The following is a 115,343-nucleotide window of genomic DNA, read 5'->3' as shown; positions in this document are numbered from 1 at the left end:
CTACACATGTCAGACGTCTGACACCTGTAAGATTAAGCGCTCATTATTCTATCCTGGCTCTGATTCCTCTCTTTAAACTTATTTAATATGATTATTGCGTTTGGTGAACAATACCAACTTTATTCAGGAGAACGTAATGAAAAAGATTATTCTTGCTGGTCTGCTTGCAACTATGATGGGCTCAGCTCCGGTAATGGCTTCTGCCACTACTCCCACTGCGGCACAAACAGCCACAGCCAATGTACAAAAAGAAGCAGCCGATATTATGCAGGTCGCCGTACAAGGTGCCAATGCGATGCGCGATATTCAACTGGCTCGTCTGGCTCTGTTTCACGGACAGCCTGACAGCGCAAAAAAATTAACCAATGACGCCGCTTCCCTGTTGGCAGGCGACAGCAGCGACTGGTCGAAATTTGTCAAAGCAGCGCCTAAGGCGAAGATGATTGACGATCAGTACGTAATTATTAACGCTACGATCGCATTATCAGAAGACTATATTGCTACGCCGGAAAAAGAATCTGCTATCAAAACCGCGAATGGCAAAATGGCCAAAGGTGACTGGAAAGGTGCAGTGGATACCTTGCAACTGGCTGGGATCAGCGTGCTTCAGACCCAATACCTGATGCCTTTGAATCAGACGCGTAAAGCCGTTGCCAGCGCCCAAAAACTGCTGTCCACGGGTAAATTTTATGAGGCTAACCTTGTGTTAAAAGGTGCTGAAGAAGGCATTGTTATTGATAGCGAAATGGTGGGTGCAGGCCAGTAATACTCTGTACTAACGAGTGATGAATCAAGACATTTCTCTCCGGATCGGGCAGCTACGGCTACCCGATCCGGGGGGATTAATGGCTCATCAGACTGTCGATCTCAATTTCAATTTCTCGCATGACAGCAACAATTTTCTGTAATGCCTGTTGCCGTACAGCCAGCGGAAGATCGTCATGTCGCATAGACTCAAAAGGTTCGCACAGCGTCTGAAGCGCGGTGATACCCAGAATTTGCGCCGAACCATGCAACCGATGAAGCGCCCGTAAAAACAGCTGCGGCTCATCTTGCGCAACGGCTTTCTCAGCCGCTTGTAAATCACTCAGCGTTGCTTCGCGGAATGTTTCGAGTATCTCGTTCATTAATGCGCGATCGCCACCGGTATTTTCAGTCAGTACATTGAATTTTAAATGCCGGATTGCACAAGGTGACGCATAGCCCGTGTCGATTTTGCTCAGTTCATGCGTCAGCGTCTGGATTGACACCGGCTTAAACAGACACAAATTCATACCGTTTTGCAGACATCGATCGCGTGACTGCGGGAGCGCACTGGCCGTCAGCCCCCATATTTGCAAGTGAGGTTGTTGACGACGTAGTGAAGCCGCGAGATCAAACCCGTCTTTCTTCGGCATATTCACGTCGGTTATCAACAGGTCGTATGATTTTTTGGCCAGTTTGGCTTCGGCTTCCTCGCCATCACAGGCCTCATCCACGCTGTAGCCAATGGTATTCAACTGGCGTTTAAGCAGCAGGCGATTAGTTGGGTTATCGTCTGCGATCAGAATCGACAGACACGGTAGCGGTAGCACAGCGCCAGGGGTATCCCCATCCGCTACTATCGACTGTCGGGCAGTTTCAACCGGCAGCGTAATCGTGAACGTGGTTCCCTGAGCCGGAATACTCCTCAGTTCCAGCGTACCGCCCATCAGCGTTACCAATTCTTTGCAGATAAATAACCCCAGACCAGACCCCGTTTGTTGACGTCCGCAACGCCCCTGAGCATAACGATGGAACAGTCCAGCCTGCTCTTCTTCGCTAATGCCACAACCGGTATCACTGATGGCGATTGTCAGGGTGCCGTGATTATCTGTGTCCGGAGTCAGTCGGGCCGTAACATGAATACTGCCCTGCGCCGTAAACTTCAGCGCATTTCCCAGCAGATTGGTGAGAATTTGCCGCAAAGCCTGCTGATCGACAAATACCCGCTCATTTACTGGCAACTGGCTGACGCAGGCAAGCGATATACCTTTCTGCCTGGCCAGGGCATCGAAAGAGTGGCACTGCAATTCAATAAGCTGCGAGAGATCGGTCCACTGGGGAACAACCTCATATTTTCCGGATTCAATCTTATCAACGTCAAGAATCTTACCAATCAGTCCCAGCAATGATTGGGCCGTCGCCCCGGTCAAAGCAATGGCCTCTTTGCGTTGTGCCGGACTGAGCTCAGAGCTTGAGAGTAATTCCACAAAACCAACAATCGAGCTTACCGGGGTACGTAACTCATGACTCATGCTCGCCAGAAAACGGCTTTTGGCTTTTGTGGCGGCAATCGCTTTATTCTTTTCGGTCTCCAGCTCTTGAGATAAAACCTCTTTGAGATGCAACTGTTCTTCCAGTAACCGCTGCGATTGCTTTCTTTTACGGACTTCACGGGAGAGTGATATCCCCCAGATCAGGCTAATAGCAATAAGTACCAGCGCAAATAACCCCAATTGATAGAACTGTTTACTATATCGGCTCCAGATATCAACCTGGGTATTGGAAATCTTCGACCACTTCTCCGTCATTTGTAAAATTTCACGCGGAGGTATGGCTTGCAGGGCCTTATCAATGACAGACTTCAGCATCGGCTCATGAGAAGAAATAGCAAAACTCACCGATGCGCCTGGCATATCAGGAAGCCGGAAGAAGTGCATATTATTCTGGTAGTAATGATCGGTAATGAACTTTGCCGACAATTCGGTCGCGATTGCCGCATCAACGTCGCCCTCCTTGACCATAGCCATTGCAGCGCTACCGGTATCCGCATTCACCCAGGTCACCTGCGGATACTGTTGTTTGAGGCCACGTTCCAGAATATGTCCGGCAGGCAGAGCAATACGTATCGGTTTTCCCAGCAGCGAGTCGGCTGTTTCCTGGCGCGATGTGATAACCACGAATGCAACATTCATCAGCGGATCGCTCAATGCCGAATCGTCCTGGTTTTGGTTCGTCGGGGCGATCGTCGGATACATATCCCACTGCCCACCACTGATGAGTTTGGTCTGTTCACTTCTGGACGTGGCCAAAACAGGTTCAAAATTAAGACCCGTTTGCAGATGAATAATATTCAGCAAATCGCCAAGAATACCACGTAACTCGCCGCTGCTATCTACCAGCGTATAGGGTGGGTAATCCGGGTTGATCAAAATGCGGATAGTATGTTTATTCTTCAGCCATTCTTTTTCCTGATGACTGAAAGGAATGGGCGCATTCAGATAAGCAAGATTACCGCGATTTAACCAGTTCTGCATCACCTGCATATGGATTTCATTACTTATTGACGTAATAAAACCATCAAGAATATTTCTTAATAGCGGTTGATTTTCATTAACCACAAAATAATTATATTGTTCTTGCTTATCAAAATAATGCGTAATAACCAGGGATTGCGAGAAATACCGCGAGATACAATGACTAGTGGTAATATTGTTACCAATATAATATTGGTTATCATCGTTCACTACCGACGCCATTGCCTGATACTCGTCGTCATAAAATGAGACTTTAGCATCAGGAAAAGCGTCCTGGATAACGTTAAGAAAAGGGCAATCCCGCACACAGGCGACGCTGACCTTATGGTTCGTCATCAGCGGTAGCATCGTGTTTTTTAATGACGTCACAAGCGTCGGCCACGTTGTGAGTAATGCCGATGTGCGCAGTAAATGCCCGCCGACATCCTGCCGCCGGGAAAGCTGGGTTATCAACGTATCAACATCATTACTGGCGAGTGCGGCAAGCGCCTGCTGCTCGTTATCGTATTGCTTTATAACAATTTTTACATTGAGACTTTTTTGCATTAGCGCAAGGTAGTCCGCGTTAACGCCCCGATAATTTTCCCCGCTGTTTTGATAGACAATAGGTGAGACTTCCGGTAACCAGGTGCCAACCACTAATGTTTTTTTATGCGCCAACCAGTTTGTTTCTTCCCTGTTTAAGCTGATATTTTGCACCGCAGTATTATAGTTACTTTTTAGTTCAACCTGGCGCGCTGAACTCACATCCGTAGATAATCCGATGGTAAATATGACCATCAAAAAAATAAATAAGCGTTCCAGCATTACTCTACCCTATTTTATTTCTTTGCGCGTAATCATAAATTTCCATTAATGAAGAACAATCTAATTTTTCCATTAAACGACTTTTATAAGTACTGACCGTTTTATTACTGATATTCATTTTACTGGCAATCGTACTGTAATCCATACCATTAAGGATATAACGCAACACTCTCATTTCCTGTGTTGATAACGTATCAAGTTTATCCTGTTCGCTGGCCGATGAACCAGTAAAGTGTTCAAGGGAGAAAGGGAAATAACTATAACCATTTTTGGCGGCTTCGATGGCGGCAAGAATATTATTCATGCCTTCTTTTTTACTCACAAATCCGTTAGCACCGTATTCAGCACTACGTTTACCATAAAAATATTCATTTTTTGCTGAAATGATAATGATCACACCAGCATAGTGCCGCTTGCGTAATTGTTCCAGCACCTCGATGCCACTGATACCAGGAATATCCACATCAATAATTAGCAGTTCAGGTTTGTTTTTTTCAACGACCTGTACGACTTGCTCGCCACTGTCGAGTTCAGTGGTCACAGTGATACCATTAGTATCGAGTAAGTTGCGAATGGCAATGCGGGCCAAAGGGTGATCATCAACGATTATCGCGTTCATTGCGTATAAGAATCCCGATAAATAAAGAGAGGCGATGGCTATAGTGCAGGTGAGTCTTCAATATTACTGATTTATAAGTGCAAGACCCAGGACGCAAATTCTAACATAGTCACGTGTATATTTTATGATTTTTTCATAATCAAGATGAATAAATCATAAAAATAACATTTAGATTTACAAGAATTAAACCTTGAGCCTTTCTGTAGATCAAATCATTAACACATTATAGAGGGAATATTCCTACACATGTAGGACTGGTCTTTCATTTATTATGCTTAATTCTTAATAAGGAGAGGAATAGAATTGCAGTGGTAACTGTACATCTGGCGGGAAATTCAGTTATTGCGTGTTATTAAACGTTGATGCCCGTCAATCCCTGTGGCTCTGAAACAGCAGAGCCACAGGAGACAGACATTAATCAAGCCTGACTGGGTAATGCTCCAACCGCGCGCGAGTTTTTCACGGTCAGCGTAACGACGGCAGAACATAACAGTGCGGCAATCATAAAGATAAAGGCGCTGTTATAGCTTCCTGCGCTGCTTTGGATCAGCCAGCCGATGATAGGTGCAGAAACAACGCCCGCCATCTGACCGCCAAAGTTAACGATCCCCGACGCCCGTCCCATAATGTTGCTGGGGATGGTATCCATCAAAATTCCCCAGAACGTCGCCATAGCGAAGAACATGAACAGGGCTGAAATACACTGATAAACCACCGCCATATCTGCGCTGCTCACGCTGAAGGTCAGGTACAGGAAGCCTGCGGCAATGACTGAGGTTACGACGTACAACGTTTTACGCATCGGTTTGAATTTATCTGAACAGTATCCGCCTAACAATGTGCCTCCTGCGCCAAACAGGAAGGGAATTGCCGCCATTACGCCGGTCTTGGCCAGAGAAAATTCACGTACGGTGATCAGATAACTGGGCAACCAGGTTGAAAATCCCCAGAAGGTGATATCAAACAAAAACCAGATACTTGCCATTTGCCAGAGCACCGGCATTTTGAGTACGTCTTTAAACGCGATAGCGCTGGTATTTTGCAGCCCACCCTGATCGTCAACGGCCAGTTCCGCCAGATCCTGCTGCGTAATGGCGGGGTGATCTTTCGGGTTGTCACGCGTAAATAAGTAGATCCCTGCGGCAATAAACAGTCCAGGAATACCCAGCACGATAAAAACCATATGCCAGCCAAAAGCCCCAATAATGCTGGCTGCGACCACAACCGCCAGCGCCGGGCCTAAGGTGTTCACCGTTGATTGAATCGCCGTCGCGCGCCCGCGCTCTTTCGACGGGAAATAGGTCGAAATCATCTTCCAGGAGGCCGACGGGAAGCACCCTTCGCCGATACCAAAGAAGAAGCGCACTGCCAGCATTAGCGGTAGCGTCAGCACAGCGCCGGTTAAGCTGGTGAAAACAGACCACCAGGCAATACCAATGGCCATGATTTTACGCGAGCCAAACTTATCCGCCAGTAAACCACCGGGAATTTGAAACGCGGCATAACCAATAAAAAAGGCGCTAATAATTAAACCCTGTTGAGTGGTATCCAGATTTAAATCTTTGCCGATATAAGGGAGCGAAACGCTCATGACCATTCTGTCGAGAAAAGAGAGGAGCCACGCCAGCCAGATCAATGTCAGGACGGTATATCTTGCTTTCCAGGTCTTTGGTTTACCTGAAGGTAAAGATGTTTGTAGGTTCATTGTGATGTCCTTAGGGTGTAGTGATCTACCGCGGCCATAAATAGTCGCGATAGATCAATGCGTGTTTAGCGTTATTTATTAATATTGTTTTCTTATAACCGTACCGCTACAGGCATAACTTTCCGTGCCATTAATTAAGGCAATGCGCCCATTAACCATGACAATTTCAATCCCTTGCGGATACTGATTAGGTTCAACAAACGTGCCCCTATCAGCGATAGTGTTCGGATCGAACATCACAATATCCGCCGCGTAACCCACCTTCAGCAGCCCGCGATCCTGCAGGCCCAGCACCTCAGCAGGTTTACCCGTCATTTTGCGAATTGCCGCTTCCCAGCTCAGACATCCCTCTTCACGCACGTATTTACCGAGCACACGTGGGAATGCGCCGAACACGCGAGGGTGCGGTTTTCCGGCCCCCATTAAACCGTCGGTACAAACGTTTTGCTCTGGCCGACAGAGAAACTTAATCACATGCTCTTCAGTGCCGTAGAAGTCGACCATTCCGACGGCGTTTTCTTCTTCATAAAGCAGGTCGAAGGTGGCGTTGTAGGGGTCTTTCCCGCGCAATTCACCCAACTGGACGAGGTTCAGACCAACGGCATCCTGATTTTTGGCCGTTTTCACGCTGGTAACAAAAATCTGGTCCAGACCGGCAAAATCGATAAAGTTATCCCAGCCAGGGATGCCCTGCTGAATATCCTCGATCATTTTGGCGCGCAGTTCAGGTGAGGCCAGGCGTTCCAGTAATTTGTCTGTTCCACCGGAGTGGACCCATGGCGGCAGGATCACGCCGAGCATCGTGCTGCCCGCCACATAGGGATACTGGTCGAAAGAGATGCGGATCCCCTCTTCCTGCGCCTGCTCCAGCATCCCCAGCATTTGGTCGATCAGTCCCCAGTTTTTCTTTCCGCAAACCTTCATATGTGAAATATGTAGCCAGACGCCTGTGGCTTTGGCGATATCAATCAGCTCCTGCGTTGAGTTGATAATATAGTCAGCTTCACTGCGCTGATGTACCACAAAGATCCCGTTATATTTCGCCGTGACCTTGCACAGTTCAATCATTTCGGCAGTATCGCCAAAGGCGCAAGGCATATAGATAAGCCCGGTGGAAAGACCAAACGCGCCCGCTTTTAATTCCCGCTCAAGAACTTCGCACATCTTCGCCACATCTTCACGGGTCGAAGGCCGCCCATCCAGCCCCATCGCCTCCATGCGCACATTGCCATGCGGAACTAAATAGGCAAGGTTTGTCGCCGGATGTCGTGATGCCAACAGATTGAGATAACCGTCCGTATTTTTATATTTCCAGTCTATTTTGTCGGTATCGCCGTCCAGTCCGGCGATATTTTTACGCCACGCCGGAATATATTCTTCCGGCAACGGTGCTAACGCGACGCCATCCTGCCCCAGCAATTCAGTGGTAATTCCCTGGCGAATTTTTGCCGACAGCGCGGGGTTAATAATCGCCGACAGGTCAGAGTGCGTATGGGTATCAATAAAGCCAGGACAAATAATTTTTCCCGTGGCATCAATAACCTGTTCATTGACGCCAACTTCTATTTGACCGATTGCGACAATACGTCCGTCATCAACGACCACATCGGCAATTCTGCCTTCACTGCCCGTCCCATCGATCACATTTCCGTTTTTGAAAATGGTTTTCATCGTTATTCTCCATTGCGGCGGCGCTGCGCGGCACCGCCTGTAAGGTAAGAGGATTTTTATCGTTCTTTTATTGGCGATAGAGTGTCTGGATGATGCTGTAATAGCCGCTGGCCGAACCGGTTAACTGATCGATCTCGATATACTCATCAATGGTGTGCGCCAGATTTTCACGCGAAGGTCCGAAGCCGATAGTTTTAATTCCCGCTTCGCCCGCATAGTGACTACCGTTAGTGCAAAATGAGTATTGCGTGATGGTCGGATTAAACCCGGCCTCGCGGACGCCAGCCAGAGCGGCTTGCACGAATTCGTCCGACTCGTCATACACCCAACCCGGGAAGAAGCGCTCCCCCTCAATGGTGGCACCGGTATAACAAGACTCCTGGCCCACAGCGTAGGAGACACGGGCCTTAAACTGCGGATCCTGCGTGATGAATTCTGCCAGGACATTTTCCAGCGGGGCAATGACGCTTTCTTTGGTTTCGCCCACCAGCAAACGGCGATCGTAGGTTGCGCGGCAGTAATCCGGCACGACCGAGGCACCCGGGTACGGCGAAGATTTAATGTCGGTCAGTTCGAGAATGCCAGACCCGAGTACTGGGTGCGTTGGCGGGGTAATGGTGCGAATTTTGTCGATCAATTGCGCCATTTTATACACCGCATTAATCCCTGCCTGCGGGTTGGCGGAGTGCGCAGGTTTACCAAACGTTTCAACCACAATTTCAGCACGGCCACGCTGGCCAATTTTCAGGTTTAGCTCGGAAGCTTCACCGATGATTACGTAGTCTGGCTTATAGCGCTCGCTGACCAGACGAGCGGCAATGCCTTCAAAACACTCTTCATGCACGATACAGGCAACGTAGATTTTCCCGGCGAAATTGCGCTGATTGTCCTGGCCGAAAAAACCTACGGCAGAGATCATTGCCGCCACGGCGCCTTTCATGTCGGTCGTACCGCGACCATAAATCTTGCCATCTTCGATATCACCGCCGTACGGGTTGCGGGTCCACTTCTCTTCGTTCACCGGTACAGTATCAATATGTCCATCGAGGACCAGCGTTTTCCCTGGCTGATTACCCACGATACCGCCAACAATGTTGCCGTACTTATCAACATGGATGTCATCGAACTGGTAATGCTGCATCATTGTTTTTATGGCATTAACCACTTCCCCTTCCTGACCGGAATAACTTTTTTGTTGGATTAGCGCCTGACAGTTTTTAATCACTTCTTCAATACGGTTTGCAGATAACATGGTTTTCTCCGTTCTTATTCTCAATCAGGAAATTATTTGTTGATGCCCGGGTACTGACCGCCCCAGACAATATCCAGATACTGTTGTGGGTCAGTGTCACCCTCAGTACTTATCAACAACACGCGGGAATGCTCATCCAGTCCCAGTTGCGTACGCGTTTGCGCCAGTTCAGGCGAGGACATCAGCAGTGACAGCAGGCCGGTCGTCACCGCCCCGGACTCACCAGAAACGATCTGCGGATCGCCTGCCAGCGGATTACCCAACATGCGCATGCCAAGCGCCGCAACCTCATCCGGGCAGGAGGCAAATGCGGTGGCATAATCACGCAACAGCTTCCAGCCAATGCTATTTGCCTCACCGCAGGCGAGACCAGCCATCACGGTTTGCAAATCTCCACCCACCGCTATGGCATCACCCTCTTTCGAGCGGGCGGAGCGGTAGAGACAATCGGCAATTAACGCCTCGGCGACGATCACTTTCGGGCGATTTTCTCCCCATGCCGCCGTCACCATTCCCTGAACCATGCCGGCAAACGAGCCAACGCCTGCCTGAACAAAAATGTGCGTCGGCGCAACCTGATGCAGCTGGTCGATCGCCTCCAGCATCAGCGTGCCGTAACCCTGCATAATCCACTGCGGGATCTTTTCATACCCTTCCCAGGCGGTATCCTGCACCACTATCCAGCCATGCTTTTCCGCCTGTTCCGCGGTCATGCGAACCGCATCGTCATAGTTCATATCGACGATTTCGGCGGTAGCGCCTTCGTTACGGATCGACGTCAGACGTTGCTGTGAAGAACCTTTTGGCATGTAAACCACGGCATTTTGCTTCAACTGTCGCGCCATCCAGGCAACGCCGCGACCGTGATTGCCATCGGTGGTGGTAGCAAACGTGACGGTTTGCAGATCGCGGCGCACCTCTTCGCTGGTCATCACATCAAACGGTAATTCGCTGATATCTTTACCGAGTAATTCTGCGATATGGCACGCCATCGCATAGGAACCGCCCAGCGCTTTAAAGGCTTTCAGGCCAAAACGCTGCGACTCATCTTTGAGGTAGATATTTTTTACGCCCAGTTTTTGTGAAAGTGTCGGCAGCGTATACAACGGCGTTGGGGAATATCCCGGAATAGACCGATGAAAATTCAACGCCTTGACCAACTCCTGGTGGCTAAACGGAGCCAACGGCGCGTTCGGATGTTCGGTAAACGGTGTCTGGTTGATAAAAAATGATAAGTTTTCCTGCATCATAAAACCTCATTGTGCTGGTAATCCATTCCCTGCAATTGATGTCATACAGAGATATTTCCGCTATCGGTAATGCCAATAGAGCAAAATGCTTACCAGCTTTTTATTAATTGAGTAAAATCTTATGAATAATTTAATAAACACTTAAATTTCAATTAAATAGATAGAATGCAATATTTGCAGCCAAAAATATCATCGCGTTAGTTTATCGTTTCATTTTGATAAATTCTCACAATTGATAAATAGTGTGATCGCGGAAGATAAAATAAAAAAAACATACTAAAACAGAGCAGTAGATTGATTTTTCGCAAATCATTTTTGGATTAGTTCGCCTATTTATCATTTTCCATGAGAAATGCGACACGCGCCGGAGAAGTAGCATGATTTCAGTACTCAGCAATATTCAGGATGATATATGCAATTATGCCGATGCTATTTCTGGCATCACCGGAACGGATGTTGAGATCATTGATGAATCTTTAATGCGCATCGCTGGCACCGGTAAATACCGGCATATGCTCAATGAAAACGTGGCAAAAAATGGCTACATCTACCGCCACGTTTTGCAGGTGCGGGAAACGGTGCTGATCAAAAATCCTGGCGAACATCCACTGTGTCAGTTATGTGAAAAACACCACTATTGTTCTGAAATGCTGGATTTGAACGCACCAATTTTTCTCAACAATCGCGTCATTGGGGTGATCGGGATTATTTGCTCAACCCAGGCGCAGCGCGACACCCTCCTGAGCCAGATTGAGAAATTTGTTACTTTCATTGAGCAAATAGCCGTGATGATCTCCAGTAAGGTTTTTGAATGTCTGGAACGTTTACGCGCGCAAGAAAGGCTGGGCGCATTTCGCCGTCTGATCGATGCCATGGACCGCGGCGTCGTGGCAATCGATGGTGATGGTCTTGTCTGGCATGCCAACCATTCAGCCGATCGCATTCTCAATCGCGAGGTTCAGGGATTACCGTTGACCATTGAAACAACCGGGGACAGTTTGTATGGCGATGAGGAGGCCTGGCTGACGCTCGAAGGTCAGAAATACCATGTACTGTGCAAGCAAATTTCGCTCTCGTCTTTGGATAACGATCGTTTAACCATGATTATCTTTCGTGACGCGCACGACTACCTGAGTACCCTTCTTCCATCGCCTTATGAGGCCGACACCCAGGTGCGGTTGATTGGTCACTCCCCCTTGATGGAACAGCTCAGAAGCACCATCGGTAAAATCGCCAACAGCTATGCCAGTGTGCTTATTACCGGCGAAAGTGGCTCAGGAAAAGAGGTCGTGGCATTTGCCATTCACCAGAGCAGCCCCCGTAAAGCCGCCCCCTTCGTAACAATCAACTGTGCTGCCATTCCCGAACAGTTGCTGGAAAGCGAACTGTTTGGTTATGTGCGCGGCGCATTCAGCGGGGCCGACCCCAAAGGCCGCGTGGGAAAATTTGAACTGGCCAACGGCGGCAGTCTGTTTCTGGATGAGATCGGCGATATGCCGCTTCATCTGCAGGCTAAGCTGCTCAGGGTTCTGCAGGAAAAAGCGATCACCCGCGTCGGGTCTAACAACACCATCAATATTGATGTACGAATTATTGCCGCGACTAACAAAAACATTAACGCGATGGTGGAGAGTAATCAGTTTCGCGAAGATCTTTTCTATCGCCTGAACGTGGTCCCTTTGGTTCTTCCCTCGTTGCGCGAACGGCGGGCAGATATTGCGGTCCTCGCGCAATATTTTGCCGATGAGTTTTCGGTCAGTTATCAGCGACCATCACAAAAACTTCCCGATGATGTCATCAACCGCCTCTATGCCTGGCACTGGCCTGGCAACATTCGTGAATTACGTAACGTTATCGAATATATTTTCGTGATGCGCGGGGAAGCCGCAGGGATCAACGCCAGCCATCTGCCTCCTTACCTGCTCACCGCAGCTGACAGCAGAAAAACGTCGATGACAGCCCAGCCTCAGCAGCTTGCTAATAAGGGAAAACAAGCGGAAAGGGAGGCCATAGAAAATGTCATCCAGCGTTTTGGCGCAAGCGTGGAGGGGAAAAAACAGGCAGCGACCGAACTGGGGATCAGCATTGCCACACTTTATCGAAAAATAAAGCTGTACGGGTTATGAAGCTGACCTTACTTAACGAAAAAGCCCGCGTAATGCGGGCGTACAGCAGGCATAACAGAGCAAATCAATTCCATGGCGAATCAATCAAACACGCCATTAATAACGGCAGTGACAATCGCCGTGCTCAGTGCAATCAACACCAAATTGTCGCCAACGACCTGCCATTCATAACCAGGATAATACGGCAGTTGATTCAACATAGAAGGTGGGACGCTTTTTTTAGCGATCCCCGGAGGAAGCGGTTTTCCTCGCGCCAGATTTTTGGCAATGCCTGGCGGCAGTGATTTATACCCCGTCAAACCATATCTGACAGCATACTGCCTGGCCACGTTATAGCTGATGTCGCTATCCACATGATCCGGCTTGCCATAATTTTTACGCTGTTCTGTATGTGCATTATTTTTTTGGCCGGCGTTTCCTTTCTGGCTGTTACCACTATTACCCTTGTTTCCGCTATTACCATGGTTGCCACTATTACCATTGCCATTGCCGTTACCGGGGTTTGCGAATACAGGGGTGGCGCACATCGTCATCGCGGCAACGGCGACTAAAGCCGTTGCTAAAGTACGGAGTCTGGACATGATGATTCCTTGAGGTGTGGATACATATAAAAATGTAAGGTATTCCATGATGACTGGCTATCGCTATAACTCCGATTTATTGGCAAAAAAAGCGATGTCATTTTGCCAGGCGTAGGCTTGCGAATGTCCCCATTTGCAGTCTACCCCCGCCATCTGTTAACTCAGAACGGCAGAACGCATATCACATTTCCCCCTCGCTACGGTGGAGAAAAATCAGTCAAAAATGTTGCGAAACTGCTATAAACTCTTTCGCTTCTGTCGGCTGGTGTTAAACTGGAAAGTGTGATCTTCATCATAACCTGCTCAAACAGAGAAAAGAGACACTGCTATGCAACATATCATTGAGGGCTTCCTCAACTTCCAAAAAGAGATTTTCCCTCAACGTAAGGAACTCTTCCGCAGCCTGGCATCCAGCCAGAATCCAAAAGCGCTTTTCATCTCCTGTTCCGATAGCCGTCTGGTGCCAGAACTGGTGACTCAGCAAGAGCCCGGGCAGTTGTTCGTTATCCGCAACGCCGGCAATATCGTCCCCTCTTTCGGACCGGAACCCGGTGGTGTCTCCGCCACCATCGAATATGCGGTAGTCGCACTCGGTGTGACGGATATCGTCATCTGTGGCCATTCCAATTGCGGCGCGATGAAAGCCATTGCTGATAGCCAGCCCCTCGATCCAATGCCCGCAGTGGCGCACTGGCTGCACTATGCCGATGCAGCTAAGGCCGTGGTCGAGAAGAAAATCTGGGATAATCCCATCGATAAAGTTAACGCCATGGTGGAAGAGAACGTTATCGCTCAGTTGAACAATATTAAAACGCACCCTTCCGTTGCTGTTGGACTGCGAAATAATGCGCTGCGTCTGCATGGCTGGGTGTATGACATCGAAAGCGGTGAAATTCGTACCCTGGATAAAAACAGCAAAACCTACGTTTCCCTTGCTGACAATCCGCAGGTGCATTTCGAGTAAACCCTCCACTGGAGCAAGGATGCTCTGGATAATTATTTCCTACTTTTGTGCTATAGACAAAAAACACACCCGGACCTAATTTTTAAAAATAGCCTCTGATGTTTCTGCATTGGTCTTCGCGCATTCCTTCAACATTACGACAGATATCATGTACGCAGCAGCAAATTAGCTGTTCGTATGAGATTTTTGTTAAGATGCAGGTAATTAAAGGAGTAGGCGCGAATGCAAACGAAAATAAAAAAAATAATTAAAACATTTTTCTATCATGAGTCGTGGGACATCATGATTCTAAAGGATCATGGCTCACACTTATTCCCCGATAACACTCTGGAAATACTGAGTAAAACTACTGCCCAGCAGTTAAAAAAGAAATATACGTTTCAGGCCGACCCTTTTATTGTTGAAAAGGCCGATAAACTGTATGTTTTTTATGAAGCCTTTAGCTTTCGAAATTCGAAAGGTACGCTAAGATGCCGCGTCCTGGATCGTGAACTGACTGAAATCGATGATGTTAAACTTGAGGGCTTTGACGACTTAAAATGTCATTTGTCATTCCCTTTCCTGATTCATATCAACGATCAGCTTTTCATGATCCCTGAGTCTTCAGAAAGAAAAGAAGTCATACTGTTTCAGTCGGTAGAATTCCCGGCTCGCTGGAAGAAAATCAAAGTATTAATATCGGATACTGAATTAACTGATAATGTGTTTCTCACAATTAATGAAACCTGCTACCTTTTATCCACCACAATGGATAACGAAATCATTATTCACTCTGCTGAGAATATCTTTGGGGAGTGGCAGCGGATTGCCCCCTCACTGAAGATGAGCAACCATCACCACCGGGGAGCCGGCGCGCCTTACCTTGTCGATAACAAAATGTACTTCCTCACCCAGGAGTGCACACCTGAAACCTACGGAAAATCCATCTACATCAAAGAATTAGTTACATTGAACGATACTGTTTTCGATGAAAGCCTGATCGAGAAAATCAATTCCTCGATCAACCACAGTGATGGTGTCCATACACTAAACTTCTCAAATAACTATATTGTTTATGACTCAAAAATAAACAAGTTCAGTTTGTTGGCGATTTTTAAAAAATTATCATATAAATTCATGATAAAATACAGAAATGTATATCTCTCCCATCGATATAACTGATTCACTGGATTTTCGGGTGACGTTGGTAGAAAATCGTTCGGGTTTCTGGCATTCATCTGGAGTCTGTATGGCAATTCTTGTCACTGGTGGCGCAGGTTATATTGGTTCACATACTGTTTTAACACTACTGGAAAGAGGCGATGATGTCGTTGTCATTGATAATCTGTCGAACTCTTGTCAAGTCTCGCTGGACAGAGTCGCGGAACTCGCCGGAAGGAAACCGACTGTCTATATCGCCGATATTCTGGATCGGCAGGCGTTAAAGAACATTTTCACCCGCCATAACATCACTGATGTCATTCATTTTGCGGGACTCAAATCGGTTTCGGAGTCGATAAAAGAACCCCTCGCCTACTACGAAAACAACGTCACGGGTACGCTGGTATTACTTGATGAGATGCGGGCCGCAGGCGTGAATCGTTTTATTTTTAGCTCATCGGCCACGGTATACGGTAATCCGGAAAGCGTGCCGCTAAGCGAGCAGTCGCGCACGGGCGGTACGACCAATCCGTACGGCACGTCTAAATTAATGGTCGAACAGATTCTGGCCGATTTTTCACGCGCACAGCCCGATTTTCGCATCACCTGCCTGCGCTATTTTAACCCGGCCGGTGCCCATCCATCGGGTCGAATTGGCGAAGATCCTAACGGTATTCCCAATAATCTGGTCCCGTATATCTCCCAGGTCGCGATTGGTAAACTTGAGACCGTGTCGGTATACGGTAATGACTATCCAACCTCCGACGGTACTGGCGTTCGTGATTATATACACGTCATGGATCTGGCGACCGGCCACTTAGCCGCGTTGGATTCCCAGAACAAAGGCGCCGCTTACAAGGTGATTAATCTTGGTACCGGAGTCGGGTATTCCGTACTTGACCTCATTGAGGCGTTTGAAAAAGCGGCGCAGACAAAAATTAATTATCAGTTTGTCGCCAGAAGACCCGGAGACATCGCCGAGTGTTGGTCAGACCCTTCCCTGGCGCGAAAAGAGTTAGGCTGGCAGGCTATCTATAGCCTTGATGAAATGATGCGCGACACGTGGAACTGGCAAAAAAATAACCCGAATGGTTATAACCTGTGATGTTCTCAGCCACGAGCCTGGTCGCCAGGCTCGTGGCTTTACCAGGCTAGCGTGACGTTATTGTTGATACACGATACCAGCCGTTGCTCTGCTTCCCTTCATTGGCCAGGTTGATTCTCGCGGCGCCGGATTTATCCAGCATCGCAACCTCAATCGCATATTGCCCTTTCGCCAACTGCTCCGGCATAGGCAGCGCATAGCTAACCTGATGAATTCCAGGGAGCCAATGTCGTATATCATCCGCCGCATTGCCCTGCGCCACCACCTTATTCGCACTGTCTACTACACGAAATGCCAGCGTATAGGACAGGTAGATCGGTGCCACTCCATCGTTATACCAGGTACTGTTCAACGTCAGAGTTTGTCCACTGTTCCACACTGACTCATGGCTCAGGGACGCTAAGCGAAATCGGTAGCCCAGTTTGGTCAGCGCATCGTCGACAATCGGTCGATAATCGCTGGGTATCGCTCTCGATTTCAGGTTGATGGTACTGGCATGCTGCTTGAGCGCCCAGTCAAAAATTCCCTGCACTTCGGCGCGCGTATAATGAAAAGAATTCTTCCAGTCCTGCATATACGAACAGATTTCCAGACTCACCGGCGCGCTTTTCCAGGCATCGTTAAAGCCTGCATAACTTTGCTGCGCTGCCAGTAATCGCTGAGGATAGTCATCTTGCATATGATTCCACGAGTCTGAAAACACGCGCAGGTCGCCCCAACAGTCCGCTCGCCACCCGGCCCCACGCGCCACCGCATTTGCCAGGCTTTGCCCACCGCTTATCAGCATAATTTTGGGCGTTTTGGGAAAGGCAGAAAAGTGCATCGCAACGTAGCGATCCAACTGTCCGGTGGTGTATCGCTGCATGAGTGGTTGCAGGTCGGGGAAGTTGCTGTTATGCCACTCTCCCCACGACCCCACCATGCCGATATCAACAAAAGCGAGATTCTCATTACCATCGTAGCGCTGACCCAATGCGTTGAGCAGTCGCTGGCTGTATTCGATAAACAGAGGGTCATCTAAATCCGGCACAAACGTCTTATTATCAGACGCCCAGGTCCCTTTTACACCTTTTTTAATCAGCCAGTCGGGAATTTTAGTACCGTCCGCCGGGTCGGCAAGCGCCATAAATCGTAGCCCGACATTCATCGCAGGACGCTGCGCCGCTGCGTATTTAAAGGCATCATCCACCAGCGCAAAATTGTACTGGCCCTCAACAGGTTCCAGATCTCGCCAGTAAAATCGCTCATATTCGAACCCGGTATTGGGATAATCCGCCAGACTCAGCGTTTCACCGTATCCCTGATGAAAACTGGCAACGCCAATCCCCGGATTAGTTAACGGCCCCGTCAATGCTTTGGGGGTTACGGTCGTTAATGCGGCCATGACCGACAGCGGGAGGAACATACCCAATAGCGCAGAAACCCATTTACTCTTCATCGCAGTAACGCCCCCCACTGGTTTAATCACGCTAGCGGTTTTTCAGATTTAACCACCAGTCCCAAATACCGACGTGAAAATTTTGGAATACATCAATACCTAACGCTGATTTGATCATATACAGCGTCAACAATACGCAGCAGGTGACGAACAGCACGGCGATCAACAGCAAAAAAGTGAGCAAGATCCGCGATAAAGTCGATTCCTGGCGATGCTGGCGGCGTAAATCTCTGCCAAACAAAAAAACCAGATAAAAACGTTTACTGAAAAAAGGAAAACTCCGGCGAATATCAATCTGATGCCGTGACGCCAATGTCGAGGCCAGGATCGCGTTTTCTACCCCTGCTTTTTGTTCCGGGGTCAACCCCGCCGCTATTTGCTCATCTAGGTGAGCGTAGAATCGCTCGATGACGGGAGGACGATTTTGAGGACTGGTCAAAATTAACCTATATCTTTATCAATTGAGTGATAGACGTTGACTGTCTTTTTGGCGATTTCATACCAATTATAGTTTTGCAAATATACACGATAGTCCACGCGATTGGCTGTCACCCACTGGGTTAATTTCTCGGCCAGACTGTTCACATCCCCGACCTTAAAATAGGCTTCGGCAGGTAGCTGAACTTCCAGGTTCGCCGGAATATCACTGACCACGGCGGGAAGAGAAAAGGACATCGCTTCCAGCAACGCAATAGGCAGACCTTCGTGATATGAAGGCATCACAAACAGTTTCGCCTGTGAAAATACCGCCTGCAGCTCATCACCGCGTAAAAATCCGGTCATCACGACGCCTGGCGTGTCGGCGGCCTGCTTTTTGAGGCGAATGCTGTATTCAGTCGGATGATCCGCATCGCCAATTAACACCAGCGGCATGGTCAAACCGCTTTGTTGATAAGCGGCGATGGCGTCATGCATCCCTTTTTCTTCGACAAATCGTCCAACCACCACAAGATAATCTTTCGGCTGTAGCCTAAAGCGGGAGAGCGTATTTTCGATAGTCAGCTCAGATAATAACCGCGGATCGTTCACGCCATTGTGAATTAAATGCGCGTCATAGCGACCATGTTTTTTCTGGATCAGTTGATTAATCACCTCAGAAATCACAATCACCTCGTTGGCGTATCTCACCGCCCAGCGTTCACCCAGCAACAGTATTTTTTTGGCAATGAAACCCCATTTCTGACGATCGTAGTCAGGCCCATGGTGGGTAAAAACGACCTTTTTGCCTAAAACACGTAATAATGGGATCACAAGGCCTGGTCCGATAGCATGCACATGCACAATATCCGAATGGTCGAAAACTGTCCTCAATGCCGCCAAAACGGAATGAACAATCGCTTCCAGCGAACGTTTTTTGGGCGCCCACAGCGCATAGGTTTCGACTTTCTTATACGTTGACCGTTTGTAATTCACATACGGTGAGCGAGCGATAACACAAATATCAACATCGAGCTGCTGCTTTATAGCAGGATAAAGATTCTGGCAGTGAGTCTCCACGCCACCCAACACATCCGGAATACCTCGTGTGCCAAAAACCGTTATTTTTTTCATACTATGGCCTGCTCAGCAGTTCTTTATACAGCGCCAGTAAGGTATCCATATGTTTGCTTAGCGCATATTTTTCACTTAACCGCGCACGACCATGTAACCCCATAACCCGCGCTTTCTCTGGTGCGTCAGCCAGCGTATCCATCGCATTCGCCAACGCTTGCGCATTGCCCGGCTCGAATAAAATCCCTTCGATACCGTCACGAATTTGTTCCGGGATCCCGCCAATGCGCGATCCAATCACCGGCTTGCCTAAAGCCATCGCTTCTAATATCGCCATGGAACAGTTTTCATAACATTCAGAAGGAAGGATCACCGCCCGCGCATGCTTAATAAGCTTATCGAGAGCCTCCCCTTGCTGCACATAACCTAAAAACTCGACATCCGGGTATTGGGCGACTAACTCGTCATGTAGCGGACCGTGGCCCACAATTTTTAACGGTGCCTTGTTCTGCATTTTCTTATGTGCCGCCAGCAGCGTTGCCACCCCTTTTTCACGGCTCAGGCGACCAAAGAACAACATATAGCCTTCATCGCTTGTCTCATCCAGAGGACGGCTGTCATCGACCCCATTAACGATCACATCAATGCGGGAATTCGGCAGCGTACGCAACAACACGCCGCGTAAAAAAACGCTTGGCGAAACAATTACATCCAACGCCTGGTAATTTTGCGCAATGTATTGCCAGGTTGCCTCCAGAGAGAGCAATAAGCTTTTTGAGGCGGAACCTTCCTGACAACGATACCTGAAGGCATTAAAAACCGTGCCGGTGATACAGGCATCACACACTTTGCCGTCGCGCAGCATGGAATATGCAGGGCATACAATCTTATAGTCATGCGCAGTCAGTACCGTTTTGCAGCCAAAATTGCGCGCAACTTTAATTATCGCTGGCGTTAACTGGTGGTAGATATTATGAAAATGAACGATATCCGGGCGCTCTTTTTGCAATAACGCCAGCATTTTTTTGCAGGCCTGCGAATTATGAATAAAGTTAACCGCCGTTTTGAGCCCGCCCAACAAATTACTTTCTTTGTGGTAGTCCACATTGCTGACAAAATAATCCGCATAGTCCGAAGGGAAATTTTTCTCATGCTGCATCGAGAAATCAATCACCTGCACTCCGGCCTGTTTCAGCATATCGCGCTCTTGAAAATAAACTGTTTCCGCGCCGCCTTTGATGAAAAAAAACTTATTTACTAATAAAACTTTCATGGCGTCTGCCTTAGTTATTCATGAATGATTTTACTGTCAGGCGGAGTCAACGGATCGCGTAGCGGATGTGTCAGCCCTATAACAAGTCCCGCAGAAAGCACAGCTAAGTTCATCACGCTTTGCAGGCCGTTCAATAACGACCGATTCTGCACGGTTTTCAGTATGACAAAGGCAAGCAATGGCAGAAATGCGATATCGAAAAGCTCGAGATTAAAGGTCACCGCCGCAATGAACAAAGCGACCAGGTAAACAGCAAAAATCGCCTCATTTTTAACCATCTTTAACGCGTTGATGAAATAGGGTTTTCCCCAGGCGCAGCGTAAAAATTCGCCCGGCGCCTGATAGTATTTGCTTTTCCAGCGATGCTTCAGCATCTGAAAGGTCGGCATGGTATGCGAAGTGTGAATGAAATACGGAATATTCAGACGACGTAGTTTATAACCCGCGTCAAGTAAACGCAGGCCAAGTTCGGCTTCTTCATAAGCGTGCAGATTACGGTTGGTTAGATAACCAATTTTTTCAATGGCGGAACGGCGATATAGCCCCCCGCCGCCTAAATGGTCGCTGTCCCCTACGGGATAGATTTTATTAATGCGTTGCTTACGCGATTTAAATTCATAGTTAACGGCATCGTCCATTTCGACGGTTCCCGCTACGCCTGCATATTCCGGTTCAGCCTGCAAAAACGCGACAGCCTGATCCACAAACCCTTCTTCCAGCTCCATGTCGCCATCCATCAGCAACAGATATTCCCCCTCACTATAAAGGTAACCCAACTGATGTCCGACGCCACAGCAACGATCGCCAGGATCGGTTAATGACACCACAGTCACCCCTTTATCGATCGCCAACTGCTGGGTGTTATCCGTTGACAGACTATCTGCCACAATAATTTTATGTGGATAATCAACAAGCTGTTTCCGGATACTATCAATTGTTTTCTCAATACATTCAGATTCATTGAGCGTTTTAATACTCACTGAAATAAACGGTTTATTGTCCATACAATTACCCTACGCAGCGAAGGACGGTTCGACGAATCACTAAACTTGATCCTAGTGATAAATAGAACAGGAATTGTAACATCGGTATAATCATCAGTATCTGGCTGTAAGGTAAGCTAATTAAGCAAGCAATCGCAAAAGCATTAAATGCCGGAGCAAAGCTCAACAATTGCAGATCCTGCTGGTCCAGTTGTTCAAGCATCAGTAAAGGCTTGGGCTGACATATTTTCAGGATATAAATGAATAAGCTAATGAAGAGTAACGTGCCAATCACCCCCACTTCCCACAGCAGCATACTCAGAGAAGTCGAGTCGAGGATTAAGTTATAAATAATATTCAGAAAGCCTGGCGAAACCGTACTACCACTGTTAGTGGCGTTGAGTCCATAGCCAAATAACGTTCCTGAAAGTCCCCACAGATCGTTATTTTTTAGCCAGAACAGGAAGGTCGTAAAGCGCCCTAACTCCCCGGTAGACATAATGTAGTTCGGGTCAAAAATATAGCTCAAAGAGTCGATGAAAATACTCAACGAGCTTTTCGACGGATCGCCGCCAAACGCAGTAGAATAATAATACGCAAGGATCACTATCGACAGGCTAATCAGCAGCAACATCCCCGCCACAATAACCAATAACGTCTTCAGATTAACCTTGCTAACGTCTTTAACGTAGCTCGGTGAGATCCACACCCACGCCAGGAACAGCGGCGATAGCAGGATAACGAACTTTACTTCGCCAATAATACATAGCCCGATCCCGAGAACAATGTGCAACGCCATGGATTTAAACGTGGTCAGTCCGTGCTTATACTCAGAGACCTTTAACAACATAATCAGCAGGCAAAACAGGCCCATCGCAGCAGTGTTACCGCCCCCCATCGGGTCGCCGCCAAACGTACCCACCACGGAATCCCATTTTTCATCTTCACCACGCACCGCGACACGCTGGGGAACAACCAGTAAAACCTGATAAATCATTACCGGGATCTGCGCGTAGAACACCCAGTACAAATAGCGAGTCACGCGATAAATCTGCGACTCCCGGCAAAATCCCAGCAGTAAACAGATCATCACCAGCGACAGTGCGATTTCATTTTTAAAGGCCACAATCGCGACGGTGATCCCGCCCTGAATCAGAGTTGAAGCCCCGGCCAGTATCAGGAATGAGAAATACAGCGCCAGCACAATCGTCTCCTGCGCATCCAGACGCAGCGAGCCATCCCGCGTCTGCATCACCAGTAATCCCACCATCAACAGGGTCAGAAAAAAGGGGATCCATAGCACCGACTGTATGCCGGTAAAGTATTGCACCAGGCCACACAGGATCAGGGTAACGAAGGTATAACCTTGTAAATAATATCCGGTATTCAGCGTCATAGTATCACCGGCCTGTCTTTCAGCAGATTAGCCCGCTTGTTCATTTTCAAATAAATAAAGGCGTAGCGAATAAATGTCAGTGAAGAAAACAAAATCACCGACGTTGCATAGTCTTTATAAAAATAGGGCGTCACGACAAAAGCGAATAGCACAATCGCCAGTTGCTCCAACTGGATGCGCAGAAAATAGCGATGTGAGCCAAAAATAAGCTCTATGACCGTCAGGGGGCTTATCGCCAGCGCTGGGAACAGGTAGGGTAGCATGTAGCGTGACGTTTCAATGGAGTTAATCCAGTCTTCGCTAAAACCAAGGCGCATCACAATCGGGTAGAAAATAAACACGCCAAGAGTACAGATACCCCCCAGCACCAACAGCAGCATCCGTACCCGGGTATATTCCTGATAATTAAAGGTGTTATTTCTAAAATCGATAGACCACTTGGAAAAAATAGTATTACGCACCGCGTTCCCGATGATCACCACCGGCGCCAGGCAGAAGCGGCTGACCACGGAAAAATAACCGGCTGTCAGCGCCGAAAACCAGAAGTTAATCAGCATAATCGGCAGATTGCTGCTGGCCATCGCCAACACCTCAGCGCTGCCAACTTTAGTGATGTGATGAATATTCTGTTTAAAAAAATGCCAATTGCTGGCGGGTCGCAAATGTTGGGCCGCCACCAAACGAATATCAAACGAATGCAAAATACAGCTGATGGTCAGTACCATCGTCGCGCAGGCCCATGACCAGTAGAACAGTTGCACATGGTGCGTAACCAGTATCGAAAGTAATACCACCACAGAAACAGAAATGCGCTGGAAGATCAGAAAACGAAAGTTAGCTGTGCGCAGCGACAGGTTTTCCGAGATCAGAACCCACGCCGTAGCAAGCGTCAGTAAATAGAGAAACAGTATGCTCTGGTGAAACAACCACGCGGTCAGTACAGCGTAGGGTAAGGCGATGATCGTGCTTTGTATCAGGCAAAACACGACATTCTGAACCAGTTCATCGTCCTGCTGTTTAGGAATTAACAGCTGTGACGCAAAAGTACAGACCTGAGCGCCCACCACGGCAATACTGTAGTTGAGCGCATAAAGCCCCACTTCAGCCATATCGTACTTGTGTGAGATCAACCAGATAGACAGCGCACCAATCAACTGCGAGATGACTGATGAACCGGCTATCGTGGAGGCGCTCTTCAGTAGACTCATACGCGGCCTGGCGTTGTCATCAGTTGATCGGTGCTGAAGTTCAGTGAACGCAGGCCCTCTTGTGTTTCAAGGTCCTTTTCTTCAACCGCATTCAGCACAGCGCCAATCACAACGCCATCATTTTCCTCGATCTTGTCCAGCGCGTTGGCTATATGTCCCGCCGAACCCGAGCCGGCTTTCACGATGAAAATAACGCCATCAACGGCGCGTTTGATCAATTGCACGTCCTGACTCTGATTTACCGCAGCCACATCGATAATGATGCGTTGATAGTGGGATTTCAGTTCGTGCATTAACGGCTCAAGGTGCCCGGACGACAACATCAGCAGAGAAGAGATGGTGGTCTTCCCGTGCGGGATAAAATCGAGATTATCACTGAGCTTGATCCGCGCCTGTTCAAGCTGGGTCTCCCCACGCAGCAGTTCCGCTACGCCTACGGACGTTGCCGATGCCAACTCGGATGAGAGTCCGTCAGTATTGAAGAAATCCGCATCAATAAGCAGCGTTTTCTGATCGAAACTAAAGGAATTTGCTAACAGACTCGCCAGCAAAGAGCGCCCTTCACGGTGCTCCGTCGACGCCACGGCGAGCGTCTGTAACGGTCGATTATCCAACATAATCCGGGTACGGATACCGTGCACAATATCGGCATTCAGCGGGTTCTTCAGGATCATGTCCCGCACCTGCGCGCGCCCTGAGGTTCCGCTAAAACGACGGATTTCGCCCAGCGGAGCAACGTTCAGGCGTTTTTTCATACGACTCAACGTACCGATTGAGTTGTCCATCGCCGCTTTGACAATGAAATACATGATACTGAACACCACCACCAGCAGGACCACCATCACCAACAAGAGGGATTTATTCGGCTTCGCTGGTTTTAGTGCGGGAACGGCAGGATCATATAACACCGCGTCGGCATTTACGCCGGACAGCGACAGTTCCTGAGTACGTTGATACAGCGATTTATACAGATCTTCCATTTTATCTAACGACAGCTTTTGGCTATTCCAGGCATCACGTTTTGAGGCCATTTTCTGGAAGATCTCTTTCTGTTGCTCCACCTGCTGCTGATAGTTCTTTTCATCCGCCAGCGCCGCCAGATATTGCTGACGTAACCCCACTTTCAGCTCACCCAGAACCCGTCCGGTTTGGCTTTGGATCGACTGGACATCAGCTTCTGCTTTTAAAATAGCGGGATTTTTTGGCCCGTATACTTTGCGCAGTTCAGACAACGTGCGCTGCGCCTGAATTAACGCGATACGTAAATCCTGAATCTGGGCGTGGTTAGAGACCGAAGGTAGTGAGATAACGCTCTCTACCGACCGCCCTCCGCTGTTCACCTCGTTATAGACAGATTCTGCGGCAACGCGACGCTGGGTCGCATCAGCCAGACGATTGGTGACAATACTTAACTGCTCGGTTTCAAAACCATCGATACCGCGAAAAGTCAGCAGCCCGGCGTTTTTCAGATAGCTGTCCATTTCCTCTTTTTGTTTCGCTATCGACTTCTGAATCTCTTCCATTTTTTCAAAATTCAGTTCGCGGGCTTTCTCTACTTTCAGGCGCTTTTGCTCAACCGTATAGTTGATGAACGCCTGCGCGACGCCGTTGGCAACGTCAGCAGCCATCAGCGGCGAGGGGGATTCATAGGTGATAGACGCCAGGTTCGTTGTACGAATACCGATGACATTCAGGTTTTTCGACAACGTTTTCAGCGCTTGCTCCATCCTCAACTGCCGGCTCTCATTGCTTTCCGCTCCCTGGGTACCGACTTTTTCCCCGGTAAATTCCGGGTTTTCATCCAGTTTCATATCGCGGACGGCTTGCTCAAGCACAATACGCGAATGCATCAACGCATATTGCGTTTCATAGTAACCACTGCGCGTTGAATCGAAACCATCAACCTGTGGGAATGGAGAAACGTTATCGGCCTGGGCTTTAATCAGTACCGTCGCCGTTGAGACATACTTTGAGGACATCATGCTGATTAATGGGTATGCCACGACCCCGGCAACGATACCGGCCAGTGCGATTTTCCAGGCGTTCTTTTTCAGCTCTTTGGCAAAGCGGGAGAATTCAACCGTACTTTCTCGTTTTTTGCCGTTTTCCACTATAGATAGTTTCATCGTCAGAAGAACCCCATGCCAATAATCACGACATCCCCAGGATGAACAGAGTGCGTTAAATCGACATTCTCAAGCAGCTGATTGCTCCCCGACAGGCGAATGTTGATATCTTTTCGGTCAGCACGATCTGTAAATCCGCCCGCCTGCGCAATTGATTTCTCGACGGTAAGACCTGGCTCCCAGGCAAATCCGTTCGGGCTTTTCACTTCGCCCGAAACATAGTATTTACGGAATTCGGCAATACTTACCGTCACCATCGGCGTGGTAAAGTAATCTCCCGTCAGCCGTTGAGTTAATTCGTTAGTCACCTGTTCGACAGTTTTATCTTTTAATTTAAGAGCGCCCACAAACGGGAAATTAATCTCCCCGCTCTTATCCAAAATAAACCGCATCGTCATATCAGGTTGACCGTGAACAGCGATATTGACAGTATCCCCCGCCCCAAGCCGGTAATCCTGCTGAACAGTAGCAGGATCATCCATTAATCTCGGGCTGGACGTTGTGCATCCGACCACCAGGATACTGAATAGCAAAAACGCGCACAGTTCTATTATTTTCATTTTAGATCTGAACCTTAGCTTTAAGCATAATCATAGAATTATCATAACCCAACGTTCTAATAACTTCCTGGTTGTCGTTGGGACCGATATAAAACGAGTCAGTATCCTTATTCGAATTCAATGTATCTAATTGATATTTAATCTCAAAATTAACCGATGGCGTATAGTCGTAGCTCATGGTTACACTAAATACCCCATCTTTATCATGCCGATCCTTGTTCTGTTTTTTATAGTCTTCCGCAGTGTATGAATAATCCAGCAAAGTCGAAAAACGATTCCCTAACCAGAAATGCTGGTAAGAAATGCCATACTGGGTCACTAAAATGTATCCCCCAACCTCCGACGGGTCTTTAATACTTTGTGCCGAGTGGGCTGTGAAAACCGACTGTTGCAGCGGCTTCCACTCTGCTTTTATGTCCCAGTTGAGGCCATTAAAATCATGCGAATTTGTGCTGTTTTCAAATGTTTTGTACAACCATGAAATATTCATGTCGACGTTAGTTTTTCCGGTCAACTGCGACTTCATGCCGTACAGCAAATAGTACTCATTAGTATCTTTTTCTGAGTTGTTGTCATAGCGACGCTGGTTAGTAATAAAGCTATAGCGAAAGCGTGTTCTGGATGTGTATTGGTCAAAAATTTCCGCTACCAGACTATTTTCGTGCCATTCCTGTTCCTGAATGTAATGGTAGAAATCCTCACTGGTATCCTGCACATCAGAAGTATTACCGAAAGTCAGTTTTTTGTATAACAACGCCAGTTCCGCTTTGCCACGCCCCTCTGGCGCGCCGTAGCTGTAGCGTAATTCACTGTTGATGAAATTTGTCGTCAACGGTGATTTAATCCCATACTGCTCGAACTGGCCCGGTAAAAAGCCCTCGGTAATGCCGCGGCCACGGGATTCATGTCCAAGCGAATCCTCCAGATTGAGGGTTAAGCCATGCTTGAGTCCATAACGCCAGGCCCCGTTAAAACGGAAAAAATGATCGGTGTAGTTATCAGCAGAATCGCTCGAGTAGTTACGGTAATCCCCAGAGTACATCAGTAAATACTTATCCTGACCGCGCTCGCCGATCATACTCAGCACTGGCGCTGCGCTCTGAAACGAGGAACCGACAGCATCGCTGTTATGTGGCTGATAGGTCACGTTATCATTATAACCATAATCCACAGCAACCTTGCCCTGGAAGTCGATCCCCGCAAAGCCTATGTGTGATTTCGGTGTTAAATCAGCCCATGCGGACTGCGTTATCACGATTCCGGCAATAACGATTAATTTAGTATGCATTCTTACCGACAAATCCTTTGAAAATGGTTTTAATGATAATTTTTATATCCAGCCATAATGACCAGTTTTGAATGTACTCAATATCGTACTGAACCCGTTTTTCCATCTTATAAAGCGCATCGATTTCCCCACGAAAACCGTTAATCTGCGCAAGTCCGGTGATGCCAGGCTTTACCTTATGGCGGATCATGTAATTTTCGACCTGTTTACGATACTGCTCATTATGCGTAACCGCATGGGGTCTGGGACCCACAATCGACATACTTCCCTGCAATACGTTAATAAATTGCGGAAGTTCATCCAACGATGTACGACGTAAGAAGCTACCGAATTTCGTCACCCGCGGATCGTTTTTCGTGGCCTGAATTACCGTCCCGGAATTCTCCATAACGCGCATAGTGCGAAATTTCCAGACCTTAATTTTTTGCCCACTCAGGCCATACCTGTCTTGTTTGAAAAAAACCGGCCCACGCGAAGTGAGTTTGATACCAATAGCAATAACCAACATCAGCGACGAAATCATCAGCATAATGATACTGCCAAGCACCAAATCTTCCGCCCGCTTAATAAACGAACCCGCCCCTTCAAACGGTGAGCTAAAGATACCGATGGTTTGCAGGTTGTGGATAGAGCGTAGCTTGGACATATTGTTGCTGTAGGTATAAAAGTCAGGAACAATATAGGTATCTACGGTGGTGTCTGACATCATAGCCAGGAAATGGCGGATGCGGTGCAGCGCCACCATCGGTAAAGCGATATATATTTCGTCAATATTTCCCAGTCGGGCTTCCTCAACCAGATTAATCACCGGGCCACGAAAGGGGCTTTTGATCTTATCAACAATGTCGCCACAGCGCGATAACGCACGCTCATCATAAAAAGCCAGATCCAATTTGATATTGGCGTACTCATACAGTAACGCGCTTTCCGCGGCCAGACCATTATCGGTCAAACCAATAATCGCCACGCGCATACTCTTTTTCGTTGAATATTTAAAAATAAAAAAGCGAATGTAATAAAGAAAAGGTAATGGAATGAAGTACCAGTAAATAATGGCAGAATAAAAAGGCGAAGGTAAGCGGTCTAAGTAACCGAGGGACGCCGGTTCTGCCACTGTCATACTCACCAGCTCGTTAAAAAAAATAGCCAGCAGCGTACAAAAAAGTAACCGTTTTTGATTACGTAAACCAATCGTTTTAATTTTTTGCTGATAAATCTTGATATATTCAGCAAACAGCAAAAAAAAGACTGAAAACAGAATGCTCAGAATAGCAATGGTGTTAAATGGCATCAACCCCAGCAGATGGGCACTAAAAATTAGCGTCACATTAATAACGATAAAATCAACCAGTTTTAAAAAGACTGGATATCCTTGACTGCTAATCTTTAGCGATTTTTTTAGCATATCTCAGCCCATTATCTATTGATATTTAATTATTTTTTTCTCATTTCATGTTGCTAATTATATCACAAGTCTAAAAAACGCAATGACCCATTGTCAGTAAATGTAAAAAATAATGTTTATTAGTGTGATGCAAACCACTCATTCATTCTCATCATTATGATTTTAAAGAAAATTAATGCAACATAAGTTTTAACCACCAAATCAAAAAAGTTCATTTTTTACAACAAAATCATCATTGACAATTAACAAAACATGGTCTATGAAAAAAAGTTTTATGTATGACAAATTTCACTACGGCTTTGCTTGATTTATTCTGAACCCACCTTTCATTGTGGCTAAACGCTGTAATTAAATAACAACAAATACCTTATAGTGATATTTAAAAACGCAACAATAACAAAGTTAATTACTTTTAATTATATTTGAGTGCCGGCGCCACAATAAAAACATATCAGGCAGCAACGCTTAAAAAGCGCACCCGCACGCTTAACCCACCTAATGTTTCGCTGCGTGCCAGCTGCGGATGCGTCCGGTGTAAGCGAGCAATGTCGTTAACCAGCGCCAGACCAATTCCTGCGCCAGGGACATTGCCAACGTTATCGAGTCGATGAAACGGTAGCATCGCCTGATGAACCATCTGGTCATCTATACCTGGCCCGCTATCCTCAATCATCAGCACCACGGCTTCGCCTTCACGCTGCAGTCGGGCAGTCACCACCCCATGCGCAGGGGTGTATTTCAGGGCGTTATCCAGTAGATTTCCACACAGCTCGCCGAGCAGGACTTCATCGCCCTCAATCCACACCGCGCCCTGTTCCCCCTCATAACCCAGATCGATAGCTTTACTGCGCGCCTGCGCCAGCCGGGTAAAACAGCTGCTTTGCACCACCTCATACAAATTAACCGGTGAGAAGTGCTTTTCTTCCTGCTCTTTGCGCTTCACTGCCGACAGCTGAAGCAGCCTTTCCGTCAGCTGAATAGTGTTATCCAGAGTCACGCTCATGGCCTGTAAACTCTCGAACCATTGCTGAGGCTGCGGGCTGGCGAGGGCTACCGCCGCCTGAGTTTTCAGTACCGCTAACGGCGTTTTAAGCTGATGGGATGCGTCCGCGCTGAAGCGTTCCTGACGAGAGATAAGGCCACGAAGTCGGTCCAGATAGCGGTTGAATGCCACAATCAGCAGACGGGTTTCCGACCACGGCAACAGCTCCGGCAACGGCGTCAGCAGCCCAGGCTCACGACGCACCATCAGCGATGACAACTGGCGCATCGGACGTAGCACCCGGCGTAGCAGCCAGCCAACCAGCACCAGCGTGAGCATTACCAGCAGTCCTTGCGAAACCCACGAGGAGAACAGCAGCTGTCGCGCCAGATAACGCCGCGATTGCAGCGTTTCAGCGACATAAATTTCCGCCATACCGGTAATGCCGCCCTCGTTGACTGGCTGAAGAAGACGTGCCACGCGGATTGCCTCGCCGCGATATTCAGTGTGATAAAACCACGCCAGCGCCGGATAAAGCCGGGTGCGCGAGGTTGCAGGCGGCATCGCAGGTAAATCGTCATAACCTGATATCACCTTCCCCGCCGGGTCGACCACTTTGTAATACAGCCTGTCATTCATATTCAGTTCAAAACTGTCCAACACCACCCACGGCACATTCACTTCCAGTCGTTTATTACGTACCACTAACCGCTCAGAGACGGTTCTGGCGGACGAGAGCAGGGTCCGATCATACGCCTGCGTCGCCGCCTGTAACGCGCTGACATAGCTGTTAAATGCCGACAGTCCCCACAGCAACAGCAGCGGTAATCCCAGAAACATCAGCAGTTGCAGATACAACGACTGGGGCTTAACCCATTTCATCGCTACGCTCCAGCACATAGCCCAGACCACGTAACGTGGCGATGCGCACATCGCTTCCCTGAAGTTTTTTACGCAGACGATGGATGTACAGTTCGATACTTTCGGGGCTGACCTCATCGCTTAGACTGAAAACCTGTTCAAACAACTGCTGGCGCGAAACCGGACGCAGGCGACGGTACATCAGCACCGTCAGCAGAGCCTGTTCACGCGGCGTAAGCGCCAACGGCTGTCCCTGTAACATAAAATAGCCTTCATCGTGAAACGCCAGCGCCCCCAGTTGCTGTATGCCTTGCACCTGCCCCGCGCTGCGACGAAGCAAAGCCCGCAGCCGGGCATCAAGCTCTTCGATTTCAAACGGTTTTGCCAGATAGTCATCGGCCCCGACGTTTAACCCTTTCACCCTGTCGGCCACCGCGCCGCGCGCCGTCAACAGCAGAACGGGGAGCGTCTGACCGCGCTTGCGCAGCCGTTGGACGACTTCAAGACCGTCCAGCCCCGGCATATTGATGTCCAGCACCGCCAGCGCATACGTTTCGCTATGTAAAAGATGGTCGGCCGCCAGGCCATCAAAAACGCAGTCGACGGCAAAACCGTTTTGCACCAGCGCTTTCTCCAGCCAGTGAGCTAACTCACGGTTATCTTCCGCTAATAAGAGACGCATATCACATCCTGTAAAGTTTCTGCCGCATTGAAAGGGAATTGAAAGGTTAATGTTTTAACAATCACGCAACCGAACTGCTACACATCGGCTCACATAATCACAAAAATCTTCTTCCGTACCCGAAAATCCGGTTTTCCGGTGTGAGGATAAACAATGAAAAAACAATTACTTCGTACCCTTACTGCAAGCATTTTACTGATGAGTACCTCTGTTCTGGCAGAACAAGCGCCATCGCGCACCGAATGTATCGCCCCAGCGAAACCCGGCGGTGGCTTCGATCTCACCTGCAAACTGATTCAGGTGAGCATGATGGAAACCGGCGCTATCGAAAAACCAATGCGCGTAACCTACATGCCCGGCGGCGTTGGCGCTGTGGCCTATAACGCAATCGTCGCTCAACGCCCGGCTGAAGCGGGTACCGTGGTGGCTTTCTCCGGCGGCTCCCTGTTGAACCTGTCCCAAGGTAAATTTGGTCGCTATGGCGTGGATGACGTGCGCTGGTTGGCAAGCGTGGGCACGGATTACGGCATGATAGCCGTACGCCAGGACTCACCATGGAAGACGCTGAAAGATCTGCTGACGGCAATGGAAAAAGATCCTAACAGTGTAGTTATTGGCGCGGGTGCCTCAATCGGTAGTCAGGACTGGATGAAGTCGGCGCTGCTGGCGCAAAAAGCCAACGTCGATCCGCACAAGATGCGCTATGTGGCCTTTGAGGGCGGCGGCGAACCGGTTACCGCGCTGATGGGCAATCACGTGCAGGTAGTTTCCGGCGATCTCAGCGAGATGGTGCCTTATCTCAGCGGCGACAAAATCCGCGTGCTCGCGGTGTTCTCTGAAGAACGCCTGCCGGGTCAGTTAGCCAATGTGCCAACGGCCAAAGAGCAGGGTTACGACCTGGTGTGGCCAATCATTCGTGGCTTCTACGTTGGACCAAAAGTCAGCGATGCCGAATACCAGTGGTGGGTCGATGCCTTTAACAAACTCCAGCAGACTGAGGAATTTAAAAAGCAGCGCGATCTCCGCGGCCTGTTCGAGTTCAACATGAGCGGTAAGCAGCTCGACGAGTACGTGAAGAAGCAGGTCACGGATTATCGTGAGCAGGCGAAAGCCTTCGGTCTGGCGAAATAAGCGCAGAGGCAAAGATGATGAGCGATCGTATTTTTGCAGGTATCTGGCTGTTGCTCTGTATAGCCGGGCTGTTCGTGGCCTGGCAAATCACCAGCGAATACAGCTATGAGCCGGTTGGCCCGCGCCCCTTTCCGCTGGGCATTATCAGTCTGATGCTGTTATGCGCCGTGGCGCTGCTGTTGCGCCACCCGGACACCATCAGTTGGCCTCGCCGCCATGTGCTGCAAAAGCTGCTGACGATGGTGATTGTTCTGTTGATGTACGCCTGGGGTTTTGAATGGCTCGGTTTTCCCATCGCCACCGCCATTCTCACCGTGGTGATTGGCATGCTGTTCGGCGCAACCATTCCGGCTGCGGGTATTTCCGGCGCGGTGCTCGGCATTCTGTTGTGGTATGCCTTCGACCGGCTGCTTGACGTCACCTTACCACTCGGCGCCTGGCTGGGTTAACGGAGAAACGATGGATACCTGGATTTATCTTTCTCAGGGTTTCGCGGTGGCGATGACGCCGGAAAACCTGGTCATCGCCTTGATTGGCTGTTTTGTTGGCACCATCGTCGGGCTGCTGCCCGGCCTCGGGCCGATTAACGGCGTGGCGATCCTGCTGCCGCTGGCTTTCGCTTTGCACCTGCCGGCTGAATCTGCGTTGATCCTGCTGGCGACGGTCTACATTGGTTGTGAATACGGCGGGCGTATCTCCTCGATCCTGCTGAACGTGCCCGGCGATGCGGCAGCGATTATGACCGCGCTGGATGGCTACCCGATGGCGCAGCAAGGGCGTGGCGGCGTTGCGCTCTCTATCTCGGCGGTCAGCTCATTCTTTGGTTCGCTTATCGCTATCGGCGGCATCATTTTGTTTGCCCCAGCGTTAGCCCAATGGTCGCTGTCCTTCGGCCCGGCCGAATACTTCGCCTTAATGGTTTTCGCCATTGCCTGCCTCGGCAGCATGATGGCGCAAAATCCGCTGAAATCATTTCTGGCAGCGCTTATCGGTCTCGGCCTCGCGACCGTCGGCGTGGACGCCAACACCGGGGTTTATCGCTTTACCTTTGACAGCGTTCATCTCTCCGACGGCGTGCAGTTTATCGTGGTGGTGATTGGGTTGTTCTCTGTCTCAGAAATACTGTTAATGCTGGAACATACCAGCAGCGGCCAGACGCTGGTGCGTAAAACGGGCCGCATGTTGTTCAATGCCAAAGAAGGCGCACAGTGCGTGGGCGCCACCCTGCGTTCATCGGTGATTGGCTTTTTCGTCGGCGTTCTGCCTGGCGCAGGCGCCACCATTGCCAGCGCTATCACCTACATGACCGAGAAAAAGCTCAGCGGCAACAGCGATAGCTTCGGCAAGGGTGATATTCGCGGTGTGGCGGCACCTGAGGCCGCGAACAATGCCTCGGCCTGTGGCTCTTTTATTCCGATGCTGACGCTCGGCGTTCCAGGCTCCGGCACCACGGCAGTGATGATGGGCGCGCTGACCCTGTACAACATCACCCCTGGCCCGGCGATGTTCACCGAGCAGCCGGATATCGTTTGGGGACTGATTGCGGCGCTGCTGATTGCCAACGTGATGCTGCTGGTGATGAACATCCCGCTGATCGGTCTGTTTACTCGTATGCTGACTATCCCGCTGTGGTTTTTGGTACCGGCTATCGCGGCAGTCTCCGCGGTTGGCGTGTACGCCGTTCACAGCACAACCTTTGATCTGGTGTTGATGGTCGCCCTTGGCGTACTGGGCTACATTCTGCGTAAGATGCACTTCCCGATGTCGCCGCTGATTTTAGGCTTCGTTCTCGGGGAAATGCTGGAGCAGAACCTGCGCCGGGCGTTGTCTATCAGTAACGGCAGCATGGATATTCTGTGGGCCAGCGGCGTAGCGAAAGTGCTGCTGGTGATGGCGGTACTGGTTATCGTTATCCCGCCGGTGCTGCGCCTGATCCGTAAGCGTAACAGCAAACCGCAGGTGGATATCGGTTAGTAATATGCCGGATGGCGCTGGCCATCCGGCATTTTCATCTTAATTCCTGAACTGCACTAAGAACGTGCTCGACAAACCGCGTCAGCTTCGGCAACGCACGCAAATCTTGCCGCCACAGCAGATGAATGGGTCGTGGCTGCGGCGTAAACGCCTCCAGCACCCGCACCAGCCTGCCAGTAGCTAACTCTTCCGCCAACAGCACCTCCGGTTGTAACAACAGCCCCGCCCCCGCCACTGCCGCCATACGCAGGCCATGACCATCGTTACAGCGCAGGATTGCATCGCGCTTCCATCTGACTTCGCCCCCCGCGCCCGGTAGCATCCATTCGTTGCGGGCCGTCCACACGGTGTGGGACAGGCACAAATGATCCACCAGATCCGCGGGCGTGAAGGGGGTGCCATGACGAGCGAGATAATCCGGTGACGCGCAAATCGCCATACGGTACGGACACAGGTATTTCGCCACTACATCAGTCTGATGGATATCGCCAATGCGGATCGCCAGGTCAACCCCTTCATTCACCAGATCGACCATCCGATTGGTCAGATCCAGTTCAATGCGCACTTCCGGCCAGGCCTGTAAAAACGAGGCGGCCAACGGCGAGATAACGCAGGCGCCAAAAGAGGTTGGCGCGCTGATGCGCAGCGTCCCCGCAGGCGCCAGCCGCAGACGCTCCACTGAGCGTTCGGCTATCGACACCTGTTCCAGCACACGCCGGGCTTCTTCAAAATAGACACGACCGGCATCGGTCAGACTCTGGCGACGTGTGTTGCGCTCCAGCAGGCGCGTACCGAGTTGCGCTTCAAGGTGGGTGATATACTTCCCTACCATCACCGCAGACATTCCCAGTCGCGTGGCCGCGGTGGTAAAGCTCCCGCTCTCCACCACCGCGATAAACGTTTCCATGCCGCGCAGTTTATCCATATTGCAAACCTCTGGTTAGTAATCATCTAACTTTTGGCCAGTTTATCCGATTTCATTTTCATTAAAGAATAGCGGCTCACACTATTGCGGAGGTGGTTATGAAAATCGTTATTGTTGGTGCCAGTGGTACGGTGGGTCGCGCAGTTACGGAAGCATTAAGCCGTAAACATGAAGTGATCCGTGTGGGCCGCACGCAGGGAGATTACCAGGTTGATATCACCTCCCAGGAAAGTGTCGTGGCATTGTTTGAAAAAGTCGGACGGGTAGATGCGATCGTTTCCGCCACCGGCAATTTGTTCTTTGGGCCGCTGTCGACGATGACCGACGAGGACTTCAACCAGGGGTTACAGGATAAGCTGTTAGGCCAGATTCGTCTGGCATTAACCGGGCAGCATTTTCTCAATGATGGCGGCTCAATTACGCTCATTAGCGGCATCATCGCCCATGAACCCATCGCGCAGGGGGCGAATGCGGCAACGATCAATGCCGGTCTGGAAGGATTTGTTCGCGCGGCGGCCTGTGAGCTGGGGCGTGGGCTGCGTATCAACCTGATTAGCCCAACCGTGCTCAGTGAATCCGCCGCAGCCTACGACGATTTCTTTCCGGGTTTTGAAAGCGTCCCGGCCGCTACCGTTGCCAACGCCTATCGCCGCAGCGTGGAAGGCATCCAAACCGGGCGTACTTATAAAGTAGGTTACTGATAAAAGCATGACCTTGCCTCTTACGTCATCAGTAAGAGGCAAGCCACTGCCTATTTTCAGGCACCCGTTTCGTTTCTTATTCGCGCATTAATATATTCCACGGCCTGAGAGACATCCATAATGCCGTTAATTGCATTCGTCACACCTTGCCCGATAATAATCTCTGCCTGGCGCAGGTTGAAAGGTTCACCTTTACTTCCCTCAGACTCCCTTATTCCCGTCATGCCTTTTTCATTCAATAAATTAAACCACGGGTAGAGATTGAGAACGTTTTGATCGTGACATATTCCAGACCAGGCGCTATTTCCTCCCAGCAAAACCAGATGGCGCGCAATTTCATCGGAATAAAGCCAATGAAAGAACTGCTCAACCTGTTTTTTCTTTTTACTGTAGCGGGACATTCCAATGGAACCGCCCCCCAATTGTGGAAGTTGCCCCGGAACGGGAGCATAGCCAATAGTGGGCGCTATGGCCGTGTGCGCCACATCGTTGAACAAATTGAGATACATGATCAGCATGGCAAGATTTCCACGCTCAAACTGTTTTACCGCGTCACTCCACCACTCACCGGGCAGATTCACGGCGATAGAAAGCTGTTGTAGATATTGTTCGAGTGCAGTTGCGGCAAGTGAAGGCTCGAGTTGTACCGGCTCGCTTTCGCGCACCAAACGTCCACCGAGCGCGTAGTAACGCAGCAGATACTCGGTAGCAATAAGCCCCGAGCTTCCCAGCGTCACCGCTGTTCCCATCGGGCGCTGTCTGTTTTCTGGCTGATGTAATTGACTAAAGAAAGCCGCTATCTCATCAAATTGCGCAAAGCTCTCTGGCAGCGTTAACTCTTTTCCCGTTGCTTCATAAAACATCCGTTTAATCGTCGCGTCTTCAAACAGATCTCGTCGATAAAACAAAAGCTGCATACTGGCATCAAAGGGTATTGCCCATGCGGTCCCATTCACCATGCTGAAGTGCTGTTGAATTTGCTCAGAGAAATTTTCCAACAGCAATGGAAGCTCAGAAGAGACGGATTCCAGCGGCAAGAGTGCTTTCTCTGCAAACCACGGAAAACACGCCATATCGATTCGCAGTAAATCGTAATAAGGATGTAGATGAAGGTGAGAGAGGATTTCAAAAACTTCATCATAGGGATAAACCGCAAGATTTACCTTAATACCGGTCTGGCGATAAAAGTGGGGTAACAGTTTCTTCAACGCATCAGTCGAAGGACTCGGTAAAATTAACATATTCAGCGTCGCCTCTGTTTCAGGCGGCGGCACGTACTGTCCATTCCAGGAAAAACCGCAATTTGTCAGAATACGATGCTTTTCTTTACTTTTAGGCAGGCGAATACTGGAGGCAATAGTTGTCCCCAGGCGACCATAATCCATCTGGTAGCTGGTGATCCCGTCGATGGATGCAGGGAGATTATCACTCAGTTGCAATATCGGCGGACAGGACTGGGAGCTACCAAACCAGGCTGCTTGCGTCAGTGCTCGCGTTCTCTCAGAGTCCTGGACAATAAACAGATCGGGAATTGCCCCGCGAAAAAAGTCAAAAGCGACGGTGTTAGCTTCACTGGCATGTGCAGGTAAAATCGTAAGCTTCGTATGCGGACTTAATTCCCGGCAGGTTTCCTGTATCGCCTGAGTAAAGCTCGCGCTATGGGAAAATTCCAGACGTTCGCAAAAAACACCAATATGGCCCGGCTGCTGCGCCAGCGCCCTCCTCGCTATTTCTTCGCCTGCAGTGACATAGTCAAGGCTAAAATAACAAACTGCGCCGACAGGCTGGCGATATGCAAACAAAATATTTTCCGGGGAAAGCCTGAGCAAGTCGTAATAGGGCTGACTGTCATTCAGGCAACTGACCGAGACAACAGCCTGATAAGACTTTGCCGCCAGCGTTTGCAGAATCTCGAGCTCAAGATTAGGCAGATCGTTGGTCAGGTAAAGGTCGATCGGTTCGCTTAATGAAGGCTGCCAAACCTGATGCAATCCCCGATAGAGTTGAAAGTACTGTTCGGCATTGATGTCGGGCAGAATCAATGCCACTCCCTGACTTTTGCTGGCTCTCAACGATTGCGCCTGCGCATTCAACTGATAGCCAACTTCTCGGGCTGCACGTTGAACCGCTTCAATCTTCTCGACGCTTACATTCCCTCTGCCATTGAGCACATTCGAGACAGTCCCATGCGACACACCGGCAATTCTTGCTATGTCTTTGATAGTTGGCATTTTTACATCCTTCCCCTGATGCTTTGATGCTAGCACGGCGCTCATCAGGAAACTATCTTCAGCACTAAAATTTGAACGTTACAATATTAAAAAGTGCATTTTATAAGCATGTCATAATAAAAGCCTGACGCTATCGATAGACACACCTCATGCACGAAAAAACATTAACACAATGAAATATATGTATAAATTTTATAATTTTTGAAGAGGATCACTTCTGAGGAAAAAGATCGTTGTTCATATAAAATACCGGAACCATAATTGACACGTTCCAATTACATTTTATTGCATAAACGTCTAAAAAAACAACAATCACATTTGTCATTAAGAGGGAAACATGAAGATTCATTTTCTGGGTACCGCTGCATCTGAAGGGATCCCCAATCCTTTTTGCCGTTGTGAGCACTGCCAGCAAGCCCGCATTCGTAAAAGTAAAGACTTACGCACACACTCTTCAGCGATTATCGACGATGAACTGCTCATTGACGTGGCGCCTGAATTCAGCCAACAACTGCTGCGAGATGGCCTGGACGCAACAGAGATCAGATCGCTATTGTTCACACATACTCATCCCGATCATTTCAACGTCGGCGATCTTTTTAGCCGTATGGAAGGGTATGGATTTGAAATTACTCATCCGTTGCACATTTTTGGTAATGACCGTGCAATTAACGGTGCTGCGGAAGTGTTACCAGGCTACAGCGCTGAAAGATTTGCTTTTCATTGCCTGGTGCCCTTCGTGACCGTTGAAACTCGCGGATACCGCATCACTCCGCTGCTGGCTAACCATGCCAAGTGGGAGCTTTGTTATACCTGGTTTATTGAAAAAGAAGGCCAGTCAATTTTCTACGGACATGATTCAGGCTGGTTTCCTGAGCTCACATGGCAGTGGCTGAAAGGGAAAAAAATCGATCTGGCTGTCCTGGAGTGCACCTACGGTTTTAATGGTGATAATCGTACAAATAACCACATGAGTCTGGAAACCGTCTTCGCCGCCAGAGACAGGCTTGCGGAACTCGGTTGCCTTGAGAAAAATAGCCAACTTATCGTCTCGCATATATCACACAGCGGAGGTCTGCTGCACGACGATCTCGTTGCGGCATGCGACAAAGAGAACATTCTTGTCGCCTGGGACGGGCTTAACCTGAGCATCAACCAGTAAGGATATGCAATATGGACCTTAATAAAACACCACGCCTGTTGATTATGATGTTCATACAATATTTCATGCAGGGTGCCTGGAATATGACCATGGGGCTGGTATTGAGCACCTATGGTATGGCAACAATTATTGGCTCATCCTATGCTTTGCTTGGCCTGGCGACTATTCTTTCCCCGCTATTTATTGGCATGGTCGCCGACCGCTTCTTTGCGTCACAAAAAGTCATGGCGATCCTGCATTTAATTAATGCAGGTGTACTGTTGTTTGTTCCGCAATTTATTGAGGCACAAAACACAGGTATGACGTTAACCATGATTTTCCTGGTTGGTCTGCTGTTTTATCCAACAACTGCGCTGGCGAACAGTATCAGTTTCAGCCACATTAACGGGGTAAAATACTTCCCATTTATTCGTGTATTCGGCACATTTGGATTTATGGTCATCGGCTTTATCATTGGTGAAATGGGTTATTCTGGAAATACCATCACCTGGTATATTGCGTCGGCCTCCGGTGTTGTTCTCGGCCTGTACTGTTTTACGTTGCCAAATACCCCACCGAAAGCAAAAGGAAGCGTGTTTACGCTTCGCGATCTGTTATGTCTGGATGCTCTGGCGCTCTTCAAAGACCGCAGTTTCTCGGTTTTGATGCTCAGTATTTTTGTCCTGATGATCCCCAAAACGGCTTATTCCGCCTATATCCCGGTCTTTTTAAAAGCGCTTGGATTCGATAACGCCGCCTCAATGATGCAGGTTGGCATCGCCTGTGAAGTCATTTTCATGTTCCTGCTGTCGTTCTTCTTACTGAAAGCTGGCTTCAAAATCACGCTGATGTTAGGCGCCGTCTGCTGGATCATCCGCACACTATTATTTGCTAATGCCTCGCTGGATGCCAACATGATGTTTGTGCTGATCGGCCTGATGTTACAAGGATTCTGCTGGGACTTTTTCTTTACCGTGGGCGACATTTATGTTGACCGTAAAGCAGCGCCAGAGATTAAAGCACAAGCCCAAAGCTTGCGATTTATCGTCTCCAACGGCGTTGGTCTGCTATTTGCCTCCACCGTATGCGGGCAAATCTTTAACAACACCGTGACGGAACAAGGTCCAGAGGCGTTGCCACAATGGGAAACATTCTGGCTAGTTTCAGCAGGCGTTGCCGCAGTGGTCAGCGTATTCTTCCTGATTTTCTTCCGGGACGATATTTCGAAACGCAAAACGGACCTCACATTGAAAAAAGCAAACTCCTGATCGTTAAAGACTCTCTCATTAAGGTAATTGCATGAATAATCTGGCCGCCATCATCAATGAGCAAGGATTGTTGCCTTTAACTACGATCATCAAAATCAGTATTGCATTTATTCTGGGTGGCATTATTGGCCTGGAAAGAGAATCGAAAGGGAAACCGGTCGGCTTCAAAACCTGCGTTATTTTATCCGTAGCCAGCTGTGTATTAACTGTCGTATCAATACAATCTGCTGAATACTATGCAGAAATTTCGATGAATATCCGTAGCGATCCTATGCGCCTGGCGGCGCAGATTATCAGCGGCGTTGGTTTTCTCGGTGCGGGAGTCATTCTGCACCGACACGACGATGCTATCTCTGGTCTCACGACTGCGGCAATTGTCTGGGCATCTGCAGGGGTGGGAATCACCTGCGGAGCCGGTTTTTATTTTCATGCTGTTTTTGCCACGGCTTTATTTTTATTAGCGATCAAACTAAGCCCATTCATTATCTTCTTACAGACCAGAAACCAGTTTCCCGGAAAAGTGAAAGTGCGGGTTATTCTTGATGAACGAAACGCTGTAGAAAGTCTGATAACCCGCATTCATCAACAGAAAAACATTATCGAAAACATCACTATCAGGGATATCAAGAAGGGCAAAATTGAGGTTAATCTCAAAATCGTAATTCGTCAAAAGATGACCTTGCCCGACTTATATCACGATCTGACTCATGTGGAACACGTCTGCGCCATCGCCCTGGAACATTAATACACCTTATCTTCCTCTTTAAAATCAGGGGCTTTCGCCCCTGAAATAGCCACTCAGTATCCATCCAGCCTCTAAATCCTCACCTTTTGCAATGTTAAATAATTGTTGTTTTTGATCACAAATAAGAAACAAACAAGCTCATTGTGTGCGCGTTTTTCAAAAATGTAGATATTTTTAATTTATGGCTACGAAACGAGCTGCGCCATATCTCCCTGACAATCTACTGAGAGGATCGATTTGATGAACGCACTGACTGCCGTACAACCGAACGCTGAAGATCCAGCCCAGCACTACAGAGGTTTCACACTGAAACCATCAGTCCAGTCTCCACGTCTGCTGGAGCTGACTTTTTCTGCCGAGACCACTGAGCAATTTCTACAGGCCGTCGCGCAGTGGCCGGTGCAGGCCCTGGAATACAAATCTTTCCTGCGCTTCAAAGTGGGCAAGATCCTCGATGATTTGTGCGGCAACCAGTTGCAGCCCCTGCTGCTGAAAACGCTGCTCGATCGTGCCGAAGGCGCGCTGCTGATCAACGCCGTCGGCGTGGATGATGTGGCCCAGGCTGAAGAAATGGTCAAACTGGCGACGGCGGTCGCGCATCTGATCGGACGCTCCAATTTTGATGCGATGAGCGGTCAATACTATGCCCGTTTTGTGGTGAAAAACGTCGATAACTCAGACAGCTATCTGCGCCAGCCGCACCGTGTTATGGAGCTACATAACGACGGAACCTACCTTGAAGAAATCACCGATTACGTGCTGATGATGAAGATCGACGAGCAGAACATGACCGGCGGTAACTCGCTGCTGCTGCACCTCGACGACTGGGAACATCTGGAGCAGTACTTTACCCATCCGCTGGCGCGTCGCGCGATGCGCTTTGCCGCGCCGCCAAGCAAAAACGTCAGCAAGGATGTGTTCCATCCGGTATTTGACGTTGACCAGCAGGGCCGCCCGGTAATGCGCTACATCGACCAGTTCGTCCAGCCGAAAGACTATGAAGAAGGCGTCTGGCTGAGCGACCTGTCCGATGCGCTGGAAACCAGCAAGAACATTATTTCCGTTCCGGTTCCCGTGGGTAAATTCCTGCTGATCAACAATCTGTTCTGGCTGCACGGCCGCGATCGCTTCACCTCGCATCCTGACCTGCGCCGCGAACTGATGCGCCAGCGTGGTTATTTCGCTTACGCGAGCAACCACTACCAGACCCATCAGTAAGGGCGAAGGAAAAAAGCGGATGTATGATTTTGTGATTATTGGCGGCGGCATTATCGGCATGTCGACCGCCATGCAACTGATTGATGTCTATCCGGACGCCAGAATCGCGCTGCTGGAAAAAGAGTCCGGCCCGGCCTGTCACCAGACGGGCCATAACAGCGGCGTGATTCATGCCGGGGTTTATTATACGCCCGGCAGCCTGAAGGCGCAGTTTTGCCTGGCCGGAAATCGCGCCACCAAAGCCTTTTGCGACCAAAACGGCATCCGCTACGACGTCTGCGGAAAAATGCTGGTTGCCACCTCCGCTCTGGAAATGGAGCGTATGCGCGCGCTATGGGATCGCACCGCCGCTAACGGCCTGGAACGCGAATGGCTGAATGCGCAGGAGCTACGCGAGCGTGAACCCAACATTACCGGGCTGGGCGGCATTTTTGTCCCGTCGAGCGGGATCGTCAGCTACCGCGAAGTAACCGCCGCGATGGCGAAGATTTTCCAGGCCAAGGGCGGTGAGATTATTTACAACGCCGAGGTCAGCGCGCTGAGAGAACACGCCGCGGGCGTGATCGTCCATACCCGCCAGGGGCACGAATATGAAGGCGCAACGCTGATAAGCTGTTCCGGCCTGATGGCCGATCGGCTGGTGAAAATGCTCGGCGTTGAACCCGGCTTTATCATCTGTCCGTTCCGTGGCGAATACTTCCGTCTGGCGTCAGAACATAACCAGATAGTCAATCATCTGATCTACCCGATCCCCGATCCGGCGATGCCGTTTCTCGGTGTGCATCTCACCCGCATGATTGATGGCAGCGTCACGGTGGGCCCCAACGCGGTACTGGCATTTAAACGCGAAGGTTACCGTAAACGTGATTTCTCACTCAGCGATACGCTGGAGATCTTCGGCTCTTCCGGCATCCGCCGCGTGCTGCAAAACAACCTGCGCTCCGGGCTTGGCGAAATGAAAAATTCGCTGTGCAAAAGCGGCTATCTACGGCTGGTGCAAAAGTACTGTCCGAGTCTGACGCAGAAAGATCTGCAACCGTGGCCTGCGGGCGTGCGGGCGCAGGCGGTGTCGCCGGACGGCAAGCTGATCGACGATTTCTTGTTTGTCACTACGCCACGCTCCATTCATACCTGCAACGCCCCTTCTCCGGCAGCAACGTCAGCGCTCCCTATCGGTGCGCATATTGTCGGCAAAGTACATGCGCTGCTGGAGAGCCAGAGTAATCCCGGACGCACGCTGCGTGCGGCACGTAGCGTGGAGACATTACACGCCGCATTCACCCGTTAACATGATTAAGACAGGAAGTAATTATGCAACTAAACGATCCAACCTTATTTCGCCAACAGGCGTTGATTGACGGCAACTGGCGTGACGCCAACAACGGCGAGACCATCGCAGTAACGAATCCCGCCAATGGTCAGCAATTGGGTAGCGTACCGAAAATGGGGGCGGATGAAACCCGTGAAGCCATTAACGCCGCGAACCGCGCTCTACCCGCCTGGCGTGCGCTGACCGCCAAAGAACGGGCCAATATTCTGCGTCGCTGGTTCAACCTGATGATTGAACATCAGGACGATCTTGCTCGTTTGATGACCCTGGAACAGGGTAAGCCGCTAGCGGAAGCCAAAGGCGAAATCACCTATGCCGCCTCATTTATTGAGTGGTTTGCCGAAGAGGGCAAACGTATTTATGGCGACACGATCCCCGGCCATCAGGCTGATAAGCGTCTGATCGTCATCAAGCAGCCAATCGGCGTTACCGCCGCGATTACGCCGTGGAACTTCCCGGCGGCGATGATCACTCGCAAAGCCGGTCCGGCACTGGCGGCGGGTTGCACCATGGTGCTTAAACCAGCCAGCCAGACCCCCTATTCCGCACTGGCGCTGGCAGAGCTGGCTAATCGCGCCGGCATCCCGGCTGGCGTATTCAGCGTGGTGACCGGTTCAGCAAGCGCGGTCGGCAACGAACTGACCGGCAATCCGCTGGTGCGCAAACTGTCATTTACCGGCTCCACCGAAATTGGCCGTCAGTTGATGGAACAGTGTGCCAAAGACATCAAGAAGGTGTCGCTGGAGCTGGGCGGCAATGCGCCGTTTATCGTCTTTGATGATGCCGATCTCGACAAAGCCGTGGAAGGCGCGCTGGCGTCGAAGTTCCGTAACGCGGGGCAAACCTGCGTCTGCGCCAACCGTCTGTACGTGCAGGACGGCGTATATGACCAGTTTGCCGAAAAACTCGAGCAGGCGGTGAGCAAGCTGCGCCTCGGTGATGGTCTGCAACCAGATGTCACCACCGGGCCGCTGATCGACGAGAAAGCGGTCGCCAAAGTGCAGGAGCACATCGCCGATGCCCTGGATAAAGGCGCACGCATTATCGCTGGCGGTAAACCTCATGCGCTGGGCGGGAACTTCTTCCAGCCCACCATTCTGGTCGATGTACCTGCCAACGCGAAGGTTGCCAAAGAAGAGACATTCGGCCCGCTGGCGCCGCTGTTTCGCTTTAAAGACGAAGCTGACGTCATCGACCAGGCCAATGACACCGAGTTTGGCCTGGCAGCCTATTTCTACGCCCGTGATTTAAGCCGCGTCTTCCGCGTTGGCGAAGCGCTGGAGTACGGCATCGTCGGGATTAACACCGGCATCATCTCCAACGAAGTCGCCCCATTTGGTGGGATCAAAGCCTCCGGTCTTGGCCGTGAAGGATCGAAATACGGCATCGAAGACTACTTAGAAATCAAATATATGTGTATCGGCCTTTAATAAAACAAATACTGGAGAACACCTGATGAGCACCAACAAAGAACTTATGCAACGTCGCAGCAACGCCGTTCCCCGTGGCGTAGGACAGATCCACCCTATTTTTGCCGAGCGGGCAGAAAACTGCCGGGTCTGGGACGTTGAAGGCCGCGAATTCCTCGATTTTGCTGGCGGTATTGCGGTGCTGAATACCGGTCACCTGCACCCGCAGATTGTCTCTGCGGTAGAAGCGCAGTTGAAAAAACTGTCGCATACCTGCTTCCAGGTGCTGGCCTATGAGCCCTACCTGGAGCTGTGCGAAATCATGAACAAGAAAGTGCCGGGCGATTTCGCCAAGAAAACCCTGCTGGTGACCACCGGTTCTGAAGCCGTGGAAAACGCGGTGAAAATTGCCCGCGCCGCCACCAAACGTACAGGTACGATCGCCTTCAGCGGCGCTTATCATGGCCGTACCCACTACACCCTGTCGCTGACCGGGAAAGTCAACCCGTACTCCGCCGGAATGGGGCTGATGCCGGGCCATGTTTATCGCGCACTTTTTCCTTGCCCGCTGCATGGCATCAGTGAAGATGATGCTATCGCCAGTATTCACCGCATCTTCAAAAATGATGCCGCGCCGGAAGACGTTGCCGCCATCGTCATTGAACCCGTCCAGGGCGAAGGCGGTTTTTACGCGGTCACCCCGGCATTTATGCAGCGTCTGCGCGCCATTTGTGACGAACACGGGATCATGCTGATTGCCGATGAAGTGCAGAGCGGCGCGGGCCGCACCGGTACGCTGTTCGCCATGGAGCAGATGGGCGTTGCGCCCGATCTTACCACCTTCGCCAAATCTATCGCTGGCGGCTTCCCGCTGGCAGGGGTAACCGGTCGCGCCGACGTCATGGACGCTATCCCGCCGGGTGGCCTGGGCGGTACCTATGCCGGTAACCCGATTGCCTGTGCCGCCGCGCTGGCGGTGCTGAACATTTTCGAGCAGGAAAATCTGCTGCAAAAGGCCAACGAACTGGGGCAAACCCTGCGCGAAGGCCTGCTGGCTATCGCCGAAACGCATCGCGAAATTGGCGACGTGCGTGGGCTGGGGGCGATGATCGCCATCGAACTGTTCGAAGACGGCGACCATACGAAACCAGATGCCAAGCTGACCGCAGAAGTGGTGGCGCGCGCGCGTGATAAAGGGCTGATCCTGCTCTCCTGCGGGCCTTACTACAACGTGCTGCGCATCCTTGTCCCGCTGACCATTGAAGATGCGCAAATTCGCCAGGGGCTGGATATCATTGCCCAGTGTTTTGCTGAGGCGAAGCAGGGCTAACTATACAAAAAAGCAATCCGTAGGCCGGATAAGGCGGAGCCGCCATCCGGCACATAGGGTCAATAACAATAATACGCGTGCCCCGGCGCGGGAATGCCGGGGTGCTCTCCCAAGTGAAATACTTTCGAGAGGTTTACAAGATGGGGCAAGTGTCACAATCACATGATTTAGGGGGCGGGCTGAAATCACGCCACGTCACCATGCTGTCTATTGCCGGGGTTATCGGCGCGAGTTTATTCGTAGGTTCAAGCGTGGCGATTGCAGAAGCCGGTCCCGCGGTATTATTAGCTTATCTGTTTGCCGGACTGTTGGTGGTGATGATTATGCGCATGCTGGCCGAAATGGCCGTCGCCACCCCGGATACCGGCTCCTTCTCCACCTACGCCGATAAAGCCATTGGCCCATGGGCAGGTTATACCATCGGCTGGTTGTACTGGTGGTTCTGGGTGTTGGTTATCCCACTGGAGGCCAATATTGCCGCCATCATTCTGCATTCCTGGATCCCTGGCATACCTGTCTGGTTATTTTCTCTGGTTATCACGCTGGCATTAACCGGCAGTAATTTGCTGAGCGTCAAAAATTACGGTGAATTCGAATTCTGGCTGGCGCTGTGCAAAGTGATTGCCATTCTGGCGTTTATTGTCCTCGGCGCGGTGGCGATTAGCGGTTTCTATCCTTATGCTGAGGTTAGCGGCGTTTCACGCCTGTGGGATCAGGGCGGCTTTATGCCGAACGGTTTTGGCGCCGTACTCAGCGCGATGCTGATCACCATGTTCTCCTTTATGGGTGCAGAGATTGTTACCATCGCCGCCGCCGAGTCCGATACCCCGGATAAACACATCGTCCGCGCCACCAACTCGGTTATCTGGCGTATCTCCATCTTCTATCTGTGCTCCATTTTCGTGGTGGTGGCACTGATCCCATGGAACATGCCGGGGCTAAAAGAAGTGGGTTCTTACCGCTCGGTACTGGAGTTATTGCATATCCCACACGCGAAGTTGATCATGGACTTCGTCATTTTGTTGTCGGTGACCAGTTGCCTGAACTCCGCGCTGTATACCTCATCCCGTATGCTCTATTCCCTGAGCCGTCGTGGCGATGCCCCCGCCTTTATGGGGAAAACTAACCGCAGTAAAACGCCTTACGTGGCGGTGTTGCTGTCTACGGGGGCGGCATTCCTCACCGTGGTGGTCAACTATTACGCCCCGGCCAAAGTGTTTAAATTCCTGATCGACAGCTCCGGCGCCATCGCCCTGTTGGTTTATCTGGTGATCGCGATTTCCCAACTGCGGATGCGCAAAATTCTGCTGGCGCGAGGCGGTGAAATTAAACTGAAAATGTGGCTTTATCCGTGGCTGACCTGGCTGGTTATCGCCTTTATTATCTTTGTGCTGGTGGTTATGCTCTTTCGCCCGGCGCAACAGCTGGAGGTTATCTCTACCGGGTTGTTAGCCATAGGAATTATTTGCACGGTGCCCATTATGGCACGCTGGAAAAAACTGCTATCGTGGCAAAAAGCACCCTTGCAAAATACGCATTAAATCTGTTCCCGGCGCACGCCGGGACATTTATTCAGGAGTAAGACCATGACCGCCATTCCCCAACCGACGGCCATTGATGGATACCGCTGGCTCAAGAACGACATCATCCGCGGTATTTATCAGCCTGATGAGAAACTGCGTATGAGCCTGCTGACCTCGCGCTATGAGCTTGGCGTGGGACCGCTGCGCGAAGCGCTTTCACAGCTGGTGGCGGAGCGACTGGTCACGGTGGTTAATCAGAAAGGATATCGTGTCGCCCCGATGTCCGAGCAGGAATTGCTCGATATTTTCGATGCCCGCGCCAATATGGAGGCCATGCTGGTTGCACTGGCTATCGAACGCGGCGACGACGCCTGGGAAGCGGAGATTCTGGCACGGGCGCATATGCTCAGTAAGCTTGAAGCTGTGGACGCCAGTGAACAGATGCTTGATGAATGGGATCAGCGCCATCAGGCATTTCACTCGGCGATTGTCGCCGGCTGCGGTTCCCAATATCTGCTGCAAATGCGCGAACGATTGTTTGATTTAGCGGCACGTTACCGGTTTATCTGGCTACGTAAAACGGTGCTGTCAGTCGAAATGCTGGAAGATAAACACGATCAGCATCAAACGCTGACCGAAGCGATTCTGGCACGCGATGCCGTGCGCGCCAGCGAATTAATGCGCCAGCACCTGCTGACGCCGATTCCAATTATTCAACAGGCGATGTCCGGCAAGCTGCTGACGGAATAAGCCCGCACATCATTATTCTTCCGGAATACGTAACACCTGCCCGGGATAAATTTTATCCGGGCTTTTCAGCATCGGTTTATTCGCTTCGAATATTTTATTGTACAGGTTAGCGTTACCGTAAACCTGTTTGGCAATAGCGCTCAGGGTATCGCCCGCTTTCACGGTATAAAACTGGCTTTCACTCTCGGGTGCAGAGGTTTTAACCTGATCGTCCACGCTGGCGATACCGGAGATATTACCAATCGCAATCAGGATTTTCTCTTTCGCTTCCTGGCTTAATCCATCGCCAGAAACGGTGGCCTTGCCTTCGTTAATTTGCACGTTCACCTTATCTGCATCAGGGATGCCGGTTTTATTCAGGTGTTCCTGCACCTTCTTCGCCAGATCGGCCATGTCATGATTTCCGGTGACCGCATCCCAAAGTTTTTCACCTGCATCTTTCACAAAATTGAAGAGTCCCATATCCACCTCGGTTATTAACAAGCAACACCAGGAAGTGTAGCAGAGGAGAGAGGACGGCAAAGAAAACGGCGCAAATGCGCCGTTTATGAAAGGAAGTATTAATTACGCGTCTGTACCCAGAAGGCGTGGATCAAACCAGGAATGTAGCCCAGCAGCGTCAGAACGATATTAAGGATAAACGCCCAGCCGAATCCTTTTCCCAGCAGTACGCCAAGCGGGGGCAGAATAATAGTAAAAACGATTCTCCAGAAACCCATACACACTCCCTACAAGCAAAAAGTTAATCATTGTTTAAAAAGAGATTTTATCTCTAAGAGTAGCCATTCTACTCAAATCCGCCAGCCTTCCCCTGCTGTTTTACCCTCCTTTACGCTCTTTACGCTGGCGTACGTTGGCTTTTTATTTTAGAATTTTCTTAATTTAGATCATGCTTAAATACATATGACTGAACTTGAACAACTCCAGGCCAGCGCTGAACAGGCTGCCGCTTTGCTTAAAGCGATGAGTAACCCGAAGCGGTTGCTGATTTTGTGCATGCTCTGCGGTTCGCCCGGTACCAGCGCGGGCGAGTTAGCACGCGCTACCGGACTGAGTCCTTCCGCCACGTCCCAGCATCTGGCGCGTATGCGTGAAGAAGGTCTGATAGACAGCCAGCGCGATGCCCAGCGCATCCTTTATTCCATTAAAAATGCGGCTGTGAATTCGCTGATCGCCACATTAAAAACACTGTATTGCCCATAAGGAGCCATCATGACCATTGGGAAGATTTCCCCGCGCGAGGCGCAGACGCTGGTCGCGCAAGGCGCGAAACTGATTGATATCCGCGATGCCGACGAGTATCTGCACGAGCATATTCCTGAGGCGCATCTGGCACCGTTACCCACGCTTGAGCAGGGATCGTTGCCTGCGAATTTACGCGCCGAGCAGGTGATTTTTCACTGCCAGTCAGGCAAACGCACACAAAATGCAGCGAACAAACTCAGCGCCATTGCCGCGCCTGCGCAGGTCTGGTTGCTGGAAGGTGGAATCGATGGCTGGAAAGCCGCAGGTTTACCCGTGGCAAAAGACAGTTCACAACCACTGCCGCTGATGCGTCAGGTGCAGATAGCCGCAGGTAGCCTTGCCTTACTCGGCGTCATTCTCGGATACGCCGTCAACAGCGCCTTCTTCCTGCTGAGCGGTTTTGTGGGTGCCGGGCTGATACTCGCTGGCCTAACCGGCTTTTGCGGCATGGCGCGATTGCTGGACAAAATGCCCTGGAACCGGCGTACTCATTAAGCGGTAATACCTGAAACAGCGCTGTACCCGTCGATTGACGTGATCTATGGTGAGTTGTGCGATAAATAAAGGAGCGCAATATGTTTAAACCTGGCGATCTGGTTCAACCACGCATGGGCGGACCTAAACTGAAAGTTGTCGAAGTCAACGAAGATCAAATTGTGGCGGTACAAGCCAGTAATGAAAGCGGTGAAAAATTCACACTGAAAGCAGCTGACGTGACGCGATATACCGAAGACGGTGATTTCGGCGTTTGCTGAAAACAGGCGGTGAGGTCACCCTCACCGCATTTATAATTAGATTAAAAAGTCATCAAGAGATTTACCGGCAGCCAGCGCCTGGGCAATTGGCTTTGGTGTCCGACCTTGTCCGGTCCATGTTTTTGTTTCACCGTCGAAATCGGTAAAACGATATTTCGCCGGGCGTGGTTGACGTTTTTTGACTGCCCGCGACGTCGCTGGGGTCATACTCAGCAGCTCTTCCGGATTGATCCCATCGGCCTGCATCAGGGCCAGCAAATTATTAATTTTTTCCTGCTGTTCTGCACGTTGGCGCTGTAGCTGTTCTTCTTCATCGCGGCGTTCTTTAGTCACTACTCTGAATTTTTCGAGCATATCTTCCAGCACATCAACGGAAAATTCACGTGCCATTACACGCAGCGAGCGGATATTATTTAAGTTTTTTAACATTGAACTCATATTAACAAAACCTCTTTAACGTAAAAATGGTATCACGCTAAATATTGTATGCAACTGATTATTATTTTTCCAGTCTAATTTTTTCGCAGATTATAAAACAAATAGCCAATCCCGTTATTTAAATGGCTATCCTGAAACCTGACATCAAATATTTTATATTCCCAGGATAGTCACTGTAAATATACTCGCATTACCTCTCAGCGCATCGTCTGATAAACACATCACTTTATTGCCCAGGGCCGGCACGCGCACATTCTGAACATCAGTCAACTTTCAGAAAAGGAGCGCAAAAAACTCAGAAAAACAAGTATTCATAACCTATTGATATAAAATACTTTTAATCAGCAGAACAACGAAAACACCAAAACGAACAAAAATCAAACCAATGCAGAGCATTTTATCGACAAAAAGACAATAAATAAAAATTTTAAGCTAGTTGCTAGTTATTATCCAGGCAGATATCCTATTGAAACGCGAAAGCAGCAAGACAAATCACTAGCAGTGAAGGTATTCAAAACCTTTTTTCCCCTTTTTACAAGGAGCATTAACATGTTCTCTCCGCAGTCACGCTTGCGTCATGCTGTAGCAGACACGTTCGCGATGGTTGTTTATTGTTCTGTCGTGAACATGTTGATCGAGATATTCCTTTCTGGAATGAGCTTTGAACAGTCACTGTACTCCAGACTGGTGGCCATCCCTGTCAATATTCTGATCGCCTGGCCATACGGCATGTACCGTGATTTGTTTATGCGCGCGGCACGTAAAGCCACGCAGGCAGGATGGGCAAAAAACCTGGCGGACGTGCTGGCTTATGTCACCTTCCAGTCGCCGGTTTACGTGATTATTCTGTTGACGGTTGGCGCGGACTGGCACCAGATTACGGCTGCGGTAAGTTCGAACATCGTGGTATCGATGCTGATGGGCGCAGTATACGGCTACTTCCTTGATTATTGCCGCCGCCTGTTTAAGGTCAGCAGCTATCACCAGGCTAAAGCCCCTGCCAGTCGCGTTATTAGTTAGCGTTAACGTCGCCAAATAACCCACTCAGATAACGCTCAAGTGCAATACGCGAACTGAAGCCGTGCGGAATACCATAATGCTCATGGGTCTCTCCGGCTAAATACAACGGGAATTGCTGGTAGTGATCGCAGGTTTTAATGTCTGTCGCAGGTTCCGCCAGTGAAGAGCTGCGCTCTTTAAGCGTGGGATGGATGACTAATGCGGTACGTCCCATACGTGCTTCCCGGTTAACGTACACATAATTTTCACCACGTCGATAGCCGTACGTTTTCGGCGTCACTACATCAACGGTAAAGCCCACTTTTTCAAGTACGCGCGCCACCTCATCAGGTCGTAAATACATATTATTTTCCTCGTTATCTTTTACTGCGGGCTTACCTTACCTGATTCAGCATTAGCAACGCTTTCAGAAAAGTCCATAAACGACTGAAGACGGTGGGACGAATATCTTAAGAACCGTGCAGATTTATGTCAGCGCCTGCCGCAATTGATAGGCCGCCTGCTGCGCCATTTCCGCTGAGCTAATATTGGTAAATGACAATAATATTCCCCCTTGTCCGTTCGGCGTTATACGCCACTGGCTCAAGGCCTGTACGGCCAGACCTGCCCGATTCGCTTTACGTACTAACGCAACATCGTCTGCGTCTACACTCATCACCAGTTGGATCCCACCCTCTTGCGGGAGCACGTTAAAACCGTGTTCGGTCAGGGCATTTACCATCCACTGACGTCGCTGGGCATAATGTTGACGCATGCGTTTTAAGTGCCGCCAGAAGTGCCCCTCGCGCATAAAATCCGCCAGCGTTTGTTGCCATAAAACCGGAACGCTACAGGCCGCTAGCGCCACCTGCTGGCGAAAATGCTCGACCTGAGTCATGGGCACCACCAGCCATGCCGTGCGTAGCGCAGGAAACATTGATTTGCTGAACGTTCCGGCATAAATCACCCGCTGCGGCGCATCCAGGCTTTTCAACGGCGGCAACGGTTTACCGTGGTAGCGAAATTCACTGTCATAGTCATCTTCAATAATCCATGCCTGGGTGCGGGCCGCCCACTCCAGCAACTGATGGCGACGCTCCAATGAAAGGGCCACACCCAGCGGGCTTTGATGCGCGGGTGTAAGCAAAACAAAGCGCGCCTGCGGGTAATCGCGGATCCCAGCGCAGACATCCAGACCATTGGCATCAACAGGAACCGGCATCAGCGCAATTCGCTCCTGAGCCACTACCGGTCGGATCAACGGAAACCCGGGATCTTCGACCCACATCCCTTCACCGGGTTGAGACAGCGCGCGCAGAATTAACGTCATCGATGCCGCATAGCCAGAGGTGATAAAAACCTGCTCCGGCTGGCACTCAATGCTGCGTGAAACGCGCAGGTAATCAACAATCGCCTGACGCAGCACCCTTTCGCCGCAAACCTCCCCCACCGCCAGATCAAAACGCGTTTGGGTGCGTAAACGTCGGCCCATCACCCGCGCCCATACTTCACGCGGGAAGAGATCGAGTGCGGGTAGCCCCATCTGAAAAGGTTGGGGTCTGGGATTTTCTCCTGCGAAGATAGCGGGAGCCGCAGGCGCGGTCTCTGGTCGCAACTGCTCACTGACAAAAGTTCCCGCCTGCCCACGTCGAGCCAGCCAGCCCTGCGCCACCAGCTCGGCATAGGCATGTTCCACCGTCGAACGCGAAACGCCGAGTTCCTGGGACCACGTCCGGCTGGAGGGCAATCTTGCGCCTGGTTTGAGTTCACCTGTCTCAATGGCATTTTTTAACTGGCGGGCGATTTGTTGATAGCGCGGCATTTATGGTCTGCTTTTTTTGCAAAAATATGGCTCTCTGTAGCAGTCCATTATAGTGCTACATTGCGGGTTATCCAAACGAGGAGAAATACCATGACAATGTTACGCCAGCCCTATTATGAACTCAGTCCTGAAATCTATAACGCTCTGGTTCAGGCCAGCAAAGCGCTGGAAAATTGCGCACTGGAACCTACGCTGACGGAACTGGTTTACCTGCGGGTCTCGCAAATCAACGGCTGCGCATTTTGCCTGGAAATGCACAGTAAGGCGTTGCGCAAAGCAGGCGTTGCGCAGGCCAAACTCGACGCGCTGGCAGGTTGGCGAGTGAGCCACCACTTCAGTGAACAGGAACGTGCGGCGCTGGCATGGGCCGAATCGGTCACTCATATCGCCAGCACCCACGCGGAAGATGATGTTTATCTGCCGCTGCTCGACCATTTTAGCGCGAAAGAAATCAGCGATCTGACGTTTGCCATCAGCCTGATGAACTGCTTCAACCGCCTGGCGGTTGGGATGCGCATGTAATTCTGCCCTGCCGGATGGCGGCATAAATGCTTTCTCCGGCCTGGGATGTGTTCTCCTGTAGGCCGGATAAGACGCGACGCGTCGCCCTCCGCCCCCCCGTCATGCTACACATCCCAGCCCCCGTCACGCTCATCATTCTGCCCTTCATCAATCTAAAATTACCATATCTTGTATGGTTGAATATTTTTAAAACTACATCTAGTATCACTCCTATCAAGACACCTACAATCCGACGCTATCAATCGCGTCGATCTTTTATCTACAAATGGAAATACGAATCATGCGTATTATTATTTACACTCGTAATAACTGTGTTCAGTGCCACGCCACTAAGCGGGCAATGGAAAGCCGCGGGTTTGACTTTGAGATGGTAAATATTGATTTGCAGCCCGCTCTGGCTGACAGCCTGCGCGATCAAGGCTTTCGTCAGTTACCGGTCGTTGTCGCCGGGGAAACCAGTTGGTCCGGGTTTCGCCCGGACATGATCAACCGTCTGCGCCCACAACCCCATATGGCCAGCGCATGAGTCAGCTCGTCTACTTCTCCAGCAGCTCCGAAAATACGCACCGCTTTATCCAGCGTCTGGGGCTGCCTGCCATCCGCATTCCGCTTAATGAACGCGAGCGGATCCGGGTCGACGAACCTTACATCTTAATCGTGCCGTCCTACGGCGGCGGCGGAACGGCAGGCGCGGTTCCGAGACAGGTGATCCGCTTTTTAAACGATCCGCACAACCGGGCGTTAATCCGTGGGGTGATTGCTTCCGGCAATCGCAATTTCGGTGAAGCCTATGGCCGCGCGGGTGAAGTCATCTCACAAAAATGCGGCGTGCAGTGGCTCTGGCGCTTTGAGCTGATGGGCACCCAAAGCGATATCGACAACGTTCGACAAGGAGTGAGTGAATTTTGGCAACGACAACCGCAGAACGCATAACCCAGCCAACGCTGGATTATCACGCCCTGAACGCCATGCTGAATCTGTACGATAAAGCTGGACGCATTCAGTTCGACAAAGACCATGAGGCGGTGGAGGCTTTCTTTGCCGCCCACGTCCGCCCCAACTCGCTGACGTTTGCCAGCCAGCAGGAGCGCCTGGAAACGCTGGTTGCTGAAGGCTACTACGACGAAAGCGTATTAAGCCGTTACGATCGCGCATTTGTAATAAAGCTCTTTGCTCACGCCCACGCCAGCGGATTCCGGTTCCAGACGTTCCTCGGCGCATGGAAGTTCTACACCAGCTATACGCTGAAAACGTTCGACAGTAAGCGCTATCTCGAAGATTTTGAGGATCGGGTAACGATGGTGGCGCTCACGCTGGCGCAAGGCGATGAAACGCTCGCCATGCAGCTTAGCGATGAAATGCTCTCCGGACGCTTTCAGCCCGCCACGCCAACCTTCTTAAACTGCGGCAAACAGCAGCGCGGCGAGCTGGTTTCCTGCTTCCTGTTACGCATTGAAGACAACATGGAGTCCATTGGCCGGGCGGTTAACTCTGCACTGCAACTTTCCAAGCGCGGCGGCGGCGTAGCGTTTTTGCTCTCTAACCTGCGCGAAGCAGGTGCGCCGATTAAACGCATTGAAAACCAGTCCTCCGGCGTGATCCCGGTAATGAAAATGCTGGAAGATGCGTTTTCTTATGCCAATCAACTCGGCGCGCGTCAGGGCGCAGGCGCGGTGTATTTGCACGCGCATCATCCGGACATTTTGCGTTTTCTGGATACCAAACGTGAAAATGCCGACGAAAAAATACGTATCAAAACCCTGTCGCTTGGCGTAGTGATCCCGGACATTACCTTTAAACTGGCCAAAGAGAATGCCGACATGGCGCTGTTCTCGCCCTATGACGTGGAACGCATTTACGGCAAAGCGTTCGGCGATATCGCCGTCAGTGAACGCTATGACGAACTGCTTGCCGATGGACGCGTGCGCAAAAAATACATTAACGCCCGCGATTTCTTCCAGCGGCTGGCTGAGATCCAGTTTGAGTCCGGCTACCCTTACATCATGTTTGAAGATACGGTGAATCGCGCGAATCCGATTGCAGGTCGTATTAACATGAGCAATCTGTGCTCCGAAATTTTGCAGGTTAACAGCGCCTCCACCTACGATGAAAATCTCAACTACGCGCAGACCGGACACGATATCTCCTGCAACCTCGGCTCGCTGAATATCGCCCATACCATGGATTCCCCGGATTTTGGTCGTACCGTGGAAACGGCGATTCGCGGCTTAACCGCCGTTTCGGACATGAGTCATATTCGCAGCGTGCCCTCAATTGCAGCCGGAAACAGCGCATCGCACGCGATTGGTCTTGGTCAGATGAACCTGCATGGCTATCTGGCGCGGGAAGGCATCGCCTATGGCTCGCCGGAAGGGCTGGATTTCACCAATATCTACTTTTACACCATCACCTGGCATGCGCTGAATACGTCAATGAAGCTCGCCCGCGAACGTGGTAAAGCCTTTGCTGGATTCAGGCAGTCTCGCTACGCCAGCGGCGAGTATTTTAGCCAGTATCTGCAGGGTGACTGGCAGCCAAAAACCGACAAAGTTCGCGCGCTGTTTGCCGCCAGCGGCATTACGCTGCCGACGCGTGAGATGTGGGCGCAGTTGCGTGAAGATGTCATGCGCTACGGCATTTATAACCAGAATTTACAGGCAGTTCCGCCAACCGGCTCTATTTCCTACATCAACCATGCGACGTCAAGTATTCACCCGATCGTGTCAAAAGTGGAAATTCGCAAAGAGGGCAAAACCGGGCGCGTGTACTACCCTGCTCCTTTTATGACCAATGAGAATCTGGCCTTGTATCAGGATGCCTACGAGATTGGCCCACAAAAAATTATCGATACCTATGCTGAAGCGACGCGCCATGTCGATCAGGGACTGTCGCTGACGCTCTTTTTCCCCGATACCGCCACTACCCGCGATATTAACAAAGCGCAGATCTACGCCTGGCGTAAGGGCATTAAATCGCTGTACTACATCCGACTGCGTCAGCTGGCGCTGGAAGGGACCGAAATCGAAGGTTGCGTGTCATGCGCGCTGTAAGGAGGAGATCATGACATTATCCCGCGTGAGCGCCATCAACTGGAACAAGATTGAAGATGATAAAGACCTGGAGGTATGGAATCGCCTGACCAGTAACTTCTGGCTACCGGAAAAAGTCCCGCTTTCCAACGACGTCCCGTCCTGGCAAACGCTGAGCGCTGCCGAGCAGCAGTTAACTATCCGCGTTTTTACCGGGCTAACGCTACTCGACACCATTCAGAATGTTGCCGGTGCGCCAGCGCTAATGGCGGATTCATTAACCCCACACGAAGAAGCGGTGCTGTCGAATATCAGCTTTATGGAAGCCGTTCACGCCCGCTCATACAGCTCTATTTTCTCCACGCTTTGCCAGACCAAAGATGTGGATGCCGCCTACGCCTGGAGTGAGGAAAATATCCCGCTCCAACGTAAGGCGCAGATTATTCTGGCCCATTACGCCAGCGATAATCCGTATCACAAGAAGATTGCCAGCGTGTTTCTGGAATCATTCCTGTTCTATTCCGGCTTCTGGTTGCCGATGTATTTCTCCAGCCGCGGCAAACTGACTAATACCGCCGATCTCATTCGTCTGATCATTCGTGATGAAGCGGTCCACGGGTATTACATTGGTTATAAATTTCAAAAAAGCCTGGAGCATATTTCCGAATCCGCACGCGAGGAGTTAAAGAATTTTGCCCTCAATCTACTCATGGAGTTGTATGATAACGAAGCGCGTTATACAGAAGAATTGTATGCAGAAACCGGTTGGGTGGATGACGTCAAAGCCTTCCTTTGTTACAACGCCAATAAGGCATTAATGAATTTGGGTTATGAGGCGTTATTCCCGTCAGAAATGGCGGAGGTTAACCCGGCAATCCTTGCCGCGCTGTCGCCCAACGCAGACGAAAACCACGATTTCTTCTCAGGTTCTGGCTCATCTTATGTGATGGGTAAAGCTATCGAAACCGAAGACGACGACTGGAATTTTTAACTCTCATTTTCACGGGAAATACCGTACATTTTTCGCGGTAATATTTTAACAGGATCACACTTTTATCGTGCAATTATAATTGTGTGATCTACACTCAATATCAGCCGCATTATTCGCCTGCATTACACCAATTCAGGCGCTTTTTCATTGGCGTTTACAAAAAATATCAGTTAACGCACATTCACGCTCAGCCCTTATATCACGGGAAATCCCGCCGACTGACCTTCGGCAATATTCATGCCACAACTAAATTCAGGGTTGTCTCAGATTCTCAGTATGTTAGGGTAGAAAAAGGTCACTATTTCCATCAGGTAACATATCGATATAAACAAATAACAGGAATCATTCTATTGCATGGCAATTAAATTAGAAGTGAAGAACCTCTATAAGATATTTGGCGAGCATCCTCAGAGAGCGTTCAAATATATTGAAAAAGGACTTACAAAAGAGCAAATTCTGGAGAAAACAGGGCTATCGCTTGGCGTTAAAGACGCCAGTCTGGCCATTGAAGAAGGCGAGATATTTGTCATCATGGGATTATCCGGCTCGGGTAAATCCACAATGGTACGCCTTCTCAATCGCCTGATTGAACCCACCCGCGGACAGGTACTGATCGACGGCGTAGATATCGCCCGGATCTCCGATGCCGAACTCCGCGAGGTGCGCAGAAAAAAGATTGCGATGGTCTTTCAGTCCTTTGCCCTGATGCCGCATATGACGGTGCTGGACAATACGGCATTCGGCATGGAATTAGCCGGCGTCGCCGCGGATGAACGTCGCGAAAAGGCGCTGGATGCGCTACGTCAGGTCGGTCTGGAGAATTACGCTCACAGCTACCCGGATGAACTTTCCGGGGGGATGCGCCAGCGTGTAGGCCTTGCCCGCGCATTAGCCATTAATCCTGACATCTTATTAATGGATGAGGCCTTCTCAGCCCTCGATCCATTAATTCGTACCGAGATGCAGGATGAACTGGTAAAACTCCAGGCGAAGCATCAACGCACCGTGGTCTTTATTTCCCATGATCTCGACGAAGCTATGCGTATTGGCGACAGAATTGCCATTATGCAAAACGGTGAAGTAGTACAGGTCGGTACACCGGATGAAATCCTGAATAATCCGGCTAATGATTATGTACGCACCTTCTTCCGCGGCGTTGATATTAGCCAGGTGTTCAGCGCGAAAGATATTTCCCGCCGTAGCCCCGAAGGTTTAATTCGTAAAACACCCGGTGTAGGCCCTCGTTCGGCGCTGCAATTATTGCAGGACAAAGATCGCGAATATGGTTACGTGATCGAACGTGGCAATAAATTCGTCGGCGTCGTCTCTATCGACTCACTAAAAACCGCGCTTAGTCAGGCGCAAGGTATTGAAGCGGCGTTGATCAATGAACCGCTGGCTGTCGATGCACAAACTCCTCTCAGCGAGTTGCTTTCTCATGTCGGCCAGGCACCGTGCGCGGTACCGGTAGTTGACGAGGAACAGCAGTATGTGGGCGTTATTTCAAAACGCATGCTGTTACAGGCTTTAGATCGTGAGGGGGCAAACAATGGCTGATCAAACTAATCCGTGGGATACCACACCAGCGGCCGATAGCGCCGCACAAACCGCCGATGCGTGGAGCACACCATCCTCCGCGCCTACTGACGGCGGTAGCGCAGACTGGCTGACCAGCGCGCCCGCGCCGGCACCAGAGCATTTTAATATTATGGATCCGTTCCATAAGACGCTGATCCCATTGGACAGTTGGGTCACCGAGGGGATCGACTGGGTGGTTACCCATTTTCGTCCGGTCTTCCAGGGCATCCGTGTACCGGTGGATTACATTCTCAACGGCTTCCAGCAAATGCTGTTAGGTATGCCAGCCCCCGTGGCGATTATCCTGTTCGCCCTGATCGCCTGGCAGATTTCCGGCGTTGGAATGGGTGTCGCGACGCTGATTTCGTTGATTGCTATCGGCGCCATTGGCGCGTGGTCGCAAGCGATGATCACGCTGGCGCTGGTGCTGACCGCGTTACTGTTCTGTGTGGTGATCGGTCTGCCGATGGGCATCTGGTTGGCGCGCAGCCCTCGGGCGGCAAAGATTGTTCGTCCGCTGCTGGATGCGATGCAAACCACCCCCGCTTTCGTGTATTTGGTGCCGATTGTCATGCTGTTCGGTATTGGTAACGTCCCGGGCGTAGTGGTGACGATTATCTTCGCCCTGCCGCCAATCGTCCGTCTGACCATTCTGGGGATTAACCAGGTGCCGGCCGACCTGATTGAAGCCTCGCGCTCGTTTGGCGCCAGCCCGCGTCAGATGCTGTTTAAAGTGCAGCTCCCGCTGGCGATGCCCACGATTATGGCCGGGGTTAACCAAACGCTGATGCTGGCGCTCTCGATGGTGGTCATCGCCTCGATGATTGCCGTTGGCGGATTGGGTCAGATGGTTCTGCGCGGAATTGGTCGTCTGGATATGGGATTAGCCACGGTTGGTGGCGTTGGGATTGTGATCCTCGCCATCATCCTGGATCGCCTGACGCAGGCCGTTGGTCGCGATTCGCGTAGCCGGGGTAACCGTCGCTGGTACACCACCGGTCCCGTTGGGCTTATCACTCGCCCTTTCACGAAGTAATACACCCGTTGCCCGGTGGCGCTGCGCTTACCGGGCCTACACGTCCCTCCAATAATTAAGGAACAACGATGCGACAGAAAGTTATTATTGCCACAGCGTTTGCCACCCTTGTCTCCACCAGCACTTTCGCTGCCGACCTGCCGGGCAAAGGCATTACCGTCCAGCCAATCCAGAGCACTATCTCTGAAGAATCCTTCCAGACGCAGCTGGTTGCCCGCGCGCTGGAGAAACTGGGTTACACCGTTAACAAAACCAGCGAAGTTGACTATAACGTCGGCTATACCTCCATTGCCTCTGGCGATGCAACTTTTACCGCCGTGAACTGGCAGCCGCTGCATGATGATATGTACGCCGCGGCGGGCGGAGACAAAAAGTTTTATCGCGAGGGGGTATTCGTTACGGGTGCCGCACAGGGTTATCTGATCGACAAAAAAACCGCTGAGCAGTACAAAATCACCAACATCGCCCAGTTAAAAGATCCCAAGATCGCTAAAATTTTTGACACCAACGGCGACGGCAAAGCCGATATGATGGGCTGTTCGCCAGGCTGGGGCTGTGAAGCGGTGATCAACCACCAGAACAAAGCCTTCGATCTGGAAAAAACGGTCGAGGTCAGCCACGGTAACTATGCGGCGATGATGGCAGACACCATCACCCGCTTTAAAGAAGGCAAACCCATTCTTTACTACACCTGGACGCCGTACTGGGTCAGCGACGTGATGAAGCCGGGCAAAGATGTGGTCTGGTTGCAGGTACCGTTCTCTTCCCTGCCGGGTGAGCAGAAAGATATCGATACCAAATTGCCAAACGGCGCTAACTACGGCTTCCCGGTGAACACCATGCACATCGTCGCCAACAAAGCCTGGGCGGAGAAAAACCCGGCGGCAGCGAAACTGTTCGCTATCATGAAATTACCGTTGGCGGATATCAACGCACAGAACGCGATGATGCATGATGGTAAAGCGTCTGAAGCCGATGTTCAGGGTCACGTAGACGGCTGGATCAAAGCCCACCAGCAGCAGTTTGACGGCTGGGTGAACGAAGCGCTGGCTGCGCAGAAATAACCCACTCGCAGGTCTGATAAGCATAGCGCCATCAGCCACAGTAACCGCACCATTGCCGGATACGCTAACGCTTATCCGGCCTGTTTCCCTCTATCCCACCTAAACCGCACAATCCATCACCCAACAAATCAGCAACAGTTAATCACTTCCGTTATGATTGTTTTCTGCAACCCATTATTCAGTTGAAAACCATGACGAAAACCACTCAGGGACTTAGCCCTTCGCTGATCCTGTTAATGTCTATCGCCACCGGCCTTGCCGTCGCCAGTAACTATTACGCACAACCGCTGCTCGACACCATCGCCCGCAACTTCTCACTGTCTGCCAGTACAGCAGGATTTATCGTCACCGCGGCCCAACTCGGCTATGCCGCAGGTTTGCTATTCCTGGTACCGCTTGGCGATATGTTTGAGCGACGGATGTTGATTGTCTCCATGACGCTGCTGGCGGCTGGCGGCATGCTGATTACCGCCAGCAGCCAGTCGTTGGGCATGCTGATCCTCGGCACCGCCCTGACCGGACTGTTCTCGGTAGTGGCGCAGATCCTGGTTCCACTGGCGGCAACGCTTGCCACCCCGGACAAGCGCGGGAAAGTCGTCGGGACGATTATGAGCGGCCTGTTGCTGGGTATTCTGCTGGCGCGTACCGTAGCAGGGTTACTGGCGAACCTTGGCGGTTGGCGCACCGTATTTTGGGTGGCATCGATACTGATGGCATTGATGGCGATTGCGCTGTGGCGCGGTCTGCCGAAGATGAAATCAGATACCCAGCTTAACTATCCGCAGCTGTTAGGTTCCGTATTCAGCCTGTTTACCCATGATAAATTGCTGCGTACCCGCGCAATGCTGGGTTGCCTGACTTTCGCCAACTTCAGCATTCTGTGGACCTCAATGGCATTTTTGCTCGCCGCGCCGCCGTTTAACTATTCTGAAGGGATGATCGGTCTATTCGGTCTGGCGGGAGCCGCGGGGGCGTTAGGCGCACGCCCGGCGGGTGGTTTTGCCGATAAAGGAAAATCACATCTCACCACTACCGTCGGCCTGTTGTTACTGTTGCTCTCGTGGCTGGCTATCTGGCTCGGACATACTTCGGTGCCAATGCTGATTATCGGTATTCTGGTTCTGGATCTCACCGTTCAGGGGGTGCATATCACTAACCAGACGGTTATCTATCGCATTCATCCGGATGCGCGTAACCGTCTGACCGCCGGCTACATGACCAGCTATTTTATTGGCGGGGCCGCTGGTTCGTTGATTTCGGCCTCCGCCTGGCAACATGCCGGTTGGGCTGGCGTTTGTCTGGCGGGTACGACCGTTGCCGTACTCAACCTGTTGGTCTGGTGGCGAGGTTTTCACCGTCAGGAAGCCGTAAATTAAGCGTATAGCGCTTGTTTACCGCTGATTGGGCTCCTCAGGGTGTTAAGGAGCCCATCAGTCTGCTAAGGTTATAACTCATTGAACCAAGTTATATTAATTTCGGTAATGAAACCTATAACCCTATGGAAAGCCCTATACCCCAGTCCGGATCCCGTTCGGCGACGTTAACGGAAGGATTCAAAGACAGTCTGCCGATAGTTATCAGCTATATTCCGGTCGCTTTTGCATTTGGTCTAAATGCTACTCGCCTTGGCTTTACGCCGGTCGAAAGCGTCTTTTTCTCCTGCATTATCTATGCGGGAGCCAGCCAGTTTGTCATTACCACCATGCTTGCCGCAGGCAGTTCTCTGTGGGTCGCCGCACTGACCGTTATGGCTATGGATATCCGCCATGTTTTATACGGTCCCTCCCTGCGCAGTCGCATCACACAGCGCCTGAACAAACCCAAAAGCGCGCTGTGGGCCTTTGGCCTCACCGATGAAGTCTTTGCCGCCGCAACGGCTAAACTGGTCCGGGATAATCGGCGCTGGAGTGAAAACTGGATGATTGGCATTGCGCTATGTTCCTGGGCTTCCTGGGTATTCGGCACAGTGATCGGCGCGTTTTCCGGTAGTGGTTTACTCAAAGATTATCCCGCGGTTGAAGCGGCACTGGGCTTCATGCTTCCGGCGCTATTTATGAGTTTCCTGCTCGCCTCTTTCCAGCGTCAACAGGCGCTCTGCGTGACTGCCGCACTGGCAGGCGCGCTGGCCGGGGTAATACTCTTTTCTATCCCTGCTGCCATCCTTTTGGGCATCATCTGTGGATGCCTGACCGCGCTGCTCCAGTCATTTTGGCAGGGAGGACCTGATGAGCTATGAAGTTTTACTGCTCGGCCTGCTGGTCGGCTGCGTGAATTATTGCTTTCGCTATTTACCGCTCCGTCTTGGGGTAGGGAATGTTCGCCCGACAAGACGCGGTGCGACGGGCATATTACTTGACACCATTGGCATTGCATCAATTTGCGCCCTGTTGGTGGTGTCTACCGCGCCAGAAGTGATGCACGATGCTCGTCGGTTCGTGCCTACGCTGGTGGGGTTTGTCATACTGGGCGCAAGCTTCTATAAGACCCGCAGCATCATCATTCCGACCTTACTGAGTGCTCTGGGCTACGGATTAGCCTGGAAAATGCTGGTTGGCTTATAGACAAAAACAATCATTTTAAATAAATAATACATTTACTTTATTTGTCACTGTCGTTACTATATCGGCTGAAATTAATGAGGTTATACCCAAATGGATAGTTCGTTTACGCCCATTGAACAAATGCTAAAATTTCGCGCCAGCCGCTACGAAGAGTTCCCTTATCAGGAAGTGCTTCTGACTCGTCTTTGCATGCACATGCAGGGCAAGCTGCTGGAAAATCGCAATAAGATGCTGAAAGCTCAAGGGATTAACGAGACATTGTTTATGGCGTTGATTACGCTGGAGTCTCAGGAAAACCACAGTATTCAGCCTTCTGAACTGAGTTGCGCGCTCGGCTCGTCACGGACTAACGCTACCCGCATTGCGGATGAGTTAGAAAAACGTGGCTGGATTGAACGTCGCGAAAGCGATAACGATCGCCGCTGTCTGCATCTGCAATTGACCGAAAAAGGCCATGCTTTTTTGCAAGAGGTGTTACCACCTCAGCACAACTGCCTGCATCAACTCTGGTCATCTCTTAGCACCACCGAAAAAGATCAGCTTGAGCAAATCACCCGTAAACTTCTGACCCGTCTTGACCAGATGGAGCAGGATGGCACGGTATTAGAAGCGCTGCGCTAACGCGCCGACTCGCTCAGAAATCCAGATTTATAAATGAAAACCGACAGGCCAGCACGCATACTGCTGGCCTTTCTGATGAACAGGTCGGCTCAGCCGATGTGAAAAAAATAAGATCGTGGAGAACAACATGAGCGCAAATGCGGAGACTCAAACCCCGCAGCAACCGGTTAAGAAGAATGGCAAACGTAAAAGTATGCTGCTCCTTCTGACCTTGCTCTTTATTATCATTGCCGTGGCATATGGGATTTATTGGTTTTTAGTACTACGTCATTACGAAGATACTGACGATGCGTACGTGGCAGGGAACCAGGTTCAGATCATGGCGCAGGTATCAGGCAGCGTGACGAAAGTCTGGGCTGATAACACTGACTTTGTTAAACAAGGCGATGTGCTGGTTACTCTCGATCAGACGGATGCTAAGCAGGCATTCGAAAAAGCCAAAACGGCATTGGCTTCCAGCGTGCGCCAGACGCACCAACTGATGATCAACAGTAAGCAGTTACAGGCTAGCATTGAAGTGCAGAGAACCGCGCTGGCGCAGGCACAAAGCGACTTTAATCGCCGCGTCCCGCTGGGCAACGCCAACCTGATTGGCCGCGAAGAGCTGCAACATGCGCGAGATGCCGTTGCCAGCGCTCAGGCGCAGCTTGATGTCGCTATCCAGCAATATAATGCTAACCAGGCAATGATTCTCGGCAGCAAGCTGGAAGATCAGCCCGCCGTACAACAGGCCGCCACCGAAGTGCGCAACGCCTGGCTGGCGCTGGAACGTACCAGAATCGTCAGTCCAATGACCGGCTATGTTTCCCGTCGTGCCGTACAGCCTGGCGCGCAAATCAGCCCAACCACGCCGCTGATGGCAGTTGTTCCGGCCACCAACCTGTGGGTCGATGCTAACTTTAAAGAAACGCAGCTTGCGCACATGCGTATCGGCCAGCCTGCGACGGTTATCAGTGATATTTACGGCGATGACGTGAAATACACCGGTAAAATTGTTGGCCTTGATATGGGTACGGGCAGCGCCTTCTCCCTGCTGCCTGCGCAAAACGCAACCGGTAACTGGATCAAAGTCGTCCAGCGTCTGCCGGTACGTATCGAACTGGATGCGCAGCAGCTGGCGCAACATCCGTTGCGGATCGGTTTGTCCACGCTGGTTACGGTAGATACCTCCAATCGTGACGGACAGATTCTGGCAAGCCAGGTCCGCACCACGCCGGTATCAGAAAGTAATGCACGTGAAATCAACCTTGCTCCGGTCAATAAAATGATCGAAGAGATCGTGCGGGCCAACGCGGGCTAATTCAAAGGTGCGTGTGATGCAACAGCAAAAACCGCTGGAAGGCGCGCAGCTCGTCATTATGACGATCGCGCTGTCTCTGGCGACATTCATGCAGGTGCTGGACTCCACCATTGCTAACGTGGCGATCCCTACTATCGCCGGGAACCTGGGCTCTTCGCTGAGCCAGGGAACCTGGGTGATCACCTCATTCGGGGTGGCGAACGCTATCTCAATTCCAATCACCGGTTGGTTGGCAAAGCGCTTTGGCGAAGTAAGGCTATTCATGTGGTCAACGACTGCCTTCGTCATTGCGTCATGGGCATGCGGGATGTCCACCAGCCTGAACATGCTGATTTTCTTCCGTGTGGTACAAGGGATTGTCGCCGGTCCACTAATTCCGCTTTCGCAAAGCCTGCTGCTGAATAATTATCCTCCCGCCAAGCGTTCCATTGCCCTCGCGCTGTGGTCGATGACGGTGATTGTCGCCCCAATATGCGGCCCTATTCTTGGGGGCTATATCAGCGACAACTATCACTGGGGTTGGATATTCTTCATCAACGTGCCAATCGGCGCGGCGGTGGTATTGATGACTCTGCAAACTCTACGCGGGCGAGAAACCAAAACCGAGCAGCGACGCATTGACGCCATTGGTTTGGCATTGCTGGTCATTGGTATCGGTAGCTTGCAGATTATGCTCGACCGCGGCAAAGAGCTGGACTGGTTTGCCTCACAGGAGATTATCATCCTGACGGTGGTCGCCGTTGTCGCTATCAGCTTCCTGATCGTCTGGGAGCTTACCGACGAACACCCGATTGTCGATCTCTCGCTGTTTAAGTCGCGAAACTTTACCATCGGCTGCTTGTGTATCAGTCTGGCCTATATGCTCTACTTCGGCGCAATCGTCCTGCTGCCGCAGCTATTGCAGGAGGTTTACGGATATACGGCAACCTGGGCCGGTCTGGCCTCCGCCCCGGTTGGGGTGATCCCGGTGATCCTGTCGCCGATAATCGGTCGCTTCGCGCATAAGCTGGATATGCGTCGTCTGGTCACGTTCAGTTTTATTATGTACGCCGTCTGTTTCTACTGGCGCGCATGGACGTTCGAACCGGGTATGGATTTTGGCGCATCGGCCTGGCCGCAGTTTATTCAGGGATTCGCGGTAGCCTGCTTCTTTATGCCGCTGACGACCATTACGCTGTCCGGTTTACCGCCTGAACGTCTGGCGGCGGCGTCCAGCTTGTCTAACTTTACGCGAACGCTGGCAGGTTCTATCGGAACCTCCATCACCACGACAATGTGGACTAACCGTGAGTCGCTACACCATGCGCAGTTAACGGAGTCCGTTAACCCCTACAACCCAAATGCACAGGCTATGTATAACCAACTGCAGGGATTAGGGATGAGCAAGGAGCAAGCCTCTGGCTGGCTGGCCCAACAGATAACCAATCAAGGGCTGATCATTTCCGCCAACGAAATCTTCTGGATGTCAGCAGGGATCTTCCTGGTGCTGCTTGGTCTTGTCTGGTTCGCTAAACCGCCGTTTGGCGCGGGCGGCGGCGCGGGCGGCGCACATTGATCAAAAAAGCCAGTTCAGATGAACTGGCTTTTTTATACCGGCTGGCGCCTATTATTTGTCGACCAGATGAGAAGCGTGAGCTTCACCATCCAGCATGACAACTAAATATGCAGTTCCTGCAGCTTCTCTTTCGGCAGTGCCAGCTCTTCATTGCTGTTCACACGAACATCGTGCTCAAGGATATGACGGGCAATGTCCTGCGCTTCACTGAGAGAGTGCATCTGATACGTGCCGCACTGGTAAATGTTCAGTTCTGGGATCTGGTTTTGATCCTGCACTTTCAGTACGTCAGCCATCGCCGCTTTCCACGCGTCGGCAACACGCTGCTCGTCCGGCGTGCCAATCAGGCTCATGTAGAAGCCGGTGCGGCATCCCATCGGAGAGATATCGATAATCTCAACGCCGTTACCGTTGAGGTGGTTACGCATAAAACCTGCAAACAGGTGTTCCAGCGTATGGATACCTTTCTCAGGCATCACTTCTTTGTTCGGAATGCAGAAACGCAGATCAAACACGGTGATTGCGTCGCCATGCGGGGTGTTCATCGTTTTTGCAACCCGGACCGCGGGAGCTTCCATCCGGGTGTGATCGACAGTAAAACTATCTAACAACGGCATTTAGCCACCTCCGATAAATTTTTTAAAAATAATCTGAACTCTTTGTTCCGGGGCGAGTCTGAGTATATGAAAGACGCGCATTTGTTATCATCATCCCTGTTTTCAGAGATGAAATTTTGGCCACTCCCGAGTGGCCTTTTTCTTTTGTATCAAGCGTGCTTTTCCAGCCACACGCTAAACGGCTCGGTATCAGCCGCTTCGATCTCCTGCTGACGACGCTTTGACGCTTCGGTTTCAGCAATAAACTCTTCTTCCTGCAATATTTCCAACGGCTCTTCGCGCAGAAGGTTTCGGTATGCCTCACCCAACGCTTTGCCCGTACCGCCAATGCCTTCATCAATCATAGACCGTAGGATCCGGGCAGAGAATGTCAGTTCAGGATTATCAAAGCAGGCGACCAACTCGTCGCATACCTTTTGATACTCCTCTCCCCCGTGGATGCTGTCCAGCGTTTGTGCTACGCGTTTCAGGTCGCGGAACAAATCTTTACCCACTTTAGGCAGTGGGAACTGCGCTGTCTCACAGCCAATGCCTAAGGTCAGGCCAGGCTTACGCCCTTCCAGAATAACGCGATTCCAGTTAGTACGCGTACATAACAGCTCATCGCTACTCATTTCCGGCGCATCGGCCAATGCGCACCAGACCATAAACAGATCGAGGAAGCGTACCTGTTGCTCGTCTACGCCGATTGGTGAGAACGGGTTAATATCCAGTGAACGTACTTCGATGTACTCAATACCGCCACGCAGAAGCGCGTCAGAAGGCGTTTCACCACGACGAGTGACGCGTTTCGGACGGATAGGCGCATACAGTTCATTTTCAATCTGCAAAACGTTGCTGTTAATTTGCAGACGCTTACCGTCCTTCTCCAGACCGATCGCCGCGTACTCCTCGGAAGGGGTTTTAATCGCGCGCTTTAATCCTGCCACATACTCATGCAAATCGTTAAACGTAATTCCGAGATTGCTTTGCGACTTATTGGTATAGCCCAAATCGCTCAAACGCAGCGACGTCGCGTACGGCAGGTAATACATCCCACAGTCGGTTTTTTCAAACGGCAGGGTGGTCGGTTTTCCTTGCAGGAAGGAGGAACAAATGGCCGGAGAAGCGCCAAACAGATACGGGATGACCCAGCCAAAACGGTAATAGTTACGGATCAGACGGAAGTAACCCGCAGAGATCTTCTCTTTAGCATCTTCACCGTCCGTTACGCCGCATTTCGCCTGCCAGAAAGCCATCGGCAGCGAGAAGTTGTAATGTACGCCGGAGATGGTCTGCATCAACGCGCCATAACGGTTTTTGAGGCCTTCGCGATAAAGCGTTTTCAAACGACCGGTATTCGACGTACCGTACTGCGCCAGCTCAATATCCTGACCGTCGGCAATATAGCAAGGCATGCTCAACGGCCACATACGCTCGTCGCCCAGGTTTCTGGCGGTATAACGATGCAGGTCGCGCATGAACGTCAGCATTTTATGAATATCGTCGCCAGGTGGAGTAATAAACTCCAGCAGCGCTTCGGCAAAGTCCGTGGTTATCCACTTATGTGTTAGCGCTGAGCCTAACACCTCAGGATGGCCTGTCGTCGCCAATGACCCATCAGCATTGACGCGCAGCGTTTCACGCTCCAGCCCACGTTGAATCCCCTTTAACGCCTGAGGATGGTTTTCCAGCCAGGCCAGCGCCTGTGATACGTTCGGGATCAAATTGACCTCCCGCCTGTCAAAATCGTTTTAATTAGCATAATGGTATTGGTTACCCTGAAGGCTATCTCACAACACAATTAGTGCCACCACATAATGCCTTGCGTCGTAACCGCTGCGACAACAACATAGCGCAACGCCTTGCCAAGGCATAAGAAAAAGAGAACTGGGCCCCACGAGATGCGCATCCATCCAGCTAACAGGCACAGTAAATCACCCACAACCGGCATCCAGCTTAATAATAGTGTGACAGCGCCATAGCGCCGCAGCCAGCCAGTGGCTTTCTCTTGCCAGCGCGATGTTTTACGCAATGGAAAGAAACGCCCAAGGATAACGTTAGTTAACCCTCCAAGGCTATTACCCATTGTTGCTGTTAAGACTAAGACCCAGGGATGACTTACCCCAGAAATCAGCAAGGCAACCAGAACAACTTCAGAATTGCCGAGTAATAGCGTGGCGCTGAGAAAACTGCTGGCAAACAGTGACAGGAGCGATAGTCCATCACTCACAATAACCGAACATCCACGGCGTCCATCCCCGCTGCGCTCGCCGCCTGCAGTCCAAAATCGGCATCTTCAAACACGACGCAGCGCGCCGGAACAACCCCCATTCGCTCAGCACAAAGCAAGAACGTATCAGGAGCAGGCTTATGGCGTTGTACGTGATCGGCGGCCACCACAGCATCAAAATAACGACGCAGACCAAGGTGAGCGAGTAGAGCCTCTGCAATTGCGCTTTCACTCCCCGTCCCTACCGACATAGGACGGCGGCCATACCAGGCTTTCACTACTTCAACCAACGGTAAAGGCTGGACGCTATCCAGCAGCATGCTTTTTACCTTGTCCGTTTTTTCTCGTGCCAAAACATGGGGGTCAAGATCGGCATGATTCAATTCAATCACCGCCAGGGCAATACGCCACGTTGGAGAGCCGTTGAGGGCAACCATGGCTTGTTCATCAAACCGTAGCCCATAATGGCCCAATACCTCATGCCACGCCTTACGGTGCGTAGGTTCGGTATCCAGGATGGTGCCATCCATATCAAAAATCAAACCCGCATAACGTTCGTACATCGTCTTCTCACAAGCCGAATGACCAGACGTTATTTTATCGTAATTGATTGATTTTGTCGCTGACAGCGAATTGAGGGATGTTCAGGGAATATGTGGAAATGATTCATGAGGGGGAAATTGTACTGGCGATTATCTCGCAGACCATGAAGAAACAGTTTCGCTGTTATTCAGGAGAAGATGGTGCATCCGGGAGGATGACTCACTAACGTTCGCCCTGCGGGCCGTTGCTGAAGCAACGTTATCCTCCCTGGTACTGGCGATTATCTCGCAGACCATGCAACAACAGTTTCGCTGTTATTCAGGAGAAGATGGTGCATCCGGGAGGATTCGAACCTCCGACCGCTCGGTTCGTAGCCGAGTACTCTATCCAGCTGAGCTACGGATGCATCGGGAATTGCTGATTACTACTGATACGGCAAAGAAGATGGTGCATCCGGGAGGATTACTCGGCTTCGCCTCGCCCTGCGGGCCGTTGCTGAAGCAACGCTATCCTCCCTGGTGCTGGCGATTATCTCGCAGACCATACAACAACAGTTTCGCTGTTATTCAGGAGAAGATGGTGCATCCGGGAGGATTCGAACCTCCGACCGCTCGGTTCGTAGCCGAGTACTCTATCCAGCTGAGCTACGGATGCATCGGGAATTGCTGATTACTACTGATACGGCAAAGAAGATGGTGCATCCGGGAGGATTCGAACCTCCGACCGCTCGGTTCGTAGCCGAGTACTCTATCCAGCTGAGCTACGGATGCATCGGAAAACTTGCTTTACTGCCGATATTGATATCGTAATAAACGATATCAAGTAAGAGATGGTGCATCCGGGAGGATTCGAACCTCCGACCGCTCGGTTCGTAGCCGAGTACTCTATCCAGCTGAGCTACGGATGCATCGGAAAACTTGCTTTACTGCCGATATTGATATCGTAATAAACGATATCAAGTAAGAGATGGTGCATCCGGGAGGATTCGAACCTCCGACCGCTCGGTTCGTAGCCGAGTACTCTATCCAGCTGAGCTACGGATGCATCGGAAAACTTGCTTTACTGCCGATATTGATATCGTAATAAACGATATCAAGTAAGAGATGGTGCATCCGGGAGGATTCGAACCTCCGACCGCTCGGTTCGTAGCCGAGTACTCTATCCAGCTGAGCTACGGATGCATCGGGAAACTTACTTTACTGCAGATTTGATGTCGCTGCTAAAGCGCTATCAAGTAATATGGTGCATCCGGGAGGATTCGAACCTCCGACCGCTCGGTTCGTAGCCGAGTACTCTATCCAGCTGAGCTACGGATGCATCGGGAAACTTACTTTACTGCAGATTTGATGTCGCTGCTAAAGCGCTATCAAGTAATATGGTGCATCCGGGAGGATTCGAACCTCCGACCGCTCGGTTCGTAGCCGAGTACTCTATCCAGCTGAGCTACGGATGCATCGGGAAACTTACTTTACTGCAGATTTGATGTCGCTGCTAAAGCGCTATCAAGTAATATGGTGCATCCGGGAGGATTCGAACCTCCGACCGCTCGGTTCGTAGCCGAGTACTCTATCCAGCTGAGCTACGGATGCAAATGGCGGTGAGGCGGGGATTCGAACCCCGGATGCAGCTTTTGACCGCATACTCCCTTAGCAGGGGAGCGCCTTCAGCCTCTCGGCCACCTCACCAACACGCCTCTTACGAGTGCTTCGAAGAACTTGTTTCTGCTCATCGTCGCTGCGTGGCGCACATATTACTTTCTGGGACTTATAAGTCAAACAATTTTTCCAGAGCTTTTATCGTTTGCACATTTCACGCGCAATTAGTCTGCAAAAACGGCAAAAAGAGTGTTTTATCAACAGATAAATTGGCAGTTTCCGCAGACAATGAACAAACAGAAAATTCGCCGGGAACGACAATGTGCGTATGGGAAAAGAGAAAATGGGGGGAGTGAAGCAGAAAAGCGAGGAAAGAGGACAACTCAATCAGGTTGCGCCTCACCAGAATGGTGAGACGCGAAAACCTTAATAACTGGACTGCTGGGATTTTTCAGCCTGGATACGCTGGTAGATCTCTTCACGATGGACAGAAACTTCTTTCGGGGCGTTTACGCCAATGCGTACCTGGTTGCCCTTCACCCCTAAAACTGTCACGGTGACCTCATCGCCTATCATGAGGGTCTCACCAACTCGACGAGTCAGAATCAGCATTCTTTGCTCCTTGAAAGATTAAAAGAGTCGGGTCTCTCTGTATCCCGGCATTATCCATCATATAACGCCAAAAAGTAAGCGATGACAAACACCTAAGTGTAAGCAGTCACGGCATCACATTCTGTTAAACCTAAGTTTAGCCGATATACACAACTTCAACCTGACTTTATCGTTGTCGATAGCGTTGATGCAAACGCTGCGGATTGAAGCCCGCAGCGTCGACTTACGCTTATAATTATTACAGTTTTGCGCTGACCCAGCCTTTCACACTGGCTAACGCTGCAGGCAGAGCCGCTGCATCCGTACCACCGGCTTGCGCCATGTCCGGACGACCACCACCCTTACCGCCTACCTGCTGAGCGACCATACCAACCAGTTCGCCTGCTTTCACTCGGTCTGTCACATCCTTAGACACACCAGCAATCAGAGAAACCTTACCTTCAACTACCGTTGCCAGAACGATAACGGTAGACCCCAGTTGATTTTTCAGATCATCAACCATGGTACGCAACATTTTCGGCTCAACGTCCGCAAGTTCACTGACCAGCAGCTTCACGCCGTTGATATCAACCGCTTTGCTGGAGAGATTTGCACTCTCCTGCGCCGCAGCCTGTTCCTTCAATTGCTGCAATTCTTTTTCGAGTTGACGCGTACGTTCCAGTACAGAACGCACTTTATCACCGATATTCTGGCTATCGCCTTTCAGCAGCTGCGCGATATCGCTTAAGCGGTCGCTCTCAGCATGCACCGTTTGGATAGCGCCTTCACCGGTTACGGCTTCGATACGACGAACGCCCGCCGCCGTGCCTGACTCAGACACAATGCGGAACAGACCGATATCCCCCGTACGGCTGGCGTGAGTACCGCCACACAGTTCGGTGGAGAAATCGCCCATACTCAGAACGCGCACGTGGTCATCATATTTCTCGCCAAACAGCGCCATTGCGCCTTTGGCTTTCGCCGCTTCCAGATCCATGATGTTCGTTTCAATCGGCAGGTTGCGACGAATTTGCGCATTCACCAGATCTTCAACGGCACGGATTTCAGCAGGCTTCATGGCTTCGGTATGAGAGAAGTCGAAACGCAGCACTTTATCGTTAACCAGCGAGCCTTTCTGTGCCACATGCGTGCCCAATACCTGGCGCAGCGCCGCGTGCATCAGGTGCGTTGCGGAGTGATTCAAGCGGATACGCGCACGACGAGCTTCATCCACATCAGCCTGTACTGCATCGCCTATTTTCAGAGAACCCGCAGACAGTTTGCCGATATGACCAATCGCCTGGCCATATTTTTGCGTGTCACTCACGGCAAACGCAAAGCCCGCACCTTTCAGTTCGCCCTTGTCGCCAACCTGACCACCAGATTCCGCATAGAACGGCGTCTGATCCAGTACAACAACAGCGTCCTGACCGGCGTTAATGGCGTCTACCGCTTTACCATCGACAAACAGCGCAGTCACTTTGCCGTTCAGCTCAAGATGCTCATACCCTTTAAATTCTGAAGCGCCATCAACGCGAATCATCGCATTGTAGTCTGCGCCAAAACCGCTGGCTTCACGCGCACGACGGCGCTGTTCTTCCATTGCGGCTTCAAAGCCCGCCTCGTCGACCTTGATGTTGCGCTCGCGGCAAACGTCTGCCGTCAGGTCAACCGGGAAGCCGTATGTGTCATACAGACGGAAGGCGGTTTCGCCATCCAGCGTATCACCCGTCAGTTTTGCCAGCTCTTCGTCCAGCAGTGCCAGACCACGTTCCAGCGTACGAGCGAACTGTTCTTCTTCGGTTTTCAGAACCTGTTCAACCATTGCCTGTTGACGCTTCAGCTCTTCACCTGCAGACCCCATGACTTCCACCAACGGACCAACCAGCTTGTAGAAGAAGGTATCCTTCGCGCCCAGCATGTTGCCATGACGTACCGCGCGGCGAATGATACGGCGCAGCACATAGCCACGGTTTTCATTCGACGGGACAACGCCATCGGCAATCAGGAATGCACAAGAACGGATATGGTCGGCGATAACGCGCAGCGACTTGTTGCTCAGATCGGTCGCACCAGTAACTTTCGCGACGGATTCAATCAGTGAGCGGAACAGGTCAATTTCATAGTTGGAGTTAACGTGTTGCAGCACGGCCGCAATACGCTCCAGCCCCATACCGGTATCCACGGACGGCTTCGGCAGCGGTTCCATGGTGCCGTCAGCCTGACGGTTGAACTGCATGAAGACGATGTTCCAGATCTCAATGTAGCGATCGCCATCTTCTTCTGCGCTTCCCGGAGGGCCGCCCCAAATGTGGTCGCCGTGGTCGTAGAAAATTTCGGTGCACGGACCGCAAGGACCGGTATCACCCATCTGCCAGAAGTTGTCGGATGCATAGGCCGCGCCTTTGTTATCACCAATGCGGATGATACGCTCGCGCGGAATACCAACTTCTTTTTCCCAAATTTCATAGGCTTCATCGTCAGTTTCATAGACGGTGACCCACAGACGTTCTTTTGGCAGGGCAAACCAGTTTTCACCGGTCAGCAGTTCCCATGCGAATTGAATGGCGTCGTGTTTGAAATAATCGCCGAAGCTGAAGTTGCCCAGCATTTCGAAGAAGGTATGGTGACGTGCAGTGTAACCGACGTTTTCCAGGTCGTTGTGCTTACCGCCCGCACGTACACAACGCTGCGAGGTGGTTGCGCGGGAATAATTACGCTTGTCGAGGCCAAGGAAAACATCCTTGAACTGGTTCATCCCGGCGTTGGTAAACAACAAAGTAGGGTCATTGTTTGGTACCAGGGAGCTGCTGGCAACTACCTGATGTCCTTTACTATGGAAAAAATCGAGAAACGCCTGACGGATCTCAGCGGTGCTCTTGCTCATAATTATCCTGAAGAAATCAAGCTAACGAAATGTCATTACCAGCATCGGCAGCAAACTGCGCCTCTGGCAATCGAAAAGTGGGAATAAGATAAGTTTTCTTTACTGGGAAGTAAAATCCCGTATGCGCTCAATCGTCAAAATTTCGCCATATTGCCTGAATATCTTCCATCAGATAGCCACGATAGAGCAAAAAACGCTGGACCTTTACCTTATCTGAAAAATCGACTGGTAAAGGTTCACCGTATTTCCTGATTGCCTGCTCGCGCGCAAGCACTGCCCAGTCAATTTCACACTCGCGCATGGCGCGCTCAATAGCCTCACGCGAGATTCCTTTCTGGCTGAGTTCCTGCCGCACTCGCGCAGGCCCATAACCTTTGCGGCTACGGCTGGCAATAAACTGCTGAACGAAGCGGTCATCATCCAGATAATGACTTTCAATGCACCAGGCAATGACCTTGTCGTAATCTTCCGGGGAAGCATCAATGTCTTCCGGCCCTTGTTTGCCCATCACCGGCGCGGCCAGCTTCCGCCGTAGTTCCTGCTCGCTGTGATCGCGCATTGCCAGAATACGCACGGCGCGGTCAAGCAGTCGGGAATAAGCGGATCGGCGGGAAGTTGCATCTGTCATAGTAAACCTTCAGAAATGCAAAAGGGCTGCATGATATGCAGCCCTTTACTGTATGCGATGTAAAACAGATTATCAGAAATCTTCGTTCGTTTCTGCTACGTCTGCAGCACCGTCATCAACGGAGAAATCTGGCGTTGAATCCTGGTTATTGAGCAGTAACTCGCGCAATTTCTTCTCAATCTCTTTTGCGGTTGCCGGGTTTTCTTTCAGCCAGTTGGTCGCATTCGCTTTACCCTGACCGATTTTCTCACCGTTATAGCTGTACCATGCACCGGCTTTTTCAATCAGCTTCTCTTTCACGCCCAGGTCAACCAGTTCACCATAGAAGTTGATACCTTCACCGTACAGAATCTGGAATTCAGCCTGTTTAAACGGCGCGGCGATTTTGTTTTTCACGACCTTAACGCGGGTTTCGCTACCAACCACGTTGTCGCCCTCTTTCACTGCGCCAATACGGCGAATGTCCAGGCGCACGGAGGCATAGAATTTCAGCGCGTTACCACCGGTAGTGGTTTCCGGGTTACCGAACATAACGCCAATTTTCATACGGATCTGGTTGATGAAAATCAGCAGCGTGTTGGACTGCTTCAGGTTACCGGCCAGCTTACGCATCGCCTGGCTCATCATACGCGCCGCAAGCCCCATGTGAGAGTCGCCAATCTCGCCTTCGATTTCCGCTTTCGGCGTCAGCGCCGCCACGGAGTCGACAACGATAACGTCAACCGCACCGGAACGCGCCAGCGCATCACAGATTTCCAGCGCTTGTTCACCGGTATCCGGCTGGGAACACAGCAGGTTGTCGATATCAACGCCAAGCTTACGGGCATAGACGGGATCCAGCGCGTGTTCCGCATCAATGAACGCACAGGTTTTACCTTCGCGCTGAGCGGCGGCAATAACCTGCAGCGTCAGCGTCGTTTTACCGGAAGATTCAGGCCCGTAGATTTCGACGATACGGCCCATTGGCAAACCGCCCGCGCCCAATGCGATGTCCAGAGAAAGCGAACCGGTGGAGATGGTTTCCACATCCATGGAACGGTCTTCACCCAGGCGCATGATGGAGCCTTTACCGAATTGCTTTTCGATCTGACCCAGCGCTGCCGCCAACGCTTTCTGTTTGTTTTCGTCGATAGCCATTAATTACTCCTGTCATGCCGCTTTCGGGGTAAACCGCGAAACGTGAAAGATAATGTTCTGTTGAGGCAATTATACTGTATGCTCATACAGTATCAAGTATTTTGTAGAAATTGTTGCCACAGGGTTTGTAACGCATAGGCAGTCGCCTGCCGACGTACCGCATCGCGGTCACCGCTGAAACATTCCCGGCGGGTAATCCCCTCGCCGCTTGCGCTGGCAAAGGCAAACCATACCGTACCCACAGGCTTTTCCTCACTGCCGCCATCCGGCCCCGCAATACCGCTGATCGAGACCGCGAAATGCGCGCGGGCCGCTTTTAGCGCGCCAATCGCCATTTCCACGACGACAGGCTCACTCACCGCGCCATGCTGGGCCAGCGTCTCTTCGCGCACGCCAATCATCTGCGCTTTGGCTTCATTGCTGTAGGTCACGAACCCGCGTTCAAACCAGGCGGAACTGCCGGCAATATCCGTAATGGCTTTGGCCACCCAACCGCCGGTGCAGGATTCCGCCGTCGTAACGGTCGCCCCGCGCGCTTTCAGCGCCAGGCCAACCTGCTCGCTTAACTGCATCAGTTCACTGTCGGTCATTTCAGCCTCTGTCAGTTAAAAAAATATGCCGCACAAGATAGCACTTTCACAACCAATGTGGGGATGGGGAGAACGTTTTACGAGGGGGATTCCAAAAATTGATCCGTTGCAAAATAAGACCCGCCGGATGGCGATGTCAGAGCATCTTATCCGGCCTACAAGCAATATCTTATCTGTAGGCCGGTTGGAGCGATTACTGTACGCGCGCCAGCGCTACCGCCTGACCCAATTGCCACACCGCCATCGCGTAGTGGGTACTGTGGTTGTAGCGGGTGATGGTGTAGAAGTTTGGCAGCCCGTACCAGTACTGATAACCGGTGCCAATATCCAGGCGCAGCAGGCTGGCCTGCTGATGATTCCCCAACGACTGCTGCGGCGTCAGACCCGCGGCGGCAAGCTGTGAAATGCTGTACTGGGTTTTAAAGCCGTTCGCCAGCCCAGGCGCCTGACCATTCGCCGGCACCGCGACCGTATCGCCTTTCACCCAGCCATGGCCTTTGAAATAGTTCGCCACACTACCGATGGCGTCAACCGGATCCCACAGATTAATGTGCCCATCGCCATTGAAATCGACCGCATATTCTTTATAGGAAGACGGCATAAACTGGCCGTAGCCCATCGCACCGGCGAAGGAACCTTTCAAATCGAGCGGATCATCACTTTCATCTCGCGCCATCAACAGGAAAGTTTCCAGTTCGCCAGAGAAGTATTCCGCACGACGAGGATAATTAAAGGACAGCGTCGCCAGCGCATCCAGAATTCGCGTTTTGCCCATCACGCGGCCCCAGCGCGTCTCTACGCCAATAATACCGACGATGATTTCCGGTGGCACGCCGTAGACCTGCCACGCACGGTTCAGGGCATCTTCATATTGATTCCAGAAGGCCACGCCGTTTTGCACGTTGTCCGGCGTGATGAACTGCTTGCGATAACGCAGCCACGCGCCGTTAGGTCCGGCTGGAGGTTGAGTCGTCGGCGCCTGACGGTCCATCAAACGCAATACCGAGTCCAGCCGCTTGGCCTGAGACAGGATCTCCTGCAACTGCTGGCGATCAAAGCCATGCTTGTTCACCATCTTCTCGATGAACTGTTGCGCGTTCGGGTTATTGGCAAAATCGCCGCCCGTTAGCATGACATTGTGCTGTGGCTCAAGCAGGAAACCGCCGGATGGCGTACCCGTAGTCGTTTGAGTCTCTGAAGGTTTAGGTTTGCTGCTACAGGCAGCAAGCAATACGAAAAGGGGAAGTAACGCTACATAACGACGCTTGAACATGAGACATCCATTAAACAAATTCAGCCTGGGAGAAGTATGGTAAAGCATCCTCAGCCATACAAGGAAGCAGTAGTCGCTCTGCTTCACAGAATTTCCCCCCTCTTGCACTTCCGACCGTCATATTTGCGAGCGCTTACGCAATAACTTTCAAAATAAAATATTTACCTTTCATTTTGAGATCAAAATAACACTTTTAAATCTTTCGATCTGATTAAAATTAGTTTCCGTTTGGTAAGATAACTAAAAAACCCTACAGGAGAGAATAATGATCGACACCATCACACTCGGTGCTGAGTGGTTTATCGGGCTGTTCCAGAAAGGCGGAGAGGTGTTTACCGGCATGGTGACCGGTATTCTTCCCCTGCTGATTAGCCTGCTGGTCATCATGAATGCGCTGATTAACTTTATCGGCCAGCAGCGTATTGAACGTTTTGCTCAGCGCTGCGCCGGAAACCCACTGTCCCGCTATCTGCTGCTGCCGTGCATCGGCACATTTGTGTTTTGTAATCCGATGACGCTAAGCCTGGGGCGCTTTATGCCAGAAAAGTACAAGCCCAGCTACTACGCTGCGGCCTCTTATAGCTGCCATTCCATGAATGGCTTATTCCCGCACATCAACCCCGGCGAGCTGTTTGTCTATCTCGGTATCGCCAGCGGCCTGACGACGCTGGGCCTACCGCTTGGCCCGCTGGCGGTGAGCTATTTGCTGGTCGGTCTGGTCACCAACTTCTTCCGCGGCTGGGTAACCGATTTCACCACCGCCATTTTCGAGAAAAAAATGGGCATTCAACTTGAGCAGAAAGTTCATCTGGCGGGAGCAACATCATGACGCGTATTCGTATTGAAAAAGGCACCGGCGGCTGGGGCGGCCCGCTTGAACTGGATGCCGTACCGGGCAAGAAAATTGTCTATATCACTGCCGGGACTCGCCCTGCGATTGTCGACACGCTGGCGAATCTGACCGGTTGGCAGGCCGTTGATGGTTTCAAAGAGGGCGAACCGCCGGAGAGTGAAATTGGCGTGGCGATCATCGACTGCGGCGGCACGCTGCGCTGTGGGATCTATCCCAAACGTCGTATACCCACGGTAAATATTCACGCCACGGGGAAATCCGGTCCGCTGGCCCAGTACATTGTCGAAGATATCTATGTCTCTGGCGTGAAAGAAGAAAACATTACCGTTGTCGGTGAAGCATCCATTGCGCCGCAACCTGCAAGCAGCACGATTGGTCGCGATTACGACGCCAGTAAAAAGATTACTGAACAAAGCGATGGTCTGTTGGCAAAAGTCGGGATGGGCATGGGATCGGCCGTTGCTGTCCTGTTCCAGGCCGGTCGCGACACTATTGATACCGTTCTGAAAACCATTCTGCCATTTATGGCGTTCGTCTCGGCGCTGATCGGCATCATCATGGCTTCTGGTCTGGGAGACTGGATAGCCCATGGACTCGCACCGCTCGCCAGCCACCCGCTGGGACTGGTGACGCTGGCGCTGATTTGCTCTTTCCCGCTGCTGTCACCTTTCCTCGGCCCTGGTGCGGTCATCGCCCAGGTTATCGGGGTGCTGATCGGCGTACAGATTGGCCTGGGGAACATCCCTCCCCATCTGGCGCTACCGGCCTTGTTTGCCATTAATGCGCAAGCCGCATGCGACTTTATTCCCGTGGGGTTATCGCTGGCCGAAGCGCGTCAGGACACGGTCCGCGTCGGCGTGCCATCCGTCCTGGTAAGCCGCTTCCTGACCGGCGCGCCTACCGTTCTCATCGCCTGGTTTGTATCCGGCTTTATTTACCAATAAGAGGCACTCAAAAATGACCGTGATTTATCAAACCACCATCACCCGCATCGGCCAAAGCGCCCCGGACGCACTTTGCGACCAGATGTTAATTACCTTTCGTGAAGGCGCGCCAGCGGATATTGAAGAGTTTTGCTTCATCCATTGCCACGGCGATCTGAACGGTTCTTTGCACGCCGGGATCCAGTTTGAACTGGGCCAGCATCACTACCCGGTCACCGCCGTTGGCAGCGTGGCGGAACAAAACTTACGTGAACTGGGGCATATCACCCTACGTTTTGACGGACTCAGCGAAGCGGAATTCCCTGGCACCGTACATGTGGCGGGCCCTGTACCGGACGATATCGCGCCGGGCTGTATTTTGAAGTTTGTTGCTTAAGATTGAAGGAGAAAAAGATGAATCAGGTTGCCGTTGTCATTGGTGGAGGCCAGACCCTGGGAGCGTTCCTTTGCCGTGGGCTTGCGACAGAAGGATACCGCGTCGCGGTGGTGGATATTCAAAGCGATAAAGCCGCCAACGTCGCGCAGGAGATTAACGCCGAGTTTGGCGCAGGCACAGCGTACGGTTTTGGCGCTGATGCCACCAGCGAACAGAGCGTGCTGGCACTGTCACGCGGAGTGGATGAAATATTTGGTCGCGTCGACCTGCTGGTTTACAGCGCGGGTATCGCTAAAGCCGCGTTTATCAGCGACTTTCAGCTTGGGGATTTCGACCGCTCGCTGCAGGTGAATTTGGTCGGTTACTTCCTCTGCGCCCGTGAATTCTCACGCCTGATGATCCGCGATGGCGTCCAGGGACGCATTATCCAGATCAACTCCAAATCAGGGAAAGTAGGCAGTAAACACAATTCGGGCTACAGCGCGGCAAAATTCGGCGGCGTGGGTTTAACCCAATCGCTGGCGCTGGATCTGGCGGAATACGGGATTACCGTCCATTCGCTGATGCTCGGCAACCTGTTGAAATCACCGATGTTCCAGTCATTATTACCGCAGTACGCTACCAAACTGGGCCTTAAGCCGGATGAAGTAGAGCAGTATTACATTGATAAGGTTCCGCTCAAACGCGGCTGCGATTATCAGGACGTGCTGAACATGCTGCTGTTTTATGCCAGTTCGAAAGCCTCTTACTGCACCGGACAATCGATTAACGTCACCGGCGGTCAGGTGATGTTCTAAGAGGTATGACTGCCCGGTGGCGCTGTGCTTACCGGGCCTACGAATATTATGTAGGCCGGATTAGGCGCAGCCGTCATCCGGCAAAATCAAAGGAGCGCAGTATGGTTTCCGCACTGATTACCGTCGCCGCCATCGCCTGGTGCCTGCAACTGGCGCTTGGTGGCTGGCAAATATCCCGCTTTAACCGCGCGTTCGATAAACTTTGTCAGCGGGGTCGGGTGGGCGTGGGTCGTTCCGGCGGACGGTTTAAACCGCGCGTGGTCGTCGCCATCGCGCTTGATGAGCAACAGCGGGTTACCGATACGTTATTTATGAAAGGTCTTACCGTATTCGCCAGACCCGGCAAAATTGCCACCATAATGGGCAAACATCTTGATGATTTACAGCCTGATGTGATCTTTCCCCATGATCCGTTAGCGCAGAATGCACTATCATTGGCGCTTAAACTGAAACATGGGTAATTTCGTTGTGAATGCTAATAGCTTGCGAAATTATCATTTTGCAACCTAAATAAGTCAGGGTAATCACGCCTATGAAACCTCGTCAGCGTCAGGCTGCCATACTGGAGCACCTGCAAAAGCAGGGAAAATGCTCGGTTGAAGAACTGGCCCACTACTTTGACACGACCGGCACAACCATTCGCAAAGACCTGGTCATTCTGGAAAATGCTGGAACCGTCATTCGTACCTATGGCGGCGTAGTGTTGAACAAAGATGAATCTGACCCGCCCATCGATCACAAAACCCTAATTAACACGCATAAAAAAGAGCAGATCGCTGAAGCCGCCGTCCGTTATATCCATGATGGCGACTCCATCATTCTGGATGCGGGCAGCACCGTATTGCAGATGGTGCCAATGCTTACCCGCTTTAGCAACATCACCGTCATGACCAACAGTCTGCACATTGTTAATGCCCTTTCGGAGCTGGACAACGAGCAAACCATCCTGATGCCTGGCGGGACCTTTCGCAAAAAATCTGCGTCATTTCACGGTCAACTGGCAGAAAACGCCTTTGAGCAATTCAGCTTTGATAAACTCTTCATGGGGACCGACGGTATTGACCTCAATGCCGGCGTGACCACCTTTAATGAGGTCTTTAGCGTCAGTAAAGCGATGTGCAATGCCGCTCGCGAAGTGATTCTGATGGCTGACTCCTCAAAATTTGGGCGTAAAAGCCCTAATGTTGTGTGCAGTCTGGAAAGCGTTGACAAGCTGATTACCGATGCAGGTATAGACCCTGCATTTCGTCAGGCGCTGGAAGCAAAAGGGATTGAAGTAATCATAACCGGAGAAACCAATGAGTGATGCACTACTGAACGCGGGCCGTCAGACGTTAATGCTGGAACTGCAGGAAGCCAGTCGACTGCCGGAGCGACTGGGCGATGATTTTGTCCGCGCCGCCAATACTATCATCCACTGTGAAGGCAAAGTCATTGTCTCCGGGATTGGCAAATCAGGCCATATTGGCAAAAAAATTGCTGCGACCCTCGCCAGTACCGGCACCCCTGCCTTTTTTGTGCATCCGGCGGAAGCGCTGCATGGCGACTTAGGCATGATTGAAAGCCGCGACGTGATGCTGTTTATCTCTTACTCCGGCGGCGCGAAAGAGCTGGATCTCATCATTCCGCGCCTGGAAGACAAATCCGTCGCCCTGCTGGCCATGACCGGAAAACCAACCTCGCCGCTGGGCCTGGCGGCCAAAGCCGTGCTGGATATTTCTGTTGAACGTGAAGCCTGCCCAATGCGCCTGGCGCCGACCTCCAGCACCGTCAACACGCTGATGATGGGCGACGCGCTGGCAATCGCCGTGATGCAGGCGCGCGGCTTTAACGAAGAAGATTTTGCCCGCTCGCATCCGGCCGGCGCGCTGGGCGCTCGTCTGTTAAATAAAGTGCATCACCTGATGCGCCGTGACGATGCCATTCCGCAGGTAACGCTGACCACCAGCGTCATGGACGCGATGCTGGAACTCAGCCGCACGGGTCTTGGTCTGGTGGCTGTCTGTGATGACGCGTCACTGGTGAAAGGCGTCTTCACTGACGGCGACCTGCGCCGCTGGCTGGTTGGCGGCGGCGCGCTCACCACGCAGGTTAGCGAAGCAATGACCCATAATGGCATTACGCTGCAGGCACAGAGCCGCGCGATTGACGCCAAAGAGATCCTGATGAAACGCAAAATCACTGCCGCACCGGTGGTAGATGAAAACGGGAAACTCACCGGCGCTATCAACCTGCAGGATTTCTATCAGGCCGGTATTATCTAATCCTTCAGCCCCAGGCGTTTCGCCAGCCGGTGCAGGTTGGCGACGTCTGTTTCCAGCGCCCGCGCGCTTGCCGCCCAATTGTGGTTATTTTGCGCCAAGGCCCGGCGGATCATCTCGCGCTGAAATGACTCCGTTGCCTCACGCAAATTGTGATGCTGCGGGATCTCTGCCACGACGTCCGGCTGCGGTACAGGGCTTTCATCCTGCAAGGCAAAATGCTGTGCCTCCAGCACCACCTCATCCCCTGCCCGGGTAGCCCTTGCCAGCACAACCGCCCGATGAATGGCATGTTCCAGCTCGCGCACGTTTCCGGGCCAGCCGTAACTCAGCAGATGATTACGCGCGCCGGGGCTTAACACAACGCGGGAAAGTCCCAGCCGCAGCCGACATTGCTCGCAAAAATAGCCTGCCAGCAGCACTACATCTTCGCCGCGCTCACGTAGTGGCGGCACGGAAAGGGGAAAAACGCTCAGACGATGAAACAGATCCGCGCGAAAATTCCCCGCCAGCACCTCTTCTCGTAAATCACGATTGGTCGCCGCCAGTACGCGCACGTCAACGCGCAGGCTGCGATCGTCCCCTACGCGCTGAATATCGCCATACTGCAATACGCGCAGCAGCTTGGCCTGCAACGCCAGCGAGAGTTCGCCAATCTCGTCGAGAAACAGCGTGCCGTTATCCGCCATTTCAAATTTACCGCTACGATTACTGATAGCCCCGGTAAAAGCCCCTTTTACGTGACCAAAAAGTTCACTTTCCGCCACGCTTTCGGGCAACGCCGCGCAGTTGAGATACACCAGCGGATTCACCGCACGCGGCGAACCTTCATGAATCGCTTTGGCTACCAACTCCTTCCCGGTCCCGGTTTCGCCGCTGATCAGTACGTTGAGATCGGACCCTGCCACAATCTCAATCTCTTTTTTCAACTGCATCATATTGGGCGACAGGCCAATCATCTGGGTTTCCGTCACCTGCTCGAAAGCCGTCGACGAACCCGGCAGCATATTCTGGCTTTCCAGTTGTTCAATCAGCAACGCATTACTCAGCGCCCCCGCAGCCAGAGCGGCAATTAGCCTAAGCTCTTCATCGCTGAAGACATCGAACTGATCGGGCTCCATGCCATCCAGCGTTAACGCACCAATCAGATTTTGTCCGGCAAACAGCGGCAACCCGATGCAGGCATGCACTTTCAGGCTCTCCTGACCCGGGATTAACCCGTCATAAGGATCGGGCAGATCGCTGTCGGCAGGAAAACGTACCACGTCCCCGGCGCGGGCAATCGCCTCCAGCCGCGGATGTCCCTCCAGCGTGAAGCGGCGGCCGAGGACATCCTGCGCCAGGCCATCGATAGCCAGCGGGATAAACTGTCGCGACTCGTAGCGCAGCAGTGCCGATGCGTCGCACTCCAGCACCTGGCGCAAGGTCGTGATCAGGCGCTGAAAACGGTCCTGATGACCGATACCGCTTTGTAATTCAATGGCGATACCCGCCAGCACATCTACTGAAAAGCTCATGGCAACCTCATTGTCATTTTGACAATTCATATTGTCATATTGACAATAAAATAAACAGTCATTTTGACTACCACTTTATAGGCACTAAATAATAAATCATTAAAAATCAAACAATTAAAAAGTTGGCACACAACCTGCAATTAACAAAATATCTTTTTAGAAAAACGCTGAATTAATTGAGGTTGCTATGTCTATTCTGGTTAAAAATAACATTCATTGGGTTGGCCAACGTGACTGGGAAGTGCGAGATTTCCACGGCACTGAATACAAAACGCTGCGCGGTAGCAGCTACAACAGCTATCTCATCCGTGAAGAAAAAAACGTGCTGATCGATACAGTAGACCATAAGTTTAGCCGTGAATTCGTGCAGAACCTGCGCAGTGAAATTGACCTCGCGGATATCGACTACATCATCATTAACCACGCGGAAGAAGATCACGCCGGTGCGCTGACCGAACTGATGTCCTGCATCCCGGACACGCCAATTTACTGCACCGCTAACGCGATTGATTCCATCACCGGCCACCACCATCATCCGGAGTGGAACTTCAACGTGGTGAAAACCGGTGATTCTCTGGACATCGGCAACGGCAAACAACTGATCTTTGTTGAAACGCCGATGCTGCACTGGCCTGACAGCATGATGACCTACATGACCGGCGATGCGGTACTGTTCAGTAACGATGCTTTCGGCCAGCATTACTGCGACGAACGTCTGTTCAATGATGAAGTTGACCAGACCGAACTGTTCGAACAATGCCAACGCTACTACGCCAACATCCTGACCCCGTTCAGCCGTCTGGTGACGCCGAAAATCACTGAGATCCTCGGCTTCAACCTGCCGGTCGATATGATTGCCACCTCCCACGGTGTGGTATGGCGCGACAACCCAACGCAGATCGTTGAGCTGTACCTGAAATGGGCGGCCGATTATCAGGAAGACCGCATCACCATCTTCTACGACACCATGTCCAACAACACCCGCATGATGGCGGACGCCATTGCCCAGGGCATCAACGAAGTTGACCCGAACGTGGCGGTGAAAATCTTTAACGTCGCCCGTAGCGACAAAAACGACGTCCTAACCAACGTCTTCCGTTCTAAAGGCGTACTGGTCGGTACTTCCACCATGAACAACGTGATGATGCCGAAAATCGCCGGACTGGTGGAAGAGATGACCGGCCTGCGTTTTCGTAACAAACGCGCCAGCGCCTTTGGTTCTCACGGCTGGAGCGGCGGCGCAGTTGACCGCCTGTCCACCCGTTTACAAGATGCCGGTTTTGAGATGTCGCTTAGCCTGAAGGCGAAATGGCGTCCGGATCTGGATGCGCTGGAACTGTGTCGTCAGCACGGTCGTGAAATTGCACGTCAGTGGGCGCTTGCTCCGCTACCGGAAACGACCGTCAAAGCGACAACCAAAGAAGAAGAGTGCGCTTGTGCCGCTGCGGCTGCGGCTGACCTCGGCCCAAGCATGCAGTGCAGCGTGTGCCAGTGGATTTACGATCCAGCAAAAGGCGAACCGTTGCAGGATGTCGCGCCAGGTACCCCATGGAGCGATGTGCCGGATAACTTCCTGTGCCCGGAATGTTCATTAGGTAAAGACGTCTTCGACGTACTGGCAACGGAGGCAAAATGAGCCACGGAATTGTCATTATTGGTTCGGGCTTCGCCGCCCGCCAGTTAGTCAAAAATATCCGTAAACAGGATGCAACTGTTCCGTTGACCCTGATTGCCGCTGACAGCATGGATGAGTACAACAAGCCCGATCTCAGCCACGTTATCAGTCAGGCACAGCGTGCAGACGACCTCACCCGCCAGTCGGCGGGGGAGTTTGCCGAACAGTTTAATTTGCGCCTGTTCCCCTACACCTGGGTGACCGACATCGACACCGATGCCCACATCGTGAAAAGTCAGGACCAACAGTGGCAGTACGACAAGTTGGTGCTGGCGACGGGGGCTTCAGCCTTTGTGCCTCCAGTCACCGGACGTGAGTTAATGCTCACATTGAACAGTCAGCAAGAATACCGCGCCTGTGAAACGCCACTGCGTGATGCCCAGCGGGTACTCATTGTCGGCGGCGGTCTGATTGGCAGTGAGCTGGCGATGGATTTTTGTCGTGCCGGTAAAGCGGTAACACTTATCGACAACGCCGCCAGCATTCTGGCCTCGCTGATGCCACCGGAAGTCAGCAGTCGCTTACAGCATCGTCTGACCGATATGGGTGTGCATCTGCTGCTGAAATCACAACTTCAGGGTCTGGAAAAAACTGAATCGGGTATTCGCGCCACGCTCGATCGTAGTCGCCGCGTAGAAGTCGATGCGGTGATCGCCGCCACCGGTCTGAGCCCGGAAACGGCGCTGGCGCGTCGTGCCGGATTGAGCATTAATCGTGGCGTCTGCGTCGACAGCTATCTGCAAACCAGCCACCCGGACATTTATGCCCTCGGCGACTGCGCGGAAATTAACGGTCAGGTGCTGCCGTTCCTGCAGCCGATTCAACTGAGCGCCATGTATCTGGCGAAAAACCTGCTCGGCGGCAATGCTCCGCTGAAGCTGCCTGCCATGCTGGTAAAAGTTAAAACGCCGGAACTGCCATTGCATCTGGCGGGGGAAACCCAGCGGCGCGATCTGAACTGGCATATTGCCGCGGAAGCGCAAGGTATGGTGGCCAGAGGAATGAACGACGAAGGCCAGCTATGTGCGTTTGTGGTCAGTGAAGACCGGATGAAAGAGGCCTTTGCGCTGCTGAAAACATTGCCCTTGTAAGTCTGTGGTGCCGGATGGCGCCGCGCCTTATCCGGCAATGCTGCTACTGATTTATTAACCTCACGCACATGGACGTGCGTTGCCACTTGTCGGTATGCCCCGACATGTTTTTCTTGCCCCGCCAGTCCCGGGGCTTTTTTTTATTTTTGCGCCAACCAGCGCGCCGCGGCAATCACGCCCTGCCCCAGCGATAATCCCCCATCACCCGCCGGTAAACGCTGCGGGAACAGTAAGGTAAAATCAGCCAGATAAAATGCCAGCCGCGATGACAACAAACGGTTATGCATCACGCCACCGCTGAATACTAACGTCTTAACGCCACGCGCTTCAGCCTGCTCACGCATCAGCGTGGCAAACCCACACGCCAGCGCATCATGAAACGCCCACGCTCTTGCCGCAGGCGCCCCCTGCCAGTTCAGCCATTGCTGCCAAAAAACAGCCAGGTCAAGCTCATTACCTTGCAAGGGGATTGTTACCGGATGCTCAACGCCTTCACATTGCGATGCCAGTGCCTCCAGCGCGCAGGCGGCCTCGCCTTCATAGCTCAGCGAAGTCGGTGCGCACTGGAGCGCGGCGGCAACGGCATCAAACAGCCGTCCGCACGATGACGCCAGCGGCGCATTGATCCCCCGCTCAATGGCGCGTGCCAGCACGTTCCAGTTTTGCTGTTGCAGCGCCGATGTTTCCGGGAATCGCTGCCAGTCAGGGACAAAACGCAGACACTGCGCGAGCAGGTTACGCCACGGCTGCTTTGCCGCCAGATCGCCGCCCGCCAGCGCGACCGCGGGTAAGCCGCCCAGGTGTTCGCATTCACGATAGTTGACCCGCAAACACTCTCCGCCCCACAGTGCGCCGTTTGCTCCCATGCCGATACCGTCTACCGTCAGAGCGATAACGTCTCCACCGTCCAACGGCCAACCGTGCTCAGCCATACACGCAGCAGCATGCGCATGGTGATGCAGCACCGTTTCGGTCGGCAGATTCATCTCACTGGCCCACTGGCTGGAAACATAGCCGGGGTGAGCATCATGCACGATACGCTGTGGCGTAAAGTCATAAATATTCTGGATCAGGCGCAGCGCATCACGCCACTGCTGCTGGATGCCGTCATCGCTGAGATCGCCCAAATGCTGACTGATAACCGCCTGTTCGCCACGCACCAGACAGAAGGTATTTTTTAGATCCGCGCCTAAACACAGCATCGGCGGCACGTCACGAAAACCCGGCGGCAACGCGACCGCATCCGGCACGTAACCCCGCGAGCGGCGCAGCATTTCCCCACTTTCACGCACCACGGAGTCATCCATACGCTGCACAATTTCGCGGTTATGCAGCAGGAAACCGTCGGCAATCTCGCGTAAATCTTCCAGCGCCTGCGCGTTGGTAATGGCTGGCGGCCTGCCGCTGAGGTTGCCGGAGGTCATTACCAGCGGGCACTGCATCTCTTGTAACAGGAGATGCTGCAACGGATTCGCTGGCAGCATAACGCCAACTTCCGTTAACCCTGGCGCTATTCCCTCGCTCAATGCCGCTACATAGCGTTTTTGCACCAACACGATCGGTGCGGCAGGGGTGGTTAACAGACGAAGCGCAGCTTCAGGCAGTCCGTCGTCAGCAGGCAACATCACCGCCAACGGTTTAGCCGGGCGATGTTTACGCAACCGGAGCAGCGCCACAGCATTATCATTTCGCGCATCGCAGACCAGATGAAAACCGCCAATGCCTTTCACAGCGACAATGCCGCCCGCTTTTAGCAACGCTACCGCCGCCTGCAGCGCCTCTTCTTTTTCCGCTCGCTCACCCGCGCTTAGCCACTCAAGATGTGGACCACATTGCGGGCAGGCAACGGGTTGGGCGTGAAAGCGACGGTCATAGGGATCGCGATACTCTGTATCGCATTGCGCACAGAGAGGGAAGGACGCCATCACGGTAAACGGACGGTCGTACGGCATGGCGCGGATAATCGTAAAACGCGGGCCACAATGGGTGCAGTTGATGAAGGGGTAGCGATAGCGACGTTCGCCGGGGGTGTTCATTTCAACAAGGCATTCGGGACAAGTCGCGGCGTCCGGGACAATTTGCGTATTCATCGTACCGCCTGCACTTTGGCGAATCGAGAAATCGGCAGGCAGCTGCGTCCAGGCGAATGGTTCGCTCTCAATGCTATCAATGCGCGCCAGCGGCGGACAATGTTGATGTAATTGCGCAATAAACTCCGCCGGATCTTCCTGTAAGCGCACCACCACACCGTCACCGTCGTTGCACACGTCGCCATGCAGTTGCAGGCGCTGCGCCAGTTGCCAGACGAAGGGGCGAAACCCGACGCCCTGTACCTTGCCGCGAATACGCAGTTGTACGCCGGAGTGGTTGTTGATTGTCATTATGTCCTTCCCGCAGTCATCTATCCCGGTTTGCCGGATGGCGCTACGCTTATCAGGCCTACGTGAATGCGAAAAGTAGGCCGGATAAGGCGAAGCCGCCATCCGGCATAAGTACTACCGTATTTTACGCGGATTTTTAGCGATCAGAACAGCAAAGATGCGGTGGAGTCCAGCGCCGCGCGGCGGCGTTTTTCAGCGCTCAGTTGCTCAAGCTTATTGCGATCCACATAAATCAGCGCGTGAGTCGGGCAGACTTCCATACAGGCAGGACCCGCTTCGCGGTGGTGGCACAGGTCGCACTTGTTGGCTTCGGCTTTTTCTGCACGAACGTTCAGGCCCGCGCCGCTGTTACGCACAACCGGACGCACGACAACTTCCATTGCCCCATAAGGACACGCCACCACGCAGGTTTTACAGCCAATGCAGCGTTCCTGCATCACATGGACAAAGCCTTTATCACGGCTGATTGCACCGTTTGGACAGACGTTAGCGCACGGCGCGTCTTCACACTGGCGGCACAGCGTCGCCGTGGAGACGTTAACGCCTTTGATGACGTGAATGCGGGGTAAAAAGGTTTCAGGGGTCAGCGATGCGCAGTCCTGGTTATCCTGATGGGATACTACGCAGGCCACTTCACAGGTACGGCAACCAATGCATTTATTGGCGTCTGCAATGATGAAACGGTTCATCAATTTCTCCAGCAATGACAGATTATCTGCCGAAGCATTCACGAATCGTGCCAAATTTTAATGCACTGTTATTAAAGGGTTTTTATTTTGATGGATGTAAGAATGGTGTGTCATCGTCACTAGTGACGATGACAAATGACAGCCGTCAGCGCGAAACGTATGGCGCAACAGAATCGCGCTGAATGAGTTCCCCGGTGAAGATTTTTGGCGGCGTAAATGCCCCGTCACCCAGCATAAATATCAGGCGACCAATCGTTTCCTGGATCATTTCCGTCACCGGAATTTTGACGCTGGAAAGCGCCGGAATAGTGTATGGCGCGATGGCGATATCATCGAAACCAATCACCGACACCTGGGCAGGCACACGGATACCCTGATCATGCAACTGCTTCATCGCGCCTATCGCCATATCATCATTGCTGGCCACCAGCGCGGTAAAATTGATCTTGCGTGAAAGCAAGGTATCAACGCCCGCCGCACCGCAGGCTGGCGTCCACTTTCCTTTGACAATCAAATCATTATTTAGCGAAATGCCATGCGCAGCCAGCGCGTCTTTATAGCCTGAGAGTCGTTCCACGCCGGTAGGCGAATCCATCGAGCCGGTAATAAAACCAATCTCCTGGTGCCCGGCGGCAATCAACTGCGCAACGGCGTTAAAGCTGGTTTGTTTTTGATCGCACCAGACGCTGTGGCTACTGTTTTTACGCAGCCGTCGATTAAGCACCATAATCGGCTGGGCGTGCGCGTCAATGATCTCGTCTATTTCATCCACGCTGAGAAAACGCGGATAGATCATAATCGCGTCACAGCGCAGGTCGAGTAAGTACTGGATCGCCTGACGCTCTTCCTCTGCGCTATGTTTACCATCAGCCAGCAACAACTGGCGCCCCTTATCCTCCGCCATCCGCGCGGTGTGAAACAGCAGCTCGCTGAAATAGACGCCATGATAAAGAGTATTGGTCACCACCAGACCCAGCGTCTGCGTGGTCTTCGCCGCCAGGCTGCGCGCCAGTAAATTAGGGCGGTAACCACTCTCTTCAATGGCCTGAAACACACGGTCTTTGGTTTCCTGGCTGACGTAACCGTTCCCGGAAAGCACCCGGGAAACCGTCGCTTTCGACACCCCGGCCCGCTTCGCCACCTCCAGCATCGTGGTCATAGTACTCATCCCTTTGCTCTTAATGTGACGCAGTGTACTGCACCGTTTCGCCGCTGTCCTCGCTGCTAAAACGCGGCGCCTGACATCTGGTGATCATCATCACAATTATAAAAACAATAAAAATTAATTCTTGTTTAATGAATATAAATTAAACATTATTTTGTGGAACCGGTTTCCTATCTGAGTTTCATCAACTCAGAAACGTGACCTGCGCAAACGGATAAAACATAACGTACCCTACTGATAAAACAGGATTAAATCCGATGTCCAAGAATTATGCAGCGCTGGCGCGCTCCGTTGTGACGGCTCTGGGAGGCGTCGACAACATCACAGCAGTGACCCACTGTATGACCCGTTTGCGTTTCGTTATCAAAGATGATGCGCAGGTCGATAGCGCGACGCTGAAAACGCTCCCTGGCGTGCTGGGCGTAGTACGTAACGATAATCAGTGTCAGGTGATCATCGGCAACACCGTTTCGCAGGCGTATCGCGAAGTTGTCAGCCTGCTACCTGCCAACATGCAACCTGCTGAGCCGCAAACCAAACCCCGGCTGACGCTGAAACGGATTGGCGCGGGGATCCTCGATGCGCTGATCGGCACGATGTCACCGCTGATCCCGGCAATTATCGGTGGATCAATGCTCAAACTGCTGGCAATGGTTCTGGAAATGACCGGCGTGCTGGTAAAAGGATCGTCCACCCTCACCATTCTGACCGTTATCGGCGACGGCGCATTTTTCTTCCTGCCGCTGATGGTCGCCGCTTCGGCAGCCATCAAATTCAAAACCAACATGTCGCTGGCAATTGCTATTGCGGGTGTGCTGGTCCATCCCAGTTTTATCGATCTGATGGCAAAAGCCGCGCAGGGTGAGCACGTTGAGTTCGCCCTGATCCCGGTGACGGCGGTCAAATACACCTACACCGTGATCCCGGCACTGGTCATGACCTGGTGTCTGTCATATATCGAACGTTGGGTGGATCGTATCACGCCGGCAGTGACCAAAAACTTCCTCAAACCGATGCTGATCGTGCTGATCGCCGCCCCGCTCGCGATCGTTTTAATCGGCCCGATTGGTATCTGGATCGGTAGCGCAATTTCAGCGCTGGTCTATACCATTCACGGCTATCTCGGCTGGCTGTCGGTCGCCATTATGGGCGCATTGTGGCCGCTGTTGGTGATGACGGGTATGCACCGCGTGTTTACGCCCACCATTATCCAGACCATTGCCGAAACCGGTAAAGAAGGCATGGTGATGCCCTCTGAAATCGGCGCCAATCTGTCGCTGGGCGGTTCATCGCTGGCGGTGGCATGGAAAACCAAAAACCCGGAACTGCGTCAGACAGCGTTAGCGGCCGCCGCTTCAGCCATCATGGCAGGCATTTCCGAACCCGCGCTGTACGGCGTGGCGATCCGTCTGAAACGCCCACTGATTGCGAGCCTAATCAGCGGTTTTATCTGCGGTGCCGTTGCCGGTATGGCTGGACTGGCGAGTCATTCCATGGCGGCCCCTGGCCTGTTCACCAGCGTCCAGTTTTTCGATCCGGCTAATCCGATGACCATTGTCTGGGTGTTTGGCGTGATGGCGCTGGCGGTCGTGCTTTCCTTTGTATTAACACTGATTCTCGGCTTTGAAGATATTCCTGTCGAAGATGCTGCCGCGCAGGCCAGAAAAAATCAGGCCGCACAAGCGGGCAATATCAATGGAGCCAGCATTTGACTGGCATGAACTGAGGTTAACTATGTCTGTTTTTCCGCAAGGATTTTTATGGGGCGGCGCGCTGGCCGCCAACCAGTCTGAAGGGGCATACCGGGAAGGCGGCAAAGGGCTGACCACCGTCGATATGATCCCCCACGGCGAACATCGGATGCCCGTTAAACTGGGTCAGGAGAAGCGCTTTACGCTTCAGGATGACGAATTTTATCCCAGCCATCAGGCGATCGACTTTTATCATCGCTATAAAGAAGATATTGCGCTGATGGCGGAAATGGGGTTTACGGTTTTTCGCACCTCAATAGCCTGGAGTCGTCTCTACCCTAACGGCGACGAACTGGCGCCTAATGAAGAAGGTATCTCGTTTTACCGGGACGTTTTTGCCGAGTGTAAAAAATACGGTATTGAGCCGTTAGTCACGCTATGTCACTTCGATGTGCCCATGCATCTGGTTACCGAGTACGGCTCCTGGCGGAACCGCAAAATGGTGGAGTTCTTTACCCGTTACGCCCGCACCTGCTTCGAAGCCTTTGACGGTCTGGTGAAATACTGGCTGACGTTCAACGAAATCAACATCATGCTGCACAGCCCTTTTTCAGGGGCTGGGTTGGTGTTTGAAGAGGGGGAAAATCAGGATCAGGTGAAATATCAGTCCGCCCACCACGAACTGGTTGCCAGTGCCCTGGCGACGAAAATCGCCCATGAAGTGAATCCGCAAAACCGGGTCGGTTGCATGCTGGCGGGCGGTAATTTTTATCCTTATTCCTGTAAACCAGAAGATGTGTGGACCGCGCTGGAAAAAGACCGCGAAAACCTGTTCTTTATTGATGTGCAGGCGCGCGGGGCTTATCCCGCCTACTCCGCCCGGGTGTTTCGCGAAAAGGGCGTGACGATAGAAAAAGCCGCGGAAGATGACGACATCCTGAAGAACACCGTCGATTTCGTCTCGTTTAGCTATTACGCATCACGCTGCGCCTCCGCTGACATGAATACTGGCAACACCAGCGCTGCCAACGTAGTGAAATCACTGCGTAATCCGTACATTGCCGCCAGCGAATGGGGCTGGGGTATCGATCCGCTTGGCCTGCGCATCACGATGAATATGATGTATGACCGTTATCAGAAGCCGCTGTTTCTGGTGGAAAACGGGCTGGGGGCGAAAGATGAAATGGATGCCAACGGCGAGATCAATGACGACTATCGCATTCGCTATTTACGCGAACACATCCGCGCCATGGCTGACGCCATTGAAGATGGTGTGCCGCTAATGGGTTACACCACCTGGGGCTGCATCGATCTGGTTTCCGCCTCAACCGGCGAGATGAGCAAGCGTTACGGTTTTGTGTATGTAGACCGGGACGATGCGGGCCAAGGCACGCTGGCGCGTACCCGCAAAAAATCATTCTGGTGGTACAAAAAAGTGATCGCCAGTAACGGGGCCGATCTGGCGTAATTCCCCAGCCGGAAGGTTTTGTAATCCTCCGGCAGAATCACCTATTTTCATTTCATGAATTGCATTCCAAATGTGGAATCTTCTTTCCAGTTTCCGGTTTGCCCTTGCGCATTTTTACTGGCATTTTATTCAGTAGTTTTTCTCTTATCCGTTCACCACAAGGAAGCGTTTATGTCTGATGAAAATGGCACAACAGCAGTGGTTATCACCAAACCCGTACGTCGTTTGAAAGTGGGCTATGTCAGAAAACGCCATGAAGATCGTAACACGGGTTTCACGCTCCGTATCAGTCGGCATGCCTCGCTAACGCTGAACGGCGACTGGCTGGAACAAGCGGGATTCCCTACCGGGACGGCAGTGAATGTTTCGGTGATGCAGGGGAAATTAATTATCGAGCAGGCAAGTGAAGAACAGAGTGTGTGAGGCTCAAAACAGGCCGGATGCCACTGGCATCCGGCGCTGGTAAGGTTACTCTTCTGGCGCTTCTAACCCGGAAAATCCACCGTGGCCTTCCCATCCGGCTAATCGTTGATAGACGGTCTCGACCGCATCTTTGATCGGCTGCGTCATCGGGTAATAAAAACCGACAATATCCGGCTGAATGCCGAGGAAGATCACCTCGCCAACATCCTCTTTTAGCTGATCGACCAGATAGTTCAGCGGCATGTTGTGGGTGGTCATCATGAACATTTCAGCAATATCATCCGGGTCGATAATGCGGATTTCACCCGGGTTTAACCCCATGTCGGTGGCATCCACTATCAACAGACGCTGCGGGCGCAGTTCACGGATAGCGACGATATCGTTTTCCGGCGCGCTGCCGCCGTCGATGACAACCCAGTTGCCCTGAGGATTGGCAGCGCACATTTCCGCCAGTAGCGGACCCGCGCCGTCATCGCCCATCATGCTGTTGCCGACACAAAGTAAAACGTCAGTCACGGTGTCTCCTCACCATCAGATAGATGGCGCTTTCCTGGTGAATATCATGCAGCATGCTGAGCATCAGCTTGCTCCACTCCTGCTGCTGCGGAGTCTGCACGGCGCGCGCATCATCAAACGCGCGCGCCAGCATTTGCACATGGTTGAAATCGATGACGATCTCGCCATACTTCGGCACGCCTTCCATTTTCCGCCGGGCTTCGCTGCCCTCGGCAAGGGTGGCTATCCACGCCAGATATTCATCCCACGGACAGGTTAACGCCGCTTCCAGGCAATCGATGATCCCAAGGTGGTGACCAATCGCCAGGCTGTAATAGACAACCTGCTGCGCCTCTGCGGGCGTCGCATCGTTCTCATCAATAAACTTACGGCTCAGTTGACTGAACACCACCGTTTCACTCATCGGATACGCGCCTCTTCGACTACATGGTTAAGATGCGTGACGATTTCGGTCAGACGCGGATCGTTTTCCGCTTCCAGCCAGCGCGCCACCTGATGTTCACCCTGCCCTAACTGCGTCATATAGTCATCAGCAATCTGGCGACCGTAGCGGTAACCCGCCAGACGGCGAGCTTCGCGGTCCACCTTCACACGCAGCGGTTGAACCATATCCGGATGCAGAATTTCAGCGGGCTGTTCGTCCAGTTCACCTGGCGCACGCGCATGAATTTTCTGTTCCAGCAGACCCAGCGCCATCGCAAAACCGTACAGCGTTGCCGCAGGCGTCGGCGGACAGCCAGGAATATACACGTCCACCGGAACGATTTTATCCGTGCCGCCCCATACGCAGTATAAGTCGTGGAAGATACCGCCGCTGTTACCGCAGGCGCCGTAAGAGATACAAATTTTCGGATCCGGCGCAGACTGCCAGGCGCGCAGCGCCGGAGAACGCATCGCGCGGGTTACCGCGCCGGTAAACAGCAGGATATCCGCATGACGCGGCGACGGTACCACTTTGATACCAAAGCGTTCAGCATCAAACAGCGGAGAGAGCGTGGCGAAAATTTCGATTTCGCAGCCGTTGCAGCCGCCGCAGTCCACACGATAAACATACGCTGAACGCTTGATGCTTTTCAGCAGCGATGCTTTCATGCTGGCAATGGATTCATCCACCGTCATCGGTACCGGAATACCGTTGGCGTCACGTGGGCCTAATAAATTGCTCATCAGCTGGCCTCTTTCATATGGCGAGTCAGTTCAATACGGTCAGACGGCACCAGACATTTCTGGCGCTTACAATCCGGGCAGGTCTCAAAGCTTTCACGGTGGTTTTCCGCGCGGCTGTCACCGTTGTGCTTGAGCAGCGCAATGGCGTAATCAATCTCTTTTTGTACCGCGAACGGGCGGTTACAGACGCGGCAGTTACACAGCGAAAAGCGAGACTGCTGCAGGAAATCTTCTTTCTTCCATACCGCCAGCTCATATTCCTGCGACAGCTTGATCGCCGCCGTCGGGCAAACTTCTTCGCAGCGGGCGCAGAAGATGCAGCGACCGAGGTTGAACTGCCACGCCAGCTCATTGGTAACCAGATCGGTTTCAACCGTCAGCGCATTGGATGGACACGCATTGACACAGGCCGCGCAGCCAATGCACTGCTGCGGATTGTGCTCGGGTTTACCGCGGAAATTTTTATCGACCGCAATCGGCTCCAGCGGATACGACGACGTCGGCGCCCCGGTTTTGATGACTTTTTTGATAAAGGTAAACATGGCGATTCCTTATTTCAGCGGCGAGTTTTTACGCTCGATGCTGTAGCGCTCAAGTTCTTTGTACGGTACGACTTTGCTCTTCTTCTTACGCACATCGACCACGGTCATACGGTCAGTACAGGAGTAGCAAGGATCGAGGCTACCGATAATCAGCGGGGCATCGGAAACAGTGTTGCCACGCAGCATGTAACGCAGCGTTGGCCAGTTGGCGTAGGTCGCCGCACGGCAGCGCCAGCGATACAGTTTCTGGTTATCGCCGGTCATGCTCCAGTGGATGTCATCGCCGCGCGGCGCTTCGGCAAAGCCCAGCGCGAAGCGGTGAGGAATATAGGTAAAGCCTTCCACCGCCAGCGTGCCGCCCGGCAGGTTGTCCAGACCAAAGTCGATCATGTTTAGTGCGGTATAGACTTCATTGATACGGACTTTAAGACGAGAAATGACGTCGCAACCCTGCTCGCTGTGCACTTCCATCGGCAGCAAACCATAACCCACAAATGGGTGATCGGCGCGGGTGTCACGCGCGTGACCGCTGGCGCGAACCATCGGACCGACGTTACTAAAGTCGCGGGCGATCTCCGGATCCAGACGACCAATACCCACGGTACGCTGTTCCATGTTCGGCGTGCTGAGCAGCATATCGACCAGTTCCTGCACCTCACGACGCATCTGCTGCGCCAGTTGACGGGTCTGGATCATATCGTCTTTCAGCAGGTCACGACGGATACCGCCGATCAGGTTCATACCGTAAGTTTTACGCGCCCCGGTGAGGATCTCCGCCATCTTCATCGACGTTTCACGCACGCGGAAGAACTGCATAAAGCCGGAATCAAAACCGGTGAAGTGACAGGCCAGGCCGAGGTTCAGCAGGTGCGAGTGCAAGCGCTCCACTTCCAGCAGAATGGCGCGGATCATCTGCGCGCGTTCCGGCACCACGATACCCATCGCATTCTCTACGGAGGTAGTATAGGCGGTGCTGTGGGCAAAACCGCAGATGCCGCACACGCGGTCCGACAGGAACGTCACTTCGTTGTAACCCATACGGGTTTCCGCCAGTTTCTCCATGCCGCGGTGGACATAGAACAGACGATAGTCGGCGTCGATGATGTTCTCGCCGTCAACAAACAGACGGAAGTGACCGGGTTCATCGGAGGTCACGTGCAGCGGGCCAATCGGCACCACGTTATTTTTCTTGTCGCCCAGTTCGTTGATGAACTCGTAGGTTTCAGCATCGGTGGTCGGCGCCGGGCGCTGACGATAATCCATACTGTCTTTACGCAGCGGATACAGCTCGTCCGGCCAATCATCCGGCAGCACCAGACGACGTTCATCCGGCAAACCGACCGGGATCAAACCGTACATGTCGCGCACTTCACGCTCGCCCCAGACGGCTGCCGGAACACGTGGCGTAACGGATGGGAATTCCAGCTTATTGGCATCCACTTCAACGCGGACGGTAATCCAGCACTTGGTGCCCTGCTCCATCGACATCACGTAATAAACGGCGTAATGGCCGCACAGCTGACGTTCGTCGTTACCAAACAGCACGGACAACCAGCCGCCCTGTTTGTAGTACAGGAACTCAACCACTTCCGGCAGGTAGTTCACCTTGACGGTGATCGTCAGCTGATCTTTGGTCTGCCAGGCTTCATCCAGCACCACGCCCGGAAAGGCCTGGTGCAGAGCGGCGAGATAGTGTTGACCTAATTTTTCTTCAGACATGCTCAAACTCTCTTAAATCACGCCACCAGCAAGGAGACGAACGCTAAAAACGCAAACCCAAAACCGGCCCAGGTCACGCGTGAAGTGGCGCAAAAACGCAGACGCGCCATGCTGTTTTCGAACAAGGCAATGACCAGCACGCCGAGGACCAGCTTGACGACGGCAATCACCAGCGCCAGCAGCAGCCCACCCGCGGTGAAGGTCTCCATCTGTCCCCACGGCAGGAACACGCCGACGAACATTTGCAGAACGACCAGCTGTTTGAGGCTAATGCCCCACTTCAGTACCGCAAAACCGCTGCCGCTGTATTCGGTCAATGGACCTTCCTGCAGTTCCTGCTCTGCTTCCGCCAGATCGAACGGCAGTTTGCCCATTTCGATAAAGGTGGCGAAAGCACAGGCGCACAGGGCCAGAATCAGCGGGATGCTGCGCGCAGCAGGCCAGTGGTAAACGGTATCGGCGATATTGCTGATATGGGTTGAACCCGCAACTTGCGCCGCCACCCACAGTCCCAGCAACAGGATAGGTTCAACCAGCACGCCGAGCATCGCTTCGCGGCTGGCGCCAATCGCAGTAAACGGGCTACCAGTATCCAGACCCGCGATAGAGAAAAAGAAACGGGCGATGGCGAACAGGTAAATTAAGGTGATCAGATCGCCCAATTGCGGCAGCGGTGAACCAACGGTCACTACCGGCAACGCGGTGGCGATAGTCAGCATCACGCCCACCATCACAAACGGCGTCAGGCGGAAAACCCAGCTGGAATCCGCAGGCGCAATGCTCTGACGGCCCAGCAGTTTGATAATGTCGCGGTATTCCTGCAAAACGCCCGGACCGCGACGATTATGCAAACGCGCACGCGCCACGCGGGTCACACCGGACAGCAGCGGCGCCATGGCAAACAGCACCAGCGCCTGAATTAACGGATATAAAACACTCATTTTCAGGCTCCTCGTGAAACCACAATCACCACCAGCACCGCCAGCTCAATCAACGCCAGGCGACGAAACAGTACCGGGGCGGCCGCATTCTGCCAGCCCGGAACCAGTGATACCGGGTTCAGCCATTTACGCAATTTGAGTACCGGGGCAAAGGCTTCTTTCACCGGCATGGCAAAACCGTGGGCGGTAATGACCATTGACTGCTCGTGATCGTAACCACACACCCATGCCGCACCGCGTGAACGCGACGGCAGACGGTTGCCTTTGAAAATTGCCATGATGATGAACGGCAGCAGCGGACACGCGATCAGCAGCAGCGTGATCATTGGCTGAGAAACGGTGGTGTTCGCGGTTTCCAGCGGCAGTGGAACGGCAGAGGAAATCATCGGCAGCAGCCACGGCGCAGCAACGCCGCCAATCACGCAGCAGATAGCCAGCGCAACCACGCTCACGCCCATCAGGATTGGCGCGCAGCAGGCATTTTCAGCTTCCTTCGTGCGCGGCGCGCCAAGGAACGTAACGCCATACACTTTCGCCATACACATCACCGCCAGCGCGCCAGTAATCGCCAGTCCTACCGCCAGCAACGGCCCTAACAGACGACCGACAAACGCGCCGCTGTTGCCAAGCTTAAAGAAGGACTGATAGATGACCCACTCACCGGCAAAACCGTTCAGCGGCGGCAGTGCGGCCATCGCCATCAGGCCAACCAGCATCGCCAGAGAGATAACCGGCATACGTTTACCGATACCGCCCAACTTCTCGATATCACGATGACCGGTACGGAACCAGATGCTGCCAGCACCGAGGAACAGAACGCTTTTGAACAGGCTGTGGTTGACCAGATGATACAGACCACCGGTCAAACCCAACGCAATCAGCGCCGGTTGATTCAGTGAAATCCCGGTTACGCCAGCGCCCAGCCCCAGCAGAATAATGCCGATGTTTTCCAGCGTGTGGTACGCCAGCAAACGCTGGATGTTATGTTCCATTAGCGCATACAGACCGCCGACAAATGCGGTGATCATACCCAGCACCAACAGCGTAATGCCCCACCACAGCGGCGCGTTACCGCCCAGCAGCGACAGGGAGAGAATACCCAGCAGACCGACCTTCATGACCACGGTAGAAAACAGTGCCGCAGCCGGCGCGCTGGCGTTGGCGTGTGCCTGCGGCACCCAACCGTGCAGTGGGATAATCCCGGCCAGCAGGCCAAAACCCGCCACGCCCAGCAGCCAGATGTCAGACCCAAGCGGCAGCTCCTGGGTGCGCAGGTCAAGCAGGCGCAGCTCCAGCGTACCGTAGCGCTGCCACACCAGGTAGCAGGCAATCGCCAACAGCAGCGTGCCGATGCGCCCCAGCGCAAACCACAGTTTGCCCTCTTTACTGCAACCGGTCAGGAACACCGCGCACAGCGCCATGATTTCCGCCATCACCACCAGCGTACCGAGGTTGCTGGCAACCACCGCACATACCGCTGCGGCCATCAGCAGATTCACCAGCAGGCCGTTGGCTTTCACCTGTGGATGGCGATGCCAGTCAATGTTGTACAGGCTGACAAACAGACCGCACAGGCCCAGAGTAATCAGCCAGATAGCGTTCAACGGGGTAATTTGCAGGCTGTGACCAATAAACGGCATCACACCGCTTACCGCCAGCGCGTTGGTCAGCACCATAAAACCCGCGCCAGCCGTACACAAACTGCCAACCGCGCCGCCAACCCCTGCAATCCAGCCGCTCAGCGGTTTATGAAATGAAAACAGAAATGCCAGAACCGCAGCCGCTGTAAACCAGGCCACGCCGCTGTTAATCAGTGAAATTGCGCTCATTTTGCATCTCCACTTTGAGCCTGCTGAAACAAGGTGAGATCGCCGAAGTCGGTATTGAAAGTCAGCTCACGCTTACGTTTGCTGGCGCGGGCGATATCCATGTTGCTCACCAGATGCAGGGCTTTGGTCGGACACATGCGTACACAGGCCGGACCTTGCTCGTCAAAACTACACAGATCGCATTTCACCGCGATGGCACGAATGCCCGGGACCCAGTCCAGCAGCGTGCTTACGCGAGCTGGAGCTGGCGGAGCCGGCGGCGCTTTTGATGTATTGGCGTTTGCCGGGATATGCAGCGGACGGCTACCGGAAAACTCAATAGCGCCGAACGGACAGGCGATCCCGCACAGTTTGCAGCTTACGCACAGGCTTTCATTCAGCTGTACGGCGCCGTCAACGCGATTAATCGCATTAACCGGACAAACGGTAGCGCAAGGCGCATCTTCACACTGGTGGCAAAGCTGCGGCGCGGATTCTTTTTCATTTAACATCACTTTCAGGCGCGGCATTGACTGCAGGCCATGCTGGCGATGTGTCTCTGAGCAGGCGGCTTCACAGGTGTGGCAGCCAATACAAAGAGTGGAGTCAGCAATTACAAAACGATTCACCAGGCATTCCTCAGGTGATAGTCATTTTTGACGAAAACATGTCAGGCAAATGTCATTTCGACATTTTTCGACATGCCCATTCCCTAAACTGTCGTGACGCAGTAGTAACGCCGCGTCATGACAAACGTGGGCAGCACCCGAGGCTTACGCCGGGCTATGTCCCGCAACCAGCTGGCTTAAATTCACCGGCATATTGTTCTCAACCGCGGTGTACAGGCTGTCGTAGACACTGGCGATTTTTTCGAGATAGTGCTCCAGCACCTGCTCGCGATCGCGGTTGCTGATACGCTCATCAACTTTACCGTCGATGGTCAACTGTGCCTGTGCAATCAGTTGTTTATCATCACCCTCTTTCGTTTCGACGTAATACTCGATGGTGTGACTGTTGAAGCCATCCGCCAGCGTGACGTAGATAACGAAGTGTTCAAAAAGGACAAAGCACAGATCTTTGTCCGGCGCGCAGCTCATCGCATGATGCAAACGCGCTTTCGACAGGGTGATCCCCTGAACCAGCGAGTTGCAGTAAATACGCCACTGGTCCTGTAGGCGACGATGCCGTTCAGCGATGTAATCGGCTTTTTCGCTTATTTCCCAAATAGTCATGTCAGGTTACCCGTTTAGCAGAGATGAACAGCCTTAAGCACATTTCATGCCAAAATTAATTTCCTTTATTTTCAAATATATAAAAAATAAAAGACGGGTGACGACGTGTCATTTCGTCATTGTCGTCATTGTCACGGATGAAAAAATTCAACCTGGCATGTTTATTGCTTTTAATACGGCAACTTCATAGGAGGCGGTATGCACGAAATAACCCTCTGCCAAAGAGCACTGGAATTGATTGAACAACAGGCCACGCAACACGGTGCCAAGCGAGTAACTGGGGTCTGGCTCAAAATTGGCGCATTTTCTTGCGTAGAAACCAGCGCTCTCGCCTTTTGTTTTGATCTGGTATGCCGTGGGACCCTTGCAGAAGGTTGTAAACTCCACCTCGAAGAACAAGAAGCAGAATGTTGGTGCGAATCTTGTCAGCAATACGTCACGTTACTGACCCAACGCGTGCGTCGGTGTCCGCAATGCAACAGCGATACGCTGAGAATTGTGGCCGATGATGGTCTACAGATTCGACGAATTGAAATAGGCGACGCCGAAGACTAATTCCGGTGGCACCTGCCAGGCCGGAGAAGACGCTTGCGTCGCCATCCGGCAAAAAGCCTGTAACAAGAAAGAGATCAGGAGTGAGCGATGTGTACGACATGTGGTTGCGCTGAAGGCAACCTTTATATAGAGGGTGATGAGCATAATCCCCACTCGGCGTTTCGCAGCGCGCCATTTGCCCCGGCGGCTCGCCCGGCGCTGAATATTACCGGTGTGAAAACCTCTAATTTCGCACCGAGCCAGACCGCAGAAGGCGACCTGCACTACGGTCATGGCGAGGCGGGTACCCATGCGCCAGGCATGAGCCAGCGCCGTATGCTGGAAGTCGAAATTGACGTGCTGGACAAAAATAACCGCCTGGCCGAACGTAACCGCGCCCGTTTTGCCGCTCGTCAGCATCTGGTATTAAACCTCGTCTCAAGCCCGGGCTCAGGTAAAACGACGCTACTGACCGAAACGCTGATCAAGCTGAAAGACAGCGTTCCGTGCGCCGTGATTGAAGGCGACCAACAGACGGTCAACGATGCCGCCCGTATTCGCGCCACCGGCACCCCCGCCATCCAGGTCAACACGGGTAAAGGTTGCCACCTTGACGCGCAAATGATTGCTGACGCCGCGCCGCGTTTGCCGCTTGATGACAACGGCATTCTGTTTATTGAAAACGTCGGTAACCTGGTCTGCCCGGCCAGCTTCGACCTCGGCGAACGTCATAAAGTGGCGGTGCTGTCCGTCACCGAAGGCGAAGATAAGCCGCTGAAATATCCGCATATGTTTGCCGCCGCATCGCTGATGCTGCTCAATAAAGTGGATCTGCTGCCGTACCTCAATTTTGATGTTGAAAAGTGCATCGCCAGCGCCCGGGAAGTGAACCCGGACATTGAGATCATCCTGATTTCCGCCACCAGCGGCGAAGGGATGGACCAATGGCTCTCCTGGCTGGAGACGCAGCGATGTGCATAGGTGTTCCGGGTCAAATCCGCACCATTGATGGCAACCAGGCCAAAGTCGACGTTTGCGGTATTCAGCGCGACGTCGACCTGACGCTGGTCGGTAGCTGTGATGAAAATGGTCAGCCGCGTCTGGGTCAGTGGGTACTGGTCCACGTCGGCTTTGCGATGAGCATCATTAATGAAGCAGAAGCGCGCGACACGCTCGACGCGCTGCAAAATATGTTTGACGTTGAGCCGGATGTCGGCGCGTTGCTGTACGGCGAGGAAAAATAAATGCGTTTTGTTGACGAATACCGCGCACCAGAACAGGTGATGCAGTTGATAGAGCACCTGCGTGAACGTGCCGCTCTCCTCCCCTACACCGCCGAGCGACCGCTGCGCATCATGGAAGTTTGTGGTGGTCATACCCACGCTATTTTCAAATTCGGACTCGACCAACTGCTGCCCGAAAACGTGGAGTTCATTCACGGTCCTGGCTGCCCGGTTTGCGTTCTGCCGATGGGCAGGATCGACAGCTGTGTTGAAATCGCCAGCCATCCGGAAGTGATTTTCTGCACCTTTGGCGACGCCATGCGCGTGCCGGGAAAACAAGGCTCACTACTACAGGCCAAAGCGCGCGGCGCGGATATCCGCATCGTCTATTCGCCGATGGATGCGCTGAAGCTGGCGCAGGAAAACCCAACGCGTAAGGTTGTGTTCTTTGGTCTGGGTTTTGAAACCACCATGCCAACCACCGCCATTACCCTGCAGCAGGCCAAACAACGCGATGTGCAGAACTTTTACTTTTTCTGTCAGCACATTACGCTAATCCCCACGCTGCGCAGCCTGCTGGAACAGCCGGACAACGGCATCGATGCCTTTTTAGCACCGGGGCACGTCAGCATGGTGATTGGCACCGACGCCTATAATTTCATTGCCTCAGATTTCCATCGCCCGTTAGTGGTCGCCGGCTTTGAGCCGCTCGACCTGCTGCAAGGCGTGGTGATGCTGATTGAACAGAAAATCGCCGCCCAAAGCCAGGTCGAAAACCAGTACCGCCGCGTAGTACCGGATGCCGGTAACGCCTTAGCGCAACAGGCCATCGCTGAGGTATTTTGCGTCAACGGCGACAGCGAATGGCGCGGTCTGGGCGTGATCGAATCGTCTGGCGTTCACCTGACGCCGGACTATCAACGTTTTGATGCCGAAGCGCATTTTCAGCCAGCGCCACAGCAGGTATATGACGATCCGCGCGCGCGTTGCGGAGAGGTGTTGACCGGCAGATGTAAACCGCATCAGTGCCCGTTATTTGGTAAAACCTGTAACCCGGAGACCGCGTTTGGTGCACTGATGGTCTCCTCAGAAGGCGCATGTGCCGCCTGGTATCAGTATCGTCAGCAGGAGTGTGAAGCATGAACAGCGTACAACTCGCCCACGGTAGCGGCGGTCAGGCTATGCAGCAGTTGATCAACAGTCTGTTTATGGAGGCTTTTGCTAATCCGTGGCTGGCGGAACAGGAAGATCAGGCGCGTCTGGAACTGGCGCAGTTGGTTGCAGAGGGCGATCGTCTGGCGTTCTCTACCGACAGCTATGTTATCGATCCGTTGTTCTTCCCCGGCGGTAATATCGGCAAGCTGGCTATCTGCGGTACGGCTAACGATGTCGCCGTCAGCGGCGCGATTCCGCGTTATCTCTCCTGCGGGTTTATCCTTGAAGAAGGTCTGCCGATGGAGACGCTGAAAACCGTCGTCACCAGCATGGCGGCAACCGCACGCGAAGCGGGCATCGCCATCGTGACCGGTGATACCAAAGTCGTGCAGCGTGGCGCCGCAGATAAGTTGTTCATCAACACCGCCGGTATGGGCGCGATCCCCGCCAACATTCACTGGGGTGCGCAAACTCTCGGCCCTGGCGATGTATTGCTGGTTAGCGGTACGCTCGGCGACCATGGCGCAACCATTCTTAATCTGCGCGAGCAATTGGGTCTTGATGGCGAACTGGTTAGCGACTGTGCGGTGCTCACGCCGCTTATCCAGACGATACGTGATATACCCGGCGTGAAGGCGCTGCGTGACGCCACCCGTGGCGGCGTGAATGCGGTGACGCATGAGTTTGCCGCATCATGTGGATTTGGTATTGAGCTGTCTGAAGCGGCCCTGCCCATGAAGCCTGCGGTGCGTGGCGTTTGCGAGCTGCTGGGCCTTGATGCGCTCAACTTTGCCAACGAAGGCAAACTGGTGATTGCCGTTGAGCGTCAGGCTGCTGAAAGCGTGCTTGCTGCGCTGCGCGCGCATCCGTTAGGACGCGACGCGGCAATGATTGGCGAAGTAGTTGAACGTAAAGGTGTACGTCTTGCCGGACTGTATGGCGTGAAACGAACCCTCGATTTACCACACGCTGAACCTTTACCTCGTATATGCTAGCAGGCAGTTGGCAGCATGCTGTAAGCCGGATAAGACGCATTGGCGTCGACATCCGGCATTAACGCTGCATTATCGCCTGATGGCTTTGCTTATCAGGCCTACGGATTGCGTGACCAGCGAGTTTGCGGTCAGCCATCCGGCAATAATTTACGACTTATACCTATAATTCATTTACCGTTTTCGCACCGTTTTGCGGTGCTTTCCCTGGAAAAGCAATATGTCGTATACACCGATGAGTGACCTCGGACAGCAAGGCCTGTTCGATATTACTCGTACATTATTACAGCAGCCCGATCTTCAGTCTCTCAGCGAGGCGCTTTCACAGCTGGCCAGGCATTCCGGACTGGCCGACTGCGCGGCTATTGTCTTATGGCAGGCACAAACGCAACGTGCGCGTTATTTTGCGACGCGCGAAAATAGTAAACCTATCGATTATGAAGACGAAACGGTGCTGGCGCATGGGCCGATACGCCGTATCCTGTCGCGCCCCGACGCGCTGCACTGCAACTATCATGAGTTCACGGAAACCTGGCCGCAGCTGGCATCCGGCGGATTGTATTCTGAATTTGGTCACTACTGTCTGCTGCCGCTGGCGGCGGATGGGCGCATCTTTGGCGGTTGCGAATTCATCCGTAACGAAGACCGGCCATGGAGCGAAAAAGAGTACAATCGGCTCCAGACCTTCACCCAAATTGTCGGTGTCGTGGCTGAACAAATTCAGAGCAGAGTCAGCAATAACGTCGATTACGATCTGCTGTGCCGTGAGCGTGACAACTTTCGCATCCTGGTCGCCATCACCAATGCGGTGCTTTCCCGACTGGACATAGATGAACTGGTCAGCGAAGTCGCCAAAGAGATCCACCATTATTTCGACATCGATGCTATCAGTATCGTGTTACGCAGCAGTCGCAAAAATAAGCTGAGCATCTACTCCACCCACTATCTGGATGAGCATCATCCGGCGCACGAACAGAGCGAAGTGGACGAAGCAGGCACACTCTCTGAGCGGGTCTTCAAAAGCAAAGAGATGCTGCTGATTAACCTGAGCGAACGCGATGCCCTTGCTCCTTATGAACGGATGCTGTTCGAGACCTGGGGCAACCAATTACAGACGCTGTGCCTGCTGCCGTTGATGTCCGGCAATAACATGCTTGGCGTACTGAAGCTGGCGCAGTGCGAAGAGAAAGTCTTCACCACCGCCAATCTCAAACTGCTACGCCAGATTGCCGAGCGTGTGGCGATTGCCGTGGATAACGCCCTCGCCTACCAGGAAATTCACCGTCTGAAAGAACGTCTGGTCGATGAAAACCTGGCGCTGACAGAACAGCTCAACAACGTTGACAGCGAGTTCGGCGAAATCATTGGCCGCAGCGAAGCGATGTACAGTGTGCTCAAACAGGTCGAGATGGTGGCGCAAAGTGACAGCACCGTATTGATTCTCGGCGAGACCGGGACAGGCAAAGAGCTGATCGCCAGAGCGATTCATAACCTGAGCGGCCGTAACGCCCGCAGGATGGTAAAAATGAACTGTGCGGCAATGCCTGCCGGATTGCTGGAAAGCGATCTGTTTGGTCATGAGCGCGGTGCGTTTACCGGAGCCAGCACGCAACGTATTGGGCGTTTCGAACTGGCGGACAAAAGCTCACTGTTCCTTGATGAAGTGGGCGACATGCCGCTTGAGCTTCAGCCGAAGCTATTGCGCGTTTTGCAAGAACAGGAGTTTGAGCGTCTGGGCAGCAATAAGCTGATCCAGACCGATGTCCGTTTGATCGCCGCCACCAACCGCGATCTGAAAAAGATGGTCGCCGATCGCGAGTTTCGCAACGATCTCTACTATCGGCTGAACGTCTTCCCGATCCATCTGCCGCCGCTGCGCGAACGCCCGGAAGATATTCCGCTATTGGTAAAAGCTTTCACCTTTAAAATTGCCCGCCGAATGGGGCGCAATATCGACAGTATTCCCGCCGAAGCGCTGCGTACGCTGAGCAGTATGGAATGGCCGGGTAACGTGCGTGAACTGGAAAATGTGGTAGAACGCGCGGTGCTGCTCACAAGGGGCAATGTACTGCAACTGTCTCTGCCGGATGTTGTCGCTTTGACGCCTTCCACGCCGCCAGTGGCGACCGAAGTCGCACAAGATGGCGAAGATGAATACCAGCTGATCATGCGCGTGCTGAAAGAGACTAACGGCGTGGTTGCCGGCCCCAAAGGCGCGGCGCAACGACTGGGACTGAAGCGCACGACGTTACTGTCACGCATGAAGCGCCTGGGTATTGATAAGGATGCGCTGGTTTAACGGTTCGCCCGATGGCGCTTTGCTTATCGGGTCTACCCACTGGTGCGTTTATATTTGTAGGCCGGATAAGGCGCAGCCGCCATCCGGCATAGAATTGCTACATTACTTCTTCCGCTGGTACTTTTCGGGCAATTCCGGGACGGGACGTTTGTCATCAATCAGATGACGTACGGTCAGGATCGGATGACGCCAGAGCATTCTTGGCCCAGCCCAGCGCATAATCTGCTTCATCTCTTCACGTTTGGCGGGTTGATAACAGTGTACCGGGCACTGTTTGCAGGCCGGTTTTTCCTCACCAAATACGCACTTATCCAGACGCTTTTGCGCATAGGCAAACAACGCATCGTAATGCCCCGGCTCGTCTGAGGCCTGCGGACACTGGCGCTCGTACAGCGAGATCATTCTCTGGATCGTCATTTTTTCACGTGCAATACGTTTGCCGGACATGGTGCCTCCCAATTAAGTTGCATAAATAATACACCTTAAAAGTGAAGGCAACCATCATATGAGTTCGCTTACCCGGAAAATGACTAAATTGCCCGTCGTTTATAAGGGCGGTAGTGCGGTAGCCAAAAGTTATCTTTAATGCTCCGCAACAAGGCATCGTCGCTCATTTTTTCCGCCACACCTGATTGCCACGCCGCCTTGCCGACCTCAAACGCAATGTTGCGAGTCACCTCGCATATTGTGCCAATCTCTGGTAACAGCGCGCCTTCACCGTCACGCACCAGCGGAGAAGCTTCCGCCAGCGCACGGCTTGCCGCCATCAACATTGCCTCTGTTATCCGCGTCGCGCCGCTGGCGATAGCCCCCAGACCGATCGCCGGGAAAACATACACGTTATTACACTGTGAAACAGGAATGACACGTCCATACATCTCTACCGGCTCGCATGGGCTACCGGTTGCGATAATGGCCTGTCCCTCGGTCCAGTGAAGAATATCTTCTGGCCGTGCTTCCATTTTCGAGGTGGGGTTCGACAACGGCATCACAACAGGACGATCGCAGTATTGGTACATCGTGCTAATCACTTCCTGCGAGAACAATCCTGCCTGGCCCGAAACGCCCAGCATTACCGCAGGTTTGGCATTGCGGATCACCTCCAGTAACGACGGAGTCTGCATCTCGTATTGCCAGCCAAATAACGCATCGGGCGACTGCGCCAGCGGTTGCTGGAAAACAGCTAATGCCTCATTGGTCGTCATCACCAGACCGTCGCGATCCACCATAAAAATGGTCCGTCGGGCTTCAGCCTGGCTCATTCCCTCAGACATACGACAAGCAATAATATGCCGGGCGATCCCACATCCCGCAGCCCCCGCCCCTACAATCACGATCGATTGCTGACGGAAGTCCCGGCCGCTGCCACGGCAGGCAGCGAGTATGGTGGCCAGAGCCACCGACGCCGTGCCCTGGATATCATCATTAAAACAGCACAATTCATCGCGATAACGTTCCAGCAAAGGCACAGCTGTATGTTGGGCGAAATCTTCAAACTGCAGCAGTACGTTGGGCCAGCGCCGTTTTACGGCAGCAATAAACATTCCAATAAACGCGAAGTAATCTTCACCGGTTACGCGCGGATGACGCCAGCCGATATAGCGCGGATCGTCCAGTAGTCGCGTATTGTTCGTGCCGACATCCAGTAATATCGGCAGCGTATTCGCCGGATTAACTCCGCCGCAGACGGTATAGAGAGACAACTTCCCGATAGGAATGCCCATACCACCAACCCCCTGGTCGCCCAATCCCAGAATACGCTCGCCGTCGGTGACGACGATCACCTTGATATCGTGCCGTGGAATATCATGCAATATATCGTCAATACGTTCGCGATCGGGCCAGGAAATAAAGACGCCGCGCGCTCGTCGGTATATCCAGGAAAATTTTTCGCAGGCAGCACCTACCACCGGGGTATAAACGATTGGCAGCATCTCAGGCAGATATTTTTTCAGCAGGTAATAAAATAACGTTTCGTTGGTATCCTGAATATTTCTCAGATAAATATGTCGGGCATTATGTGATTCTGCTTCGAGGTACTGTTGATAAGCTCGCTCGGCTTGTTCATCAATATTCTCAATAGCGCATGGCAGTAATCCACCAAGGTTAAAGTCATGCCTTTCTTGCTGAGTGAAACTGCTTCCTTTGTTTAATAACGGAGACTCAAGCAGTAACTTTCCCGTAAACGGAACGTATAAAACATCGTTTGTCACGTTGACATCCATAAATTACAACCAGATAAAAAATAAGAGCCTGCATTAACAGGCTCCCGGGATTCAAATCAGGACATAGTTGGCAATCAGCATCGCCGCGATACCGGCCAGCGCGGGAAGCAGCGTTCTTCTAACGATCATAAACGGTGAACATTCCCCCGCTTTACTTACCGCAATAATGATGCCAGCCACTGGAGACATCGAGCGCCCCATAC

107 protein-coding genes and 10 tRNA genes (1 of these 117 running past the window's edge) are annotated in these 115,343 nt (G+C 52.0%); 54 read left to right on the top strand and 63 right to left on the bottom strand.

The features are described from left to right. Positions 1-136: 136 nt before the first annotated feature. Positions 137-766, top strand: a complete 630-nt coding sequence (locus FDX09_RS16740) for a YfdX family protein (RefSeq protein ID WP_137347550.1) — start codon at positions 137-139, stop codon at positions 764-766. Between the two features lie 76 nt (positions 767-842). Here the strand turns inward: FDX09_RS16740 and FDX09_RS16735 are convergent, their stop codons facing one another. From FDX09_RS16735 to dpaL, 6 genes are all read right to left on the bottom strand, one after another. Further along, on the bottom strand, positions 843-4,085 hold the full coding sequence (locus FDX09_RS16735; protein ID WP_087856199.1) for a transporter substrate-binding domain-containing protein: 3,243 nt from the start codon (positions 4,083-4,085) through the stop codon (positions 843-845). A 4-nt stretch (positions 4,086-4,089) separates the two neighbouring features. Then, positions 4,090-4,704, bottom strand: coding sequence for an acid-sensing system DNA-binding response regulator EvgA (gene evgA, locus FDX09_RS16730; protein ID WP_038632843.1), 615 nt, complete (start codon positions 4,702-4,704; stop codon positions 4,090-4,092). A 418-nt stretch (positions 4,705-5,122) separates the two neighbouring features. Then, positions 5,123-6,409 carry an MFS transporter gene (locus tag FDX09_RS16725; protein ID WP_042313230.1) on the bottom strand — a complete coding sequence of 429 codons (1,287 nt, stop codon included), beginning with the start codon at positions 6,407-6,409 and terminating at the stop codon, positions 5,123-5,125. A gap of 78 nt (positions 6,410-6,487) precedes the next feature. Further along, positions 6,488-8,080: a D-aminoacylase gene (locus FDX09_RS16720; RefSeq protein WP_137347549.1), complete on the bottom strand. Its 1,593-nt coding sequence runs from the start codon at positions 8,078-8,080 to the stop codon at positions 6,488-6,490. A 67-nt stretch (positions 8,081-8,147) separates the two neighbouring features. Continuing rightward, positions 8,148-9,332, bottom strand: a complete 1,185-nt coding sequence (locus FDX09_RS16715; protein ID WP_137347548.1) for a YgeY family selenium metabolism-linked hydrolase — start codon at positions 9,330-9,332, stop codon at positions 8,148-8,150. A gap of 32 nt (positions 9,333-9,364) precedes the next feature. After that, positions 9,365-10,579 (bottom strand): diaminopropionate ammonia-lyase, encoded by a 1,215-nt coding sequence (gene dpaL / locus FDX09_RS16710; protein ID WP_137347588.1) that lies wholly within the window; start codon positions 10,577-10,579, stop codon positions 9,365-9,367. A 380-nt stretch (positions 10,580-10,959) separates the two neighbouring features. On the opposite strand from dpaL, the gene FDX09_RS16705 reads away from it, so the two are divergent. Beyond that, entirely contained in the window at positions 10,960-12,708 is a 1,749-nt protein-coding gene (locus FDX09_RS16705; protein ID WP_069324607.1) for a sigma 54-interacting transcriptional regulator, read from the top strand. Positions 12,709-12,788: 80 nt separating this feature from the next. On the opposite strand, the gene FDX09_RS16700 is transcribed toward FDX09_RS16705, so the two are convergent. After that, positions 12,789-13,289, bottom strand: coding sequence for an anti-virulence regulator CigR family protein (locus FDX09_RS16700; RefSeq protein WP_038632857.1), 501 nt, complete (start codon positions 13,287-13,289; stop codon positions 12,789-12,791). Positions 13,290-13,617: 328 nt separating this feature from the next. On the opposite strand from FDX09_RS16700, the gene FDX09_RS16695 reads away from it, so the two are divergent. The 3 genes from FDX09_RS16695 to galE all read left to right on the top strand — a co-directional run bounded on the left by FDX09_RS16695 (position 13,618) and on the right by galE (position 16,498). Beyond that, complete coding sequence (locus FDX09_RS16695; RefSeq protein ID WP_137347547.1) at positions 13,618-14,253, top strand: carbonic anhydrase; 636 nt, start codon at positions 13,618-13,620, stop codon at positions 14,251-14,253. A 222-nt stretch (positions 14,254-14,475) separates the two neighbouring features. Further along, positions 14,476-15,414, top strand: a complete 939-nt coding sequence (locus tag FDX09_RS16690; RefSeq protein ID WP_137347546.1) for a hypothetical protein — start codon at positions 14,476-14,478, stop codon at positions 15,412-15,414. A 67-nt stretch (positions 15,415-15,481) separates the two neighbouring features. Continuing rightward, positions 15,482-16,498, top strand: coding sequence for a UDP-glucose 4-epimerase GalE (galE, locus tag FDX09_RS16685; RefSeq protein ID WP_038632871.1), 1,017 nt, complete (start codon positions 15,482-15,484; stop codon positions 16,496-16,498). A 46-nt stretch (positions 16,499-16,544) separates the two neighbouring features. Here galE and FDX09_RS16680 read toward each other — a convergent pair whose 3' ends face one another. From FDX09_RS16680 to tctD, 13 genes are all read right to left on the bottom strand, one after another. Then, positions 16,545-17,936, bottom strand: a complete 1,392-nt coding sequence (locus FDX09_RS16680) for a DUF4832 domain-containing protein (protein ID WP_137347545.1) — start codon at positions 17,934-17,936, stop codon at positions 16,545-16,547. A 31-nt stretch (positions 17,937-17,967) separates the two neighbouring features. Next, on the bottom strand, positions 17,968-18,375 hold the full coding sequence (locus tag FDX09_RS16675; protein WP_137347544.1) for a hypothetical protein: 408 nt from the start codon (positions 18,373-18,375) through the stop codon (positions 17,968-17,970). Between the two features lie 2 nt (positions 18,376-18,377). Continuing rightward, positions 18,378-19,487: a glycosyltransferase family 4 protein gene (locus tag FDX09_RS16670; protein WP_137347543.1), complete on the bottom strand. Its 1,110-nt coding sequence runs from the start codon at positions 19,485-19,487 to the stop codon at positions 18,378-18,380. 1 nt (position 19,488) lies between these two features. Then, complete coding sequence (locus tag FDX09_RS16665; protein WP_069324606.1) at positions 19,489-20,700, bottom strand: glycosyltransferase family 4 protein; 1,212 nt, start codon at positions 20,698-20,700, stop codon at positions 19,489-19,491. 14 nt (positions 20,701-20,714) lie between these two features. Next, positions 20,715-21,704: a glycosyltransferase gene (locus tag FDX09_RS16660; RefSeq protein ID WP_087856204.1), complete on the bottom strand. Its 990-nt coding sequence runs from the start codon at positions 21,702-21,704 to the stop codon at positions 20,715-20,717. A gap of 4 nt (positions 21,705-21,708) precedes the next feature. After that, entirely contained in the window at positions 21,709-23,079 is a 1,371-nt protein-coding gene (locus FDX09_RS16655; protein ID WP_038632883.1) for a hypothetical protein, read from the bottom strand. Then, positions 23,076-24,287 carry a capsular biosynthesis protein gene (locus FDX09_RS16650; protein WP_137347542.1) on the bottom strand — a complete coding sequence of 404 codons (1,212 nt, stop codon included), beginning with the start codon at positions 24,285-24,287 and terminating at the stop codon, positions 23,076-23,078. Before FDX09_RS16650 ends, FDX09_RS16655 begins: the two co-directional genes overlap by 4 nt. Further along, a complete protein-coding gene (locus FDX09_RS16645) occupies positions 24,284-26,413 on the bottom strand; it encodes a tyrosine-protein kinase domain-containing protein (RefSeq protein WP_137347541.1) in 2,130 nt (709 codons plus the stop codon). The genes FDX09_RS16650 and FDX09_RS16645 overlap by 4 nt, the downstream gene beginning before the upstream one ends. A 2-nt stretch (positions 26,414-26,415) precedes the next feature. After that, complete coding sequence (locus FDX09_RS16640) at positions 26,416-26,973, bottom strand: polysaccharide biosynthesis/export family protein (RefSeq protein WP_038632893.1); 558 nt, start codon at positions 26,971-26,973, stop codon at positions 26,416-26,418. Position 26,974: 1 nt separating this feature from the next. Beyond that, complete coding sequence (locus tag FDX09_RS16635; protein ID WP_038632896.1) at positions 26,975-28,261, bottom strand: outer membrane beta-barrel protein; 1,287 nt, start codon at positions 28,259-28,261, stop codon at positions 26,975-26,977. After that, entirely contained in the window at positions 28,251-29,666 is a 1,416-nt protein-coding gene (locus FDX09_RS16630) for an undecaprenyl-phosphate glucose phosphotransferase (protein WP_038632899.1), read from the bottom strand. Before FDX09_RS16630 ends, FDX09_RS16635 begins: the two co-directional genes overlap by 11 nt. A gap of 451 nt (positions 29,667-30,117) precedes the next feature. After that, positions 30,118-31,530 carry a sensor histidine kinase gene (locus FDX09_RS16625; RefSeq protein ID WP_085048893.1) on the bottom strand — a complete coding sequence of 471 codons (1,413 nt, stop codon included), beginning with the start codon at positions 31,528-31,530 and terminating at the stop codon, positions 30,118-30,120. Further along, the gene (gene tctD, locus FDX09_RS16620) at positions 31,517-32,191 is read right to left on the bottom strand and encodes a transcriptional regulator TctD (protein ID WP_137347540.1); all 675 of its coding nucleotides are present in this window, start codon (positions 32,189-32,191) and stop codon (positions 31,517-31,519) included. Before tctD ends, FDX09_RS16625 begins: the two co-directional genes overlap by 14 nt. Positions 32,192-32,344: 153 nt before the next feature. Here tctD and FDX09_RS16615 point away from each other — a divergent pair, with 153 nt between their 5' ends. From FDX09_RS16615 to FDX09_RS16605, 3 genes are read left to right on the top strand one after another with little or no spacing between them, the layout of a single operon-like run. Continuing rightward, positions 32,345-33,322: a tripartite tricarboxylate transporter substrate binding protein gene (locus FDX09_RS16615; RefSeq protein ID WP_038632908.1), complete on the top strand. Its 978-nt coding sequence runs from the start codon at positions 32,345-32,347 to the stop codon at positions 33,320-33,322. Positions 33,323-33,336: 14 nt separating this feature from the next. Continuing rightward, complete coding sequence (locus FDX09_RS16610; RefSeq protein ID WP_087856208.1) at positions 33,337-33,771, top strand: tripartite tricarboxylate transporter TctB family protein; 435 nt, start codon at positions 33,337-33,339, stop codon at positions 33,769-33,771. Positions 33,772-33,781: 10 nt separating this feature from the next. Next, the gene (locus FDX09_RS16605; protein WP_069324599.1) at positions 33,782-35,296 is read left to right on the top strand and encodes a tripartite tricarboxylate transporter permease; all 1,515 of its coding nucleotides are present in this window, start codon (positions 33,782-33,784) and stop codon (positions 35,294-35,296) included. A 34-nt stretch (positions 35,297-35,330) separates the two neighbouring features. Here FDX09_RS16605 and FDX09_RS16600 read toward each other — a convergent pair whose 3' ends face one another. Beyond that, positions 35,331-36,221, bottom strand: coding sequence for a LysR family transcriptional regulator (locus FDX09_RS16600; protein WP_085048892.1), 891 nt, complete (start codon positions 36,219-36,221; stop codon positions 35,331-35,333). Positions 36,222-36,313: 92 nt separating this feature from the next. On the opposite strand from FDX09_RS16600, the gene FDX09_RS16595 reads away from it, so the two are divergent. Further along, complete coding sequence (locus FDX09_RS16595) at positions 36,314-36,922, top strand: short chain dehydrogenase (RefSeq protein ID WP_325098941.1); 609 nt, start codon at positions 36,314-36,316, stop codon at positions 36,920-36,922. A 56-nt stretch (positions 36,923-36,978) separates the two neighbouring features. On the opposite strand, the gene FDX09_RS16590 is transcribed toward FDX09_RS16595, so the two are convergent. Beyond that, positions 36,979-39,153 (bottom strand): extracellular solute-binding protein, encoded by a 2,175-nt coding sequence (locus FDX09_RS16590; protein ID WP_170973245.1) that lies wholly within the window; start codon positions 39,151-39,153, stop codon positions 36,979-36,981. A gap of 337 nt (positions 39,154-39,490) precedes the next feature. Here FDX09_RS16590 and FDX09_RS16585 point away from each other — a divergent pair, with 337 nt between their 5' ends. From FDX09_RS16585 to csiR, 9 genes are all read left to right on the top strand, one after another. Then, the gene (locus tag FDX09_RS16585; RefSeq protein WP_069324595.1) at positions 39,491-40,315 is read left to right on the top strand and encodes an MBL fold metallo-hydrolase; all 825 of its coding nucleotides are present in this window, start codon (positions 39,491-39,493) and stop codon (positions 40,313-40,315) included. Between the two features lie 11 nt (positions 40,316-40,326). Then, positions 40,327-41,562: an MFS transporter gene (locus FDX09_RS16580; protein ID WP_038632926.1), complete on the top strand. Its 1,236-nt coding sequence runs from the start codon at positions 40,327-40,329 to the stop codon at positions 41,560-41,562. A gap of 31 nt (positions 41,563-41,593) precedes the next feature. After that, on the top strand, positions 41,594-42,307 hold the full coding sequence (locus FDX09_RS16575; RefSeq protein WP_038632928.1) for an MgtC/SapB family protein: 714 nt from the start codon (positions 41,594-41,596) through the stop codon (positions 42,305-42,307). A gap of 240 nt (positions 42,308-42,547) precedes the next feature. Next, positions 42,548-43,525 (top strand): glutarate dioxygenase GlaH, encoded by a 978-nt coding sequence (gene glaH / locus FDX09_RS16570; protein WP_038632931.1) that lies wholly within the window; start codon positions 42,548-42,550, stop codon positions 43,523-43,525. Positions 43,526-43,544: 19 nt separating this feature from the next. Further along, the gene (gene lhgO / locus FDX09_RS16565; RefSeq protein WP_038632934.1) at positions 43,545-44,813 is read left to right on the top strand and encodes an L-2-hydroxyglutarate oxidase; all 1,269 of its coding nucleotides are present in this window, start codon (positions 43,545-43,547) and stop codon (positions 44,811-44,813) included. 23 nt (positions 44,814-44,836) lie between these two features. Then, positions 44,837-46,285, top strand: a complete 1,449-nt coding sequence (gabD, locus tag FDX09_RS16560; protein ID WP_137347538.1) for an NADP-dependent succinate-semialdehyde dehydrogenase — start codon at positions 44,837-44,839, stop codon at positions 46,283-46,285. A 25-nt stretch (positions 46,286-46,310) separates the two neighbouring features. Then, positions 46,311-47,594 carry a 4-aminobutyrate--2-oxoglutarate transaminase gene (gene gabT / locus FDX09_RS16555; RefSeq protein WP_038632940.1) on the top strand — a complete coding sequence of 428 codons (1,284 nt, stop codon included), beginning with the start codon at positions 46,311-46,313 and terminating at the stop codon, positions 47,592-47,594. A 140-nt stretch (positions 47,595-47,734) separates the two neighbouring features. Next, positions 47,735-49,135, top strand: coding sequence for a GABA permease (gene gabP / locus FDX09_RS16550; protein ID WP_069324592.1), 1,401 nt, complete (start codon positions 47,735-47,737; stop codon positions 49,133-49,135). Between the two features lie 45 nt (positions 49,136-49,180). Beyond that, positions 49,181-49,867 (top strand): DNA-binding transcriptional regulator CsiR, encoded by a 687-nt coding sequence (csiR, locus tag FDX09_RS16545; RefSeq protein ID WP_038632944.1) that lies wholly within the window; start codon positions 49,181-49,183, stop codon positions 49,865-49,867. Positions 49,868-49,879: 12 nt separating this feature from the next. Here csiR and lysM read toward each other — a convergent pair whose 3' ends face one another. After that, complete coding sequence (gene lysM / locus FDX09_RS16540) at positions 49,880-50,329, bottom strand: peptidoglycan-binding protein LysM (RefSeq protein ID WP_137347537.1); 450 nt, start codon at positions 50,327-50,329, stop codon at positions 49,880-49,882. A gap of 98 nt (positions 50,330-50,427) precedes the next feature. After that, the gene (locus FDX09_RS16535) at positions 50,428-50,586 is read right to left on the bottom strand and encodes a YqaE/Pmp3 family membrane protein (protein WP_038632951.1); all 159 of its coding nucleotides are present in this window, start codon (positions 50,584-50,586) and stop codon (positions 50,428-50,430) included. A gap of 184 nt (positions 50,587-50,770) precedes the next feature. Here FDX09_RS16535 and FDX09_RS16530 point away from each other — a divergent pair, with 184 nt between their 5' ends. The 3 genes from FDX09_RS16530 (at position 50,771) to FDX09_RS16520 (ending at position 51,867) form a co-directional block, all read left to right on the top strand. Next, positions 50,771-51,070: a metalloregulator ArsR/SmtB family transcription factor gene (locus FDX09_RS16530; RefSeq protein ID WP_006687216.1), complete on the top strand. Its 300-nt coding sequence runs from the start codon at positions 50,771-50,773 to the stop codon at positions 51,068-51,070. A 9-nt stretch (positions 51,071-51,079) separates the two neighbouring features. Beyond that, complete coding sequence (locus FDX09_RS16525) at positions 51,080-51,607, top strand: rhodanese family protein (RefSeq protein WP_038632958.1); 528 nt, start codon at positions 51,080-51,082, stop codon at positions 51,605-51,607. An 80-nt stretch (positions 51,608-51,687) separates the two neighbouring features. Further along, positions 51,688-51,867, top strand: a complete 180-nt coding sequence (locus FDX09_RS16520; RefSeq protein ID WP_038632960.1) for a hypothetical protein — start codon at positions 51,688-51,690, stop codon at positions 51,865-51,867. A gap of 36 nt (positions 51,868-51,903) precedes the next feature. On the opposite strand, the gene stpA is transcribed toward FDX09_RS16520, so the two are convergent. After that, positions 51,904-52,305 carry a DNA-binding protein StpA gene (gene stpA / locus FDX09_RS16515; RefSeq protein ID WP_038632963.1) on the bottom strand — a complete coding sequence of 134 codons (402 nt, stop codon included), beginning with the start codon at positions 52,303-52,305 and terminating at the stop codon, positions 51,904-51,906. Positions 52,306-52,854: 549 nt separating this feature from the next. Here stpA and alaE point away from each other — a divergent pair. Next, positions 52,855-53,325, top strand: a complete 471-nt coding sequence (alaE, locus tag FDX09_RS16510) for an L-alanine exporter AlaE (protein WP_137347536.1) — start codon at positions 52,855-52,857, stop codon at positions 53,323-53,325. Here the strand turns inward: alaE and FDX09_RS16505 are convergent. Both FDX09_RS16505 and FDX09_RS16500 read right to left on the bottom strand, forming a co-directional pair. Next, positions 53,318-53,668: a DUF2002 family protein gene (locus tag FDX09_RS16505; protein ID WP_038632969.1), complete on the bottom strand. Its 351-nt coding sequence runs from the start codon at positions 53,666-53,668 to the stop codon at positions 53,318-53,320. The genes alaE and FDX09_RS16505 overlap by 8 nt on opposite strands. A gap of 123 nt (positions 53,669-53,791) precedes the next feature. Next, a complete protein-coding gene (locus tag FDX09_RS16500; protein ID WP_137347535.1) occupies positions 53,792-55,126 on the bottom strand; it encodes a PLP-dependent aminotransferase family protein in 1,335 nt (444 codons plus the stop codon). A 90-nt stretch (positions 55,127-55,216) separates the two neighbouring features. On the opposite strand from FDX09_RS16500, the gene FDX09_RS16495 reads away from it, so the two are divergent. The 14 genes from FDX09_RS16495 (at position 55,217) to emrB (ending at position 69,383) form a co-directional block, all read left to right on the top strand. Further along, positions 55,217-55,648: a carboxymuconolactone decarboxylase family protein gene (locus tag FDX09_RS16495; RefSeq protein ID WP_038632976.1), complete on the top strand. Its 432-nt coding sequence runs from the start codon at positions 55,217-55,219 to the stop codon at positions 55,646-55,648. Between the two features lie 280 nt (positions 55,649-55,928). Then, positions 55,929-56,174, top strand: coding sequence for a glutaredoxin-like protein NrdH (nrdH, locus tag FDX09_RS16490; RefSeq protein ID WP_137347534.1), 246 nt, complete (start codon positions 55,929-55,931; stop codon positions 56,172-56,174). Beyond that, positions 56,171-56,581, top strand: a complete 411-nt coding sequence (nrdI, locus tag FDX09_RS16485; protein ID WP_137347533.1) for a class Ib ribonucleoside-diphosphate reductase assembly flavoprotein NrdI — start codon at positions 56,171-56,173, stop codon at positions 56,579-56,581. The genes nrdH and nrdI overlap by 4 nt, the downstream gene beginning before the upstream one ends. Beyond that, positions 56,554-58,698 carry a class 1b ribonucleoside-diphosphate reductase subunit alpha gene (gene nrdE, locus FDX09_RS16480; RefSeq protein ID WP_137347532.1) on the top strand — a complete coding sequence of 715 codons (2,145 nt, stop codon included), beginning with the start codon at positions 56,554-56,556 and terminating at the stop codon, positions 58,696-58,698. Before nrdI ends, nrdE begins: the two co-directional genes overlap by 28 nt. 10 nt (positions 58,699-58,708) lie before the next feature. Beyond that, positions 58,709-59,668: a class 1b ribonucleoside-diphosphate reductase subunit beta gene (gene nrdF / locus FDX09_RS16475; RefSeq protein ID WP_137347531.1), complete on the top strand. Its 960-nt coding sequence runs from the start codon at positions 58,709-58,711 to the stop codon at positions 59,666-59,668. A gap of 354 nt (positions 59,669-60,022) precedes the next feature. Further along, the gene (gene proV / locus FDX09_RS16470; protein WP_038632990.1) at positions 60,023-61,225 is read left to right on the top strand and encodes a glycine betaine/L-proline ABC transporter ATP-binding protein ProV; all 1,203 of its coding nucleotides are present in this window, start codon (positions 60,023-60,025) and stop codon (positions 61,223-61,225) included. After that, a complete protein-coding gene (gene proW, locus FDX09_RS16465; RefSeq protein WP_038632993.1) occupies positions 61,218-62,282 on the top strand; it encodes a glycine betaine/L-proline ABC transporter permease ProW in 1,065 nt (354 codons plus the stop codon). The genes proV and proW overlap by 8 nt, the downstream gene beginning before the upstream one ends. Before the next feature lie 68 nt (positions 62,283-62,350). Further along, complete coding sequence (gene proX, locus FDX09_RS16460) at positions 62,351-63,346, top strand: glycine betaine/L-proline ABC transporter substrate-binding protein ProX (RefSeq protein WP_003825976.1); 996 nt, start codon at positions 62,351-62,353, stop codon at positions 63,344-63,346. Between the two features lie 191 nt (positions 63,347-63,537). Continuing rightward, positions 63,538-64,722: an MFS transporter gene (locus FDX09_RS16455; protein WP_137347530.1), complete on the top strand. Its 1,185-nt coding sequence runs from the start codon at positions 63,538-63,540 to the stop codon at positions 64,720-64,722. Positions 64,723-64,844: 122 nt separating this feature from the next. Next, on the top strand, positions 64,845-65,582 hold the full coding sequence (locus tag FDX09_RS16450; RefSeq protein WP_069324583.1) for an AzlC family ABC transporter permease: 738 nt from the start codon (positions 64,845-64,847) through the stop codon (positions 65,580-65,582). Continuing rightward, on the top strand, positions 65,572-65,907 hold the full coding sequence (gene ygaH, locus FDX09_RS16445) for an L-valine transporter subunit YgaH (RefSeq protein ID WP_042313111.1): 336 nt from the start codon (positions 65,572-65,574) through the stop codon (positions 65,905-65,907). Before FDX09_RS16450 ends, ygaH begins: the two co-directional genes overlap by 11 nt. 90 nt (positions 65,908-65,997) lie before the next feature. Beyond that, entirely contained in the window at positions 65,998-66,528 is a 531-nt protein-coding gene (emrR, locus tag FDX09_RS16440; RefSeq protein WP_042313109.1) for a multidrug efflux transporter EmrAB transcriptional repressor EmrR, read from the top strand. A 127-nt stretch (positions 66,529-66,655) separates the two neighbouring features. Beyond that, on the top strand, positions 66,656-67,828 hold the full coding sequence (emrA, locus tag FDX09_RS16435) for a multidrug efflux MFS transporter periplasmic adaptor subunit EmrA (protein ID WP_085048879.1): 1,173 nt from the start codon (positions 66,656-66,658) through the stop codon (positions 67,826-67,828). A 16-nt stretch (positions 67,829-67,844) separates the two neighbouring features. Then, the gene (emrB, locus tag FDX09_RS16430; RefSeq protein WP_069324580.1) at positions 67,845-69,383 is read left to right on the top strand and encodes a multidrug efflux MFS transporter permease subunit EmrB; all 1,539 of its coding nucleotides are present in this window, start codon (positions 67,845-67,847) and stop codon (positions 69,381-69,383) included. A gap of 101 nt (positions 69,384-69,484) precedes the next feature. Here the strand turns inward: emrB and luxS are convergent, their stop codons facing one another. The 20 genes from luxS to mltB all read right to left on the bottom strand — a co-directional run bounded on the left by luxS (position 69,485) and on the right by mltB (position 81,456). Further along, on the bottom strand, positions 69,485-70,000 hold the full coding sequence (gene luxS, locus FDX09_RS16425; RefSeq protein ID WP_006687194.1) for an S-ribosylhomocysteine lyase: 516 nt from the start codon (positions 69,998-70,000) through the stop codon (positions 69,485-69,487). Positions 70,001-70,149: 149 nt separating this feature from the next. After that, the gene (gene gshA / locus FDX09_RS16420; protein ID WP_137347529.1) at positions 70,150-71,706 is read right to left on the bottom strand and encodes a glutamate--cysteine ligase; all 1,557 of its coding nucleotides are present in this window, start codon (positions 71,704-71,706) and stop codon (positions 70,150-70,152) included. A 77-nt stretch (positions 71,707-71,783) separates the two neighbouring features. After that, positions 71,784-72,212, bottom strand: coding sequence for a YqaA family protein (locus tag FDX09_RS16415; protein ID WP_137347528.1), 429 nt, complete (start codon positions 72,210-72,212; stop codon positions 71,784-71,786). Further along, entirely contained in the window at positions 72,209-72,775 is a 567-nt protein-coding gene (gene yqaB / locus FDX09_RS16410; RefSeq protein ID WP_137347527.1) for a fructose-1-phosphate/6-phosphogluconate phosphatase, read from the bottom strand. Before yqaB ends, FDX09_RS16415 begins: the two co-directional genes overlap by 4 nt. Before the next feature lie 309 nt (positions 72,776-73,084). Beyond that, a tRNA-Arg gene (locus tag FDX09_RS16405) sits at positions 73,085-73,161 on the bottom strand. Between the two features lie 171 nt (positions 73,162-73,332). Next, positions 73,333-73,409, bottom strand: a tRNA-Arg gene (locus FDX09_RS16400). Between the two features lie 39 nt (positions 73,410-73,448). Then, positions 73,449-73,525 (bottom strand) — tRNA-Arg (locus FDX09_RS16395). A gap of 60 nt (positions 73,526-73,585) precedes the next feature. After that, a tRNA-Arg gene (locus tag FDX09_RS16390) sits at positions 73,586-73,662 on the bottom strand. Positions 73,663-73,722: 60 nt separating this feature from the next. Next, a tRNA-Arg gene (locus FDX09_RS16385) sits at positions 73,723-73,799 on the bottom strand. 60 nt (positions 73,800-73,859) lie between these two features. Next, positions 73,860-73,936, bottom strand: a tRNA-Arg gene (locus FDX09_RS16380). Positions 73,937-73,995: 59 nt separating this feature from the next. Beyond that, a tRNA-Arg gene (locus tag FDX09_RS16375) sits at positions 73,996-74,072 on the bottom strand. Between the two features lie 59 nt (positions 74,073-74,131). Continuing rightward, positions 74,132-74,208, bottom strand: a tRNA-Arg gene (locus tag FDX09_RS16370). A 59-nt stretch (positions 74,209-74,267) separates the two neighbouring features. Next, a tRNA-Arg gene (locus FDX09_RS16365) sits at positions 74,268-74,344 on the bottom strand. 3 nt (positions 74,345-74,347) lie between these two features. Continuing rightward, positions 74,348-74,440: transfer RNA gene (locus tag FDX09_RS16360), tRNA-Ser, on the bottom strand. A 336-nt stretch (positions 74,441-74,776) separates the two neighbouring features. Beyond that, entirely contained in the window at positions 74,777-74,962 is a 186-nt protein-coding gene (gene csrA / locus FDX09_RS16355) for a carbon storage regulator CsrA (RefSeq protein WP_000906486.1), read from the bottom strand. 238 nt (positions 74,963-75,200) lie between these two features. Further along, complete coding sequence (alaS, locus tag FDX09_RS16350; protein WP_061382320.1) at positions 75,201-77,828, bottom strand: alanine--tRNA ligase; 2,628 nt, start codon at positions 77,826-77,828, stop codon at positions 75,201-75,203. Positions 77,829-77,955: 127 nt separating this feature from the next. After that, entirely contained in the window at positions 77,956-78,456 is a 501-nt protein-coding gene (gene recX / locus FDX09_RS16345; protein WP_085048877.1) for a recombination regulator RecX, read from the bottom strand. A gap of 72 nt (positions 78,457-78,528) precedes the next feature. Next, entirely contained in the window at positions 78,529-79,593 is a 1,065-nt protein-coding gene (gene recA, locus FDX09_RS16340; protein ID WP_137347526.1) for a recombinase RecA, read from the bottom strand. Between the two features lie 92 nt (positions 79,594-79,685). Next, positions 79,686-80,183 carry a nicotinamide-nucleotide amidase gene (gene pncC, locus FDX09_RS16335; protein WP_003037333.1) on the bottom strand — a complete coding sequence of 166 codons (498 nt, stop codon included), beginning with the start codon at positions 80,181-80,183 and terminating at the stop codon, positions 79,686-79,688. A gap of 193 nt (positions 80,184-80,376) precedes the next feature. Then, entirely contained in the window at positions 80,377-81,456 is a 1,080-nt protein-coding gene (gene mltB, locus FDX09_RS16330) for a lytic murein transglycosylase B (RefSeq protein WP_038633043.1), read from the bottom strand. A gap of 265 nt (positions 81,457-81,721) precedes the next feature. On the opposite strand from mltB, the gene srlA reads away from it, so the two are divergent. The 7 genes from srlA (at position 81,722) to gutQ (ending at position 86,690) form a co-directional block, all read left to right on the top strand. Then, a complete protein-coding gene (gene srlA / locus FDX09_RS16325) occupies positions 81,722-82,285 on the top strand; it encodes a PTS glucitol/sorbitol transporter subunit IIC (RefSeq protein ID WP_003825953.1) in 564 nt (187 codons plus the stop codon). Then, entirely contained in the window at positions 82,282-83,253 is a 972-nt protein-coding gene (locus tag FDX09_RS16320) for a PTS glucitol/sorbitol transporter subunit IIB (RefSeq protein ID WP_085048874.1), read from the top strand. The genes srlA and FDX09_RS16320 overlap by 4 nt, the downstream gene beginning before the upstream one ends. 13 nt (positions 83,254-83,266) lie before the next feature. Further along, on the top strand, positions 83,267-83,629 hold the full coding sequence (srlB, locus tag FDX09_RS16315) for a PTS glucitol/sorbitol transporter subunit IIA (protein ID WP_038633050.1): 363 nt from the start codon (positions 83,267-83,269) through the stop codon (positions 83,627-83,629). A 17-nt stretch (positions 83,630-83,646) separates the two neighbouring features. Further along, a complete protein-coding gene (srlD, locus tag FDX09_RS16310; protein ID WP_006687183.1) occupies positions 83,647-84,426 on the top strand; it encodes a sorbitol-6-phosphate dehydrogenase in 780 nt (259 codons plus the stop codon). 101 nt (positions 84,427-84,527) lie between these two features. Beyond that, positions 84,528-84,887, top strand: a complete 360-nt coding sequence (gene gutM / locus FDX09_RS16305) for a transcriptional regulator GutM (RefSeq protein WP_038633053.1) — start codon at positions 84,528-84,530, stop codon at positions 84,885-84,887. Between the two features lie 71 nt (positions 84,888-84,958). Beyond that, entirely contained in the window at positions 84,959-85,732 is a 774-nt protein-coding gene (locus FDX09_RS16300) for a DNA-binding transcriptional repressor (protein ID WP_006687181.1), read from the top strand. Beyond that, the gene (gutQ, locus tag FDX09_RS16295) at positions 85,725-86,690 is read left to right on the top strand and encodes an arabinose-5-phosphate isomerase GutQ (RefSeq protein ID WP_038633059.1); all 966 of its coding nucleotides are present in this window, start codon (positions 85,725-85,727) and stop codon (positions 86,688-86,690) included. The genes FDX09_RS16300 and gutQ overlap by 8 nt, the downstream gene beginning before the upstream one ends. Here the strand turns inward: gutQ and norR are convergent. Next, a complete protein-coding gene (gene norR / locus FDX09_RS16290; protein WP_085048872.1) occupies positions 86,687-88,204 on the bottom strand; it encodes a nitric oxide reductase transcriptional regulator NorR in 1,518 nt (505 codons plus the stop codon). The two genes, gutQ and norR, sit on opposite strands and share 4 nt — an antisense overlap. Before the next feature lie 187 nt (positions 88,205-88,391). Between norR and norV the strand changes: the two genes are divergently transcribed. Both norV and norW read left to right on the top strand, forming a co-directional pair. Continuing rightward, entirely contained in the window at positions 88,392-89,840 is a 1,449-nt protein-coding gene (gene norV / locus FDX09_RS16285; protein ID WP_085048871.1) for an anaerobic nitric oxide reductase flavorubredoxin, read from the top strand. Next, complete coding sequence (gene norW / locus FDX09_RS16280; protein ID WP_137347525.1) at positions 89,837-90,970, top strand: NADH:flavorubredoxin reductase NorW; 1,134 nt, start codon at positions 89,837-89,839, stop codon at positions 90,968-90,970. The genes norV and norW overlap by 4 nt, the downstream gene beginning before the upstream one ends. Positions 90,971-91,110: 140 nt before the next feature. On the opposite strand, the gene hypF is transcribed toward norW, so the two are convergent. From hypF to FDX09_RS16265, 3 genes are all read right to left on the bottom strand, one after another. Further along, on the bottom strand, positions 91,111-93,351 hold the full coding sequence (hypF, locus tag FDX09_RS16275) for a carbamoyltransferase HypF (protein WP_137347524.1): 2,241 nt from the start codon (positions 93,349-93,351) through the stop codon (positions 91,111-91,113). 143 nt (positions 93,352-93,494) lie between these two features. After that, positions 93,495-94,040, bottom strand: a complete 546-nt coding sequence (gene hydN / locus FDX09_RS16270) for an electron transport protein HydN (protein ID WP_003037366.1) — start codon at positions 94,038-94,040, stop codon at positions 93,495-93,497. A 145-nt stretch (positions 94,041-94,185) separates the two neighbouring features. Next, positions 94,186-95,199: a LacI family DNA-binding transcriptional regulator gene (locus FDX09_RS16265; protein WP_137347523.1), complete on the bottom strand. Its 1,014-nt coding sequence runs from the start codon at positions 95,197-95,199 to the stop codon at positions 94,186-94,188. A gap of 263 nt (positions 95,200-95,462) precedes the next feature. Here FDX09_RS16265 and ascF point away from each other — a divergent pair, with 263 nt between their 5' ends. The 3 genes from ascF (at position 95,463) to FDX09_RS16250 (ending at position 98,787) form a co-directional block, all read left to right on the top strand. Beyond that, complete coding sequence (gene ascF, locus FDX09_RS16260) at positions 95,463-96,917, top strand: PTS cellobiose/arbutin/salicin transporter subunit IIBC (protein WP_087856227.1); 1,455 nt, start codon at positions 95,463-95,465, stop codon at positions 96,915-96,917. 22 nt (positions 96,918-96,939) lie between these two features. Then, positions 96,940-98,364 (top strand): 6-phospho-beta-glucosidase, encoded by a 1,425-nt coding sequence (locus FDX09_RS16255; protein ID WP_137347522.1) that lies wholly within the window; start codon positions 96,940-96,942, stop codon positions 98,362-98,364. Positions 98,365-98,535: 171 nt separating this feature from the next. Further along, a complete protein-coding gene (locus FDX09_RS16250) occupies positions 98,536-98,787 on the top strand; it encodes a SymE family type I addiction module toxin (RefSeq protein WP_038633077.1) in 252 nt (83 codons plus the stop codon). Positions 98,788-98,832: 45 nt separating this feature from the next. Here FDX09_RS16250 and hycI read toward each other — a convergent pair whose 3' ends face one another. The 9 genes from hycI to hycA form a co-directional block, all read right to left on the bottom strand. Next, positions 98,833-99,303 (bottom strand): hydrogenase maturation peptidase HycI, encoded by a 471-nt coding sequence (hycI, locus tag FDX09_RS16245; RefSeq protein ID WP_038633079.1) that lies wholly within the window; start codon positions 99,301-99,303, stop codon positions 98,833-98,835. Then, entirely contained in the window at positions 99,296-99,706 is a 411-nt protein-coding gene (locus FDX09_RS16240; protein WP_003037385.1) for a formate hydrogenlyase maturation HycH family protein, read from the bottom strand. The genes hycI and FDX09_RS16240 overlap by 8 nt, the downstream gene beginning before the upstream one ends. Further along, positions 99,703-100,470, bottom strand: a complete 768-nt coding sequence (gene hycG, locus FDX09_RS16235) for a formate hydrogenlyase subunit HycG (protein ID WP_003037388.1) — start codon at positions 100,468-100,470, stop codon at positions 99,703-99,705. Before hycG ends, FDX09_RS16240 begins: the two co-directional genes overlap by 4 nt. Beyond that, entirely contained in the window at positions 100,470-101,012 is a 543-nt protein-coding gene (gene hycF / locus FDX09_RS16230; protein WP_038633082.1) for a formate hydrogenlyase subunit HycF, read from the bottom strand. Before hycF ends, hycG begins: the two co-directional genes overlap by 1 nt. Positions 101,013-101,021: 9 nt before the next feature. Continuing rightward, positions 101,022-102,731 carry a formate hydrogenlyase subunit HycE gene (hycE, locus tag FDX09_RS16225; protein WP_137347521.1) on the bottom strand — a complete coding sequence of 570 codons (1,710 nt, stop codon included), beginning with the start codon at positions 102,729-102,731 and terminating at the stop codon, positions 101,022-101,024. 17 nt (positions 102,732-102,748) lie between these two features. Further along, a complete protein-coding gene (locus FDX09_RS16220; RefSeq protein WP_137347520.1) occupies positions 102,749-103,672 on the bottom strand; it encodes a respiratory chain complex I subunit 1 family protein in 924 nt (307 codons plus the stop codon). Positions 103,673-103,674: 2 nt separating this feature from the next. Then, positions 103,675-105,501 (bottom strand): formate hydrogenlyase subunit 3, encoded by a 1,827-nt coding sequence (gene hycC, locus FDX09_RS16215; protein ID WP_069324563.1) that lies wholly within the window; start codon positions 105,499-105,501, stop codon positions 103,675-103,677. Beyond that, positions 105,498-106,109 carry a formate hydrogenlyase subunit HycB gene (gene hycB, locus FDX09_RS16210; protein ID WP_038633091.1) on the bottom strand — a complete coding sequence of 204 codons (612 nt, stop codon included), beginning with the start codon at positions 106,107-106,109 and terminating at the stop codon, positions 105,498-105,500. The genes hycC and hycB overlap by 4 nt, the downstream gene beginning before the upstream one ends. 144 nt (positions 106,110-106,253) lie before the next feature. Then, complete coding sequence (gene hycA / locus FDX09_RS16200; RefSeq protein WP_038633094.1) at positions 106,254-106,712, bottom strand: formate hydrogenlyase regulator HycA; 459 nt, start codon at positions 106,710-106,712, stop codon at positions 106,254-106,256. Between the two features lie 198 nt (positions 106,713-106,910). Here hycA and hypA point away from each other — a divergent pair, with 198 nt between their 5' ends. The 6 genes from hypA (at position 106,911) to flhA (ending at position 112,915) form a co-directional block, all read left to right on the top strand. After that, positions 106,911-107,267 carry a hydrogenase maturation nickel metallochaperone HypA gene (gene hypA, locus FDX09_RS16195; RefSeq protein ID WP_042310587.1) on the top strand — a complete coding sequence of 119 codons (357 nt, stop codon included), beginning with the start codon at positions 106,911-106,913 and terminating at the stop codon, positions 107,265-107,267. An 87-nt stretch (positions 107,268-107,354) separates the two neighbouring features. Next, on the top strand, positions 107,355-108,227 hold the full coding sequence (hypB, locus tag FDX09_RS16190) for a hydrogenase nickel incorporation protein HypB (protein ID WP_038633101.1): 873 nt from the start codon (positions 107,355-107,357) through the stop codon (positions 108,225-108,227). After that, complete coding sequence (hypC, locus tag FDX09_RS16185) at positions 108,218-108,490, top strand: hydrogenase 3 maturation protein HypC (RefSeq protein ID WP_038633103.1); 273 nt, start codon at positions 108,218-108,220, stop codon at positions 108,488-108,490. Before hypB ends, hypC begins: the two co-directional genes overlap by 10 nt. Then, a complete protein-coding gene (hypD, locus tag FDX09_RS16180; RefSeq protein WP_038633106.1) occupies positions 108,491-109,612 on the top strand; it encodes a hydrogenase formation protein HypD in 1,122 nt (373 codons plus the stop codon). Next, complete coding sequence (hypE, locus tag FDX09_RS16175) at positions 109,609-110,619, top strand: hydrogenase maturation carbamoyl dehydratase HypE (RefSeq protein WP_069324562.1); 1,011 nt, start codon at positions 109,609-109,611, stop codon at positions 110,617-110,619. The genes hypD and hypE overlap by 4 nt, the downstream gene beginning before the upstream one ends. 217 nt (positions 110,620-110,836) lie before the next feature. Further along, the gene (gene flhA / locus FDX09_RS16170) at positions 110,837-112,915 is read left to right on the top strand and encodes a formate hydrogenlyase transcriptional activator FlhA (protein WP_038633112.1); all 2,079 of its coding nucleotides are present in this window, start codon (positions 110,837-110,839) and stop codon (positions 112,913-112,915) included. Between the two features lie 102 nt (positions 112,916-113,017). Here flhA and FDX09_RS16165 read toward each other — a convergent pair whose 3' ends face one another. From FDX09_RS16165 to dcuC, 3 genes are all read right to left on the bottom strand, one after another. Next, on the bottom strand, positions 113,018-113,362 hold the full coding sequence (locus FDX09_RS16165) for a nitrous oxide-stimulated promoter family protein (RefSeq protein WP_044699707.1): 345 nt from the start codon (positions 113,360-113,362) through the stop codon (positions 113,018-113,020). 83 nt (positions 113,363-113,445) lie between these two features. Continuing rightward, a complete protein-coding gene (locus FDX09_RS16160) occupies positions 113,446-115,140 on the bottom strand; it encodes an NAD-dependent malic enzyme (protein ID WP_085048864.1) in 1,695 nt (564 codons plus the stop codon). A 51-nt stretch (positions 115,141-115,191) separates the two neighbouring features. Next, positions 115,192-115,343: the 3' end of a C4-dicarboxylate transporter DcuC gene (gene dcuC / locus FDX09_RS16155; protein ID WP_137347519.1), read on the bottom strand. The gene runs 1,216 nt beyond the window's last position; only the last 152 of its 1,368 coding nucleotides appear in the window; its start codon lies beyond the right edge, outside the window; the stop codon is at positions 115,192-115,194.

Source organism: Citrobacter sp. wls717 (assembly GCF_005280955.1).
Taxonomy (GTDB): domain Bacteria; phylum Pseudomonadota; class Gammaproteobacteria; order Enterobacterales; family Enterobacteriaceae; genus Citrobacter; species Citrobacter werkmanii.
This window is presented reverse-complemented; position numbering and strand designations above follow the sequence as displayed.

Excerpts from the sequence above, each read along its gene's own strand:
- ascF (WP_087856227.1), top strand. The coding sequence starts at position 95,463 with ATGTCCAAGAATTATGCAGCGCTGGCGCGCTCCGTTGTGACGGCTCTG.
- hycE (WP_137347521.1), bottom strand. The coding sequence starts at position 102,731 with ATGTCTGAAGAAAAATTAGGTCAACACTATCTCGCCGCTCTGCACCAG.
- FDX09_RS16530 (WP_006687216.1), top strand. The coding sequence starts at position 50,771 with ATGACTGAACTTGAACAACTCCAGGCCAGCGCTGAACAGGCTGCCGCT.
- hycA (WP_038633094.1), bottom strand. The coding sequence starts at position 106,712 with ATGACTATTTGGGAAATAAGCGAAAAAGCCGATTACATCGCTGAACGG.
- FDX09_RS16665 (WP_069324606.1), bottom strand. The coding sequence starts at position 20,700 with ATGAAAGTTTTATTAGTAAATAAGTTTTTTTTCATCAAAGGCGGCGCG.
- FDX09_RS16165 (WP_044699707.1), bottom strand. The coding sequence starts at position 113,362 with ATGTCCGGCAAACGTATTGCACGTGAAAAAATGACGATCCAGAGAATG.
- FDX09_RS16250 (WP_038633077.1), top strand. The coding sequence starts at position 98,536 with ATGTCTGATGAAAATGGCACAACAGCAGTGGTTATCACCAAACCCGTA.
- FDX09_RS16160 (WP_085048864.1), bottom strand. The coding sequence starts at position 115,140 with ATGGATGTCAACGTGACAAACGATGTTTTATACGTTCCGTTTACGGGA.
- FDX09_RS16455 (WP_137347530.1), top strand. The coding sequence starts at position 63,538 with ATGACGAAAACCACTCAGGGACTTAGCCCTTCGCTGATCCTGTTAATG.
- FDX09_RS16650 (WP_137347542.1), bottom strand. The coding sequence starts at position 24,287 with ATGAGTCTACTGAAGAGCGCCTCCACGATAGCCGGTTCATCAGTCATC.
- lhgO (WP_038632934.1), top strand. The coding sequence starts at position 43,545 with ATGTATGATTTTGTGATTATTGGCGGCGGCATTATCGGCATGTCGACC.
- FDX09_RS16580 (WP_038632926.1), top strand. The coding sequence starts at position 40,327 with ATGGACCTTAATAAAACACCACGCCTGTTGATTATGATGTTCATACAA.
- FDX09_RS16535 (WP_038632951.1), bottom strand. The coding sequence starts at position 50,586 with ATGGGTTTCTGGAGAATCGTTTTTACTATTATTCTGCCCCCGCTTGGC.
- recX (WP_085048877.1), bottom strand. The coding sequence starts at position 78,456 with ATGACAGATGCAACTTCCCGCCGATCCGCTTATTCCCGACTGCTTGAC.
- proX (WP_003825976.1), top strand. The coding sequence starts at position 62,351 with ATGCGACAGAAAGTTATTATTGCCACAGCGTTTGCCACCCTTGTCTCC.
- emrR (WP_042313109.1), top strand. The coding sequence starts at position 65,998 with ATGGATAGTTCGTTTACGCCCATTGAACAAATGCTAAAATTTCGCGCC.
- lysM (WP_137347537.1), bottom strand. The coding sequence starts at position 50,329 with ATGGGACTCTTCAATTTTGTGAAAGATGCAGGTGAAAAACTTTGGGAT.
- hypB (WP_038633101.1), top strand. The coding sequence starts at position 107,355 with ATGTGTACGACATGTGGTTGCGCTGAAGGCAACCTTTATATAGAGGGT.
- FDX09_RS16495 (WP_038632976.1), top strand. The coding sequence starts at position 55,217 with ATGACAATGTTACGCCAGCCCTATTATGAACTCAGTCCTGAAATCTAT.
- FDX09_RS16705 (WP_069324607.1), top strand. The coding sequence starts at position 10,960 with ATGATTTCAGTACTCAGCAATATTCAGGATGATATATGCAATTATGCC.
- hypA (WP_042310587.1), top strand. The coding sequence starts at position 106,911 with ATGCACGAAATAACCCTCTGCCAAAGAGCACTGGAATTGATTGAACAA.
- hycC (WP_069324563.1), bottom strand. The coding sequence starts at position 105,501 with ATGAGCGCAATTTCACTGATTAACAGCGGCGTGGCCTGGTTTACAGCG.
- FDX09_RS16265 (WP_137347523.1), bottom strand. The coding sequence starts at position 95,199 with ATGACCACGATGCTGGAGGTGGCGAAGCGGGCCGGGGTGTCGAAAGCG.
- srlA (WP_003825953.1), top strand. The coding sequence starts at position 81,722 with ATGATCGACACCATCACACTCGGTGCTGAGTGGTTTATCGGGCTGTTC.
- FDX09_RS16625 (WP_085048893.1), bottom strand. The coding sequence starts at position 31,530 with ATGAAATGGGTTAAGCCCCAGTCGTTGTATCTGCAACTGCTGATGTTT.
- evgA (WP_038632843.1), bottom strand. The coding sequence starts at position 4,704 with ATGAACGCGATAATCGTTGATGATCACCCTTTGGCCCGCATTGCCATT.
- proW (WP_038632993.1), top strand. The coding sequence starts at position 61,218 with ATGGCTGATCAAACTAATCCGTGGGATACCACACCAGCGGCCGATAGC.
- FDX09_RS16630 (WP_038632899.1), bottom strand. The coding sequence starts at position 29,666 with ATGCTAAAAAAATCGCTAAAGATTAGCAGTCAAGGATATCCAGTCTTT.
- FDX09_RS16655 (WP_038632883.1), bottom strand. The coding sequence starts at position 23,079 with ATGACGCTGAATACCGGATATTATTTACAAGGTTATACCTTCGTTACC.
- tctD (WP_137347540.1), bottom strand. The coding sequence starts at position 32,191 with ATGCGTCTCTTATTAGCGGAAGATAACCGTGAGTTAGCTCACTGGCTG.
- glaH (WP_038632931.1), top strand. The coding sequence starts at position 42,548 with ATGAACGCACTGACTGCCGTACAACCGAACGCTGAAGATCCAGCCCAG.
- FDX09_RS16610 (WP_087856208.1), top strand. The coding sequence starts at position 33,337 with ATGATGAGCGATCGTATTTTTGCAGGTATCTGGCTGTTGCTCTGTATA.
- nrdH (WP_137347534.1), top strand. The coding sequence starts at position 55,929 with ATGCGTATTATTATTTACACTCGTAATAACTGTGTTCAGTGCCACGCC.
- FDX09_RS16590 (WP_170973245.1), bottom strand. The coding sequence starts at position 39,153 with ATGCCAACTATCAAAGACATAGCAAGAATTGCCGGTGTGTCGCATGGG.
- FDX09_RS16725 (WP_042313230.1), bottom strand. The coding sequence starts at position 6,409 with ATGAACCTACAAACATCTTTACCTTCAGGTAAACCAAAGACCTGGAAA.
- FDX09_RS16740 (WP_137347550.1), top strand. The coding sequence starts at position 137 with ATGAAAAAGATTATTCTTGCTGGTCTGCTTGCAACTATGATGGGCTCA.
- FDX09_RS16615 (WP_038632908.1), top strand. The coding sequence starts at position 32,345 with ATGAAAAAACAATTACTTCGTACCCTTACTGCAAGCATTTTACTGATG.
- norV (WP_085048871.1), top strand. The coding sequence starts at position 88,392 with ATGTCTATTCTGGTTAAAAATAACATTCATTGGGTTGGCCAACGTGAC.
- emrA (WP_085048879.1), top strand. The coding sequence starts at position 66,656 with ATGAGCGCAAATGCGGAGACTCAAACCCCGCAGCAACCGGTTAAGAAG.
- hypC (WP_038633103.1), top strand. The coding sequence starts at position 108,218 with ATGTGCATAGGTGTTCCGGGTCAAATCCGCACCATTGATGGCAACCAG.
- csiR (WP_038632944.1), top strand. The coding sequence starts at position 49,181 with ATGACCGCCATTCCCCAACCGACGGCCATTGATGGATACCGCTGGCTC.
- stpA (WP_038632963.1), bottom strand. The coding sequence starts at position 52,305 with ATGAGTTCAATGTTAAAAAACTTAAATAATATCCGCTCGCTGCGTGTA.
- yqaB (WP_137347527.1), bottom strand. The coding sequence starts at position 72,775 with ATGTACGAACGTTATGCGGGTTTGATTTTTGATATGGATGGCACCATC.
- FDX09_RS16585 (WP_069324595.1), top strand. The coding sequence starts at position 39,491 with ATGAAGATTCATTTTCTGGGTACCGCTGCATCTGAAGGGATCCCCAAT.
- nrdF (WP_137347531.1), top strand. The coding sequence starts at position 58,709 with ATGACATTATCCCGCGTGAGCGCCATCAACTGGAACAAGATTGAAGAT.
- pncC (WP_003037333.1), bottom strand. The coding sequence starts at position 80,183 with ATGACCGACAGTGAACTGATGCAGTTAAGCGAGCAGGTTGGCCTGGCG.
- FDX09_RS16520 (WP_038632960.1), top strand. The coding sequence starts at position 51,688 with ATGTTTAAACCTGGCGATCTGGTTCAACCACGCATGGGCGGACCTAAA.
- FDX09_RS16300 (WP_006687181.1), top strand. The coding sequence starts at position 84,959 with ATGAAACCTCGTCAGCGTCAGGCTGCCATACTGGAGCACCTGCAAAAG.
- proV (WP_038632990.1), top strand. The coding sequence starts at position 60,023 with ATGGCAATTAAATTAGAAGTGAAGAACCTCTATAAGATATTTGGCGAG.
- hycG (WP_003037388.1), bottom strand. The coding sequence starts at position 100,470 with ATGAGCAATTTATTAGGCCCACGTGACGCCAACGGTATTCCGGTACCG.
- FDX09_RS16640 (WP_038632893.1), bottom strand. The coding sequence starts at position 26,973 with ATGAAAATAATAGAACTGTGCGCGTTTTTGCTATTCAGTATCCTGGTG.
- galE (WP_038632871.1), top strand. The coding sequence starts at position 15,482 with ATGGCAATTCTTGTCACTGGTGGCGCAGGTTATATTGGTTCACATACT.
- hycF (WP_038633082.1), bottom strand. The coding sequence starts at position 101,012 with ATGTTTACCTTTATCAAAAAAGTCATCAAAACCGGGGCGCCGACGTCG.
- FDX09_RS16635 (WP_038632896.1), bottom strand. The coding sequence starts at position 28,261 with ATGCATACTAAATTAATCGTTATTGCCGGAATCGTGATAACGCAGTCC.
- FDX09_RS16660 (WP_087856204.1), bottom strand. The coding sequence starts at position 21,704 with ATGGACAATAAACCGTTTATTTCAGTGAGTATTAAAACGCTCAATGAA.
- recA (WP_137347526.1), bottom strand. The coding sequence starts at position 79,593 with ATGGCTATCGACGAAAACAAACAGAAAGCGTTGGCGGCAGCGCTGGGT.
- alaS (WP_061382320.1), bottom strand. The coding sequence starts at position 77,828 with ATGAGCAAGAGCACCGCTGAGATCCGTCAGGCGTTTCTCGATTTTTTC.
- FDX09_RS16500 (WP_137347535.1), bottom strand. The coding sequence starts at position 55,126 with ATGCCGCGCTATCAACAAATCGCCCGCCAGTTAAAAAATGCCATTGAG.
- FDX09_RS16670 (WP_137347543.1), bottom strand. The coding sequence starts at position 19,487 with ATGAAAAAAATAACGGTTTTTGGCACACGAGGTATTCCGGATGTGTTG.
- emrB (WP_069324580.1), top strand. The coding sequence starts at position 67,845 with ATGCAACAGCAAAAACCGCTGGAAGGCGCGCAGCTCGTCATTATGACG.
- hydN (WP_003037366.1), bottom strand. The coding sequence starts at position 94,040 with ATGAACCGTTTCATCATTGCAGACGCCAATAAATGCATTGGTTGCCGT.
- hypD (WP_038633106.1), top strand. The coding sequence starts at position 108,491 with ATGCGTTTTGTTGACGAATACCGCGCACCAGAACAGGTGATGCAGTTG.
- FDX09_RS16575 (WP_038632928.1), top strand. The coding sequence starts at position 41,594 with ATGAATAATCTGGCCGCCATCATCAATGAGCAAGGATTGTTGCCTTTA.
- FDX09_RS16255 (WP_137347522.1), top strand. The coding sequence starts at position 96,940 with ATGTCTGTTTTTCCGCAAGGATTTTTATGGGGCGGCGCGCTGGCCGCC.
- mltB (WP_038633043.1), bottom strand. The coding sequence starts at position 81,456 with ATGTTCAAGCGTCGTTATGTAGCGTTACTTCCCCTTTTCGTATTGCTT.
- FDX09_RS16700 (WP_038632857.1), bottom strand. The coding sequence starts at position 13,289 with ATGTCCAGACTCCGTACTTTAGCAACGGCTTTAGTCGCCGTTGCCGCG.
- gabT (WP_038632940.1), top strand. The coding sequence starts at position 46,311 with ATGAGCACCAACAAAGAACTTATGCAACGTCGCAGCAACGCCGTTCCC.
- gabD (WP_137347538.1), top strand. The coding sequence starts at position 44,837 with ATGCAACTAAACGATCCAACCTTATTTCGCCAACAGGCGTTGATTGAC.
- FDX09_RS16505 (WP_038632969.1), bottom strand. The coding sequence starts at position 53,668 with ATGTATTTACGACCTGATGAGGTGGCGCGCGTACTTGAAAAAGTGGGC.
- nrdI (WP_137347533.1), top strand. The coding sequence starts at position 56,171 with ATGAGTCAGCTCGTCTACTTCTCCAGCAGCTCCGAAAATACGCACCGC.
- csrA (WP_000906486.1), bottom strand. The coding sequence starts at position 74,962 with ATGCTGATTCTGACTCGTCGAGTTGGTGAGACCCTCATGATAGGCGAT.
- srlB (WP_038633050.1), top strand. The coding sequence starts at position 83,267 with ATGACCGTGATTTATCAAACCACCATCACCCGCATCGGCCAAAGCGCC.
- FDX09_RS16240 (WP_003037385.1), bottom strand. The coding sequence starts at position 99,706 with ATGAGTGAAACGGTGGTGTTCAGTCAACTGAGCCGTAAGTTTATTGAT.
- FDX09_RS16715 (WP_137347548.1), bottom strand. The coding sequence starts at position 9,332 with ATGTTATCTGCAAACCGTATTGAAGAAGTGATTAAAAACTGTCAGGCG.
- dpaL (WP_137347588.1), bottom strand. The coding sequence starts at position 10,579 with ATGCAGGAAAACTTATCATTTTTTATCAACCAGACACCGTTTACCGAA.
- gabP (WP_069324592.1), top strand. The coding sequence starts at position 47,735 with ATGGGGCAAGTGTCACAATCACATGATTTAGGGGGCGGGCTGAAATCA.
- FDX09_RS16720 (WP_137347549.1), bottom strand. The coding sequence starts at position 8,080 with ATGAAAACCATTTTCAAAAACGGAAATGTGATCGATGGGACGGGCAGT.
- gutM (WP_038633053.1), top strand. The coding sequence starts at position 84,528 with ATGGTTTCCGCACTGATTACCGTCGCCGCCATCGCCTGGTGCCTGCAA.
- FDX09_RS16220 (WP_137347520.1), bottom strand. The coding sequence starts at position 103,672 with ATGAGTGTTTTATATCCGTTAATTCAGGCGCTGGTGCTGTTTGCCATG.
- flhA (WP_038633112.1), top strand. The coding sequence starts at position 110,837 with ATGTCGTATACACCGATGAGTGACCTCGGACAGCAAGGCCTGTTCGAT.
- luxS (WP_006687194.1), bottom strand. The coding sequence starts at position 70,000 with ATGCCGTTGTTAGATAGTTTTACTGTCGATCACACCCGGATGGAAGCT.
- FDX09_RS16600 (WP_085048892.1), bottom strand. The coding sequence starts at position 36,221 with ATGGATAAACTGCGCGGCATGGAAACGTTTATCGCGGTGGTGGAGAGC.
- FDX09_RS16525 (WP_038632958.1), top strand. The coding sequence starts at position 51,080 with ATGACCATTGGGAAGATTTCCCCGCGCGAGGCGCAGACGCTGGTCGCG.
- FDX09_RS16690 (WP_137347546.1), top strand. The coding sequence starts at position 14,476 with ATGCAAACGAAAATAAAAAAAATAATTAAAACATTTTTCTATCATGAG.
- FDX09_RS16320 (WP_085048874.1), top strand. The coding sequence starts at position 82,282 with ATGACGCGTATTCGTATTGAAAAAGGCACCGGCGGCTGGGGCGGCCCG.
- srlD (WP_006687183.1), top strand. The coding sequence starts at position 83,647 with ATGAATCAGGTTGCCGTTGTCATTGGTGGAGGCCAGACCCTGGGAGCG.
- FDX09_RS16695 (WP_137347547.1), top strand. The coding sequence starts at position 13,618 with ATGCAACATATCATTGAGGGCTTCCTCAACTTCCAAAAAGAGATTTTC.
- norR (WP_085048872.1), bottom strand. The coding sequence starts at position 88,204 with ATGAGCTTTTCAGTAGATGTGCTGGCGGGTATCGCCATTGAATTACAA.
- ygaH (WP_042313111.1), top strand. The coding sequence starts at position 65,572 with ATGAGCTATGAAGTTTTACTGCTCGGCCTGCTGGTCGGCTGCGTGAAT.
- hypF (WP_137347524.1), bottom strand. The coding sequence starts at position 93,351 with ATGACAATCAACAACCACTCCGGCGTACAACTGCGTATTCGCGGCAAG.
- FDX09_RS16645 (WP_137347541.1), bottom strand. The coding sequence starts at position 26,413 with ATGAAACTATCTATAGTGGAAAACGGCAAAAAACGAGAAAGTACGGTT.
- FDX09_RS16735 (WP_087856199.1), bottom strand. The coding sequence starts at position 4,085 with ATGCTGGAACGCTTATTTATTTTTTTGATGGTCATATTTACCATCGGA.
- FDX09_RS16680 (WP_137347545.1), bottom strand. The coding sequence starts at position 17,936 with ATGAAGAGTAAATGGGTTTCTGCGCTATTGGGTATGTTCCTCCCGCTG.
- gutQ (WP_038633059.1), top strand. The coding sequence starts at position 85,725 with ATGAGTGATGCACTACTGAACGCGGGCCGTCAGACGTTAATGCTGGAA.
- hypE (WP_069324562.1), top strand. The coding sequence starts at position 109,609 with ATGAACAGCGTACAACTCGCCCACGGTAGCGGCGGTCAGGCTATGCAG.
- FDX09_RS16605 (WP_069324599.1), top strand. The coding sequence starts at position 33,782 with ATGGATACCTGGATTTATCTTTCTCAGGGTTTCGCGGTGGCGATGACG.
- norW (WP_137347525.1), top strand. The coding sequence starts at position 89,837 with ATGAGCCACGGAATTGTCATTATTGGTTCGGGCTTCGCCGCCCGCCAG.
- FDX09_RS16450 (WP_069324583.1), top strand. The coding sequence starts at position 64,845 with ATGGAAAGCCCTATACCCCAGTCCGGATCCCGTTCGGCGACGTTAACG.
- alaE (WP_137347536.1), top strand. The coding sequence starts at position 52,855 with ATGTTCTCTCCGCAGTCACGCTTGCGTCATGCTGTAGCAGACACGTTC.